At 62.5% G+C, this 114,860-nt stretch carries 101 protein-coding genes, 2 tRNA genes and 2 pseudogenes (2 of these 105 cut by a window edge); 41 read left to right on the top strand and 64 right to left on the bottom strand.

Annotated elements, in window-relative coordinates; genetic code table 11:
• The 6 genes from P0D68_RS17845 to P0D68_RS17820 all read right to left on the bottom strand — a co-directional run.
• Window positions 1-413, bottom strand: the 5' portion of a protein-coding gene (locus tag P0D68_RS17845) for a hypothetical protein (protein WP_408468729.1). Its footprint begins 187 nt before the window's first position; only the first 413 of its 600 coding nucleotides appear in the window; its start codon is at window positions 411-413; its stop codon lies off the left edge, out of view.
• Window positions 410-928 (bottom strand): hypothetical protein, encoded by a 519-nt coding sequence (locus tag P0D68_RS17840; protein WP_408468728.1) that lies wholly within the window; start codon window positions 926-928, stop codon window positions 410-412. Before P0D68_RS17840 ends, P0D68_RS17845 begins: the two co-directional genes overlap by 4 nt.
• 112 nt (window positions 929-1,040) lie before the next feature.
• Window positions 1,041-1,202: a hypothetical protein gene (locus P0D68_RS17835; RefSeq protein ID WP_408468727.1), complete on the bottom strand. Its 162-nt coding sequence runs from the start codon at window positions 1,200-1,202 to the stop codon at window positions 1,041-1,043.
• A 105-nt stretch (window positions 1,203-1,307) separates the two neighbouring features.
• Complete coding sequence (locus tag P0D68_RS17830) at window positions 1,308-1,610, bottom strand: hypothetical protein (protein WP_408468726.1); 303 nt, start codon at window positions 1,608-1,610, stop codon at window positions 1,308-1,310.
• Between the two features lie 216 nt (window positions 1,611-1,826).
• A complete protein-coding gene (locus P0D68_RS17825) occupies window positions 1,827-2,765 on the bottom strand; it encodes a hypothetical protein (RefSeq protein ID WP_408468725.1) in 939 nt (312 codons plus the stop codon).
• A gap of 115 nt (window positions 2,766-2,880) precedes the next feature.
• Window positions 2,881-4,143, bottom strand: coding sequence for a site-specific DNA-methyltransferase (locus tag P0D68_RS17820; RefSeq protein ID WP_408468724.1), 1,263 nt, complete (start codon window positions 4,141-4,143; stop codon window positions 2,881-2,883).
• 58 nt (window positions 4,144-4,201) lie between these two features.
• Here P0D68_RS17820 and P0D68_RS17815 point away from each other — a divergent pair, with 58 nt between their 5' ends.
• Complete coding sequence (locus P0D68_RS17815) at window positions 4,202-4,882, top strand: KpnI family restriction enzyme N-terminal domain-containing protein (protein WP_408468723.1); 681 nt, start codon at window positions 4,202-4,204, stop codon at window positions 4,880-4,882.
• Window positions 4,883-5,272: 390 nt separating this feature from the next.
• On the opposite strand, the gene P0D68_RS17810 is transcribed toward P0D68_RS17815, so the two are convergent.
• From P0D68_RS17810 to P0D68_RS17800, 3 genes are all read right to left on the bottom strand, one after another.
• Window positions 5,273-5,818, bottom strand: coding sequence for a hypothetical protein (locus P0D68_RS17810; RefSeq protein ID WP_408468722.1), 546 nt, complete (start codon window positions 5,816-5,818; stop codon window positions 5,273-5,275).
• 207 nt (window positions 5,819-6,025) lie between these two features.
• Window positions 6,026-7,144 (bottom strand): hypothetical protein, encoded by a 1,119-nt coding sequence (locus tag P0D68_RS17805; RefSeq protein ID WP_408468721.1) that lies wholly within the window; start codon window positions 7,142-7,144, stop codon window positions 6,026-6,028.
• An 828-nt stretch (window positions 7,145-7,972) separates the two neighbouring features.
• Window positions 7,973-8,048, bottom strand: a tRNA-Lys gene (locus tag P0D68_RS17800).
• A gap of 204 nt (window positions 8,049-8,252) precedes the next feature.
• On the opposite strand from P0D68_RS17800, the gene P0D68_RS17795 reads away from it, so the two are divergent.
• Window positions 8,253-8,657 (top strand): PaaI family thioesterase, encoded by a 405-nt coding sequence (locus P0D68_RS17795; RefSeq protein ID WP_309395355.1) that lies wholly within the window; start codon window positions 8,253-8,255, stop codon window positions 8,655-8,657.
• Window positions 8,658-8,692: 35 nt separating this feature from the next.
• Complete coding sequence (locus P0D68_RS17790; protein WP_408184006.1) at window positions 8,693-9,571, top strand: patatin-like phospholipase family protein; 879 nt, start codon at window positions 8,693-8,695, stop codon at window positions 9,569-9,571.
• Window positions 9,572-9,673: 102 nt separating this feature from the next.
• On the opposite strand, the gene P0D68_RS17785 is transcribed toward P0D68_RS17790, so the two are convergent.
• A complete protein-coding gene (locus tag P0D68_RS17785; RefSeq protein WP_408184005.1) occupies window positions 9,674-10,687 on the bottom strand; it encodes a D-2-hydroxyacid dehydrogenase family protein in 1,014 nt (337 codons plus the stop codon).
• A 378-nt stretch (window positions 10,688-11,065) separates the two neighbouring features.
• On the opposite strand from P0D68_RS17785, the gene P0D68_RS17780 reads away from it, so the two are divergent.
• Together P0D68_RS17780 and gvmR are read left to right on the top strand one after the other, a co-directional pair.
• Entirely contained in the window at window positions 11,066-12,922 is a 1,857-nt protein-coding gene (locus P0D68_RS17780) for a phosphoenolpyruvate carboxykinase (GTP) (RefSeq protein ID WP_408298357.1), read from the top strand.
• Between the two features lie 341 nt (window positions 12,923-13,263).
• Window positions 13,264-14,367, top strand: a complete 1,104-nt coding sequence (gene gvmR / locus P0D68_RS17775; RefSeq protein WP_408298359.1) for a transcriptional regulator GvmR — start codon at window positions 13,264-13,266, stop codon at window positions 14,365-14,367.
• Window positions 14,368-14,530: 163 nt separating this feature from the next.
• Here the strand turns inward: gvmR and P0D68_RS17770 are convergent, their stop codons facing one another.
• From P0D68_RS17770 to dprA, 3 genes are all read right to left on the bottom strand, one after another.
• The gene (locus tag P0D68_RS17770; RefSeq protein ID WP_408298361.1) at window positions 14,531-17,209 is read right to left on the bottom strand and encodes a DNA topoisomerase III; all 2,679 of its coding nucleotides are present in this window, start codon (window positions 17,207-17,209) and stop codon (window positions 14,531-14,533) included.
• Window positions 17,210-17,456: 247 nt separating this feature from the next.
• Window positions 17,457-17,834 carry a thioredoxin family protein gene (locus P0D68_RS17765; protein WP_091797318.1) on the bottom strand — a complete coding sequence of 126 codons (378 nt, stop codon included), beginning with the start codon at window positions 17,832-17,834 and terminating at the stop codon, window positions 17,457-17,459.
• Between the two features lie 89 nt (window positions 17,835-17,923).
• Entirely contained in the window at window positions 17,924-19,189 is a 1,266-nt protein-coding gene (gene dprA / locus P0D68_RS17760) for a DNA-processing protein DprA (protein ID WP_408298363.1), read from the bottom strand.
• A 244-nt stretch (window positions 19,190-19,433) separates the two neighbouring features.
• On the opposite strand from dprA, the gene def reads away from it, so the two are divergent.
• From def to P0D68_RS17690, 14 genes are all read left to right on the top strand, one after another.
• Window positions 19,434-19,937 (top strand): peptide deformylase, encoded by a 504-nt coding sequence (gene def / locus P0D68_RS17755; protein WP_091797312.1) that lies wholly within the window; start codon window positions 19,434-19,436, stop codon window positions 19,935-19,937.
• Window positions 19,938-19,968: 31 nt separating this feature from the next.
• Window positions 19,969-20,955, top strand: coding sequence for a methionyl-tRNA formyltransferase (gene fmt / locus P0D68_RS17750; protein WP_408298366.1), 987 nt, complete (start codon window positions 19,969-19,971; stop codon window positions 20,953-20,955).
• Between the two features lie 114 nt (window positions 20,956-21,069).
• A complete protein-coding gene (locus tag P0D68_RS17745) occupies window positions 21,070-21,711 on the top strand; it encodes a LysE family translocator (RefSeq protein WP_408298368.1) in 642 nt (213 codons plus the stop codon).
• Between the two features lie 106 nt (window positions 21,712-21,817).
• The gene (gene htpX, locus P0D68_RS17740; protein ID WP_091797303.1) at window positions 21,818-22,675 is read left to right on the top strand and encodes a zinc metalloprotease HtpX; all 858 of its coding nucleotides are present in this window, start codon (window positions 21,818-21,820) and stop codon (window positions 22,673-22,675) included.
• Window positions 22,676-23,038: 363 nt separating this feature from the next.
• Window positions 23,039-24,478, top strand: coding sequence for a 16S rRNA (cytosine(967)-C(5))-methyltransferase RsmB (gene rsmB / locus P0D68_RS17735; protein ID WP_408298370.1), 1,440 nt, complete (start codon window positions 23,039-23,041; stop codon window positions 24,476-24,478).
• Window positions 24,475-25,074 (top strand): DUF4390 domain-containing protein, encoded by a 600-nt coding sequence (locus tag P0D68_RS17730; RefSeq protein WP_091797298.1) that lies wholly within the window; start codon window positions 24,475-24,477, stop codon window positions 25,072-25,074. The genes rsmB and P0D68_RS17730 overlap by 4 nt, the downstream gene beginning before the upstream one ends.
• The gene (locus P0D68_RS17725; RefSeq protein WP_091797295.1) at window positions 25,064-27,478 is read left to right on the top strand and encodes a sensor histidine kinase; all 2,415 of its coding nucleotides are present in this window, start codon (window positions 25,064-25,066) and stop codon (window positions 27,476-27,478) included. The genes P0D68_RS17730 and P0D68_RS17725 overlap by 11 nt, the downstream gene beginning before the upstream one ends.
• Entirely contained in the window at window positions 27,479-28,168 is a 690-nt protein-coding gene (esaR, locus tag P0D68_RS17720; RefSeq protein ID WP_091797292.1) for a response regulator transcription factor EsaR, read from the top strand. It begins immediately after the preceding gene.
• A 116-nt stretch (window positions 28,169-28,284) separates the two neighbouring features.
• Window positions 28,285-28,360 (top strand) — tRNA-Phe (locus P0D68_RS17715).
• A 401-nt stretch (window positions 28,361-28,761) separates the two neighbouring features.
• A complete protein-coding gene (gene queC / locus P0D68_RS17710; protein WP_408298373.1) occupies window positions 28,762-29,499 on the top strand; it encodes a 7-cyano-7-deazaguanine synthase QueC in 738 nt (245 codons plus the stop codon).
• Window positions 29,500-29,559: 60 nt separating this feature from the next.
• Window positions 29,560-30,192 carry a 7-carboxy-7-deazaguanine synthase gene (gene queE, locus P0D68_RS17705; RefSeq protein ID WP_091797286.1) on the top strand — a complete coding sequence of 211 codons (633 nt, stop codon included), beginning with the start codon at window positions 29,560-29,562 and terminating at the stop codon, window positions 30,190-30,192.
• Between the two features lie 9 nt (window positions 30,193-30,201).
• A complete protein-coding gene (queD, locus tag P0D68_RS17700) occupies window positions 30,202-30,645 on the top strand; it encodes a 6-carboxytetrahydropterin synthase QueD (protein ID WP_408298603.1) in 444 nt (147 codons plus the stop codon).
• 246 nt (window positions 30,646-30,891) lie between these two features.
• Window positions 30,892-31,674 carry an HpcH/HpaI aldolase family protein gene (locus tag P0D68_RS17695; protein WP_091797282.1) on the top strand — a complete coding sequence of 261 codons (783 nt, stop codon included), beginning with the start codon at window positions 30,892-30,894 and terminating at the stop codon, window positions 31,672-31,674.
• The gene (locus tag P0D68_RS17690) at window positions 31,671-32,372 is read left to right on the top strand and encodes a tetratricopeptide repeat protein (RefSeq protein WP_408298375.1); all 702 of its coding nucleotides are present in this window, start codon (window positions 31,671-31,673) and stop codon (window positions 32,370-32,372) included. The genes P0D68_RS17695 and P0D68_RS17690 overlap by 4 nt, the downstream gene beginning before the upstream one ends.
• A 91-nt stretch (window positions 32,373-32,463) precedes the next feature.
• Here the strand turns inward: P0D68_RS17690 and rodA are convergent, their stop codons facing one another.
• From rodA to P0D68_RS17665, 5 genes are all read right to left on the bottom strand, one after another.
• Window positions 32,464-33,612, bottom strand: a complete 1,149-nt coding sequence (gene rodA / locus P0D68_RS17685; RefSeq protein ID WP_091797276.1) for a rod shape-determining protein RodA — start codon at window positions 33,610-33,612, stop codon at window positions 32,464-32,466.
• Between the two features lie 10 nt (window positions 33,613-33,622).
• On the bottom strand, window positions 33,623-35,935 hold the full coding sequence (gene mrdA, locus P0D68_RS17680; protein ID WP_091797273.1) for a penicillin-binding protein 2: 2,313 nt from the start codon (window positions 35,933-35,935) through the stop codon (window positions 33,623-33,625).
• Window positions 35,936-36,076: 141 nt separating this feature from the next.
• Window positions 36,077-36,589 carry a rod shape-determining protein MreD gene (gene mreD / locus P0D68_RS17675; protein ID WP_091797269.1) on the bottom strand — a complete coding sequence of 171 codons (513 nt, stop codon included), beginning with the start codon at window positions 36,587-36,589 and terminating at the stop codon, window positions 36,077-36,079.
• A complete protein-coding gene (gene mreC / locus P0D68_RS17670) occupies window positions 36,586-37,710 on the bottom strand; it encodes a rod shape-determining protein MreC (protein WP_408298378.1) in 1,125 nt (374 codons plus the stop codon). The genes mreD and mreC overlap by 4 nt, the downstream gene beginning before the upstream one ends.
• 153 nt (window positions 37,711-37,863) lie before the next feature.
• Window positions 37,864-38,907 carry a rod shape-determining protein gene (locus P0D68_RS17665; RefSeq protein ID WP_004189550.1) on the bottom strand — a complete coding sequence of 348 codons (1,044 nt, stop codon included), beginning with the start codon at window positions 38,905-38,907 and terminating at the stop codon, window positions 37,864-37,866.
• Window positions 38,908-39,288: 381 nt separating this feature from the next.
• On the opposite strand from P0D68_RS17665, the gene gatC reads away from it, so the two are divergent.
• From gatC to P0D68_RS17640, 5 genes are all read left to right on the top strand, one after another.
• Window positions 39,289-39,588, top strand: a complete 300-nt coding sequence (gatC, locus tag P0D68_RS17660) for an Asp-tRNA(Asn)/Glu-tRNA(Gln) amidotransferase subunit GatC (protein WP_091797263.1) — start codon at window positions 39,289-39,291, stop codon at window positions 39,586-39,588.
• A 193-nt stretch (window positions 39,589-39,781) separates the two neighbouring features.
• Entirely contained in the window at window positions 39,782-41,269 is a 1,488-nt protein-coding gene (gene gatA / locus P0D68_RS17655) for an Asp-tRNA(Asn)/Glu-tRNA(Gln) amidotransferase subunit GatA (RefSeq protein WP_408298380.1), read from the top strand.
• 5 nt (window positions 41,270-41,274) lie between these two features.
• A complete protein-coding gene (gene gatB, locus P0D68_RS17650) occupies window positions 41,275-42,750 on the top strand; it encodes an Asp-tRNA(Asn)/Glu-tRNA(Gln) amidotransferase subunit GatB (protein WP_408298382.1) in 1,476 nt (491 codons plus the stop codon).
• Between the two features lie 134 nt (window positions 42,751-42,884).
• On the top strand, window positions 42,885-43,724 hold the full coding sequence (locus P0D68_RS17645) for a PPK2 family polyphosphate kinase (protein WP_091797252.1): 840 nt from the start codon (window positions 42,885-42,887) through the stop codon (window positions 43,722-43,724).
• Window positions 43,725-43,770: 46 nt separating this feature from the next.
• Entirely contained in the window at window positions 43,771-44,550 is a 780-nt protein-coding gene (locus P0D68_RS17640) for an exodeoxyribonuclease III (RefSeq protein ID WP_091797249.1), read from the top strand.
• A gap of 98 nt (window positions 44,551-44,648) precedes the next feature.
• On the opposite strand, the gene P0D68_RS17635 is transcribed toward P0D68_RS17640, so the two are convergent.
• From P0D68_RS17635 to argB, 7 genes are all read right to left on the bottom strand, one after another.
• Window positions 44,649-45,926 carry a M48 family metallopeptidase gene (locus P0D68_RS17635; RefSeq protein WP_408298385.1) on the bottom strand — a complete coding sequence of 426 codons (1,278 nt, stop codon included), beginning with the start codon at window positions 45,924-45,926 and terminating at the stop codon, window positions 44,649-44,651.
• Window positions 45,923-47,317, bottom strand: a complete 1,395-nt coding sequence (locus P0D68_RS17630) for an AmpG family muropeptide MFS transporter (protein WP_091797246.1) — start codon at window positions 47,315-47,317, stop codon at window positions 45,923-45,925. The genes P0D68_RS17635 and P0D68_RS17630 overlap by 4 nt, the downstream gene beginning before the upstream one ends.
• 14 nt (window positions 47,318-47,331) lie before the next feature.
• Window positions 47,332-47,940 carry a methionine biosynthesis protein MetW gene (metW, locus tag P0D68_RS17625; RefSeq protein WP_007179691.1) on the bottom strand — a complete coding sequence of 203 codons (609 nt, stop codon included), beginning with the start codon at window positions 47,938-47,940 and terminating at the stop codon, window positions 47,332-47,334.
• Complete coding sequence (gene metX / locus P0D68_RS17620) at window positions 47,937-49,082, bottom strand: homoserine O-succinyltransferase MetX (protein ID WP_408183988.1); 1,146 nt, start codon at window positions 49,080-49,082, stop codon at window positions 47,937-47,939. The genes metW and metX overlap by 4 nt, the downstream gene beginning before the upstream one ends.
• A 292-nt stretch (window positions 49,083-49,374) precedes the next feature.
• On the bottom strand, window positions 49,375-50,076 hold the full coding sequence (slmA, locus tag P0D68_RS17615) for a nucleoid occlusion factor SlmA (protein ID WP_408298387.1): 702 nt from the start codon (window positions 50,074-50,076) through the stop codon (window positions 49,375-49,377).
• On the bottom strand, window positions 50,043-50,846 hold the full coding sequence (locus P0D68_RS17610) for a pyrimidine 5'-nucleotidase (RefSeq protein WP_408298389.1): 804 nt from the start codon (window positions 50,844-50,846) through the stop codon (window positions 50,043-50,045). The genes slmA and P0D68_RS17610 overlap by 34 nt, the downstream gene beginning before the upstream one ends.
• Window positions 50,847-51,115: 269 nt before the next feature.
• Window positions 51,116-52,015: an acetylglutamate kinase gene (argB, locus tag P0D68_RS17605; protein ID WP_007179687.1), complete on the bottom strand. Its 900-nt coding sequence runs from the start codon at window positions 52,013-52,015 to the stop codon at window positions 51,116-51,118.
• A gap of 265 nt (window positions 52,016-52,280) precedes the next feature.
• Between argB and P0D68_RS17600 the strand changes: the two genes are divergently transcribed.
• Window positions 52,281-52,499 carry a cysteine-rich CWC family protein gene (locus P0D68_RS17600; protein ID WP_091797233.1) on the top strand — a complete coding sequence of 73 codons (219 nt, stop codon included), beginning with the start codon at window positions 52,281-52,283 and terminating at the stop codon, window positions 52,497-52,499.
• 63 nt (window positions 52,500-52,562) lie between these two features.
• On the opposite strand, the gene P0D68_RS17595 is transcribed toward P0D68_RS17600, so the two are convergent.
• On the bottom strand, window positions 52,563-54,200 hold the full coding sequence (locus tag P0D68_RS17595; protein ID WP_408298392.1) for a tetratricopeptide repeat protein: 1,638 nt from the start codon (window positions 54,198-54,200) through the stop codon (window positions 52,563-52,565).
• Between the two features lie 129 nt (window positions 54,201-54,329).
• Here P0D68_RS17595 and P0D68_RS17590 point away from each other — a divergent pair, with 129 nt between their 5' ends.
• Both P0D68_RS17590 and P0D68_RS17585 read left to right on the top strand, forming a co-directional pair.
• Complete coding sequence (locus P0D68_RS17590; protein WP_091797227.1) at window positions 54,330-55,640, top strand: ATP-binding protein; 1,311 nt, start codon at window positions 54,330-54,332, stop codon at window positions 55,638-55,640.
• Window positions 55,637-56,179, top strand: a complete 543-nt coding sequence (locus P0D68_RS17585) for a response regulator transcription factor (RefSeq protein ID WP_007179684.1) — start codon at window positions 55,637-55,639, stop codon at window positions 56,177-56,179. Before P0D68_RS17590 ends, P0D68_RS17585 begins: the two co-directional genes overlap by 4 nt.
• 147 nt (window positions 56,180-56,326) lie before the next feature.
• On the opposite strand, the gene hslU is transcribed toward P0D68_RS17585, so the two are convergent.
• The 9 genes from hslU to P0D68_RS17540 all read right to left on the bottom strand — a co-directional run bounded on the left by hslU (window position 56,327) and on the right by P0D68_RS17540 (window position 65,949).
• Complete coding sequence (hslU, locus tag P0D68_RS17580; protein ID WP_091797224.1) at window positions 56,327-57,673, bottom strand: ATP-dependent protease ATPase subunit HslU; 1,347 nt, start codon at window positions 57,671-57,673, stop codon at window positions 56,327-56,329.
• Between the two features lie 9 nt (window positions 57,674-57,682).
• Window positions 57,683-58,219, bottom strand: a complete 537-nt coding sequence (gene hslV, locus P0D68_RS17575) for an ATP-dependent protease subunit HslV (protein ID WP_091797221.1) — start codon at window positions 58,217-58,219, stop codon at window positions 57,683-57,685.
• Between the two features lie 475 nt (window positions 58,220-58,694).
• On the bottom strand, window positions 58,695-59,114 hold the full coding sequence (gene dksA / locus P0D68_RS17570) for an RNA polymerase-binding protein DksA (RefSeq protein ID WP_012431412.1): 420 nt from the start codon (window positions 59,112-59,114) through the stop codon (window positions 58,695-58,697).
• Between the two features lie 672 nt (window positions 59,115-59,786).
• Window positions 59,787-60,875, bottom strand: coding sequence for a CobW family GTP-binding protein (locus tag P0D68_RS17565; protein WP_091797218.1), 1,089 nt, complete (start codon window positions 60,873-60,875; stop codon window positions 59,787-59,789).
• A 189-nt stretch (window positions 60,876-61,064) separates the two neighbouring features.
• Window positions 61,065-62,267 carry a class I SAM-dependent rRNA methyltransferase gene (locus P0D68_RS17560; RefSeq protein WP_408298395.1) on the bottom strand — a complete coding sequence of 401 codons (1,203 nt, stop codon included), beginning with the start codon at window positions 62,265-62,267 and terminating at the stop codon, window positions 61,065-61,067.
• Between the two features lie 88 nt (window positions 62,268-62,355).
• Window positions 62,356-63,279 carry a tyrosine recombinase XerC gene (gene xerC, locus P0D68_RS17555; protein WP_408468720.1) on the bottom strand — a complete coding sequence of 308 codons (924 nt, stop codon included), beginning with the start codon at window positions 63,277-63,279 and terminating at the stop codon, window positions 62,356-62,358.
• Between the two features lie 28 nt (window positions 63,280-63,307).
• Entirely contained in the window at window positions 63,308-64,027 is a 720-nt protein-coding gene (locus P0D68_RS17550) for a DUF484 family protein (RefSeq protein ID WP_408183981.1), read from the bottom strand.
• Between the two features lie 57 nt (window positions 64,028-64,084).
• A complete protein-coding gene (dapF, locus tag P0D68_RS17545; protein ID WP_408298399.1) occupies window positions 64,085-64,972 on the bottom strand; it encodes a diaminopimelate epimerase in 888 nt (295 codons plus the stop codon).
• 92 nt (window positions 64,973-65,064) lie between these two features.
• Window positions 65,065-65,949: a lipid A biosynthesis lauroyl acyltransferase gene (locus P0D68_RS17540; RefSeq protein ID WP_091797208.1), complete on the bottom strand. Its 885-nt coding sequence runs from the start codon at window positions 65,947-65,949 to the stop codon at window positions 65,065-65,067.
• A 277-nt stretch (window positions 65,950-66,226) separates the two neighbouring features.
• On the opposite strand from P0D68_RS17540, the gene metK reads away from it, so the two are divergent.
• The gene (metK, locus tag P0D68_RS17535) at window positions 66,227-67,417 is read left to right on the top strand and encodes a methionine adenosyltransferase (RefSeq protein WP_091797206.1); all 1,191 of its coding nucleotides are present in this window, start codon (window positions 66,227-66,229) and stop codon (window positions 67,415-67,417) included.
• Window positions 67,418-67,601: 184 nt separating this feature from the next.
• Here the strand turns inward: metK and P0D68_RS17530 are convergent, their stop codons facing one another.
• Window positions 67,602-67,967: a hypothetical protein gene (locus tag P0D68_RS17530; RefSeq protein ID WP_091800892.1), complete on the bottom strand. Its 366-nt coding sequence runs from the start codon at window positions 67,965-67,967 to the stop codon at window positions 67,602-67,604.
• Between the two features lie 461 nt (window positions 67,968-68,428).
• On the opposite strand from P0D68_RS17530, the gene P0D68_RS17525 reads away from it, so the two are divergent.
• Window positions 68,429-69,190 (top strand): phytanoyl-CoA dioxygenase family protein, encoded by a 762-nt coding sequence (locus P0D68_RS17525; protein WP_408298402.1) that lies wholly within the window; start codon window positions 68,429-68,431, stop codon window positions 69,188-69,190.
• A gap of 72 nt (window positions 69,191-69,262) precedes the next feature.
• Here P0D68_RS17525 and P0D68_RS17520 read toward each other — a convergent pair whose 3' ends face one another.
• The gene (locus P0D68_RS17520; protein ID WP_091797202.1) at window positions 69,263-69,469 is read right to left on the bottom strand and encodes a DUF3185 family protein; all 207 of its coding nucleotides are present in this window, start codon (window positions 69,467-69,469) and stop codon (window positions 69,263-69,265) included.
• 215 nt (window positions 69,470-69,684) lie between these two features.
• On the opposite strand from P0D68_RS17520, the gene mgrA reads away from it, so the two are divergent.
• A complete protein-coding gene (mgrA, locus tag P0D68_RS17515; RefSeq protein WP_091797200.1) occupies window positions 69,685-70,728 on the top strand; it encodes an L-glyceraldehyde 3-phosphate reductase in 1,044 nt (347 codons plus the stop codon).
• A gap of 64 nt (window positions 70,729-70,792) precedes the next feature.
• Here mgrA and P0D68_RS17510 read toward each other — a convergent pair whose 3' ends face one another.
• The 4 genes and pseudogenes from P0D68_RS17510 to P0D68_RS35640 all read right to left on the bottom strand — a co-directional run.
• The gene (locus P0D68_RS17510) at window positions 70,793-70,978 is read right to left on the bottom strand and encodes a hypothetical protein (protein ID WP_091797197.1); all 186 of its coding nucleotides are present in this window, start codon (window positions 70,976-70,978) and stop codon (window positions 70,793-70,795) included.
• Window positions 70,979-71,245: 267 nt separating this feature from the next.
• A complete protein-coding gene (locus tag P0D68_RS17505) occupies window positions 71,246-72,469 on the bottom strand; it encodes an MFS transporter (protein WP_408298606.1) in 1,224 nt (407 codons plus the stop codon).
• Between the two features lie 104 nt (window positions 72,470-72,573).
• A pseudogene (locus P0D68_RS17500) lies at window positions 72,574-73,096 on the bottom strand (efflux RND transporter permease subunit); the annotation flags it as partial.
• 32 nt (window positions 73,097-73,128) lie between these two features.
• Window positions 73,129-73,281 (bottom strand): annotated as a pseudogene (locus tag P0D68_RS35640) (efflux RND transporter permease subunit); the annotation flags it as partial.
• A 422-nt stretch (window positions 73,282-73,703) separates the two neighbouring features.
• Between P0D68_RS35640 and P0D68_RS17495 the strand changes: the two are divergent.
• Together P0D68_RS17495 and P0D68_RS17490 are read left to right on the top strand one after the other, a co-directional pair.
• Entirely contained in the window at window positions 73,704-73,916 is a 213-nt protein-coding gene (locus P0D68_RS17495; RefSeq protein WP_007179664.1) for a hypothetical protein, read from the top strand.
• 104 nt (window positions 73,917-74,020) lie between these two features.
• Window positions 74,021-75,049 carry a serine/threonine protein kinase gene (locus tag P0D68_RS17490; protein WP_408298404.1) on the top strand — a complete coding sequence of 343 codons (1,029 nt, stop codon included), beginning with the start codon at window positions 74,021-74,023 and terminating at the stop codon, window positions 75,047-75,049.
• Between the two features lie 42 nt (window positions 75,050-75,091).
• Here the strand turns inward: P0D68_RS17490 and P0D68_RS17485 are convergent, their stop codons facing one another.
• A complete protein-coding gene (locus tag P0D68_RS17485) occupies window positions 75,092-76,993 on the bottom strand; it encodes a DUF3857 domain-containing transglutaminase family protein (protein ID WP_408298406.1) in 1,902 nt (633 codons plus the stop codon).
• A gap of 326 nt (window positions 76,994-77,319) precedes the next feature.
• On the opposite strand from P0D68_RS17485, the gene P0D68_RS17480 reads away from it, so the two are divergent.
• Window positions 77,320-78,060 carry a PepSY-associated TM helix domain-containing protein gene (locus P0D68_RS17480; RefSeq protein ID WP_408298408.1) on the top strand — a complete coding sequence of 247 codons (741 nt, stop codon included), beginning with the start codon at window positions 77,320-77,322 and terminating at the stop codon, window positions 78,058-78,060.
• 71 nt (window positions 78,061-78,131) lie between these two features.
• On the opposite strand, the gene P0D68_RS17475 is transcribed toward P0D68_RS17480, so the two are convergent.
• From P0D68_RS17475 to P0D68_RS17400, 16 genes are all read right to left on the bottom strand, one after another.
• On the bottom strand, window positions 78,132-79,154 hold the full coding sequence (locus tag P0D68_RS17475; protein ID WP_408298410.1) for an XdhC family protein: 1,023 nt from the start codon (window positions 79,152-79,154) through the stop codon (window positions 78,132-78,134).
• A complete protein-coding gene (locus P0D68_RS17470) occupies window positions 79,127-79,723 on the bottom strand; it encodes an SRPBCC family protein (protein WP_408298412.1) in 597 nt (198 codons plus the stop codon). Before P0D68_RS17470 ends, P0D68_RS17475 begins: the two co-directional genes overlap by 28 nt.
• Window positions 79,714-80,991 (bottom strand): vWA domain-containing protein, encoded by a 1,278-nt coding sequence (locus tag P0D68_RS17465; RefSeq protein WP_408298414.1) that lies wholly within the window; start codon window positions 80,989-80,991, stop codon window positions 79,714-79,716. The genes P0D68_RS17470 and P0D68_RS17465 overlap by 10 nt, the downstream gene beginning before the upstream one ends.
• Window positions 80,992-80,996: 5 nt before the next feature.
• Window positions 80,997-81,884 carry an AAA family ATPase gene (locus P0D68_RS17460; RefSeq protein ID WP_091797183.1) on the bottom strand — a complete coding sequence of 296 codons (888 nt, stop codon included), beginning with the start codon at window positions 81,882-81,884 and terminating at the stop codon, window positions 80,997-80,999.
• Between the two features lie 199 nt (window positions 81,885-82,083).
• The gene (locus tag P0D68_RS17455) at window positions 82,084-82,881 is read right to left on the bottom strand and encodes an FAD binding domain-containing protein (RefSeq protein ID WP_091797181.1); all 798 of its coding nucleotides are present in this window, start codon (window positions 82,879-82,881) and stop codon (window positions 82,084-82,086) included.
• A 22-nt stretch (window positions 82,882-82,903) separates the two neighbouring features.
• A complete protein-coding gene (locus P0D68_RS17450) occupies window positions 82,904-85,285 on the bottom strand; it encodes a xanthine dehydrogenase family protein molybdopterin-binding subunit (RefSeq protein WP_408298416.1) in 2,382 nt (793 codons plus the stop codon).
• A gap of 10 nt (window positions 85,286-85,295) precedes the next feature.
• The gene (locus P0D68_RS17445) at window positions 85,296-85,820 is read right to left on the bottom strand and encodes a (2Fe-2S)-binding protein (RefSeq protein ID WP_408183971.1); all 525 of its coding nucleotides are present in this window, start codon (window positions 85,818-85,820) and stop codon (window positions 85,296-85,298) included.
• A 1,026-nt stretch (window positions 85,821-86,846) separates the two neighbouring features.
• On the bottom strand, window positions 86,847-88,238 hold the full coding sequence (gene bcaP, locus P0D68_RS17440; protein ID WP_091797174.1) for a branched-chain amino acid transporter BcaP: 1,392 nt from the start codon (window positions 88,236-88,238) through the stop codon (window positions 86,847-86,849).
• Between the two features lie 292 nt (window positions 88,239-88,530).
• Window positions 88,531-89,187, bottom strand: coding sequence for a response regulator transcription factor RqpR (rqpR, locus tag P0D68_RS17435; RefSeq protein ID WP_091800886.1), 657 nt, complete (start codon window positions 89,185-89,187; stop codon window positions 88,531-88,533).
• Between the two features lie 10 nt (window positions 89,188-89,197).
• On the bottom strand, window positions 89,198-90,058 hold the full coding sequence (locus P0D68_RS17430) for a sensor histidine kinase (RefSeq protein ID WP_408187051.1): 861 nt from the start codon (window positions 90,056-90,058) through the stop codon (window positions 89,198-89,200).
• A 445-nt stretch (window positions 90,059-90,503) separates the two neighbouring features.
• Window positions 90,504-91,274, bottom strand: a complete 771-nt coding sequence (locus tag P0D68_RS17425; protein WP_091797169.1) for a ferredoxin--NADP reductase — start codon at window positions 91,272-91,274, stop codon at window positions 90,504-90,506.
• Between the two features lie 673 nt (window positions 91,275-91,947).
• Complete coding sequence (locus P0D68_RS17420; RefSeq protein WP_091797167.1) at window positions 91,948-92,907, bottom strand: ABC transporter permease; 960 nt, start codon at window positions 92,905-92,907, stop codon at window positions 91,948-91,950.
• A gap of 30 nt (window positions 92,908-92,937) precedes the next feature.
• Window positions 92,938-93,909: an ABC transporter permease gene (locus tag P0D68_RS17415; RefSeq protein WP_408298608.1), complete on the bottom strand. Its 972-nt coding sequence runs from the start codon at window positions 93,907-93,909 to the stop codon at window positions 92,938-92,940.
• Between the two features lie 55 nt (window positions 93,910-93,964).
• Window positions 93,965-95,539, bottom strand: a complete 1,575-nt coding sequence (locus P0D68_RS17410; RefSeq protein WP_408298610.1) for a sugar ABC transporter ATP-binding protein — start codon at window positions 95,537-95,539, stop codon at window positions 93,965-93,967.
• Window positions 95,540-95,970: 431 nt separating this feature from the next.
• A complete protein-coding gene (locus P0D68_RS17405; protein WP_091797162.1) occupies window positions 95,971-96,990 on the bottom strand; it encodes an ABC transporter substrate-binding protein in 1,020 nt (339 codons plus the stop codon).
• A 114-nt stretch (window positions 96,991-97,104) separates the two neighbouring features.
• On the bottom strand, window positions 97,105-98,157 hold the full coding sequence (locus P0D68_RS17400) for a LacI family DNA-binding transcriptional regulator (protein WP_408298611.1): 1,053 nt from the start codon (window positions 98,155-98,157) through the stop codon (window positions 97,105-97,107).
• 400 nt (window positions 98,158-98,557) lie between these two features.
• On the opposite strand from P0D68_RS17400, the gene P0D68_RS17395 reads away from it, so the two are divergent.
• Window positions 98,558-99,490 carry an aldose 1-epimerase gene (locus P0D68_RS17395; RefSeq protein ID WP_408298613.1) on the top strand — a complete coding sequence of 311 codons (933 nt, stop codon included), beginning with the start codon at window positions 98,558-98,560 and terminating at the stop codon, window positions 99,488-99,490.
• A gap of 16 nt (window positions 99,491-99,506) precedes the next feature.
• Here P0D68_RS17395 and P0D68_RS17390 read toward each other — a convergent pair whose 3' ends face one another.
• Both P0D68_RS17390 and P0D68_RS17385 read right to left on the bottom strand, forming a co-directional pair.
• Complete coding sequence (locus tag P0D68_RS17390) at window positions 99,507-100,304, bottom strand: endonuclease/exonuclease/phosphatase family protein (RefSeq protein WP_091797156.1); 798 nt, start codon at window positions 100,302-100,304, stop codon at window positions 99,507-99,509.
• 88 nt (window positions 100,305-100,392) lie between these two features.
• Entirely contained in the window at window positions 100,393-100,983 is a 591-nt protein-coding gene (locus tag P0D68_RS17385; protein ID WP_408298421.1) for a hypothetical protein, read from the bottom strand.
• A 269-nt stretch (window positions 100,984-101,252) separates the two neighbouring features.
• On the opposite strand from P0D68_RS17385, the gene P0D68_RS17380 reads away from it, so the two are divergent.
• The 4 genes from P0D68_RS17380 to P0D68_RS17365 all read left to right on the top strand — a co-directional run bounded on the left by P0D68_RS17380 (window position 101,253) and on the right by P0D68_RS17365 (window position 105,861).
• Complete coding sequence (locus P0D68_RS17380) at window positions 101,253-102,230, top strand: AAA family ATPase (protein WP_091797152.1); 978 nt, start codon at window positions 101,253-101,255, stop codon at window positions 102,228-102,230.
• A 385-nt stretch (window positions 102,231-102,615) separates the two neighbouring features.
• Complete coding sequence (locus P0D68_RS17375) at window positions 102,616-103,722, top strand: NAD(P)/FAD-dependent oxidoreductase (protein WP_408298423.1); 1,107 nt, start codon at window positions 102,616-102,618, stop codon at window positions 103,720-103,722.
• Between the two features lie 280 nt (window positions 103,723-104,002).
• Complete coding sequence (locus P0D68_RS17370) at window positions 104,003-104,314, top strand: high-potential iron-sulfur protein (protein ID WP_091797150.1); 312 nt, start codon at window positions 104,003-104,005, stop codon at window positions 104,312-104,314.
• Between the two features lie 254 nt (window positions 104,315-104,568).
• Window positions 104,569-105,861: an MFS transporter gene (locus tag P0D68_RS17365; RefSeq protein ID WP_408298425.1), complete on the top strand. Its 1,293-nt coding sequence runs from the start codon at window positions 104,569-104,571 to the stop codon at window positions 105,859-105,861.
• A gap of 93 nt (window positions 105,862-105,954) precedes the next feature.
• Here the strand turns inward: P0D68_RS17365 and P0D68_RS17360 are convergent, their stop codons facing one another.
• Together P0D68_RS17360 and P0D68_RS17355 are read right to left on the bottom strand one after the other, a co-directional pair.
• On the bottom strand, window positions 105,955-107,475 hold the full coding sequence (locus P0D68_RS17360) for an amidase (protein ID WP_408187054.1): 1,521 nt from the start codon (window positions 107,473-107,475) through the stop codon (window positions 105,955-105,957).
• Between the two features lie 268 nt (window positions 107,476-107,743).
• The gene (locus P0D68_RS17355; RefSeq protein ID WP_408298427.1) at window positions 107,744-108,442 is read right to left on the bottom strand and encodes a dienelactone hydrolase family protein; all 699 of its coding nucleotides are present in this window, start codon (window positions 108,440-108,442) and stop codon (window positions 107,744-107,746) included.
• Between the two features lie 252 nt (window positions 108,443-108,694).
• On the opposite strand from P0D68_RS17355, the gene P0D68_RS17350 reads away from it, so the two are divergent.
• The 3 genes from P0D68_RS17350 to P0D68_RS17340 all read left to right on the top strand — a co-directional run bounded on the left by P0D68_RS17350 (window position 108,695) and on the right by P0D68_RS17340 (window position 112,563).
• Window positions 108,695-109,798, top strand: coding sequence for an NAD(P)H-dependent flavin oxidoreductase (locus tag P0D68_RS17350; protein WP_408298429.1), 1,104 nt, complete (start codon window positions 108,695-108,697; stop codon window positions 109,796-109,798).
• Between the two features lie 444 nt (window positions 109,799-110,242).
• Entirely contained in the window at window positions 110,243-111,388 is a 1,146-nt protein-coding gene (locus P0D68_RS17345) for a branched-chain amino acid ABC transporter substrate-binding protein (RefSeq protein WP_091797140.1), read from the top strand.
• Window positions 111,389-111,546: 158 nt separating this feature from the next.
• The gene (locus P0D68_RS17340) at window positions 111,547-112,563 is read left to right on the top strand and encodes a cupin-like domain-containing protein (protein ID WP_408298432.1); all 1,017 of its coding nucleotides are present in this window, start codon (window positions 111,547-111,549) and stop codon (window positions 112,561-112,563) included.
• A 161-nt stretch (window positions 112,564-112,724) separates the two neighbouring features.
• Here P0D68_RS17340 and P0D68_RS17335 read toward each other — a convergent pair whose 3' ends face one another.
• Both P0D68_RS17335 and P0D68_RS17330 read right to left on the bottom strand, forming a co-directional pair.
• Window positions 112,725-114,272, bottom strand: a complete 1,548-nt coding sequence (locus tag P0D68_RS17335) for a collagen-like triple helix repeat-containing protein (protein ID WP_408468719.1) — start codon at window positions 114,270-114,272, stop codon at window positions 112,725-112,727.
• Between the two features lie 260 nt (window positions 114,273-114,532).
• A protein-coding gene (locus P0D68_RS17330; RefSeq protein ID WP_091797135.1) for an MFS transporter crosses the window boundary here: on the bottom strand, window positions 114,533-114,860 show its 3' portion. The gene runs 884 nt beyond the window's last position; the window shows 328 of its 1,212 coding nt (coding positions 885-1,212); its start codon lies off the right edge, out of view; the stop codon is at window positions 114,533-114,535.

The following is a 114,860-nucleotide window of genomic DNA, read 5'->3' as shown; positions in this document are numbered from 1 at the left end:
GGCAGTAGCCTTTCTTCCGATGCGAGGAGCAGGAGCAGGAGAGTCGCCTTGGATTCGGAAATATCTCGCCATCCATCAGGGATCTCGGTATCCGCGCTGGCGATGAAACTGCCTCGTGTCATCGAGTAACCCATCATGAACACGGGGCTACCGATGTGGAGCATGCACCACCCGAGACGGATCATAGAAAGACATGAAATAACGTTCTCGGGCTGAACGTCGTACTCAGTGCAGAATCTGATCAGCGTCTCGGAAACGTCATGCTCGATGCTCTGGTCGTGTTGCTCGGTGGCGTCGAGCGCGTCACGGAACGCTGGCGAATAAACGTCGGCGGCTAAAACGCGTGGAATCAGCAGACGCTTCACGTCGCTTGCCAACCCGTCGATGGACTGAACCGGGTTCGACATGCTCATTCGGTAGTCTCCTCAGTATGGCCTTTCTTGGATTTGCCCCGCTTTACAAGGACTTTATCGGCGTCTTCGGCTGGTACAGCGTCGGATGACTTGGGTTCCTCGATTGGCGCACCTTCAAGCTTGAGTGCGTCAGCTTTCCAATCGGCCCATTTGCCCGCGACAACGTGTTGAAAGTCGCTGCCGGGGGCGGCGTCCAGGAGTTGTTCGCCGCGCAGGACGGCGGCAAGGAAACCCGCGTTGTTACTCGACTTGCCGACGAATGCGGAAGCAAATACTTTGGAGGGAAACGGGCTTCCGTTCTGGTATGGCGTAACGTTGTCGATGGCCTTGTCGAAGTCGATCAGTTCTCGGGAGAAGTAGCCGCCACCGTCATTGCCGGTGATGCGGATGAAAACCTTGGTGCGCTCGCTGTCCGACACGATGTCGTAGCGGATCACGCCGGTTGATCGCTGTCCGACCTTGCGGGTTTCGCCGGAACGCAGAAGAAGATGGGCGTGTTTGGTTTGCGTAGTCATGGGAAATAGCCCGGAAAAAGGCGTAGAAACGCCCTGATGACCGCAAGGGGGCATCAGGGGACGTAATCGGGGATAGGGGCCGAAATGGCCAGAAAAGAGAGGAAAGCGAGGGTCAGCGCTGGTAACTGAAATACAGGCCGAACGTGACTTCCTTGGGGAGTGCGGTCTGCTTGATGTTCTCGATCACCGAGGCAGTGTCGAGCGTCGCAAGATTCGCGCTGGTCGGATGGGAATGGGAGGCGGGGAAGTGTTTCGAGCTGGACGAACGGGTCATAGATACCTCATTGATGTGATGGTTCCCGCGTGGAATAGAGGGAAAGGCCTCGTGAAAGCCTCACAAAAATAATGTATCCGTGAAATTGTATTTAATACGTAATGCTTATCGTTTTTTGAATAGTTGGGTTGATGTTTGTCTTTTGCTGTCGGGTGCAGCGGCATATACCTTTACGGCCATAGATGCGAGGGTTGTCGCAGACGCGGCGATTGCTTTGCCCATAAGCCTTGCATCTGTCGGTGTGAGGGGATCTTGGGTGATGAACTCGAAACAGTCGGTATGGGTCTTAAAGCCGTAGTGGATGAACGGAACGTACCGAAATGCTCGCTTGATTTCTGACTCGTAGTCTCTGAGGTCGATCATCTTTCTGGCGTAGGCATCGACGAGATGATATTGATGTGAATTCATACGGTATCCTATGTATATAAATCATAAAAATGGAGATTCCATGTGTGGCATGGCTTCTGATTAGCTATTTTTATGTTTTATAACGTAGCGAGCGTTGCCGCAGTGTAGGGGAGGGAGGGGAGGCGAAAATCGCGACGTGCAGTTGGTGTGCTCGTCGCTCTCACTGTCTTGCGAGAATCGGGCCGGAGGGTGCAATTCTCGCGTCATTGTTGCTTGCTAGATCTGCCGAGCACGGCGGACTTGCGGAGTTTGGGCATCATGCGGACCGGGCATACCTAAGCCAAGGTTTGCAAAACCCGCTTTGACATGGCGCAGGTGAAACGGTCGGCCGAAGTTACCCCAAAATGCCGGATGAAAAATAGGTAGGTAGGGAAGAGTCTGGCCGCCAAGATCAATGCTCAGTATCTCGCCCGGTGCGGACTGTATGAAATCCGACAGTCCCATCACGTTGCTCCGTTCGCGTACGCGCGTTTGCAGCACGTCCCAGACGTTTGATCCCCAGGAAATCAGCTGAATGTGTTTAAAGCGGCTGGCCATCGCGGCGATCGTCGCGTCTAAACCAACCAAACATTGTGCGTAGCTGTAGCCGTATTTCTTAAGATTGCCGCATTTCGGGTCACCCGGTGGGCGGTAGTCTGGATAGAGATTGAAGAAGAAGCCCACTGTCTCGCAATCAAATACCGCTTGTGGGGCGGCGGGCCAGTATCTTTCAACGTGATGCAGCGCGTCTTGCGATCCCAGTGGGGAGCCAGACGGACGTGGATCATGAACGACGATCGGATACCAATCATGGCCCAAAAGGATCGTGGCGCAATCCTGCTGTTCGGAGTAAGTTTCAGCTAGCAGATGATCAGTCCACGGGCAGAGTCCGATGCTGTATCCCACGCCGTGCATTTGAGAGGCCGCACGCAGAGCTTCACCTTTGCTGGCGATATCGAGCGTCTGGTTGTCGATTTCTTTGACCGCTTGATCGAGTGCGCACAGTTGCTCATACGAAGATGCATGAAAGTTCGAGGTCACGTACGACCATGGCCGCTGGCGGTGTAGACCCCAATAGTCCGCCAAAGAAGGTGTAATGACAGGGAAAATCGCTTGGTACGCCTGTTGTATCCTGGCGACCTGGTCAGCGCTGTAGGTGTCGCTATCATTTGTCATCGAGATTGCACTGCTCTAGGAGGTCAAAACCATCGGTCTTCTACGCGCCGCATCAGCGACATCGCGATCGAAAATCTTCGCGTCTGCCTGAATGTTGTCCTTCCTTTGGATGCGTTTAGATGATATCGACTGTCGCGTACTTGTAGCTCGAAGCATTTTGCTTGATGTTTGCCAGGCGAAACTCAGTGAGATCGGAAATTTCGCTAAAGCCATGGCTCCGCGCGATGTGATCCATCGGTATCTTGGCTTTTTGCTCCATCAATACAACCTTCCGATGTCCTCCATCCTTTTGGTTTAACGAAAACGCCGCATGAGCGGTGGTTCCTGTCCCTGCGAAAAAATCCAAAATCAAAGAATTCGGACCAGCCGCGCAGGACAGCAGGTCCTCAAGCAGGCCGAGCGGCTTCGGGGTCTCAAAGACCTTATCTCCGAAAATGTGCTTGACCTCATTGGTTGCTCGTTCGGTTAAGTATCGGGCATCATCCCAAATGCTGCGAATCTTAATGCGCTTACCATCTGTGAGGTAGTTTTTTACATACACAACGCCTTTCGGACTTGCATATAGCTTCCACGACTCTTGTGTCGCTTTTTCCTTTCCCCATAACCAGCGTCGCTCAATGCCTTTTGAATCAATCGGGTATGTCTCTTTGAGCCGCTCGTGAACGCGTTCCGTATATACGACACCACCTTCATCAAAATAAAGCGGATAAAACATCGAGGGTCGATCTTCTCGTAAGCTTCCCTCGCCCTTTTTTCTGAATAAACCGTCGATTTTGAAGATTCCATGTTCATCCGATTTGCCGTAAGAGCTGGAATCTGCTTCTGGTAGTCCATGCAGAATCGATGATGGCGAGCGTCCATAGAGGACGACGTACTCGTGATTAACGGCTACGTGCGGCTTGCTTCCTTTCCCATTTTTGCTTCTGTTGACAATTAGCGTGGCTATATAGTGGTCTGGACCAAAAATCGCATCCATGAGTATCTTCAGATATGCGTACTCGTAATCATCGATGCTAATTGCAATTACGCCTTGTTCGTTCAGAAGTTCATGCGCCAGTGTTAGACGTGGAAGCATGAAGCTCATCCATTTTGAATGCTTCCCCCAAACGCTGGTGAAATTCCCGAAGCGTCGATCCTCATAAATAAAAGCATTCCCGGTATTGTAGGGTGGATCGATGTAACAGAAATCGAATACGCTATCTCGGCTGCTTAAGAGTCGCGCAAGGGAATGAAGGTTCTCTCCCTTGACAAGTAAGCAGTCGATATCTAGCATTTCCAACGGCTGCGGCCTCTCAATGTGCAGAATGTTCTCGCCACTTAAGGTGAGTTGCTGATAAAGCATTGAAATGCGTTCGTGCAGCTCTTGGATTCTTTGCATTTTCGCTTCGGCGGTTAATGGCTTAACCGGATATTTTACCACAAACGGGGTTTTAAAGGTGAAAACAAAAAACGGATATGAATATGTGCAAAACATCGCGCATTACTCGCAAAAAAGTATTATTAATCGCCTGGAGGCTTTCTTTTTAGATAACGTTGGGAAAATCGTAACAAACGAAGATCTTAAAAATGTTGCTAAAAACCCTGACACCGGGGTAGAGCCAGAGAATTGGCATCAGCGTCTTTCTGAGCTTCGTGTGAACAGCGGATATACGATTCTGTCGAAGCGGGACCGAAGCTTTCTCGATGTCGGTGAATATTTGATGCTGTCGAACGAAAAGCGCGCGGGGGCAGGTGCCCGTGTGAAGCCCTCGACAACAACATGGCAGGCGGTACTGGAGCGGTCGAAAAACGCTTGCGAGTGGACCGAGGGGGGGATTGCTTGCGGGTTGAAGGAGGGGGAGGTCGATTTTGTGGGAGGGGGTACGGTCAAGCTTACGGCTGATCACATGGTCCCGCACTCTGTGAATCCGAATCCCGATCCGAATAATCCTGCTGACTGGCAGGCGCTTTGTGGTCGGCATCAGGTTGTGAAGAAGAATTATTGGGATACGGGCACGGGGAAGTTGAATACGATCGCGATCATGCAGTCCCTCCCAGCGAAAGAGAAGCAGGCGGCTCTAAGCTTTTTGGCCGATTACTTCCATGTCGATGTTACGCAGAAGGAAGGGGGCAAATAGGCGCTTCAAAGTTGAGCAGTGCTGCGGTGCGGTCTTTTGGGGAGGGGGCGGGGAAGCTGGGCTCCTCCCCGGGCCCGTCGATGCTTTGCTGTTCGAGTTGCTGCTGCTCGTCGCGGAACTCTCTCAAGAGTGGCTGCTGTCGGGGTGGGCGGTAGCGGCCGGAAATGCACCGGCCAAAGCAAAAAGCCCGGTCAGCTTTCGCTAACCGGGCTTCGTAATGCTTGGAGGGGGCGTGAGTGATGGTGTGGTCCGGATGTCCCTTTGTGACGAGGAACTTGTCAGGATGGTCATTCAACAGGTGGCTAAGGTCCCGATAGCCAAACACATGCAACTGGAACGAAGGATATCAGCGGTCCGGCTAGCGGCGCTGCCGGCTGGTGGGAACGAGCGTCAGCGTGACTCGCTGATATGCTGGCAAGGCTCCGGGAATAGGTCATTGATCAGCATCGCTCCTAGCTCCAATTGCTCCCGCATCATTCCGACGCTGTAGATGTGCTGAAAGCTCGGATGAGACACGTCATTCCGAAGCATTCTCGCGGCTTGCCATCGTGTTTCAGCGTCCGGCGAGATAACACCCTGTTTCACGAGCCAAGTTAAGGCGTTCACATATGTCTTGGTTGAACTTGGAGGGGCATCTAGTTGAGTGCACTTTGCCCGCACCGCCGTTTCAATTACACGGAGGATCTGGTCGCAGCCTTGGGTCATCAAGGGGTAAAAGAACAGTCCATACACGATCATGCCTTGCGCCACTGAAAACAGCGTCGTGACATGGTCGGGAACCATCCCGTTCAATTTTGTTTGCATCACATACCTGGCCCATGCCGCGCCGGGACCATCGCTTGCCGACGGCATATGAATACCTGTCCACGCGGGGTCAACCTCAAGCCAGTTAGCGGGGGTGACCTCCTTAATTCCTTGCGTGCGCTGATCGTTCATGCTGTTGGATGGTATGGGGTAACGGACGTGGGAAAGCTTCGAGCATGCCCTGAACTTGTAGTGAAAGCCAGCGATCCGAGGGTTATAGTTGCTGGTTGCCGGCGTGCGAGCGAGAGGTTTGCGCTCGCTCGCTTTGCAGCAATTCGGATGTAAGTCAGTGGACTGGCTGTCGACATTCGGAGAGTGCAACTACTGCAGCTGTGTGCGTTATTCCTCGTTGCTTTGTACAACAGCTGTAACTCTGAGCTTGCCCGCCCGCATCACACCGGAGATCTGAATGCGGTTCTCTTCGAAATAGTGTGTACGCATGTCGTCAAGCAGTTCTTCAGGGAAGCTGCCACGTCGCTCGACATTCTCACCCTCTACATCACGCAGAATGAAACTTAACTTGTCGTCGTCAATCTCGCCAATCCGGCCAGACAGCAGAACGATTTCCTCTTCTTTGAGTTGACGCAGTCGATTGGCAACCTTAGATCGCGACTTCCGAGTAAGCGTATAACGACGACCTTTGAGCCAGTAGCCTCCTACTTCTACCGAAGTAATAGCACCGTGACCTGGTGGTGTCAGAGCCAACGTAGCGCGCAAGATCGCCTCTGTCTTGGTATCGTCCCCGGCTTCTAAGGCCTCGTTACTTTGAGTGTCTTCTGCCCATTCCAGTCCGGTCTTAAGGTCGTTCACTGCTTGCAGAACCGCGTCATTCGGGAAGAGGTCTTGCTTAGGCGCGGCAAGACCAACCTCAAAGCTAGCGAATTTCAGCTGCCGCACCGGTAAGTCGTACAGCGCTCGTTGCGCGTCAGTAGGACGTCCTTCTACATTCGCGGCCAAGGTATGATCAAGAATAGCCTTTAGCGAAGACTTGGCGGCATTTGCTACAAATGCGATTACGCTGCATGGGACGCTGCCCAGAGAAATGCCATCACCTACAGCTCGTGCACTGAAGGCGATACGATGCTCTGGCAGAAGAGGCGTGCCCGGCTTAGGAAGGTGTAAGGCAGGAATGGCGGCTTCCGTGACGCTCCAAGCTTCAGAAACGCCTTGCGCGAAGTTAGCTCGAACCATCCACATCCACGTGTCAGTGAGCGCTTCACGGATGCCAATGCTTCCGCTTTCCAATCGGCGTACTGAGGTTGGTGTAGCAGGGGCAACGACAATGAACTGATAACCATCCGTCTCATCAGCAAGGTAGGCCAACATCTCCTGACCTTGCTTCGTTTTGGTCAGATAGACAATGGGCTGTTCGGCCTCGTACAGTACCCGTTCGATGGGCAAAGGGAAGTCAAAGAATCCGTCAGGAATTCGGTTGTCGGGTTGTAGATCGATATTCATTATCCGACTACCTTCAAGTCTGCTGGGTTACGCATCCCCGCGTAGGCCCACCAGTCAATATGGCCGGAACTGCTCGGCTTCCCTACCCTACCGTGCGCAGTCGTCAGGGAGACAGATGCGACGAAGTTGCCGAGATGAGGGGAGACCTCAAGGCGGTGTTGCGCTTGGTCGAGAGTCGAAAACAGCGAAATAGAGCCCCGTTTGCAGGTGTCAGCGGTCGGAAGGAGATCCAATTCGAGGTATGTAAGCAGATCCTCGCGAGTAGGTGGGTCAGTCCGAACTACTCGATACGCGGTGCCTTCAAATTCGTCCACGTCCGCTTTGGGACATCCTGCTGGAAGCGCCAAATCGAAAGCCACAACTGCCCCCTTTCTTTTCAATGATATTTTGGCTGTGAACAATACACCATCCAGCCCGAACACACACGGCTTCTGAAGGGTGACTTGGTGCCTAAGCGACAAAAGAGGGGGGGCGCTGGGCCAAAATGGCCGCAATGACGCAGCGTAAGCGAGTAGGCCGAGGAGCATGCGCCTCAATTCGGGCACTCATCCAGCGATAAATTGGCCTCGGACGTCCGCTTCGAGATCGAGTTGACCCGTTGGCTAGAAACCTTTGTACGACTGTGAGGGGCCGGTCAGCGTTGGTTGCAGCCGCTGTTGGAGTGAGGTAGTGGAGGGAGGGGAGGCCCAAATGACGCGCAGAGTACTCTGAGAAATCTCATCGTAGTGCTCCGGCGTGGAAAGAAGCTGCTTTGCAAAGACTTACCGGAAATGCACCGGCCAAAGCAAGAAGCCCGGTCAGCTTTCGCTAACCGGGCTTCAAAATACTTGGTGGGGCGTGAGTGACTCGAACACTCGACCTACGGATTAAGAGTCCGCTGCTCTACCAACTGAGCTAACGCCCCCAACAGAAGCGAAATTATGCAGAAATTTTTCGGGCTTGCCAAGCCCCTTTAGCAGATTTCTTAAAAAAATTTGCATCGACGGCCCCGAGGCATTCCTCAATGGACTCGCTGTCGTGAAAAAAGCGTTGTCTATATCGTCCCGGTATCATGTCGCGGACACTTTGCCGCACGCAGCATCGCGCGGCTTTCGACCGGGGGCTTGCCATGGATGACAAAGAGATTATCGAATTACTCGACCGCATCCTCGCGCCGTGGGTCCGCGCGCTTACGCTGACGCCAGTCAAGGTCGATGAAGAAAGCGCCACGCTGCGCCTGCCGTTTTCGGGCGGCCTGCGTCACGCGGGTGGCGTGATCTGCGGCCAGGTCTTCATGGCCGCGGCGGACACGGCGATGATCGTCGCCATTTCGGCCGCACTCGGCGGTTTCAAGCCGATGAGTACGGTCTCGCTCAATATCAATTTCATGCGCACGGTGCGCAAGGGCGACGTGCTGATCACCGCGCGAGTGCTACGCATGGGCCGCAACCTCGTGTTTGGTGAGGTCGAATTGTTCGACGAAGCCGGCAATATGGCCGTCCACGCCACCACGACCTACGCACTACTCGACTAAAACGGGCAGAGCGCCGCATAAGAGGAAAAATCAGGATGTTCGATCAGGTCGTATTCGCCGGCGGTGGCAATCGCTGTTGGTGGCAGGCGGGTTTCTGGGACGTGGTGCAGCCGGAATTGCGGATCCGGCCGCGCGTCATCACCGGCATTTCGGCCGGCGCCGCCACCGCGTGCATGCTCTACACGCGCGATTCCGACTGGGTGATGCGCTATTACGAAGACGCGTTGCGTCACAACACCCGCAACGCCTACTGGGGCAACCTGCTGCGTGGCGAGTCGGTGTTTCCGCATTACCGTATCTACCGTCAGGCGCTGCTCGACATCTACGGCGAGAAGTTTTCGACGCTCGCCGATGCGCCGGAAATCCGCATCGGCGTGTCGCATCTGCCGCGCTGGCTCGGTGCGCGCAGCGCGGTGGCCGCCGGTCTGATCGCGTACAACATCGAAAAGTACGTGCGCAAGACGCTGCATCCAACGCTCGGGCAAACGCTCGGCTTTCATCCGGAGTTCGTGCGCGCGCAAGATTGCGCGAGCGTCGAAGATCTGGCGGATCTGATCCTGCAATCGTCGAGTACGCCGCCGTTCACGCCGGTGCTACGGCGCAACGGCCGGCCGGTGCTGGACGGCGGCATGGTCGATAACGTGCCAGTCGGCGCGCTCGACTCCGAGGCACCCGGCAACGTGCTCGTGATGGTCACCCGTCTCTATCCGCGGCCGCAGATGTTCGTCGTGCCGCACGGCGTACAGCGACGGCTCTATGTGCAGCCGTCGCGCAAGGTGCCGATTTCCAGTTGGGATTACACGAGCCCCTCGCAGATGGTGCACGCGTATAACCTTGGCCGCGCCGATGGCGAGACCTTTCTCGAACGCATGCCCGATCTGATGGAAGCCGCCGCGCACGAAACGGCGCGGTGAGAGCACTAGCGGTGGCGAGGGCCGATACTGCGCGAACCCCGCTGGACGAACTCTCCTGCGGCTCAGTGGGCACCGAGCCGCCCATCGCGGAACCTGCCGTTCTTAACGCCGGCGGCCGCCCTGTAACGCTTCCGGATTCGCCACGCTGCTCGTATCGCCAGCGTCGAAAGCCAGAATGTTGTTGAATGCGGCGGTGAAATACTGCTCGTAGCTTTCCCGCTCCACGTAGCCGATGTGCGGCGTGCAGATCACGTTTTCCATGCGCAGCAGGCTGTAGCCCTGCAGAATCGGCTCGCTTTCGTAGACGTCGATAGCGACCATCCCCGGACGATTGTGCGACAACGCGTTCACCAGCGCGTTTTCGTCGAGCAGCTCGGCCCGGCTCGTGTTCACGAGCAGCGCGGTCGGTTTCATCCGCATCAGGTCTTCCTGTTTGACGATGCCGCGCGTGTCGTCGTGCAGGCGCAAATGTAGCGACAGCACGTCGCTCTGCTCGAATAGCGCCTCGCGACTCTCCGCCACGCTGTAACCGTCGGCGCGAGCGGCTTCGCGCGAATGCTCGCGGCCCCAGATCAGCACATTCATGCCGAATGCCTTGCCGTATCCGGCAAGCAGCTGGCCGATCTTGCCGTAACCCCAGATTCCCAGTGTCTGACCGCGCAACACCTGCCCCAAACCAAAGTTCGGCGGCAGCGCCGACGTCTTCAGACCAGACTGCTGCCAGGCTCCTTGCTTAAGGTTTGCTACGTATTGCGGAATCCGCCTCTGGGCCGCCATGATGAGAGCCCACGTCAATTCGGCGGGCGCGTACGGCGAACCGGTGCCTTCGAGCACGGCAATGCCACGTTCGGTACAAGCCGCCAGGTCGATGTGGCTCGAAACCTTGCCCGTCTGGCTGATCATGCGCAAACGCGGCAGTTTATCGAGCAGTTGCGAGTTGATGCGGGTGCGTTCGCGAATCAGGACAAGTGCGTCGACTTCGGAGAGACGGCTTGCCAACTGGCCCAGACCGCGGACGGTGTTGTTAAAAACCTTTACCTCGTGGTCGGCCAGCAATTGAAAGCAGTCGAGCTTGCGAACGGCGTCCTGATAATCGTCGAGGATGGCAATCTTCATGGTATGTGTCTTGCGACGCACCTTGGTGGTGCGGAACGGAGTGTTATGCTGACTGTCCCACCATGTGACCTAGGTCACATGCCGGTCTGGCTGAATGCCTTACCGTAGTAGCTACCGCACAGAATGGCAGCGCCACGGCAAAGGCCGATTGACATCGTTTTTAACAGTTTGTTGCGTGTTGAGGCAAGCCGCTTTACAGACGGTTGCAGAAGCCCCGTCGGCTGGCCTCCCCGTTCAACAGGCTGTGTGGCCCGGAATGACCTGCACAATTGCGCGTCGGGTGGCAGCAACCCCGGCGTGAAGAATTGAACGCCTCTCGCATGCAGCGTCACTGGGCTTGTACCGTTTTTCTATTGCTTTCAAAACGGAGACAAGTCGATGAATCATCCCTCATTCGAAGGTCAGCCCACTATCGAGGCGCCCGCGTGGGTCAAGAACCGAAAACTGGTCAACTGGGTGCAGCGCGTCGCTGCGATGACCAAGCCGGAGCGGATCGTCTGGTGCGACGGCTCGCAGGAAGAATACGACCGGCTTTGCGCGCAGATGGTCGAAGCGGGCACTCTCAAAAAACTCAACCCCGCCAGGCGTCCCAATTCTTATCTCGCATGGTCCGACCCGTCCGACGTGGCGCGCGTCGAAGATCGCACCTTCATCTGCTCGCAGCACCGCGAAGACGCGGGCCCCACCAATAACTGGATCGCCCCGGCCGAGATGCGCTCGACGCTCGACGGCCTGTTCGAGGGCGCCATGCGCGGCCGCACCATGTACGTGGTGCCGTTTTCGATGGGGCCGCTCGGCTCGCCGATCGCGCATATCGGCGTGGAACTGAGCGACAGTCCGTACGTGGTCACCAACATGCGCATCATGACGCGCATGGGCCGCGAGGTGTATGACGTGCTGGGCGAAGACGGCGAATTCGTGCCGTGCGTCCACTCGGTCGGCGCGCCGCTCGCGGCGGGCGAGAAAGACGTGCCGTGGCCGTGCAACGCTACCAAATACATCGTTCACTTTCCTGAATCGCGGGAAATCTGGAGTTACGGCTCGGGTTACGGCGGCAATGCGCTGCTTGGCAAAAAGTGTTTCGCGCTGCGCATCGCCTCGACCATGGGCCGCGCCGAAGGCTGGCTGGCCGAGCATATGCTGATTCTCGGCGTGACCTCGCCGGAAGGGCGCAAGCATCATGTCGCGGCGGCGTTTCCGTCGGCGTGCGGCAAGACCAACTTTGCGATGCTGATCCCGCCGGAAGGCCTGAACGGCTGGAAAATCTCCACGATCGGCGACGATATCGCCTGGATCAAACCGGGCAAGGACGGCCGCCTGTACGCGATCAATCCGGAAGCCGGCTACTTCGGCGTGGCGCCGGGCACGAGCGAGAAGACCAACTTCAACGCAATGGCCACGTTGAAGGAAAACGTGATCTTCACCAACGTTGCGCTGACCGACGACGGCGACGTCTGGTGGGAAGGCATGACGGACGAAGCGCCCGCGCACCTGATCGACTGGCAGGGCAAGGACTGGACGCCGGCGAGCGCGAAGGAAAGCGGCCGCAAGGCGGCGCACCCGAACGCGCGCTTCACGGCGCCGGCCTCGCAATGCCCGTCCATCGACGCCGACTGGGAAAATCCGGCGGGCGTCGCGATCGACGCGTTCATCTTCGGCGGCCGCCGCTCTACCACCGTGCCGCTCGTCACCGAAGCGCGCAACTGGGTGGAAGGCGTCTACATGGCGGCTACTATGGGTTCCGAAACGACCGCCGCGGCGGCCGGCCAGCAGGGCGTGGTGCGCCGCGATCCGTTCGCGATGCTGCCGTTCTGCGGCTACAACATGAGCGATTACTTCGGTCATTGGCTGAAGACCGGCGAGCGTCTGCAGCAACTGGGCGCGACACTGCCGAAAATCTTCTGCGTCAACTGGTTCCGCAAGGGCGCGGACGGCAAGTTCGTCTGGCCGGGCTTTGGCGAGAACATGCGGGTGCTGAGCTGGATGGTCGGCCGGGTCGAAGGCTCGGCTCAGGGTGAGGAACATGCTTTCGGCGTGTCGCCGCACTATGAGGATATCGACTGGAGCGGGCTGAATTTCAGCCGCGAGCAGTTCGAGCAGGTGATTTCCGTGGACGACGCAGCGTGGCGCGACGAACTCGCGCTGCACTCGGAACTGTTTGACACACTGCAGCAGGGCCTGCCGCCCGCGCTGACCCAAGCCAAACGAGCGCTCGAAGGAAAACTTGCCGCCTGATCATGTGAGTATTCACTTCGCATGAAAAACCGCCTTCGGGCGGTTTTTCTTTTGGAGGCGACCGAAGAGCGAGTTCTTTCTGATTCCACACCGCGCGCACAAGCTTTACGTCTGTTAAGTTAAAAAAGGCCGTGCAAGCTGCATTGCAGCAGATTGTTTCTTTTCATGGAACAATCGATGATCGCGCCCCATGTTAGGGCGCACAGTCGCACAAATATTGACAATATTTCCGCTTTCGCGGGCAACTTACACACGATTTCCCGAGTCGTAGGAGAATTCCAAGTTCGCTTCACTGGTTTTCACTAATTGTCAGGAAGCAGTAACACGGCAGGAGTTGTCCTATGGATCATTTGCAGTCGATGCGAGTTTTCGTCAAAGTGGCGGATCTCGGCAGTTTTGCCCGCGCTGCGAGCGCGATGGATATTTCCAACGCAGTTGCCACCCGTCACGTTGCCGACCTCGAAGGCCGTCTCGGTACGCGACTGCTCAATCGCACCACCCGCAGCTTGTCTCTGACCGAATCAGGCCAGGTTTATCTCGAGCGTGCGCGCCAGATTCTCGACGAACTGGAAGACGTCGAGCAGATGGTGGTCGCGCGCAATCACGAACCCGTCGGCACGTTGCGAATCGTCGCGCCGGTGGTGTTCGGGTTGCACAATCTCGCGCCCGTGCTTCAGACGTACGCGGAGCGCTATCCGAAAGTTATCCCCGATGTCACGCTGGTCGACCGCCAGGTCGATCTGGTCGAAGAAGGCTTCGACGTGGGCGTGGTGATCGCGCGGCAAATGCGCAGCGCGAGCATCGTCACGCGGCGTCTCACCACGGGTTGCATGACCGTGTGCGCTACGCCGGCGTATCTGGAGAAGCACGGCATGCCCACGCGTCCGGAGCATCTGCTCGAGCATCCGTGCCTGAGCTTGCCTTCCGAATATTGGGGCGACGAGCGCGTGTTTACCGGCCCGGAAGGCGAGGTCCGCGTGCGTCCGTCGAACGTGATCGTGGCGAACAACACCGAAATGCTGCGTCAGTTTGCGCTGCTCGGCATGGGCATCGCCATCCTGCCGAGCTATCTGATCGGCCGTGACATGACGCGCGGCAGGCTCGTGCGGCTGCTCGGCGACTACCGGCTGCCGCAGGTCGAGATCAACATTGCGTATCCGAGCCGCCGCCACTTGCCGGCCAAGGTGCGAACGTTCATTGACCATCTGGTCGAGCATTTCAGCCAGACGCCGAACAGCCTGCTTGGTGAACAGTGGATCAAGGAGGACGGCCTTGGCCGGACCGCTATGACGACGGCGCCCGATTCCGCGGATCCGATGCCGCCGGAAGCCTTCGACGGCGCTGAGCCGCTCTCGCGCCTGCTGGACAGCGAGTTATCGCCGCTGCCGAAGTCGCTGGCAAAAACAACGACCCGCACTCGACCCACGGCCTTGTCGCCGCTGTAAGTGGTGAATCAGTGGTGAATCGATAAAGCCGGCGGCGCCCGCACAGAGCGCTTTCCTGAGAAGCAACAAAAAAGGCGCGATCACGCAAGTGATCGCGCCTTTTCTTATGGTGGCCTCGAATGATGCCGGCCGGAGATGAATCTCGCTCCGGCCGCCGGTCCACTTACGAGCCGGTTTTGCGTGCCGCCGTTTTCCTCGCGGGCGCTTTTTTGGCTGCTGCGGTCTTGGTTGCGGGTGCCTTCTTAGCCGCCACCTTTTTGGCTGCCGGCGTGGCCTTGACCGCGACCGGTGCGTCACCGTCCTCAGACTCCGAATCCACCGAATCCGCCGCTGCCTTGGCAGCCGACTTGGCCGCCGCGGTCTTCGCTGCAGTTTTCGCCGACGGCTCCTTCTTCTCGAACTCGAAGCCGATCTTGCCGTCGTTCTGCTTGACTAGGAATGCCTTGAAGTTCCGGCCGGTACGTGACGACTTGAAGTTGGTCAGCAGGTCAGTGCGGCCTTCTTCGAGTAGCTTGGACATCTGTTCGCGGGCAATTTCCTGCTGCAGGATCACCTTGCCGGAGCGGAAGTCGCAAGTCTTCGGATTGGCGACCGAGTTTTCGCAGACGTAGCTCATGCCGTGCTCGAACACGCGGCCCTTGCACTTCGGGCACGCGCCGACCGGCTGCTGATCGGAGAAGTCGGGCGGTTCGCCGTCTTCACCGCCGGCATCCTGGCCGAAGTCGAATTCGAGCTTGAAGTTCTTGATCTCATCGTCGAACGAGAGTTTCAGGATCGCCGAGAACGGCCGGCCCATCTTGCTGCGGAAACCCGACAGCGGTCCGATCGTCTTGTTTCGCAGCAACTCTTCGACTTCCGGAATTTCGAACTGACGTCCGCCCGGGATCTTCGAAATTGAAAACTCGCACTTCGAGCAGGCAAAGCGCCGGTAGTTTTCCTTCACCTGGCCGCCGCAATTCGGACACGGCGTTTCCAACGTCGCGTAATCGCCGGGGATCGTGTCGGAATCGTACTCTTTCGCGCGCTTCACGATGGTCTGCGTCATGCGGGCGATTTCCTGCATGAACGCGTCGCGCGGCAGGTTGCCGCGCTCCATTTGCGAGAGCTTGTATTCCCACTCGCCAGTCAGTTCCGGCGCGGTCAGTTCCTTTACGCCGAGGCCGCGCAACAGCGTCATGAGCTGGAAAGCCTTGGCGGTCGGAATCAGATCGCGGCCTTCGCGAATCAGATACTTTTCACCCAGCAAACCTTCAATGATCGCCGCACGCGTGGCCGGTGTGCCGAGACCTTTGGCCGCCATGGCTTCGCGTAGCTCGTCGTCTTCGACGAGCTTGCCCGCGCCTTCCATGGCCGACAGCAAGGTGGCTTCGTTGTAGCGTGCGGGCGGTTTCGTCACCAGTTGCTGGGCGGCGATCTTGTCCGTCTTGACCTTTTCGTCCTTCTGCACCGGCACGAGGTTCGCGTCTTCGCCGCTGATTTCGCGGCCATAGACCTGCAACCAGCCCGGCTCGACCAGCACCTTGCCTTCAGTCTTGAAGTGATGGCCGACCACTTCGGTGATCCGCGTCGTCACCCGGTATTCGGCGGCCGGGAAGAACACCGACAGGAAGCGCTTCACGACGAGGTCGTAGAGCTTCTGTTCCGGCTCGGACAGATTCTTAGGCGCTTGCAGCGTCGGGATGATTGCGAAGTGGTCGCTGATCTTCGAATTGTCGAAGATGCGCTTGTTCGGTTTCACCCAGCCCTTGTCGAGCACCTGCTTGGCGAACGGCAGATAGTTGTTGCTCTCCTTGAGCATGCCGAGCGTCTCTTTGACCGTATCCATATAGTCTTCCGGCAGCGCGCGCGCGTCGGTACGGGGATAGGTCAGCACCTTGTGCTTTTCGTACAGCGCCTGGGCGAGGCCCAAGGTGTTCTTCGCCGAGAAGCCGAAGCGGCCGTTGGCTTCACGCTGCAAGCTGGTCAGGTCGAAGAGCGCCGGCGACAGTTGCGTGGACGGCTTCGATTCCTCGGTCACCGTGCCGATCTGGCCGCGGCAGGCGGCGACGATCGTTTCGGCCGCGGGCAGCGCCCACAGACGCGAATCGCGTTTTTCCGGATCGAACTCGTCGCGCTTGAATTTCGGATCGAACCAGCGGCCTTCGTAGAAGCCGGCCGCGCAGACGAATTCCGCCTTCACTTCCCAATAGTCGCGCGGGACGAAGCGGCGAATTTTCTCTTCGCGCTCGACCACGATCGACAGCGTCGGCGTTTGCACCCGCCCGACCGTGGTCAGGAAGAAGCCGCCGCCCTTGCTGTTGAACGCGGTCATGGCCCGCGTGCCGTTGATGCCGACCAGCCAGTCCGCCTCCGAGCGGCAGCGCGCCGCATCGGCGAGCGGCTGCATCTCTTCGTCGCTACGCAGACGGGCGAAGCCGTCGCGGATCGAGCCCGCCGTCATGGATTGCAGCCACAGGCGCTGTACCGGCTGCTTGGCCTTCGCGTGCTGCGCGATCAGGCGGAAAATCAGCTCGCCTTCGCGCCCCGCGTCACATGCGTTGATCAGACGGTCGATATCCTTGCGCTTGAGCAGCTTGGTCAGCACCTTCAGGCGCGACTCGCTCTTGGCGATCGGATTGAGATCGAAATGCGGCGGAATGACGGGCAGGTTGGCGAAACTCCACTTGCCGCGCTTGACTTCATAGTCTTCGGGCGCGGCAATTTCCAGCAGGTGGCCGACTGCCGAGGAAAGGACGTACTCGTCGCTTTCGTAGTATTCGTCATGCTTGGTAAAGCCGCCCAAAGCGCGCGCGATGTCGTTCGCGACGGAAGGCTTTTCGGCGATGATCAGTGCTTTGGACATGACTCGATGTGAGGTTGGTAGATCAGGGTTGATGGCCGTGAGTGCGCTTTTGCTAGCGCGACCCTCGTTTGCGACCTTTGCGACCCATTAACGACCGCTTTATAGCACACGGCGCGAACGCGGCGTGTCAAGTGCCATAAAGCGCGCCATCATAATTGCGCGCTCAGCCATTGGGCAAGTTGCGGCAAATGCCCTGTGCACCACTCGCAACGCCCGAGCTGGTGCGCCCGCAAGCCGGCCGCCCGAGTCAGGCTGCAGCCAGCGCCGGCCGAAGCTTGGGCGCGCCGCTGACGCCGGGCACCGCCGTCAGATCAGACAACATCCGTTCCACAATCGCCGCCTGCGGCAGAACCGTGCCAAAAAACCGCGTCGTAACCGAATCTTCGATCAGTATGGTCGGAAAATTCTCCACATCCAGATCGTCGAAGCGGTCCGCATGGGTTTCGATGTCGATCCATGCGAAGCAGATTTCCGGGTGCCGGTCCGCCAGTTTGTCGAAAGCGTCCCGATACTCGCGGCAGGTCCCGCACCATTCCGCGCACAGGCAGGCAACGAACAGCGTGTCGGGTTCGTTGACGCGCTCGGCGATCCGGTCTTGGTCGGTGTCGAGGTTCAGCGCGGGCATGGTGGTTCCTTACGTACTTTTGTCAGGTGCTTTGGCGCGAATGTAGCATGGCCGATCCCGAATGGTCGTTGAAGCTGATCAATGCGGGGTCAGCCGTGGCTCGCCCGCATGAAGCGGCCGCCGGGCAGCGCGGTCACCTGGCCAGCGAGTTCGAGCTGCAGCAAGTGGCTTTGCAGAGCCGCGTCTTCCATCTCGGTGCGGGTAGCGAGAATTTCAAGCGTGGTGGGTGAGTGGCCGAGTGCGGCGAGGAGGCGTTCGGCTTCAGGATCGAACGGTGGGCGGGGCGATGCGGCGTGGCTTGCGGTTACCGGGTCGGCCGCGGACACTCCTGCCGTCGGCCGCGGCGCCGAGCTCGGCCGGCTGATTGTCGCGACGCCGAGCGCTCGCGTATTCGTCGAGCTGGCGTCGCTCGAAAGAACGGCATGCGCCGCGCTGGAAGGCGGCCGCGGGGCGGCCCGCCGCGCGAAGCCCAGTTCCTCCAGGACCTCATCCGGCGTTTCCACAAGCTTCGCGCCCTGCTTGATGATCCGATGACACCCGCGCGACAGCGGCGCGTGAATCGAGCCTGGCAGCGCGAAAATATCGCGGCCCATCTCATTGGCGAGTCGCGCGGTGATCAGCGAACCTGAGCGCATTGCCGCTTCGACGATCACCACGCCGCTGACGAGCCCCGCGATCAGCCGATTGCGCTGCGGAAAATTGGCGGCGCGCGCGGGCGTGCCGAGCGGCCATTCGGAGAGGATCGCGCCCTGCACGGCGATCTGCCGCGCCAGTGCGTGGTGCGCCGCCGGGTACACGAGATCCGCCCCCGTGCCGATCACGGCGACGGTGCCGCCGACGCCTGCAAGTCCACCGCGATGCGCGGCGCCGTCGATACCGAGCGCGAGGCCCGAGACGACGGTAACGCCGGCTACCGAAAGCTCCCGTGCGAAACGCTCGGCGTCTTCGACACCTTGCGGTGTGGCGCTGCGGCTGCCCACCAAAGCGACTGCTCGCGTGTGCAGCAGATTCAGCCGACCCTTTATATATAGAAGAGGCGGCGGATCGGGCATGGTCAGCAGCGCCGGCGGGTAAGCGGGGTCGTCGAGAGTCACGATCTGATTGCCGGGTTGCTCACGCCACGCGATCACCGCGTCGAGCCGGGCGTCGAAATCGCAGCCCGTCGGGGCCAGCGCCGCGCGCGCCGCGGCCTCGCCGGCAATCGCGGCGAGCGCCTCGGGCGCTTGATCGAAAATCGCTTCAGGCAGGCCAAAAGCGCTTAGCAGCAGGCGTAGCGCCGCGGGTTTCAGGCCCGGCGCGAGCGAAAGCCGCAGCCACGCGGCGAGTTCAATGTCGGTTGCAGGCAAGGTGTGCATTGCGTGTCGATCCTCTTGCTGGGCCAGCGGGCAGGCGGGCGCCATGCTAAAATTTTCATCATCCGAAATAACCGCAGCGCCGCGCCCACCCGCGCGGGCTCGTCGTTTAGCGCATGTGGCGCGTTGAATCGAACCGGTTCGACACCATCTATCCTCTGCGTAACGCGATAAGCCCACAACCTGGCCGAATGGCCAACGCGAGCCTTCCACCGGTCAGCGGCGCCTGAAAATCACACTCGAAATCATGGCTTTACTGAACATCCTCAATTACCCGGACAAGCGGCTGCACAAGATTGCCAAGCCGGTCGAAGCGGTCAACGACCGCATCCGCCGCCTCGTCAAGGACATGGCCGAGACCATGTACGCGGCGCCCGGCGTCGGCCTCGCTGCAACCCAGGTGGACGTGCATGAACGCGTGATCGTGATCGACGTATCGGACGACCACAACGAACTGCTCGCCTTCATCAATCCGGAAATCATCTGGTCGAGCGACGAAAAGAAGCTCTCGGAAGAGGGTTGTCTCTCGGTGCCGGGCATTTACGACAATGTCGAGCGCGCGGAGAAAGTGCGCGTCCGGGCGCTCAACGAGAAGGGCGAGACTTTCGAAATGGACTGCGAAGGCCTGCTCGCGGTGTGCATCCAGCACGAAATGGATCATCTGATGGGCCGCGTGTTCGTCGAGTATCTGTCGTCGCTGAAGCAGACGCGCATCAAGAGCAAGATGAAGAAGCTCGCCCACGCCATGTAATGCGCGTTCACCTCGCCTACCGCCCCCGTTCATGAGTCATTCGTTGCGCGTCATCTTTGCCGGTACGCCGGAGTTCGCCGCGGCCGCGCTGGCCGCGATCCACAGCGCCGGGTTCGTGGTGCCGCTCGTGCTGACTCAGCCGGACCGGCCCGCCGGCCGCGGCATGAAGTTGCAGGCGAGTCCGGTCAAGCGCTATGCGCAGGAGCATGGGCTCGCCGTTGCCCAGCCGCCGTCGCTGCGTCGCGCCGGCAAATATCCTACTGAAGCCGCCGCCGCGATCGAGCAACTGCGCGCCACGCCGCACGATGTCATGGTGGTGGCCGCGTATGGGCTGATCCTGCCGCAGGAAGTGCTCGATATCCCGCCGCTCGGCTGCATCAACATTCACGCCTCTTTGTTGCCGCGCTGGCGCGGCGCGGCGCCGATTCATCGCTCGATCGAAGCGGGCGACGCCGAAACCGGCATCACGCTGATGCAGATGGACGTTGGCCTCGACACCGGCGCGATGATCTCCGAAGCGCGCACGGCAATTTCCGGCGACGACACCACGGCCACATTGCACGACCGGCTCGCGCAAGACGGCGCGAAGCTGATCGTCGAGGCGCTGGTCGAACTGGAGCGGACCGGCAAGCTGGCCTCGACGCCGCAACCGGCGGACGGCGTCACCTACGCGGAAAAGATCGGCAAGCACGAAGCCGCGCTCGACTGGCGCCGCCCGGCGGCCGTGCTCGCGCGCCAGGTGCGGGCGTTCGACCCGTTCCCCGGCGGCGTCGGCACGCTGGAAGACGGCACGTCGATCAAGATCTGGGCCGCGGTTCCCATTGATGCGAAAACCAACGGCGCACCCGGCACGATCACCGACATCTCTGCCGAAAGCGTGGTTGTAGCGTGTGGCGAAGGCGCGTTGCGCCTCACGCAACTGCAAAAACCCGGCGGCAAACGCCTGCCGGTGCGCGAATTCCTGGCCGGCTCGACGCTGGCTGTGGGACAACGCTTTCAACTTCCCGAAGCAAACTAACACCGTTGCGCATGACCTGAACATCGTCCGTACGGCCGATGTTCAAGACCCCGCTAGACGATCCTGCCGCGCGTTAGAATCCTCCATGCAATAGCCTGGATTTCAAGGATTCCCATGTTTGGCATCACCCATTTCGAGTTTTTCGTTGTCGCGGTCTTTCTCCTGAACGTGACGCCCGGTCCCGACACGGCGTATATCGTTGGGCGCAGCGTCGCCCAAGGCCGCGGCGCGGGGCTCATGTCGGCGCTCGGCATCTCGGCAGGTTGCTGCGTTCACTCGCTGGCCTGCGCGTTCGGCTTGACCGCAGTGCTGGCCGCGTCGGCCACCGCATTTACCGTCATCAAGTTTGTCGGCGCTATTTATCTGATTTATCTTGGCGTGCGCCTCATATTCGCCAAACCGGCCGCCGACCAGGCAGCGGGCGAAGCGCGCGCGGCCGGTGCGCCCAAGTCGCTGCGGCAGCTTTTCCTGCAAGGCTTCTGGACCAACGTGCTGAACCCCAAGGTGGTGCTGTTCTTCGTATCGTTCTTCCCGCAATTCGTGACGGCCGGCAGCGACCACAAAGCGCTCGCCTTCCTCACGCTGGGCGCGGTGTTCGTCGTGATGAGCATGGTCTGGAACAGCTTTGTCGCGTGGGTCGCGGGCAGCGTGACGCGGCGTTTCTCCGGGCAGCCGTTGGTGAGGCAGTGGCTGGATCGGGGCGTCGGCAGCGCTTTTGTTGGTTTGGGTATCAAACTCGCCACCGCATCAAGATGATTGAATTTTCCTTGTGCGCCCATATCTAACAATTCGCTTACAATCAGGCGCCGCGATTCTCGCGGTGCAGATATGAACCCCGCGTCAGGGGCAAGGAGTTGCAGACATGTTCAATTGGGTCAAAACCGCGATGTTGATGGCCGCGATCACGGCCCTTTTCATCGTGATCGGCGGGATGATCGGCGGGTCGCGCGGCATGACGATCGCGCTCGTGATCGCCCTTGGGATGAATTTCTTTTCGTACTGGTTCTCGGACAAGATGGTGCTGCGCATGTACAACGCGCAGGAAGTCGACGAAACCAGTGCGCCGCAGTTCTATCGCATGGTGCGCGAGCTTTCGACGCGTGCAGGCCTGCCCATGCCGCGCGTCTACCTGATCAATGAAGACGCGCCGAACGCGTTTGCCACCGGCCGCAATCCGGAGCACGCGGCGGTTGCTGCCACCACGGGCATTCTGCGCGTGTTGTCCGAGCGCGAAATGCGCGGCGTCATGGCGCACGAGCTCGCGCACGTGAAGCATCGCGACATTCTGATTTCGACCATCTCGGCCACCATGGCCGGCGCCATTTCCGCGCTGGCGAACTTCGCGATGTTCTTCGGCAGCCGCGACGAAAACGGCCGTCCCACGAATCCGATCGCGGGCATTGCCGTCGCGCTGCTCGCGCCGATCGCCGGCGCGCTGATTCAGATGGCGATTTCGCGTGCGCGTGAGTTCGAAGCCGACCGTGGCGGCGCGCAGATTTCCGGCGACCCGCAAGCGCTCGCTTCGGCGCTCGACAAGATCCATCGTTACGCGAGCGGGATTCCGTTTCCCACCGCCGAGCAGCATCCGGCCACCGCGCAAATGATGATCATGAATCCGTTGTCGGGCGGCGGTATCGCGAATCTGTTTTCCACGCACCCGGCTACCGAGGAGCGCGTCGCGCGGTTGATGGAAATGGCGCGCACGGGGCGCTTCGAATAACGCCGCGCGGCGCTTGGGCGCAATGAAGAAAGGCGAGTCTTCGGGCTCGCCTTTTTTGTTCTAATGGCAGGTTTGCGGAGCAGGGGCAGCCTGTGGCCGCTGGTCGATGAAGCGCCCATCAATCGCCTTCGCGGCCGTAGACGGTCCGCACGCCTCTTCACCTCACCGCACCGCACCGCACCTCACCTCACCTCACCTCACCGCAGACCCCGCGCCGCAGGTCCCTCTATTCCAGCACGCCGTGCATGTGCAAACCCCCACTCCATCCACTATCGGCCGGCCGCGGCGGCCCGCGCTTCGCGCCACGCTACAATGTGTGTTGATTGCGTCGCGCGTTCCGCGCGGCCCGCCTTAGCCTTCTTCATGACCACAAAGCCTTCTTCGCGTACTGCTTCCTCACCGGCGCGTCCGCGCGAATCCCGATTGTCGATGCTGCATCTCGCGCCCGAATCGCTCGGTTTCGCGCTCGACTGCGCGGGCCAGGCCGTCGGCGCCGTGCGTCTCGGCTCAGCGTTGCCGGCCGCGCTGCAGTCGGTCTTCGTGTCCGCGCCTGAGGGCAGCACCGCCGCCGCGCGCGGAGCGGTGCAGGACATCGCGTACCGCACCATGCGGCGTCTCGCGACCGTCGAGTGGCTGATCGCGAAGCTGGTGAAAAAGGCGCCGCCGCCGCACGTCGGCCATGTGCTCGAGTGCGCGCTGGCCTTGCTCGTCGACGACGAAGCGAGCGCTGCCTATACGCCGTTCACGGTGGTCGATCAGGCGGTGAGCGCGATCGGCGCGCGTCGTGAGTTCGCCTTTGCCAAGGGGCTTGTCAACGCCGTACTGCGTAATTTTCTGCGCGAGCGCGAAGCGCTGTTGAGCGCCGCGCAAGCCGATGAAGTGGCGCGCTGGAACTACCCGGCCTGGTGGATCGATGCGGTGAAGCGCGCATGGCCCGACGCATGGCAGTCGGTGCTGGCCGCCGGCAACACGCAAGGCCCGCTGACGCTGCGCGTGAACGCGCGTCGTTCAACGGTCGACGCCTACCTGCAAGTGCTGCAAAACCATCACATTGTCGCGAGCAAGGCTGGAGACTATGCGGTCAAACTCGCCACGGCGATGCCGGTCGACCGCATTCCCGGGTTTAACGACGGTGTGGTCTCGGTGCAGGATGCCGGCGCGCAACTCGCCGCGCAACTGCTCGGCGTGCGTGACGGCATGCGCGTGCTCGACGCCTGCGCGGCTCCCGGCGGCAAGACCGGACATCTGCTCGAACTCGCCAATCTTCAGCTCGTCGCGCTCGAAAGCGACGCGTCGCGCGCGCGCCGCATCGGCGAAAACCTGCAGCGTCTGAAGCTCGAAGCGGAAGTGCGGATCGGCGACGCCGGCGCGCCCGCCAAGTGGCACGACGATATCGACCAGCCGTTCGACCGCATTCTCGCGGACGTGCCGTGCTCGGCGTCGGGTATCGTGCGGCGTCATCCGGACATTCGCTGGCTGCGCCGCGCGTCCGACATTCCCGCGCTCGTCGCCGAGCAGCGCCGCATTCTCGACGCGCTCTGGCCGCTCGTGAAACCAGGCGGCGAGTTGCTCTACGTTACGTGTTCGATCTTTCCGGAAGAAGGCGAGATGCAGGCGCAGTGGTTTGGAAACAAGTATCAGGATGCGGTACGATTGGACGCGCCGGGGCAACTGTTGCCTTCAGTCGCTCGCGCGCCCGCCGACCCATCGGCCGGTTCCCATGCCGGACAACCCGCTGAAGACAGCGCCGGCGCGAACTCAGACCACGACGGATTTTTCTACGCGCGCTTCCAGAAACGGTGACCATCAAACGCTTCTTCCCGCTTCGGCTCGCAGCCGTGCTCTGGATCGCGCTGGCCTTATGGCTCGCGGCGCCGGGCGCGGCGCACGCTGACTCGATCGCGGTGCAGCGTGCGTCGCTGCAAGCCGACAACACCGGCTGGAACCTCGACGCCCGTTTCGACTTCGACCTGAACAGCAATCTCGAAGACGCGGTCAATAAAGGCATCCCGCTCTATTTCACGACCGACTTCGAATTGAGCCGGCCGCGCTGGTACTGGTTCGACGAGCAGCCGGTCAGCGTGTCGCAAAGCATTCGCCTGTCGTTCCAGCCGCTCACGCGCGAATATCGCGTGTCGAGCGTCTCCTCCGGCGGTTTGCAGCTCGGCTTTACCACGCTCAAGGATGCGCTCGCGGTCATCAAGCACGTCACCTCGTGGCACGTCATCGAGCGCAATGAAGTGCGCGCCGGCGAGACGTATAACGCATCGGTGCGCATGCAACTCGACATCGCGCTGATGCCCAAGCCGTTCCAGATCGACGCGGTGAACAACCGCGACTGGAACCTCGCGTCCGAATGGAAGCGTTTTACCTTCACGGTGACCGAACGTGCTAAATAAAGTGCGCTCCGCCACCAGTGTCAGCAGCATCGTCGTGCGCGTGCTGGTGTCGACGGTCGCGGTCACGGCCGTGTTGCTGCTCGTGCTGCTGGCCGCCGCCAGCGCGAACACCGAATTCTTCGACCGCTATTACCAGTGGCTCTACGCCGCCAACCTCGCGGTCGCGATGATCTTTTTGCTGGTGGTGGCGACGCTCGTCATCATCATCATTGCGCGGCTGCGAAAGGGTAAGTTCGGCACAAGGCTATTGGCGAAACTGGCGTTCTTCATGGCGCTGGTCGGCGTGGTGCCGGGCGGGATCATCTACGTCGTGTCGTATCAGTTCGTGTCGCGCAGTATCGAGTCGTGGTTCGATGTGAACGTCGAAACCGCGCTCACGTCCGGGCTGAATCTCGGGCGCGGCATGCTCGACGCGTCGCTGTCCGATCTGCAGACCAAGGGCCGGTTGATGTCGGAACAGTTGGCGAGCGCGGACGCCGCCGGCACCACGCTCACGCTGCTGCGTCTGCGCGATCAGTTCGGCGTGCAGGATGCGACGATCGTCGAACCCACGCGCAGCATGTCCGGTGCGACGCCCGATATGCACGTGGTCGCGCAGGCATCCGGCAACTACGCGACGCTCGTGCCGAACGATCTGCCCACGCCGCTGATGATCGATCAGGCGCGCGGCCGCGGCTACGCGGCGATCGAAGGCGAAGTGGACGGCGATCCTCATGCGCATGGCAGCAAAGGCGTGCTACGGCTGCGCGTGGTGCAGCGCATTCCCGACTCGAACGCCTCGTTGCTGCAACCCACCGAACGCTTCCTGCAACTCACGCAGCCGGTGTCGCCCACGCTCGCGCGCAACGCCGACGCGGTGCAGCGCGCCTATCGCGAGTATCAGGAGAAGGCGCTTGGGCGCACGGGTCTGCGCAAGATGTATATCGGCACGCTCACGCTCGCGCTCTTTCTCGCCACCTTCATCGCGATGATGCTCGCGCTCGCGCTCGGCAATCAGCTTGCGCGGCCGCTGTTCCTGCTGGCGCAGGGCACCAAGGAAATCACGGAAGGCGATTACACGCCGAAGCGGGAAATCAAATCGCGCGACGAACTGGGCTTTCTCACGCAGTCGTTCAACGCCATGACGCGCCAGTTGTCCGAAGCGCGCGCGGCGGTCGAGAACAACCGCATTGCGCTCGAACATTCGAAGGCGTATCTGGAAAGCATTCTCGCCAACCTGACCGCGGGCGTGTTCGTGTTCGACCGGCAGTTCAGGCTGACCACGGCGAATCGCGGCGCCGAGCGGATTTTCCGTCAACCGTTCCAGGCATTGATGGGTTCGGCGCTGGATCAGATCGGCGTGCTGAGCGAATTCGGCGGCATGGTTCGCAAGGCGTTTGCCGATCGCGAAGCAGCGAGCGGCGACGGTCACGACGATCGCGGCCACTGGCAGCAGCAGTTTTCGGTGCAGGTGCCCGGCGAAACCGAGCCGCTTACCTTGCTCGTGCGCGGCGCGCGGCTCGTCTCGGCGACGGACCGCGACGCGGAAGACATGCAGACCTCCGGCTATGTCGTGGTATTCGACGATATCTCGGACGTGATCTCCGCGCAGCGTTCGATCGCATGGGGCGAGGTCGCGCGGCGGCTCGCGCACGAGATCAAGAATCCGCTCACGCCGATCCAGCTTTCCGCCGAGCGTTTGCAGATGAAGCTCGCCGACAAGCTGTCGCCATCCGACGCGGATGTGCTGAAGCGCGGCGCGACCACGATCGTCAACCAGGTCGCCGCCATGAAGCAGATGGTCGACAATTTCCGCGACTACGCGCGCACGCCGCCGGCGGTGCTCGCGCATTTGCAACTGAATGATCTGGTCAGCGAAGTGCTCACGCTGTACGGTATCGAAGAGGGCAAAGGCGCGATTCAGGTCGAGCTCGCCACCCTGCCGGCGATTCGTGGCGACGCGACGCAATTGCGTCAGGTGATTCACAACCTGCTGCAAAACGCGCAGGATGCGGTGGCGGACCTCGAGCATCCGCGTGTATTGCTCGAGACGAGGACAGTAGAATACGGAGACCCCGACGCGGAAGGCAAAGTCCACGTCGCGGTGCGTCTGACCGTGACGGACAACGGACCGGGCTTCCCCGCGCGTATCCTCACACGTGCATTCGAACCTTACGTGACGACCAAGGCCAAAGGTACGGGCCTGGGTCTTGCGATGGTCAAGAAGATCGTCGACGAACACGGCGCGCGCATCGACATCCGCAATCGTATGAAAGCGGGCGACGTGATCGAGGGCGCGCAGATTTCGATCCTCTTCCTTCAACTGGCAGACGATGCCGCGACACCTGGAACAGGGCCGCGTCCGGCGCACGGCAGTGCGTCGCATGGAAAGACAAAAGCAACAGTGCAGACAAGGGCAGCGTAAATGGCAACCATCCTGGTGGTAGATGATGAAATGGGCATCCGGGAATTGCTCTCGGAGATCCTGAGCGACGAAGGGCATGTCGTGGAGGCCGCGGAAAACGCGCAGGAAGCGCGCGAATTCCGTTTGCGCCAGGCACCCGACCTGGTGCTGCTCGACATCTGGATGCCCGACACTGACGGCGTGACCTTGCTCAAGGAATGGGCTGCGCAAGGGCAACTGACCATGCCGGTGATCATGATGTCCGGCCACGCCACGATCGATACGGCCGTTGAGGCAACCAAGATCGGTGCACTCAATTTCCTCGAGAAGCCGATTGCTTTGCAAAAGCTGCTGAAGGCTGTCGAGCAGGGCCTCGCGCGTGGTAACGCGGCGAGTGCGCCGGGCGGCGCGGCGGCCAAGCCGGTGTTGCCGGTGAGTGCTTCGGCAGTGGCTTCGGCGGCGTCACTGCCGATGCTTTCCACCGACGGCCTCGGCAGCGGCGCGCTGGCGGCGCAAACGGCCTCGATTTCGTTCGATATTCCGCTGCGCGACGCACGCGACGCATTCGAGCGCGCGTACTTCGAATATCACCTCGCGCGTGAGAACGGCAGCATGACGCGCGTGGCGGAGAAGACCGGCTTGGAGCGCACGCACCTGTATCGCAAGCTCAAGCAACTCGGTGTCGATCTCGGCAAAAACAAAGGCGAGTGAGCTTGGTGACGAGCGCAAGTGAGCCGGTGCTCCGCGCGCAGATCGCACTTTCACAGATTTTTTCGAGAAGGGGCTTGCCCTGCTGCTGACCCTTTGATATTATTTCGTTCTTCGTTGGCCCGGTAGCTCAGTTGGTAGAGCAGCGGATTGAAAATCCGCGTGTCGATGGTTCGATTCCGTCCCAGGCCACCAGGATTCAGCCCCAGGAAATCGCAAGATTCCTGGGGCTTTTCCTTTTTGCGCCCCTAATGTGTGACGGGCTTGAAGGGCATCACGCGTGTCCGTTGCTTCGGCTTGCGCGCGCCGCATGGCAGCACGCACTCGGCGGTGTTCGGCGCTGCATGATAAAATCGCGCCAGTTCAAGGACTTGCACAGTGAGTGCAGCGCCTGCGTGCTGCGCGGCAACGCCGCCACCTGCACCGAACCCTTCGCCCGACGATTAACGGTATAAGCGCCCAGCGACTCTGCATGCGGAAGGCGCGGCCTATACTGCTTTGGGCCGGCAGCAGTGCCGGCACGCGTCGCGCCGCGTTGCTTGCATGGCGCACCTCGCGCAGCGCGACGTGGCACTCTTCATTCACGGAGTTTCACGGTGATCCGCAACGACGCTAAACGTAGCGCTCTGGTGCTGTTTTCCGGCGGCCAGGATTCCGCCACGTGCCTCGCCTGGGCGCTCGAACGTTATGAAACGGTCGAGACACTGGGCTTCGATTACGGTCAGCGGCACCGCGTCGAACTGGAATGCCGCGAGGGGTTTCGCAACGCTGTCGCGCGTGCATTTCCGCAGTGGGCCGAGCGCCTCGGCGACGATCATATGATCGACCTGTCGGTGCTCGGCGCGATCAGTGACACCGCCATGACGCGCGAGATTGAGATCGAAGCCACGGCGAACGGTTTGCCGAACACGTTCGTGCCGGGCCGCAATCTGATGTTCATGACCATCGCTGCGGCGATTGCGTATCGGCGTGGCTTGCAGGTGCTGGTGGGCGGCATGTGCGAGACGGATTTCTCGGGCTATCCCGATTGCCGCGACGACACGATGAAGGCGTTGCAGGTCGCGCTGAACCTCGGCATGGACACGCGCACGCTGCTCGAAACACCGTTGATGTGGCTCGACAAGGCCGACACGTGGCGCCTCGCGCACGAACTCGGCGGCGACGAACTCGTCGAGCTGGTACGCGTCGAGACGCATACGTGCTACGTCGGCGAACGCGCCGAATTGCATGCGTGGGGCTTCGGTTGTGGCGAATGCCCGGCGTGCCGCTTGCGCAAGCGTGGCTACGAAGCCTATCTGTCGGGTGAGAAGGTCACCGAGGCGCCGGTCCGATAACGCTCGGCACGGCAGCGCACCTCAGGCAATCATTTTCAGGAACATAGGGCACACAGCAGCATGACTTACGCGGTCAAGGAAATCTTCTACACGTTGCAGGGCGAGGGCGCGAATGCCGGGCGTCCGGCTGTCTTCTGCCGGTTCGCCGGCTGCAACCTGTGGTCGGGCCGCGAAGAAGATCGTGCCGAAGCGGTGTGCCAATTCTGCGATACCGATTTCGTCGGCACTGACGGCGAGAACGGCGGCAAGTACCGCACGGCGGAAGATCTTGTGCAGATGATCGCGTCGCAATGGCCGCAAGGCGAGGGCGAGCGTTTCGTCGTGTGCACGGGCGGCGAACCGATGCTGCAGATCGATCAGCCGCTGGTCGACGCGCTGCATGCCGCCGGCTTTGAAATCGCGATCGAAACCAACGGCTCGCTGCCGGTGCTCGAGACGATCGACTGGATCTGCGTGAGCCCGAAGGCCGACGCGCCGCTCGTCGTGACGAAAGGCAACGAACTGAAGGTCGTGATCCCGCAGGACAACCAGCGCTTGTCCGAGTATGCGAAGCTCGACTTCGAGTATTTCCTCGTCCAGCCCATGGACGGTCCGTCGCGCGACATCAACACCAAGCTCGCGATCGACTGGTGCAAACGCCATCCACAATGGCGCCTGTCGATGCAGACCCACAAGTATCTGAACATTCCCTGATTTGCCGTGCTGACGATTACACGAAAACTCGAATTCGACGCGGGTCACCGCATTCCTGATCACCGCAGCCAGTGCCGTAATCTGCACGGTCATCGCTACGTGCTCGAAATCACGCTGCAAGGCGATCTGGTCGACACCGAAGGCGCGCCCGATCGCGGCATGGTGATGGACTTCGCCGACGTGAAGTCGCTCGCCGTCGAGCATCTGGTCGACAAGTGGGACCACGCGTTTCTCGTCTATGAAGGCGACGCGCAGGTGCGTGGTTTCCTGGAAACGATGGCTGGCCACAAGACGGTCGTGCTCGATCGCATTCCCACGGTCGAAAACCTTGCCGCGATCGCGTTCGAAATTCTCGCGAACGTCTATGACGCGCACTACGGCGTGAATCTGCGTTTGCACAAGCTGCGTCTGTACGAGACGCCGAATTGCTGGGCCGACGTGGTCCGCGACTAAACCGAACGCCGCCGCGCGGCTCGCGAGACGTCCCCTTGGGGACCGTCCAACCCTCGCGTTATTGTCACGGTATGATCGCTCCGATAACCACACGGAGCGAGACATGCCGGTCACCGCATTGCGTCGCAGCAGGCATCCAGGCCGCCTCGGCCAGAGCCAATCTCTTTGTCTTTTCCCCGCCCATCACGCCGGCATTGCGCACTGCGGTTCAGGCGATGCATTTCATCGCCGCCACGGAGCGCGGCGATGAGCAGCCTGACCAATCCCCTCAAGTCACGCCTGAAGGAAACCGAGCCGCTGTTCGGTCTGTGGCTTTCGCTCGGCAGCGACGCTGCGGCCGAAGCGCTCGCGCATGCCGGCTACGACTGGCTGCTGATCGACATGGAGCACGCGCCGAACGATAGCGGCGACGTCGCCTCGCAATTGCGCGCGATCGCCGCCGCGCATCTGCCGAGCGAGCCGGTGGTGCGCGTGCCCGCCAGCGAGGCGTGGCTCGTCAAGCGCGTGCTGGACGCCGGTGCGCGTACGCTGATGTTCCCGAATATCGAGTCCGCGGAAGAGGCGGCGCGCGCCGTGCGTCTCACGCAATATCCGAGCGCCGGAGCGCTCGACGGTGAGCGTGGTGTCGCCGGCGTGGTGCGGGCTGCGGCCTACGGCATGCGGCGCGACTACGTGCAGACGGCCAACGCGCAGATCGCGACCATCGTGCAGATCGAGTCGGCGCGCGGCTTGCAGGAGGTGGAAAAAATCGCGGCGACGCCGGGTGTCGATTGCCTGTTCGTCGGGCCGGCCGACCTTGCCGCGAGCCTCGGTCATCTGGGCGATTCGAAGCATGCCGACGTGCAGGCCGCGATGGCGCGCATCGTCAGCGCGGCGGACAAGGCGGGCATTGCCGCCGGTATTTTTGCCATGGATGTCGCGAGCGCCAAACAGCATCGCGACGCCGGATTTCGTTTTATCGCTCTGGCCGCGGACGTCATGTGGATGTTGCGCGCGACTCGCCAGGCGTTGCAGGAGGTGAGGTCATGAAAGGGATGGTGCAGTGCGTCGTGGTGCGTCTGGCGGTCACGGCGGCGTTGATGGTGAATGTGGCGGCGTATGCGCAGGACCGCGTGGCGAAGTCGAACGATCCGCAGACGCAAACCGCGGTCGCCGACTACAACGCCGGCAATCTCGGCGCGGCGCTGGCCGAGTTCCGCAAGGCCGCGGAGCGCGGCAGCCGGCTCGCCGAGTTCAACTACGCCATGATGCTGCTCAACGGCGAAGGCGGCCCGGCCAATGTGGATGAAGGCAAGAAATGGCTGCGTAAGGCCGCCGACGCCAACATGTCGCACGCGCAATACGTGTACGGCAAGATGTACGACGATGGCGAGTTCGTCGGGCGCGATCCGGTCGAAGCGCACCGCTGGTTCCTGAAGGCGGCGCAGCAAGGGCACGTGCAAGCGGAGTTGGCGCTCGCCAATCAGTTCCTCGACGGACGCGGCACCGAGCGCGACAACAAGCAGGCGTTCTTCTGGTACAAGAAGGCGGCGGAAGGCGGCGACATGACCGCGCAGTACGTGGCGGGCTCGTTTTACGAGCGCGGCGGCGACGGTGTAGACAGGAATCTCAACGTGGCGCGCGCTTATTACGCTGCCGCAGCGGCGCAGGGCGATCCGGCGGCGCGGCTCAAGTATCAGCAACTCAGCGCGCAGTTGCGGGATCAGAAGGAAGTGAAGCCGCAATAAATAAAGAAGGGGCGCTCCGTGATGATGGTGCGCCCCTTCTTCGATTTGCAGCCTTTGTTCTGCGGCCTTGTTCGCTGACAGCCTCGCCGCGCTAACTCTGCATCAACCGCTTTTGCCGCGCGACGCTCATGATGAGCCCGATGGCCACACCCAGCGTGGTCAGTGCGGTGCCGCCGTAGCTCATGAACGGCAACGGCACGCCGACCACCGGCAAGATGCCGCTCACCATGCCGATATTGACGAATGCGTAGGTGAAGAACGCCATGGTCAGCGAGCCGGCCAGCAAGCGTCCGAACAGCGTCGCACCATTGGCCGCGATATACAGCCCGCGCGCGATCAACAGCATGTATAGCGTGAGCAGCACGACGCCGCCCGCCAGCCCGAACTCTTCGGAGAACACCGCGAAAATGAAGTCAGTGTGCTTCTCGGGGATGAACTCCAGATGCGCCTGCGTGCCCTTCAGCCAGCCTTTGCCAAGCGGACCACCGGAGCCGATCGCGATGACCGCCTGGATCGTGTGGAAGCCCTTGCCGAGCGGATCGGAGGTCGGGTCGAGCAGCGTGCAGATACGGTGTTTCTGATAATCGTGCATCAGCGGCCATTGCACTTCGGGCTGACAGATCTTGTCCTGAAAGGCGGCGATCGAAGCGACCGCTATGACGCCTGCAATCAGCACCGGCACGATCAGCTTGAAACTCAGGCCCGCAAAGTAAATCACGAAGAAGCCGGCCGCAAACACCAGCACGGCCGTACCGAGGTCGGGCTGCTTGGCGATCAGGCCGACCGGCACCGCGAGAATCAGCAGGCCGACCAGATAGTCGTACCAGCGCATCACGCCTTCGCGGCGCTGGTAGTACCACGCGAGCATGAGCGGCGTGGCGATCTTCAGGATTTCCGACGGCTGGATCACCACCCCGACATTGATCCAGCGCTTCGCGCCCTTGCGCGTGAGGCCGAATAGCGCCACCGCGACCAGTAACGCGATCCCGAACGTGTAGAGCGGGACCGCGAAGCGCATCAGCGTGGTGGGTGGAACATTGGCGAGCGCCCACATCAGCACGAACGTGAGCATGATGTTGCGTAACTGGTCTTCCACGCGGCCGGGGACGTCCAGACTCGCGCTGTACAGCGTGACGATGCCGACGCACAGCAGCAGAAACACGATCAGTGCGAGCGGGCGGTCGAAGCCCGCGAACATCCGCTTGATGCGGTCGAGCCAGGCGCGCTTGTCGAATTGCATGCCTTTCTCCTTACTCGTCGATGCCGCCGGAAACCGGCTGGCGTGGCGACGTGCCCTGAGTGCCGTCTTCGCGCGACGGTGCCGCGGCGGTCGGCACCGGCTCGCTAGCCGGGCGGGGTTTATGCGGGACGCCGGATTTACGCGACGCTGAATTCTTTGCGGCAGAAGTCGCGGACGTCGAGGCGGCCAACGGTGCCGATGCAGCCGCCGGCGCGGAAGCCGCGGCCGCAGCAGACGCTGCTTTCGCAGCCGCCGCCGCGGAGGCCGCCGCTGCCGCCGAAGCCGCACCGGGAATCGGCAGGGCAGTGAAGCCCGCCGCGACCTTGACCGGCTGCGCCGCATCCTGTGGCGACGGTGCATCGCCGACTTCGGGCGCGGACGCATCCTGGGTCGCCGACGCCGCCGCTTCGATGGCCGCCGCCTGAGCGCCCGGCTTGTTCTTGCCGACGAGGTAGTAGTCGAGCACCTTCCGCGCGATCGGACCCGCCGATTCCGCACCCCAGCCGCCGTTTTCGACGATCAGCGCGAGCGCGATCTTCGGCTGCTCGACCGGCGCGAACGCGATGAAGAGCGCGTGGTCGCGCAAATGCTCGGCGATTGCGTGGCCCTTATAGTTCGCGCCTTGCAGCGAGTAGACCTGCGCTGTACCGGTTTTGCCGGCCGCCTGATAGGGGGCGCCGATGAACAGTTTCGACGCCGTCCCATTGGTCACGACGCCTTCCATTGCGCGCTTGATGATGTCGATATCCGATTGCTTCACCGCGATCTTGTCGCTCGGATCGCGCACGACCGCGCGAGTGTCTTTCGTGATCGGATTTTCGATGTCGCGCACGAGGTGCGGCTTCATCACGACGCCGTTGTTCGCGAGCGTGGCCGTAGCGTGAGCGAGCTGGAGAATCGTGAACGAGTTGTAGCCCTGGCCGATGCCGAGACTGATCGTTTCGCCCTCATACCAGCGCTGCTGTTCGGGCTTGCGGTATGCCTTGCGCTTCCATTCGGTGGACGGCAGGATGCCGCGCGCCTCGCCCGAGATGTCGATACCGGTGATCTGGCCGAAGCCCCACGGCTTCATGAAGTTGGCGATATTGTTGACGCCGAGATCGTGCGCGAGCATGTAGAAATACGTGTCGTTCGACACCACGATCGCGCGGTTCATGTCGACCCAGCCTTGGCCCGAACGCACGTCGTTGCGGAACGTGTGGCCGCCGAAGGTATACGAGCCCGGATCCTGGAAGCCCCAGCCCGGCGTGCGCTTATGCAGTGTGAGCGCGGCGAGCGCCATGAACGGCTTGTAGGTCGAGCCCGGCGGATAAGTGCCGTGCAGCGGCCGATTGAGCAGCGGGTGGTCGGGCGAATTGTTGAGATCGTCCCACGTCTGCTGATCGATACCGTCGACGAACGAATTCGGATCGAAACTCGGCGCGGACACGAACGCAAGCACGTCGCCCGTGGATGGTTCGATCGCGACCAGCGCACCGCGGCGGCCGGCGAACGCCTGCTCGGCGACCTGCTGCAAGCCGATATCCAAAGACAGCACGAGGTTGTTGCCAGGCGTTGCCTGCGTACGCGACAAGGTGCGCACGGGGCGGCCGCCGGCCGTCACTTCCACTTCCTCGAAACCGGTCTGGCCATGCAGTTCGGTTTCGTAGCTCTGCTCGACGCCGATCTTGCCGATGTAGTCGGTGCCCTTGTAGTTGTTCGCGTCGAGCCGCGGATCGTAGTGGTCCGGATCGCTGTCGTTCTGGTCGCTGGCGTCGTCGATACGGTCCTGATCGCGCTGCGAAATCCGCCCGATGTAGCCGATCACGTGCGCCGCCGTCGGCCCGAGCGGATATTGGCGGAACAGGCGCGCGCGCACTTCCACGCCGGGAAAACGGAAGCGCTGCGCGGTGAAACGCGCGACTTCGTCGTCGGTCAGGCGGGTGCGGATCGGCAGGCTCTCGAAGTTCTTCGAGTCTTCCTGCAGCTTCTTGAAGCGGCGGCGGTCGCGCGCGTCGATCGAAACGACCGTGGCCAGGTTGTCGATCACGTTTTCGAGCGAGTCGTTCAGCTTCGAGGGCGTAATTTCGAGCGTGTAGGCGGAGTAGTTCTTCGCCAGCACGACGCCGTTGCGATCGGTGATGATGCCGCGGTTCGGCACGATCGGCGCGACGGAAATGCGGTTTTCATCGGCCTGCAGCGAATATTTGCTGTAGTGCCAGACCTGCAGAAACAGGAAGCGGAAACCGATCAGCCCGAAGCACACGAACACGAACAGACCCGCCGCCGCGACGCGCAGGCGGAACTTCGAGAGCTGTTGCTGAGTGTCCTTGAATTCGGTCATGCGATTCTGCAAAAGGCCGGTTGACGGCCATCATGAGTGTGCGCCTTTTCCGGCCGGAACCGGAAGGCATGAACAGCGATGCGCGTCGAGCGGGCCGGCAAAGCGGGTTCCATCAGAACGGCCGGCGGGCCCGATGCGTGATCAAATTGGCCGGGTATCGTCCGGGTCGGCCGGGCGGCGCTGCGGCATCAGCAGCAGCACGCTGGTGACCGGCCACAGCGCGGCTTCGACGAAACCGTCGATCAGATAACCCCAACCCGGAAACGCCGCGCCCGTCAGCAGACGGATCACGAACGGCACCAGTTGCGCGACCACCAGCAGCGGCATGACCGCGAAGGTCTGCACGCCGAGCGACATCCACAGCACGCGGCGGTGGATGGTGATCGCGCCGTACGACAACAGCGTGTACGCCAGTGCGTGCTCGCCGAGCAGGCTGGCGTTGTGCACGTCCATCAGCAAACCGAGCGAAAACGCGATACCCATGCCGACTTTGCGCGGCTGGTGCACGTTCCAGAACAGCAGCACGAGCGCGACGAAGTCCGGCACGCCGATAAGGCGCCCCCACGGCATCAGATTCAGCAGGAACGCAGCCGCGAGACTGAACGAGATGAAGTACGGGTTGACCGGCTGCAGAATGTATTGCGGACGGTTCATGGCTGTGCCCCCGGCGTGGCTTGCGGCCTCGCGTTCTTCTCAGCGGCCGGTTTCTTTTCGGTGGCGGACTTCTTGTCCGCGGCTGCCGGTTTGGCGGGCGCCTTTTCGGCGGGCTTGGCCGCTGCGGGCTTCTCGGCCGCGGGTTTTTCACCCGCGGATTTTTCCCCCACCTTTGCCGGCGATTTGTCCGTCGCCGCTTTACCGTCTGCCGGCTTGGCGCCCTTCTTCGCTTTCGCCTCCTTCGCGGCCGTGGCTGCGTCGGGTACTTCGGCGGGACGCGGCGGCACATTGTTCACGTAGTGCAGCACCAGCAACTGACGGGCGCCGCGCACCGGTGCGATCGGCAGGCAGATCACGCGCGCGAACGCCGTATCGGCCTGTTTGTCGACCCGCACCACCTTGGCGACCGGCAACCCCGGCGGATAGACGCCGTCGAGTCCGCTCGTGACGAGTTCGTCGCCGGACTGGATGTCGGCGCTGATCGGCACGAAGCGCAGATCGAGCGTGTCGCCCTTCGGCGTGCCGTAAATCACACTGCGCAAGCCGGTGCGCACGATCTGCACGGGCACCGCCTGGTCCTTGTCCGTGAGCAGCGTCACTTCGGCTTGCAGCGGAAAGACGCGCGTCACCTGACCGATCACGCCGTCTTCGTTGACGACCGGCGAACCATTCTGAATGCCTTGCTGTGCACCGCGGCCGATCACCACCTTCTGCGTGAAAGGATCGCGCGTGTCGTACTGGATCTCGGCGGGCAGCGATTCCGTGGTGGAACGCTGCGACAGTTGCAGCAGCGCGCGCAAATGCGCGTTTTCGGCGGCCAGCCCGGCTGCCGTATTGGCTTGCTGCGAAAGCTGCAGGTCTTTGGTGCGCAGCTTGTCGTTTTCGCTGCGCAGCGTGGCGCTGGTCACGGCCAGGTCGGCGGCGCCCACGAACATGTCGCGAGGCACAAGTGCCGCGCGTTGCAACGGATAAAGACCCGCGCCGAGCACGCCACGCACGATTTCGAGCGTTTTGAAGCGAGCGTCGGAGATCAGCAGGGCGAGCGCCAGCACGACGAAAAACACGAGTCGTGCGAGAGCGGACGGTCCTTGCTTGAACAGGGGCGGCGGACTGTATTCCATGGTCGGCGCCGGGGGCGTGAGCGGTTGGGTGAGACGGCGGCGCGCGAGGAACGCGCGTTCAGCGAGCGGAGGCTGGCAGGTCCAGCCAACGGCAAACCGGCCCGCAAGGGGCCGTTTGCCAGATCCGCGCTACTGACATGGAGACGGGCTCGCTTACTCGTACGAGAAGATGCTGCCCAGCTTGTCCATGCGTTCGAGCGCCATGCCCGAGCCGCGCACAACGCAGGTCAGCGGGTCTTCGGCGACGAGCACCGGCAGGCCGGTTTCTTCGGCGAGCAGGCGGTCCAGATCGCGCAGCAATGCGCCACCGCCCGTGAGCATCATGCCGCGCTCGGCGATGTCGGCGCCCAGTTCCGGCGGCGTTTGTTCGAGCGCGATCTTTACCGACGACACGATCTGGTTCAGCGGATCGGTGAGGGCTTCGAGAATTTCATTGCTGGAGATCGTGAAGCTGCGCGGAATGCCTTCCGACAGATTACGGCCCTTCACTTCCATTTCCTTGACTTCGGAACCCGGGAAGGCCGAGCCGATTTCCTTCTTGATGGCTTCGGCGGTTTGCTCGCCGATCAGCATGCCGTAGTTGCGGCGGATGTAGTTGACGATGGCTTCGTCGAACTTGTCGCCGCCTACGCGCACGGAGCCCTTGTACACGATGCCGCCGAGCGAGATCACGCCGACTTCGGTCGTGCCGCCGCCGATGTCGACGACCATCGAACCGGTGGCTTCCGACACCGGCAGGCCGGCGCCGATTGCAGCAGCCATGGGTTCTTCAATGAGGTAGACCTGCGAAGCGCCCGCACCGTGCGCGGCTTCCTTGATCGCGCGGCGTTCGACCTGGGTCGAACCGCACGGCACGCAGATGATGATGCGCGGCGACGGCGAGAACATGCGCGATTCGTGAGCAGTTTTGATGAACTGCTTGATCATCTGCTCGGTGACGGTGAAGTCGGCGATCACGCCGTCTTTCATGGGGCGGATCGCTTCGATGTTGCCCGGCACCTTGCCGAGCATCTGCTTGGCTTCCTTGCCGACTGCCTGGATGGTTTTCTTACCGTTGGGACCGCCTTCCTGGCGGATCGAGACCACCGACGGTTCATCAAGAACGATACCCTTGCCACGCATGTAGATGAGCGTGTTGGCCGTGCCGAGGTCAATGGCCAGATCGTTGGAGAAGTAGCTGCGCAAAAAACCGAACATTCAAAATCCTGTCTCGCTTGGGGCCGGGCCTCGCAACGTATGCGCAGGGCGGCAGCGGAAAAAATAACAGCTTCAACCGGGCGGAAGCGGCGCCACAGGAACTTGAAGCTGCGAGGGAGTCTACCGGAGGCCGGTGCAAAGCCAGGTCAGAAAAATCCGAACGATCTTGGGGAATAGTTCAGAAAGGCCTTGGTAAGACGGTCCGGGTTTGGGTCGAACGCGTAATGATACCTTATAATTTTGGATGTTTTGAAGGAAACGGACGGCACTTTTTGCCGCCGCTGGCCCCTTTTTCGAGGGCTTCCTCCAGCGTCGTAACCCGCTGTCGCAGCGCTGTTTTTTGGCGTGCTGCGGCGGTCCACCACATTTTCCGGTGACTGCATGGCTCTGACCCTGACCGATGTAAAACGTATCGCGCATCTTGCGCGGCTCGAACTGGCCGACGCCGACGCTGAGCACACGCTCGTTCAGCTCAACGATTTTTTCGGCCTCGTCGAGCAGATGCAGGCGGTCGATACCACCGGCATCGCCCCGCTTGCCCACCCGATCGAGCAGATCGAAGACGTCGCGCTGCGTTTGCGCGACGACGCGGTGACCGAAACGGTCGACCGCGAAGCTTTCCAGCGCCCGGCGCCGGCCGTGCAGGAAGGCCTGTACCTCGTGCCCAAGGTGATCGAGTAACACCCGCTTTGCGAGCTTGGCGCGGCGTGCGCGCCAGGCGGCTGCCGATATGCCGGCTTGCGGCATATCGACTCGTGGCCCCGGTGCTCGCACGACCGTCGTCGCCGGCTTTCTCGGCTCGGCTTGCCGGCGGGCAGCCGAATGCCTCCACGGCAGCGTGACTGCGCTGCCGCGCTCTTCAGGATAAAACGCAATGCATGAAAAAAGTTTGACCGAACTGCGCGCCGCATTGACGGCCAAGGAATGCTCCGCAGTCGAACTGGCGCAGCTCTATCTGAAGCGGATCGACGCGGCCAACAGCCTGAACGCATTCATCCAGGTTGACCCCGATCTGACGCTCGCGCAGGCAAAAGCCGCGGACGCGCTGCTTCATACCGGCCACGCCGGCCCGCTGGTCGGCCTGCCGATCGCGCACAAGGACGTGTTCGTCACCAAGGGCTGGCGCTCCACGGCCGGCTCGAAAATGCTGTCGAACTACGAGAGCCCGTTCGACGCGACCGTGGTCGCGCGTCTGCAGAACGCCGGCATGGTGTGCGTGGGCAAGACCAATATGGACGAGTTCGCGATGGGCTCGTCCAACGAGAATTCGTACTTTGGTCCCGTGCAGAATCCTTGGGACGTCAAGGCTGTGCCGGGTGGTTCGTCGGGCGGCTCGGCCGCGGCCGTGGCTGCGCGCCTCGCGCCCGCCGCGACCGGCACGGACACCGGCGGCTCGATCCGTCAGCCGGCGTCGTTCTCCGGCATCACGGGCATCAAGCCGACGTATGGCCGCGTGTCGCGTTACGGCATGATCGCGTTCGCCTCGTCGCTGGATCAGGGCGGTCCGATGGCGCAAAGCGCCGCCGATTGCGCCACGCTGCTCAACGCCATGGCGGGTTTCGACGAGCGCGATTCGACCAGCCTCGTGCGTGACGACGAAGACTACACGCGCTACCTCGGCAAGCCGTGGAAAGAAGACGGTGCGGGCAAGCCGCTCGCCGGCCTGCGCATCGGCCTGCCGAAAGAGTATTTCGGCGCCGGTCTCGCCGACGACGTGCGCGCCTCGATCGACGCCGCGCTCAAGCAATACGAAGCGCTCGGCGCCACGCTGGTCGAGGTCTCGCTGCCGAAAACCGAGTTGTCGATCCCGGTGTACTACGTGATCGCGCCGGCGGAAGCTTCGTCGAACCTGTCGCGTTTCGACGGCGTGCGTTTCGGCCATCGCGCCGCGGAGTATCGCGATCTCCTCGACATGTACAAGAAGTCGCGCGCCGAAGGTTTCGGTCCGGAAGTGAAGCGCCGCATTCTGGTCGGCGCTTATGTGCTGTCACACGGCTATTACGACGCGTACTACCTGCAAGCGCAGAAGATCCGCCGCATCATCGCGCAGGACTTCCAGGAAGCGTTCAAGCAGTGCGACGTGATCATGGGACCGGTCGCGCCTTCAGTGGCATGGGATCTGGGCGCGAAGGGCGACGATCCGGTGCAGATGTATCTGGCCGACATCTACACGCTGTCGGTGAGCCTCGCCGGTTTGCCGGGCATGAGCGTGCCGTGCGGCTTCGGCGCGGGCGCGAATGCGCAGCGTCCGGTTGGTTTGCAGATCATCGGCAACTATTTCAATGAAGCCCGGATGCTGCAGGTGGCCGACGCGTTCCAGCGCGCGACCGAGTGGCACCGCCAGGCACCGGCAGGAGTGTGAGCACCATGACCAAGCAATGGGAAGTCGTGATCGGTCTGGAGACCCACGCGCAACTGTCGACCCAGTCGAAGATTTTTTCTGGCGCCTCGACGCAATTCGGCGCTGCGCCGAACACGCAAGCGTGCCCCGTCGATCTGGCCTTGCCGGGCACGTTGCCGGTAATGAACCGCGGCGCTGTGGAGCGCGCTATCCAGTTCGGTCTCGCGATCGGCGCGACGGTGGCGCCGCGCAGCATCTTCGCGCGCAAGAATTATTTCTACCCCGATCTGCCGAAGGGCTATCAGATCAGCCAGTACGAAATCCCCGTCGTGCAAGGCGGCCAGGTGACGATTCAGGTGCCGGCCAACGAAAAGGCGGGTAAGGAAGCGTACGAGAAGGTCGTCAACCTCACGCGCGCCCACCTCGAAGAAGACGCGGGCAAATCGCTGCACGAAGACTTCGCGGGCATGACCGGCATCGACTTGAATCGCGCCGGCACGCCGCTGCTCGAAATCGTCACCGAGCCGGAAATGCGTAGCGCGGCGGAAGCGGTCGCCTACGCCAAGACGCTGCATACGCTCGTCACGTGGCTCGGCATCTGCGACGGCAACATGCAGGAAGGCTCATTCCGTTGCGATGCGAACGTGTCGGTGCGTCCGGTCGGTCAGGCCGAATTCGGCACGCGCGCCGAGATCAAGAACCTGAACTCGTTCCGCTTCCTCGAAGAAGCAATCCAGTACGAAGTGCGCCGTCAGATCGAATTGATCGAAGACGGCGGCACGGTGGTGCAGGAAACGCGTCTGTACGATCCGGACAAGCGCGAAACGCGTTCCATGCGCAGTAAGGAAGACGCGCACGATTACCGCTATTTCCCCGATCCCGATCTGATGCCGCTCATGATCGACGCGGCGTGGGTCGAGCGCGTGAAGAGCGAGATGCCGGAACTGCCGGTCGCGATTCAACAACGCTTCGTCACGCAATACGGTTTGACGCCTTACGACGCCAACGTGCTGACCTCGAGCAAGGCGATGGCGGCGTACTACGAAGCGGTGGTAAGCAAAGTCGGCCCGTCCAATGCGAAGGCTGCGGCTAACTGGCTGAGGGGCGAAGTGTCGTCGCAGTTGAATCGCGAAGGCCTCGACTTTGCAGCAAGTCCGGTGTCGTCAGCGCAACTCGCTTTGCTGCTGCAACGTATCGCCGACGGCACGATCTCCAACAAGATCGCCAAGGAAATTTTCCTCGTGATCTGGGAAGAGAAAGCCACCGACGAAGCCGCTGCCGATCGCATCATCGAAGCGAAGGGCCTGAAGCAGATTTCGGATACCGGCGCGCTCGAAGCGATCATCGACGAAGTGCTCGCTGCGAATCAGAAGTCGGTCGAGGAATTCCGCGCCGGCAAGGAGAAGGCGTTCAACGCGCTGATCGGTCAGGCAATGAAAGCGACCAAGGGCAAGGCGAATCCGGCGCAGGTAAACGAACTGCTCAAGAAGAAGCTGTCCTGAGTTGAAGCTGAGTTAAAAAAGCACGGCCGAAGCGTTCGCGCTTTGGCTACCGCGGGCTGTTGCCGGAAACGAAAGTGGGGCAGCGGCCCGTTTCATTTGCGGGACCGTTTAAACGCAGATCACGGAGTGTGTGGATGGCCAGGCAACCTGAACTCGACGACTTCCGCGTGCCGTATTTCGACGACGGCAAGAAGAAAAACAAATTCTCGCTCGACGGTTTCGATCCGGCTGCAAAACCCTTTTCTGCCGGTTCAAAAGACGCCGACAAAGCCCGCCTCCTGGAGATCGGCGAGAAGCTCGACTCCCAGCAGGAACGCCTGCATGCGCAGCAGACGCGCCGCGTCCTGCTGGTGCTGCAGGGCATGGACACGAGCGGCAAGGACGGCACGATCCGCGCGGTGTTTCACGACGTCGATCCGCTGGGTTTGCGCATCGTGCCGTTCAAGGCGCCGACGCCCGTCGAACTCGCGCACGACTTTCTCTGGCGCGTGCATGCGCAAGCGCCTGCGGCGGGCGAACTGACGATCTTCAACCGCAGTCATTACGAAGATCTGCTGGTGCCCACGGTGCTCGGCAACCTGGACGCGCCAGCCTTCGCGCAACGCTGCCGCCACATCCGCCAGTTCGAAGCATTGCTGGCAGATAGCGGCACGACCATCATCAAGTGCATGCTGCACATTTCGAAAGAAGAGCAGCGTGTGCGTTTGCAGGCGCGTATCGACGATTCGACCAAGCATTGGAAATTCGACGTCGCCGATCTCGAAGCGCGCAAGCAGTGGGACAAATATCAGGTGGCCTATGGCGAGGCGCTCGCCGCGACATCGACCGAATACGCGCCGTGGTACGTGATTCCGGCGGACTCGAAGACGCATCGCAATGTGATGGTGGCTGAGTTGCTGTTGCGCGCATTCGAGACGCTGAAGCTCGAATTTCCGCCTGCCAAAGAATCGCTGAAGGGCATCAAGATCGCGTGAGCGTGCCCCTTTGCTTCAGAAACGAATCGACCATATAAGGAACGACATGTTGCGTGTGATTACCGCCAACCTGAACGGCATCCGTTCAGCGGCGAAGAAGGGCTTTTTCGACTGGTTCGGCGAACAGAAAGCCGACGTGCTGTGCGTGCAGGAAATCAAATGCTCGCAAGACGACATGACGCCGGAATTCATGGCGCCACACAACTTCACCGGCTATTTCCAGCATGCCGTGAAGAAGGGTTATAGCGGCGCGGGCGTGTACACGCGTCACGAACCGGACGAAGTGGTAATCGGCTTCGGCAGCGAGGAGTTCGATCCGGAAGGGCGCTATGTCGAACTGCGTTTCGGCAAGCTGTCGGTGATTTCGGTGTACGTGCCGTCGGGCTCGAGCGGCGACGAACGCCAGCAGGCCAAATACCGTTTCATGGACGAGTTCATGCCGCATCTCGCGGAACTGGCTCAGGAGCGCGAAGTGATCGTGTGCGGCGACGTGAACATCGTCCACAAGGAAATCGACATCAAGAACTGGAAGAGCAATCAGAAGAACTCGGGTTGCCTGCCGGAAGAGCGCGCATGGCTCACCAAACTGTTCGACGAAGTGGGTTACGTCGACGTGTTCCGCACGCTCGACCAGCGGCCGGAGCAGTACACATGGTGGAGCAATCGCGGTCAGGCGTATGCGAAGAACGTCGGGTGGCGGATCGATTATCAGATCGCGACGCAGGGTATCGCGAGCAAGGCGAAACGCACTGACGTATTTCGCGATATCAAGTTCAGCGACCATGCGCCGTTGACGGTCGACTACGACCACAAGGTGAAGAAGTAAGCAGGGCCCGCGTTCTGGCAGAAGGCGAGGCCAAAGTAGCCTTCCTGCAGGGGCGCGCTTCGACGGACAAGAGCCGCGCCGCGCTCAGCCCACGCCGCTCAGTTGCGGGCCGGTGTGCGGCGCGGCCGGCCCATGCCGCCGTAGTCCGGCAGCGCATCGACCGTTTTGCCGATCGCTTTCGCGTAGAGCGGCAGCATGTCGGGCAGACGTTTGATGATGTCCTGGCGGCGCGCCGGCGTGTACGGATGCACGTAGATGAAGCCCTGATCGCGATTGCTGCGCGTGGCCTGCGCGAGCTTGTCCCAGAGCGTGACCGCCGCGCGCGGATCGAAGCCGGCGCGTGATGCGATATCGCTGCCGATCACGTCGGCTTCGGTTTCGTCGGTATTCTCGTATTTCATTTCCAGGAGGCGCGAGCCGATGCCGAGCGGCGCCGCGCCGAGGTCGGCGAGTCCGAACAGTTGCGGGATCGTACCCGACGAGTCGAGCTGGCTCGCCTGCAGTTGGCCGAGCCGCTCGCGCGCATGTTCGCGCAGCGCGTGCGCGATCTCGTGGCCGATCAGCATGCCGAGTTCGTTGTCGTTCAAACGCGCGCGGTCGAGCAGCCCGCCATACACGACGATCTTGCCGCCCGGCAGACAGTACATGCGGATATCGGGCGAGCGCACCACCGCCACATCCCACTTCCAGTTCTTGGCCCGCTCGTTCCATTTCAGCGAGTACGGGATCAGCTTGTCGACGATCGAGCGCACGCGCGTGACGTGCGCGTCCGCGTCGCCATACAGCCGGTTCGCGTGCTCGGCGCCGTAGGCGATCTGGTTGAACTCTTCGGCGGCTTGCGCCTCGAGCATCGGCGAAGGAATCAGGTTGCGGAACACCAGATAGCCGCCGTAGCGCAGCTGCGTGTTCGTCAGGCTGTACGGTGCGGACGCCGTGGCAGGCATTGATGTGCCGGCGGCCGCTTTGGCGGCTGCGGACGGCGCCGGCGTCCTCGCCGTGACCGGAGCCGGCGGCGATGGCGTCGACGGCGCCGCCGAGGGCGGTGTGGCAATGGCGGGCGCACTGCCGGCGCCCACGGCGCTGCCGGCGTTGGTCGTGCCTTGCACCGCCGATGCCGCGCTTTCCGTGCTCGCGGCGGCCGCTGCGGCCTTCGCTGTTGGCGCGGCCGACGTGGCGGGTGCGGGCGCCGCTGCGGGTGCGGCCGTGCTGGTAGCAGTGGCCGGCATGGCGGTCGCGTAGGCGCTCAAGGGCGCGGCCAACGTCAGGCTCACACAGCCGAGCGACCACACCGCGTGCAGAGCCGCGCGTCTCGCGTTGCGCGCAGGACGCCGGGATGTAATCGGGCGCAGTACGGCCTTCGGGAGAAGCGCCTTCACGACCGCGTCCTCCACGGCGCGATACGCAGCAGAAGCACCATGCCGGGCAACGCCAGCGCGGTGCAAACGATGAAGTAATCGAACCAGCCGATCTGCGCGACCACATAACCGCTTGCCGCTGAGGCCAGCGTGCGCGGCACGGAAGCGAGGCTCGTGAAGAGCGCGAACTGGGTGGCCGTGTAGCGGGGATCGGTGGTGCTGGCGATATAGGCGGTGAAAGCCGCCATCGTCAGGCCGGTGGCGAAGGTTTCGAAGCCGTAGACGAGCGCTAGCGCAACGGAGCGCGGTTCGAGCTGTACGGCCCAATCGATGCCCACCAGCGCAAGCAGCTTCGTCGTGCCCTGGCTCAGCCAGACGGCGATGTCGTAAATCGCCGCGAGACCGGGCGAAGCCGGCCCGAGATGCGCGAGCCACGCGAACCCGAGCGTGGACACCATCTGCAGGATGCCGAAGATCCACAAGCCCCGGCCTATGCCGATTTTCATCAGCCAGATTCCGCCGACGATCCCGCCCGCCAGACTCGCGCCGAATGCGGTGGTCTTCGCGATCACGCCGATCTGCGTGCGCGAAAAACCGATGTCGAGAAAGAACGATGTGGACAGCGTGGTCGCCATCGTGTCGCCGAGCTTGTACAGAAAGATGAAGCCGAGCACGAACAGCGCGCCACGCCAGCCGTCGCGCTGAATGAATTCCTTGAACGGCTGCACGATCGCGTCGCGCAGGTTCTTGGGCGGCGTGCCGTGCACCTCGGGCTCGCGCACTACCAATGTCATCACCATGCCGGGCAGCATGAACGCGGCGGTGACGATAAAAACGGTGCTCCACGGCAAATGGTCGGACAGGATCAACGCGAGCGAACCGGGCACGAGCGCCGCGATCTTGTAGGCGTTCACATGCACCGCATTGCCGAGCCCCTGCTGCGTGTCGCTCAGCAACTCGCGCCGGTAGGCGTCGATCACGATGTCCTGACTCGCGCCGAAGAACGCGACCAGCGCCGTCAACGCCGCCACCGTCCAGATCGAGTCTTTCGGCGACACGAACCCCAACGTTCCGATCGCGCCGGCCACCAGAATCTGCGTGACCAGCATCCAGCCGCGCCGTCTGCCGGGACGCCAGCCCGGAAAACGCGGGACGTAGCGGTCCATTAGCGGGGCCCAGATGAATTTCCAGGTGTACGGGAACTGGATCAGCGCAAAGAGGCCGATCTCTTTCAGATTGACGCCTTCTGAGCGTAACCACGCCTGCACCAGATAGACGAGCGTGAACAGCGGCAATCCCGACGTAAAGCCGAGAAAGACGCAGATCAGCATGCGCGTATTCAGGAACGCGCGCCAGCCGGGGTGTTCTTCGTGAGCGGTAAGTGCAGGCGCCTCGTGCGGCGGGTTCGACATGTGGATAACTTGCGTTAGCTTTTCTTGACGCGATAGACCGCAAGACTACCACGCCAGTTCACGCCCCAACGCACGACCTGGCCCTCGTGGAGCACGACCCGGTCGAGAATCTCGATGCCCACTTCCGGCGCGAGCGCCTCGAAATCCTTGATGGTCAGCACGCGCACGTTCGGCGTGTTGTGCCATTGATAAGGCAGCGACTTCGACACCGGCATGCGGCCCCGCAGCACCGAGAGCCGATGCGCCCAGTAGCCGAAGTTCGGGAACGACACGATGCATTCCTTGCCGACCCGCACGGTCTCGCGCAGGATCGCGGCCGTCTGGTGAATGGTTTGCAGCGTCTGCGACAGAATCGCGAAATCGAAGCTGCCGTCTTCGAACAGGCGCAGGCCGTCTTCCAGATTCTGCTGGATTACGTTGACGCCGTTTTGCGTCGACGCCAGCACGCCCGCGTCGTTGATTTCGATGCCGTAGCCCAGCACGTCCAGTTCTTCGGTTAGGAGCGAGAGCAGCGAGCCGTCGCCGCAGCCCAGATCCAGCACGGTGGCGCGTGGTTCGACCCAGCGGGCGATCGCGCGGAAGTCCGGGCGCAGCGCCAGATAATCGAGTGCTCGCTGGTTCATGCGTTCACCTCGTTCGCAATACGTTCGTAGTAGGCGCGCATCAGGTTGTGATAGCGCGCGTCGTCGAGCAGGAAGGCGTCGTGGCCGTGCGGCGCGTCGATTTCCGCGTAGGTCACCGTGCGCTTGTGATCGAGCAGCGCTTTCACCAGTTCGCGCGAGCGGGCCGGCGCGAACCGCCAGTCGGTCGTGAAGCTGGCGATCAGATATTTTGCCGTGGTGTGCGCGACTGCCTTCGTCAGGTCGCCGTCAAAGGCCTTGGCCGGATCGAAATAGTCGAGCGCGCGGGTGATCAGCAGGTACGTGTTCGCATCGAAGTAGTCGGCGAACTTGTCGCCCTGATAACGCAGGTACGACTCCACCTCGAACTCCACGTCGAAATTGAAGTTGTATGCATCCAGCGCGCCTTCCGCGCGACGCAGCGAGCGGCCGAATTTCTCGGCCATGTCGTCGTCCGACAGATACGTGATGTGGCCGATCATGCGCGCGACGCGCAAGCCGCGCTTGGGCTTCACGTTGTGCGCGTAGTAGTTGCCGCCGTGGAAGTCCGGGTCCGAGAGGATCGCGGAGCGCGCGACCTCGTTGAAGGCGATGTTCTGCGCCGACAGCTTCGGCGTGGACGCCACCACGATGCAATGCGCGACGCGCTCCGGATACATCATGCTCCACGCGAGCGCCTGCATGCCGCCGAGGCTGCCGCCCATCACCGCCGCGAAGCGCGTAATGCCGAACTGATCGGCGACGCGCGCCTGGGCGTTGACCCAGTCTTCCACCGTCACGACGGGAAACGTCGCGCCGTACGGATTGCCGGTAGACGGATCGATACTCATCGGCCCGGTCGAGCCAAAACACGATCCCAGGTTGTTCACGCCGATCACGAAAAACCTGTCGGTGTCGAGCGGCTTGCCCGGGCCGACCATGTTGTCCCACCAGCCGATGTCCTTGGGATTGTCGGCGTACACGCCCGCCACGTGGTGCGAGGCGTTGAGCGCGTGGCACACCAGCACCGCATTGCTACGCGCGGCGTTGAGCGTGCCGTAGGTCTCGACCATCAGGTCGTAACCGGCCAGCGAGCTGCCGTTCTGCAACTGCAGCGGCTCGGTGAAATGCATTTTTTGGGGAGCGACGATACCGATCGATTCCATTCATTCCGCCATTTAACAAAACAGGGCGGCTAGATGGCGTCGGCGAAGCACGGGACTATGACTGTGTGCGCGGCTGACGACCTCTTTAGCCGCATTTATAGTGAACCGCGGGAATCATTCCCGGCAGTTCGCGCGCCCGCAATCGAGTCAGCAAATCGGCGCGTAACAGGTTGTCAAGCAGGTGTTCGGGGTGTTGCGGACAGCGGTCCTTGATGGTTCGAGGTGCCGCAGTCAGGCGCAAAGTATAGCGGAAATTTTCGCGCGGCAACGTCGCGGGCACATGCTGCGCGGACTACTGAAGAATCAGCAGCAATTGCGCGTCGGCCTGTTCGGCGGGCGGCCGCGCGAAGCCGCTACGCACATAACGGTGCCAGCGGCCGATGATATAGCTCAGCAGCAGACTCGCGCGGATCGCGGGATCGTAGCCGGCGGCCAGCGGGGCGGCGGCGTGCTGCTCGCTGGCGTTGTCGCCCGAACTCGCGCCAGTGTTGGCCTCCATTTGCGCGAGGCGCAGACATTGTTTCAGCGACACCTCGACGCGTTCCAGCATCTGGTTCACGCGCTCGGTCAGCCGTTCATGTTCGCCGACCAGCGCCTCGCAGGTCAGCACGCGCGTCATCCCTGGGTTCTTCGCGGGAAAGTTGAGCAGCATCAACGCGATCGAGCGCGCCTGCAGCACGCCATTGCTTTCCTTGTCGGCAATCTGGTTGATCAGCCCGAAGATGGTTTGCTCGATGAACTCGATGAGCCCTTCGAACATTTGCGCCTTGCTGGCAAAATGCCGGTACAGCGCGGCTTCCGATACGCCGAGCCGTGCTGCCAGCGCCGCGGTGGTGATCTTTTCGCTCTTGGGCGCTTCCAGCATGGCGGCGAGCGTCTGGAGGATGTGCACGCGGCGCTCGCCCGGTTTCAGGCGCGGCGCGCGCGGGGCGGCGAGCGTGGCGGTCGGTTCGTGTTCGGCTAAGACTTCGTCAGGCTTGTCGATCGGCTGCATGGCTGTCGTCCCGTCTGCTGTCTCTTCAATCGAACCGAGCGGGTGCTCAGTCGTAGCGATTTTAACGAACGAATGCTCCGGTCGACATAGTGCGGCCGGCCGGTGCCCGGCAGGCGCGTCGGCACGCCGTCGGCGTGCGGCTTGCGCGGCAGATGGCCGGTGATCCACACCGTGCGGATGCCGAGACGCCGGTAGTTTTTCAGATGCGAGCGCGTGTCTTCGACGAGGATCACGTCCTTGAGCGACACGTGAGCGTCGCGCATGGCTTTGCGCAGCATTGCGTGGTCGGGTTTGGCGCGCCAGTGGCGGCGATCGCGCATGTGTTCGATGGCGATCACCTGCTCGAACAGGCGCTCGATGCGCAGTTCGGCGAGCACCGCGCGCGCATAGGCTTCGGGCGCGTTGGTCAGCACGATCTTGCGGCCCGGCAGCGCGGCCACGAGGCGCGCGACACCGCGTTCATGGCGGATCATCGAGCCGAGATCCGGGAAGGTGTGGACGACCTTCAGGAAGTCGTTCGGATCGAGCGGATGGTGGCGCGTGAGGCCGAGCAACGCCGCGCCGTAACGCTGCGTGTAGCCGGTGCGCAGCCGGTTTGCTTCGTCGATGTCCACTTGCAAGGCGTCGATGATGTACTGCGTCATGCCCTGATTGATCGCCGGAAAGATCGCGTGCGACGCGTGGTGCAGCGTGTTGTCGAGATCGAACAGCCAGACCGGACGGCCACCTGCGATATGCGGACGACGGCGTCGGGAAGTGGGGGTGCGCATGATGGAGAACGCCGTTCAGGCGCGAACAGTCGCCTCGCGTGGCGAACGCGAACGGTTCACGGTGCGGGCGGTGGGTGAAGAGGGGAGCGTGGGCTGGTGCGCCGAGGCGGCGCGTTGGCAGCCGTAGTTGGCGCTGTACGAACTGTGCTCGCTGGAAGAGCGGTATGGGCGGTACGAGCGGTACGAGCGGTACGAAGGGGACAGGCAACTGCACGGCACACGCGGCACGCTATGCTGACGTGCCGTGGGTGCCGGGTTTGAGGCAGGAATCAATGCGAGCGGATCATCGTGCCGAACGGCTGCTCGGTGAGAATTTCCAGCAGGACCGAGTGCTCGATGCGGCCGTCGATGATGTGCACCGAACGCACGCCGCTCTTGGCCGCGTCCAGCGCCGACGAGATTTTCGGCAGCATGCCGCCGGAGATGGTGCCGTCGGCGAACAGGCCGTCGATTTCGCGCGCCGACAGATCGGTCAGCAGATTGCCTTCCTTGTCCATCACGCCGGGGATGTTGGTCATCATCACGAGCTTTTCGGCGTTCAGCACGACCGCCAGCTTGCCCGCGACCAGATCCGCGTTGATGTTGTACGACAGGCCGTCTTCGCCGAAACCGATCGGCGAGATTACCGGAATGAACGCGTCGTCCTGCAACGCTTTCACGACTGCCGGGTTGATCGCCTCGACTTCGCCGACCTGACCGATGTCGACGTACTGGCCGGGATTGTCGCGATCCGGCATCAGCATCTTGCGGGCGTGGATCAGGCCGCCGTCTTTGCCCGTCAGGCCGACCGCGTGGCCGCCGAAGTGGTTGATCAGCGTGACGATGTCCTGCTGCACTTCGCCGCCGAGCACCCATTCGACGACTTCCATCGTCTCTTCGTCGGTGACGCGCATGCCCTGGATGAAGGTGCCCTGTTTGCCGATCTTCTTCAGCGCCTGATCGATTTGCGGACCGCCGCCGTGCACGATGACCGGATTGATGCCGACCAGCTTCAGCAGGATCACGTCGCGCGCGAAGCCCTGCTTCAGGCGCTCTTCGGTCATGGCGTTGCCGCCGTATTTGATGACCACGGTCTTACCGTGATACTGGCGGATGTAGGGCAGCGCCTCGGCCAGGATTTCAGCCTTCAGGGTGGGCGCGATCTGCGAAAGGTCAGGAAGCTCGGACATGGCGGCAGGCTCAGGCACGGAACAGTTGAATCAGGGCGAATTGTACAGGACTGGCGCGCTGCAACAGGGTTTTCGATACCTGTGCGGGCGGCGGGCGCCGCAGGCTTTGCGCACCGCGCAATGACAGCCCGTGCCCACCAGTCAACGGCGAAGCGTAACGCGGTTCGGCGGCCCCCGTAAATTAGCCGGACGGACGACTCACGGCGGCCCGCCAGTCGTGGCATCATTTCCTGATCCAGGCTGAAGCGAGACCATCCGGCCCGTCATGAAACCGTCCGTTTCCCGCTCCCAAAGCAGCGCGCGCTGCCCGCGCTGTGGCAGCGTGTTCGATTGCGGCATGCATTCGCAACCGCTCGACTGCTGGTGCCGAAAAATGCCGGCGTTGCCGGCGGACAGGCTCGATCCGACAGGACGCTGCCTGTGTCCCGAATGTCTTGCTGCGGAGATTGCGCGGGCGGCTCAAGCGTCGCCGGCGCGTGATTGATGCGTGTGGTGACGAAAAGATCGCCGCAAGCATCGCTGTTTGACGGAATTGCCAAGGCGCGCCTTACGCCGCGCGGTGCCCGGCCGCCAACGCCTTCAGATCACGCGCGACGGCCTCCAGCGCCGGCTCCCATTGACCAAACCGCGGCTGCCGGTACAGCGTGGCGCTCGGATACCACGGGCTGTCACGACGGTCGAGCAGCCAGACCCAGTGCGGGTTGACGTCGAGCAGCACCCAGGTGCGCTGGCCGAGCGCGCCGCTCAAATGCGCCGCCGATGTGCAAACGGTGATGACGAGATCGAGCGCGCCCACGAACGCGGCGGTATCGTCGAAGCTCGCGAATTCGGCGGTGTAGTCGGCCATTGGCAGGCCGGCTGCGCGTGCCGCCGCGACATCTGCGTCTGCGCCCGGCTGCAACGAATAGAACGCCACGTCCTGCATGCCGCCGAAATGAGCCGCATAGCGTTCCCAACCCACGCGGCGAAATGGATTGCGCTGATGGCCGTGGCTGCCGGTCCATGTCAGGCCGACTTTAAGCCTGGCTTCGCCCGCAAGCCTTTTTTGCCACGACGCCGTGGCGGCCGGGTCCGCGTGCAAATAGGGTACTGCAGCCGGAATCGTTTCTTCCCGCGTCTCGAATCTCAGCGGCAAGCTGAGCAACGGAATCTCGTAGTCGAATGCGGGAAGCGACTCGACGCCGCCGCCGGCTGAAAACTCGTCCGCGTGAGCGCCCAGGCTGCGTGCGAGCAGCGCGCCCATTTGCGGGAACGAGTTCCAACTGAGCCGGCCGCCTTCGCGATGGACACGCTCGGCCAGCATCGGGATATAGCGGCAGAACTGCAAAACGTCGCCCATGCCTTGCTCGCCCCACACGAGCAAGGTTTTGCCGGCGAGCGATTCGCCGCGCCAAAGCGGTGCGGGCATGACCGGGCGGTTCCCGCCCAACTCCGCGGAGCCGTCCCAGCGCGCTTCGTGCGATGCCCAGCCGTGCGCATAATCGGCCCGAACCAGTTGCAGCATGGACAGATTGGAGCGCAGGGTGGCGTCGTCGGGTCCCAATGCGCAAGCGGTTTGGGCGGCTTGCTCCGCGTCGTCCCAGCGTTGCGCCTCACGCAGCGTCAGCGCATAGTTGTTGTGCGCCAGCGAGCTGTGCGGCGCACATTGCACGGCCCGGGCGCCGGCTTCGAGCGCTCGCGGCAGATCCATATTCGTGCGGTACGCGTTCGTCAAATTGGTCCAGCCGTCGCCCTCACCAGGCTCGTCCCGGACCGCGCTTTCCAGAAGCGCGATCTGCTCGTTCGCGTCGCCACCCGCACGCGCCAGTGCGCCGGCGAGATTGCTGCGCAGGCACGGCAATCCTGGATCGATGGCGAGTGCGCGTCGGTAGGGTGCAATGGCCTCGCCATGCCGGTTTGCTATCTGCAACGCATAGCCATGACGAAAGTGCGCAAGAGCGCGGTGCGGATCGAGTTGGGCAATAATGGCAGCGAGTTCGATCGCCTCGCCGACACGGTGTTGTTTGAGCAGTGCGGTAGTGAGCGATGCGAGTGACGCGTCGTCCAGTGGATGGAGTCGCGCCGCGGCGTCGAGGCAAACGGCCTCGGCTTGCGCCGTGCCATTGTGCCGGGCTGCTGAGGCTTGTCGCAAAAAAGTCAGGAAAGCTGAAGAGGCATCAGCCTCGCAGTCAGAAGTAGGTAGCATGGATAGGCGGCGCGACTGAGGAACCGATGACGAGAGATCGGTTCGCGCGCGCTGTCGCAAAAAATTTCCATGTTACCGGCGCAAAGTCGCGAGGTAAGTCGGACGAGTCCGAACAGGTAAACTAAAGTCATGCATCGTATAACCAACACCGGCCGCGTCAATCTCGGGCATCTGTTCTGGCTGCGCAGTCTCGCGATCATCGGCCAGTTGATGACGATTGCGTTCGTGCAGACCTTCATCGGCGTGCATCTGCCGTTGCCCGCCATGCTGCTCGTGATCGCGCTGGAAGTGATCTTCAACGGAATCACATGGTGGCGTGTTTCGCAGCAGCGGCCCGAATCCAACATGGAATTGTTCGGTCAGATCTGGGTCGATCTAGGCGCGTTGTCCGCGTTGCTGTTTCTCTCCGGCGGCACCACCAATCCATTCGTTTCGCTCTACCTGCCTTCGCTCGCCATCGCCGCGGCCGTGCTGCCGTGGCATCTGATGGCCTGGCTCGCGGCATTCGCGGTAGCCTGCTACGCCGTGCTGGGTTTCGATTCCGTGCCGCTGAATCTCGACAATCCGGCGAACCTGTTCGACTACTATCGCGCGGGTATGTGGGTGAACTTCATGGTCAGCGTCGGGCTCATTGCATGGTTCGTTGCACGCATGTCGAGAGCACTGCGGCTACGTGACGCAGCGCTCGGAGAAGCGCAGCAGCGCTTGCTTCACGATGAACGGGCGGTCGCGCTCGGTGTACAGGCCGCCACCGTCGCTCACGAAATTGGTACGCCTCTGTCTACAATTGCGATGTTGTCCGAAGAATTGCGCGACGCCGCGCGTTCCGACAAGGGGCTCGCGCCCTACGCCGCCGACCTCGAACTGCTCGAACAGCAGATGACGCTATGTACATCGGCGCTTGCCCGTTTGCGCAGCCGGGCGTCGACCAGCGCCAGCCGACAACCGGTCGGCGAATGGCTCGAATCCTTCGCTGAGCAGTGGCGCTTGCGTCATCCGCATGTGAAGTTCGAGCGGATCGGCGTGCCGCCTGCGGATGTCAGTCTTGACGACACCGTGGCTGTGAGTCAGATTCTCACGATTCTGCTCGACAATGCTGCGCGTGCAAGCCGCGATCACGTCACGCTGTCCTGCGCGCTTGCGGCGCGTGGAGATCAGATCGTCTTCGAGGTCTGTGACGCAGGCCCTGGCATTCCGGCCGCGTTGCGCGGCTCGTTGGGCGCGATGCCGGTCGAGAGTACTCAAGGCGGGCACGGCGTGGGTCTCTATCTGGCTTTTTCGGCGGCGGCGCGTCTGAAAGGATCGATCGAGCTGACCGATGTCAGCACGATCAAGCCGCGTGGTACGCGTGCGGTCCTGAAACTGCCGCTCGCCGCGCGCAAATTTTTTGGCTCGGGCCGTCAAGGCGCCGCACCATCCAACACGGAGAAACAAGTATGAGCGAAATGAATTTTCTGGTGATCGACGACGACGAGGTGTTCTCCGGCATCCTCGCGCGTGGTCTCACCCGGCGCGGCTACACGGTGAGCGAAGCACACAACGCGGATGAGGCAATCAAGCTGGCGAATCAGCAGAAGTTCAGCCAGATCACGGTGGATCTGCATCTCGGCAATGACTCCGGCCTCACGCTCGTCGCGCCATTGCGCGATCTGCAGCCCGACGCGCGCATGCTGGTGCTGACCGGTTACGCGAGTATCGCCACGGCGGTGCAGGCGGTGAAAGACGGCGCGGATAACTACCTGGCCAAGCCTGCCAATGTGGAGACGATCTTGTCGGCACTGCAAAGTGAAGCAAGCGCGTTGCAAGCGGAAGAGGCGATCGAGCATCCCACGCCGTTGTCGGTGGCGCGTCTGGAGTGGGAGCATATTCAACGCGTGCTGGCCGAACACGGCGGCAATATCTCGGCTACCGCGCGTGCGTTGAATATGCATCGGCGAACGCTGCAACGCAAACTGGCAAAGCGGCCGGTCAAGCAGTAGAAACGGCAGACTCCGCACCGCTTTTGCCGTAAGCAAATGAAAACGGGCTGCCTTATCAAAGGCAACCCGTTTTTTTATGCGTTCACATGTGATCTGATCTGTCTCAAGCGGCGAACATCACAGCTTGGGGCAATCTCAGCATCGACATCACAGCACGTAACGCGACAGATCTTCGTCTTCCGCCACTTCGTTCAGCGCGCGATCGACATAAGCCGCGTCGATCTGCACCGTGCGGCCCGAGTGGTTGCCGGCCGCGAACGAGACTTCCTCGAGCAGTTTTTCGATCACCGTGTACAGGCGGCGCGCGCCGATGTTCTCGGTTTTCTCGTTCACCGAGTACGCGATTTCGGCCAGGCGGCGAATGCCGTCGTCCGCGAATTCGAGGTGCACATCTTCGGTGGCGAGCAGTGCCTGGTATTGCTTGACGAGGCTCGCGTCCGTGGACACCAGAATCGACTCGAAGTCGTTGACCGACAGCGAATCCAGTTCGACGCGAATCGGGAAGCGGCCTTGCAGTTCCGGAATCAGATCGCTTGGCTTGGCGAGGTGAAATGCACCGCTGGCAATGAACAGAATGTGATCGGTCTTCACCATGCCGTACTTGGTGTTGATCGTGGTGCCTTCGACCAGCGGCAACAGATCGCGCTGCACACCCTGACGCGAGACTTCCCCGCCGCCGGCTTCGTTGCGCGACGCGATCTTGTCGATTTCGTCGAGGAACACAATGCCGTTCTGCTCGACGTTCTGCACCGCTTTGGCTTTCACCTCTTCGTCGTTCAGCATCTTGGCGGCTTCTTCGTCGGTGAGCGCCTTCAGCGCTTCCTTCACCTTCATCTTGCGACGCGTTTTCTTGCCGCCGCCGATGTTCGCGAACATCGAACGGATCTGCTCGGTCATGTCTTCCATGCCCGGCGGCCCCATGATGTCCATGCCGACTTGCGGCTGTTCCACGTCGAGTTCGACTTCCTTGTCGTCGAGCAGGCCCTCGCGCAGACGCTTGCGGAATGTCTGACGCGTGGTGCTGCCTTCGTCGACGGTATCAGCGGCGCTCGAGCTTGCGCCGAAGCCGACCGGGCGCGCGCTCGGCAGCAGAATGTCGAGGATGCGGTCTTCGGCCTGATCTTCGGCCTTGGTCCGCACTTTGCGCATTTCGGTTTCGCGGGTCTGCTTGACCGAGATTTCGATCAGGTCGCGCACGATGCTGTCCACATCGCGGCCTACGTAGCCGACCTCGGTGAACTTGGTCGCTTCGATCTTGATGAACGGCGCGTCGGCAAGTTTCGCCAGACGCCGCGCGATTTCGGTCTTGCCGACGCCGGTCGGTCCGATCATCAGAATGTTCTTCGGCGTGATTTCCTGGCGCAGCGGTTCTTCAACCTGCTGACGGCGCCAGCGATTGCGCAGCGCCACGGCCACCGCTTTTTTCGCGCGGCCTTGGCCAATGATGTGTTTGTCGAGTTCCGAGACTATCTCGGCAGGGGTCATGGTGCTCATCGTGGGTCCTTACTCGATCGTCTCGATGACGCGGTTATGGTTCGTGTAGATGCACATGTCGCCGGCAATCTCCAGCGACTTTTCCACGATTTCGCGGGGCGACATCTCGGTGTTGTCGGCGAGCGCTTTCGCCGCGGCTTGCGCATAGGCGCCGCCCGAACCGATCGCGCAAATGCCGCCTTCCGGATCGAGCACGTCGCCGTTGCCGGTAATGACGAGCGTGGTGGTGGCGTCCGCGGCGATCAGCATGGCTTCGAGACGGCGCAGCATGCGGTCGGTGCGCCAGTCTTTTGCGAGTTCGACGGCGGCGCGCGTGAGATTGCCCTGATGTTTTTCCAGCTTGGCTTCGAAACGGTCGAGTAGCGAGAAAGCGTCGGCCGTGCCGCCGGCGAAGCCGACCAGCACCTTGCCGTTATAGATGCGCCGGACTTTCTTCGCACCGCCTTTCATGACGATATTGCCCAGCGTCACCTGGCCGTCGCCGCCGAGCGCGACCTTGTCGCCGCGCCGCACGGAGACGATCGTCGTGCCGTGAAATTGCTCCATATGCGTTCCTCTTTGCAAAACGGGTAGGACGCGGCAGCGCGATGCGCCACCGCATGAATCCTGAAAGCGGACGACGCGCGACGCTAAAACCGAACCGGCGGGCGCGCGCTCGTGCAGCGCATGTCCGGTTTATTTTAGGGCGTGCGCGGTCATATCAAGAGCCGGCAAATGGCATAGGACAAAAAACACGCGATTCGGTGCGGGGAACGCGCCCGCGCGGCATCGGACGGCGCGGGGCTGGGATGACGAGAATCCTGGTCCCTAGCCGGCAAATGGCATAGGGCAAATACAGATGGTTCGGAAGCGAACGCGGCGGTTATGCCGACAAGAGGGGCGAGGCGAGGTGAGTAGCAGCCTGCACCACGGCAATGCCTCAAATAGGCGTCACGCAAAAGAAAAAAGGCGCACGGACCACCGTGCGCCTCTCGACGAAGCAGCGTTTTCGGGCGCGGAGCCGAAGCCGCGCCGCAAGCGTTCAGTCGCCGAACAGCTTCTGGCGCAGTTCGCGGCGTTCCTGCGCTTCGAGCGACAGGGTGGCCGTGGGCCGTGCGAGCAGACGCGGAATGCCGATCGGCTCACCGGTTTCTTCGCACCAGCCGTAGTCGCCCGAGTCGATACGCGCGATCGACTGCTGAACCTTCTTCAGCAGCTTGCGCTCGCGGTCGCGCGTGCGCAGTTCGAGCGCATGCTCTTCCTCGATCGTTGCGCGGTCGGCCGGATCCGGCACGATTACGGTCTCGCGCAGGTTCTCGGTCGTCTGGCCGGCATTGCGGAGAATATCCGCCTGCAGCTGTTCGAGCTTGTTCTTGAAGAAGGCGAGCTGATCCTCATTCATGTAATCCTTGTCGCTCATCTTCAGGATTTCGGCTTCGGTCAAGAGTCGTTTCGTCGTCATCTGGCTAACTTCTTCAATGTGAGGCAAAACTCTTACGTCGTGCCCGCACTTTCGTATTGCCCGCAAAGGCACCTCGAGGACGCGGAGCGCCAGGGCGGGCACGGACGGTGGACTGTCGTGACGCCGAAGCGCCTGGCGCCCACACGCCGGGCGTCGCAACGCCAATGCGGGGCCGAACTCCTCTGGAAACCGATTCTCAAATGCTCCTGAGGCATTGCTTGCCGGCAGCGCGTCTTTTCAGACCGTGCCGGCCGGCATTGTCGGCGTATTGTCCGGATTAGATTTTCCGGCGCCGTTTCAGGCCCGGCGCGGATACGCGCTGACCGGGCAATTCGTTCTCATTCTCCAGTGGGCACGTATTGTAACTGAATCACAATCTAGCACCGCAACTGGTGAAAATCCCCCTGCGGTACGCCGATATCCCGAAAATATAACGCGCGCACGGCTAAAAAGCGATGGTCGTGCACGCTTTAATACAGCAGGGTTTTCACGCGCTTTTCATACGCGTGTCTTTTCAACCCGCTTACGGCGGCCGCCGGTAATATTCAGCAGATGTTTATCTCGGGGCGCGTCGCCGAATCGCGCATTGACGCGCAACAGCACGACGCTACCAGCAAAACCGGTGCCTGCCGGAAAGACAGGCAGCCCCGGCGAGGCCGGGGCGCGCCGCGTTTAGACGAGGCAGGCGTCCAGACCGTCGGTGATCAGGTCTTGCGGCAGTTCGATGCCGATAAACACCATCTTGTTGGTCTTTTTCTCGATCGGCTGCCATTTCGCGGCCAGATCGCTGCCCATCATCTGATGCACGCCCTGGAACACGACTTTGCGGTCGACGCCCTTCATATACAGCACGCCCTTGTAGCGCAGCAGGCGTTCGCCGTAAATCTGCAGAATGCCGCCGAGGAAGTCTTCGAGCTTGTTCGGATCGAACGGACGGTCGTTGCGGTAGACGAACGACTTGATCTTGTCGTCGTGGTGCGCGTGGTGGTGATGACCATGATCGTGGCCTTCGTGATCGCACTGGCCGTGGTCGTGATCGCAGTTGGCGTGATCGTCATGCGTATGGCCGTGCTCGTCATGCGCGTGAGCGTGGCTGTGCGCATGCTCGTCTTCCACGAGAAAATCCGGGTCGATTTCGAGCTTCGAATTCAGGTTGAAGCCGCGCAGGTCGAAGATTTCCTTGATGTCCGCTTCGCCGAAATTGACGACCTTGATCGCCGCCCGCGGGTTCATGTGCAGCAGGCGGTGGCGCAGATCGGCGAGGTGCTTCTCATCGACCAGGTCGGACTTGGTGATGAACAGGCGGTCGGCGAACCCGACTTGGCGCTGCACGACTTCGTGCTCGTCCAGTTGGTGGTTCGCGTGCTTCGCGTCGACCAGGGTGATGATGGCGTCCAGCAGGAATTCGCTGGCGATCTGGTCGTCCATGAAGAACGTCTGCGCGACGGGGCCCGGATTGGCCAGGCCCGTGGTTTCGATCACGACGCGGTCGAAGTCCAGCTTGCCGGACTGTTTCTGCGCCGCCAGATCGCCCAGCACGCGCGAGAGGTCGCCGCGGATCGTGCAGCAGATGCAGCCGTTGCTCATCTGGATGATCTGCTCGCCCGTGTCCTGCACGAGAATTTCGTTGTCGATGTTTTCTTCGCCGAACTCGTTCTCGATCACGGCGATCTTCATGCCGTGCTTTTCATTCAGGATGCGCTTGAGCAGGGTGGTTTTGCCGCTGCCGAGAAAGCCGGTCAGGATGGTGACTGGAATCATAGGGGTCGCCTGTATTGTCGTGAAACGGTGCGTAATCGAAGCCTGAAATGGGCGCGGCAGCCTCCTGGCGCGCTGCCCGGTCCAGCCGGTTATTGAAACATATTCGCCAGGCCGGCGCTGGCGCACGGGTTCGAGCCCGCTTTCGCCCGTGCCGGCGGCGCCGGGAAATAATCCCCAAATTATGGGCGATCAGGCGATTTGCAACAGCAGGCCCTTCAGATACTCGCCTTCCGGGAACGCCGTCAGCAACGGATGATCCACCCCGGCGCCAAGCCGCTTGAGAATCCGGGCGTCCACGCGCGCGTCGGCGGCCGCGCCGGAGACGATCTTCTGGAACAGTTCAGAGTCGATCGCGCCGGAGCACGAGTAGGTGAAGAGCAGGCCGCCTGGGCGCAGCAATTTCAGCCCGGTCAGGTTGATGTCCTTGTAAGCACGCGACGCGCGGTCCACATGTTCACGCGACGGCGCGAATTTCGGCGGGTCGAGCACGACCAGGTCGAAGCGCTCGCCCTCGTCGTAGAGACGGCGCAGCGTTTTGAAGGCGTCGGCGTCGAGCCAGGTCGCGCGTTCGGCGTCGAACCCGTTGGCCGCCACGTTCTGCTGGGCGATCGCGAGCGCGTCGCCCGACGAATCGATCGACACGACACGCTTGGCGCCGCCTTTCAAGGCTGCGAGCGAGAAACCGCCGGTGTAGCAGAAGCAGTTCAGCACGTCGCGATCCTGCGCGAGTTGCTGCACCAGCAGGCGGTTGTCGCGCTGGTCGACGTAGAAGCCGGTCTTGTGGCCGTTGCGCACGTCGACGTGATAGCGCACGCCGTTTTCGCTCGCAATCAGTGCCTCCGACGGCGCTTCGCCCGCCAGCACGCCGGTGATCTGTTCGAGTCCTTCCTTCTGACGAATCGACACGTCCGAGCGTTCGTAGACATTCGGGCAGCCGGTCGCGCCGGTCAACGCCGCGACGATCGCTTCCTTCCACGCCTCGACGCCCGCCGCCATGAACTGGCAAACCAGCTGACTGCGCTGGCCTTCGTCCTCGGCGACGTAGTGATCGACGATCAAGCCCGGCAGGCCGTCCGCCTCGCCGAAGATGAGCCGCACTGCGCCGGTGTCGTGAACCATCGTTTGACGATGCGCGATCGCGCGCTGCACGCGGCGCTTGAAGAACGCGTGATCGATCGGCTCAGTTTCGTCGAAGCTCCACACGCGGGCGCGGATCTGCGAATGCGGGCTGTACGCCGCGCGCGCGAGGAAACGGCCGTCGTGCGCGCGCACCAGCACGGTGGCGCCGGGTGCGGGATTGCCGTCGATCCGGTCGATCGCGTTGGCATAGACCCACGGATGGCGGCGCAGCAGCGATTTTTCTTTCGACGGTTTGAGCGTAACGGTATTCATCAGGTGTCAGAGAGAGCAATGGGCCGCGCGGCACAGCGCACGCGGCGGGTAAAGCGAAGGCGGAGACTGTCTGCCGCGGGTCGCGGCGTCAGTCGCGTTTTTTAGCGCGCGGATGCGCCTGATCGTAGACGTGCGCGAGATGCTGGAAATCGAGCGCGGTGTAGACCTGCGTGGCGGTAATGCTGGCGTGGCCGAGCAGTTCCTGCACCGCGCGCAGATCGCCGCTCGACTGCAGCACGTGCGTGGCGAACGAATGCCGCAGCACGTGCGGGTGCACGTTGGCGGGAATGCCGGCGGCCAGCGCCGAGCGCTTCACGCGCTCACGCACCACGTTCGGCGACAGGCGATTGCCGCGCGCCGACAGAAAGAGCGGATGCGGATCGTGCTTCACCATCTGGTCGCGCACGGCGAGCCAGGCGTTCAAGGCCTCCAGCGCCTTGCTGCCGACCGGTACGACGCGGCGCCGGTTGCCTTTGCCGAGCACTTCGACTTCGGCCGAGTCGAGCTTGAGCCAGCCGGCCGAGCGGTAGCCGTCGGCATCGGCGAAACGGGCGTCGAGGCCGACCAGTTCCGCAAGGCGCAGGCCCGACGAGTAGAACAGTTCGAGCATGGCGTGATCGCGCAAACCTTCGGGCGATGCGGCGGGCGGACTTTCCATCAGCCGCGTGGCGTCGTCGACGGAAAGCGCTTTGGGCAGCGTCTTGGCCTGTTTCGGCGCGCGCACGGTCGCGACCGGATTGGCCGGCAGATCGACACGGCCGGCGAGCCAGCGGTAAAACGCACGCCATGCCGAGAGCCGGTGGCTGATCGAGCGCGCCGTCAGGCCGCCCGCGTGCGCGCGCGAAACGGCGCCGCGAATGTCCACGGCGGTGAGGCTTTCGAGCGGCCGGCCTTTGGCCAGCTGCTTGAGTTCTTCCAGTTCGTGGGTGTAGCCGCGCAGCGTATGTGCCGACAGCCGCCGCTCGTGTTCGAGATTCGACAGATAGGCGGCGATCGGGTCGGTGGCGGTCACGGTGATTTTCTGGCGGCTTTGGCAGCGCTCAGCGCGGCAGCAGACGGCTCAGCGCGGCGCTTGCGAGTGCGCCGATCTGCGTGAGGAAGTCGGTTGCCATGCCGTCGTGGAAGCGGCGCGCGTCGGGCGAACCCATCACGAGGAGGCCGAAGGTCGGCGCTTCTTCGTTGCCTTCCGGGTCGCGCAGCGCGAGCAAGGCGATCGATTCGGTGGCGTGCGCCGACTCGGACGCCGCGTGCCCCGCGCTGTCATCGCTGACAGCCGCGACGGACGGCGCCAGCCACTGCGCGGCTTCGAAGCCGGTGTTCGCGCCGCAATACGGCGTGGTCAGGCTATTGGCGAAGATGCGCACTTCCTCGCCGACATGGCGCGCGAAGTCGGCCTGCGCATAAGGCTCGGCAATATCCCACACGCGCAGCGCCGCCTGCGGCACGTCGAAAATATCGCGCAGACCAGTGGCGATCGTGCGCGGCAGCGCATAGGGATCGCGTTCGGCCATCACGCGGATGGTCCAGCGGTTGAATTTCGACGCGATGCTGTCGTTCTCATGGCCGTAGCGCAGAAGTTCGGCGAGGCGGCGTTCGAGGTGTTTGTTCTTGTCGCGCAGCATTTCCATCTGCCGTTCCTGCAGCGACACCGCGGCTTTGCCGTGCGGATTCGCGAGCCGGATCGTCGCGAGCATTTCCGCGTGTTCGGCGAAGAATTCAGGGTTGGCGAGCAGGTATTCGGCGACTTCGCGATCGTTCATGGTTTCGGCTAATGGACTACGGGGCGACGCCTCGAGGCGGCGCATCGGTCAATGAGTTTATGCGGCCTGTGAATCCGCCAGGGCGTCGGCCAGTTCGATTTCGCCCTCGAAGACGGTCGCGGCAGGTCCGGCCATCAGCAGCGGCTCGTCGGCTTGCGTGCTGTCCCAAGTGATGGTCAGTTTGCCGCCATGCGTGTGCACCAGCACCGGCGCATCGAGCAACCCGCGCCGGATCCCGGCCGCGACCGCCGCGCATGCGCCCGTGCCGCACGCGAGCGTTTCGCCCGCGCCGCGCTCGTACACGCGCAGCTTGATCTCGCTGCGACCGACGATCTGCATGAAGCCTGCGTTCACCCGCTGCGGAAAACGCGCATGGCGCTCGATCACCGGGCCTTCGACCAGCACCGGGAACGCTTCGACGTCGTCGACCACCTGCACGGCGTGCGGATTGCCCATCGACACCACGGAAATCCAGCGCGTCGTGCCGTTCACGTCGAGCGGCCAAAGCGTATCCGCGCCTTCGCGGCGGCCTTCGAGGCCTTTGGTGGCGAACGGCACGCGCTCCGGGTCGAACACGGGCGTGCCCATGTCGACCAGCACTTCGCCGTTTTCCTGCATGGTCAGCGTGATGGTGCCCTTTTGCACCTGCACGCGCACGCTGCGTTGATCGGTGAGGCCGCTATCGCGCACGAACTTGACGAAGCAGCGCGCGCCGTTGCCGCAATGCTCGACTTCGCCACCGTCGCAATTGAAGATGCGATATCTGAAATCGACGCCGTCGACGGTGGGCTTTTCGACCAGCAGCAGCTGATCCGCGCCGACGCCGAAATGCCGGTCCGCGAGCGCGCGCACCTGCGCCGGCGTCAGGTTGACCGGTTGGGTGTAGCCGTCGAGCACGACGAAGTCGTTGCCCGCGCCGTGCATTTTGGTGAATTTCAGTTTCATCACGCTATTGTAAGTGACGCGCCCGCAGGTGAGCCGAACCCCGCGTCATTTCCACATTCGGGCGCTTTTTTGCGGGCCACGTGGGCGGCGGTTCAATACACGCTCGGATCGCCCGGCGGCCGGGTCTTGAAACGCTTGTGCACCCAGTAGTACTGCTCCGGCATCAACGGAATCTGTTCTTCGAGGAACGCGTTCATGCGGCGGGCGTCTGCGTCGTCGTCGCCGGTCGGGTAGTTCTCCCACGGTTTGAATACCTTGAGCCGGTAGCCCTTATAGTTCGGCAGCACCTCGCCGATGAACGGCACCACTTGCGCGTGGCCGACCTTGGCGAGACGCCCCACCGCGGTCAGCGTACAGGTCGGCACGCCGAAAAACGGTACGAAGGTCGAATTGCGCGCGCCGTAGTCCATGTCGGCGCCGAGCATGACCGGTTTGCGCTCGCGCAGCCAGCGCAGCACGATGCGCGCACTGTCGGCGCGGCTCGCCATGTCCGCGCCGAAACGCGCGCGTGCCGCTTTGGCGACTTCTTCCAGCTCCGGGTTCGACATTGGCTGATAGAGCGAGCCGCAGCGGCGCTTGAGCGAATAGTTCAGGAAGATCGAGCCCGCCTCGATGCCGACGAAGTGAAAGCCGAGAAACAGCGTGGGCGGGAGGTTCGGGTCCGTCAGATCGATCGCGCTGTCGAGCTGGATCAATTTCTCGAGTTTCTTCGCCGAGCCGAACCATTGCACGCTGCGCTCCAGGTAGCTGCGGATCGCGTGGCGGAAATGCTTCTGCGCGACGTCTTCGCGGCGTTCGTCGCTCCATTCGGGGAAGCACAGCTTCAGATTGATATGGACGATGCGCTTGCGACGGCTCGGGATCTGATACAGCAACCAGCCCAGCCCGTCGCCGAGACGCGCGATCAGGCCATACGGCAACAGTGCAAACAGTTTCAGCAGCCCGATCGCGAGTTTGGCGCCATAGCGGCTCAGCATGCCGCCTCCTGAAAAGAGGCGCTGCACGGGACGGGCTTCAGGAAAGCGGAAGAATTGACGTAATACCGCACTCGTAGACACTCTGTGACAATCAAAGGAAGTCGCTATAATAAGGGCTTCGCCGAGTTAATAGACAACTTGCGGGGCGAAGCCGGTGGCTGCAAACCATGTGATTTGCGCCTGTCGGTAAGGTAATCCGCTAAAGCGTCGCCGCTTCAAGGCTCCCGAAGCTGGCTACGTGAAACTCAACCGTAACCACAAAACAGGAGTCTGCAACGTGGCAAACGACTATCTCTTCACTTCCGAATCCGTCTCCGAAGGCCATCCCGACAAGGTCGCGGATCAGATTTCGGACGCCATTCTCGACGCCATTCTGGCTCAGGACAAATACTCGCGTGTCGCCGCGGAAACGCTGTGTAACACGGGTCTCGTCGTGCTCGCCGGTGAAATCACCACCACGGCGAACGTCGATTACATTCAGGTTGCGCGCAACACGATCAAGCGTATCGGCTACGACAATACCGACTACGGTATCGACTATCGCGGCTGCGCGGTGCTCGTCGCTTACGACAAGCAATCGCCGGACATCGCGCAAGGTGTGGACCGCGCGCACGACAATAACCTCGATCAAGGCGCCGGCGACCAGGGCCTGATGTTCGGTTACGCGTGCGAAGAAACGCCGGAACTGATGCCGCTGCCGATTCACCTGTCGCACCGTCTGGTGGAGCGTCAGGCAAATCTGCGCCGTGACGGCCGTCTGCCGTGGCTGCGTCCGGACGCGAAGTCGCAAGTCACCGTGCGTTATGTCGATGGCAAGCCGCATTCCATCGACACCGTGGTGCTATCCACGCAGCATTCGCCGGACATCGATCTGGACACGCTGCGCGAAGCGGTGATCGAAGAAGTCATCAAGCCGACGCTGCCGGCCGAGCTGATCAAGGGCGACATCAAGTTCCTCGTGAACCCGACCGGCCGTTTCGTGATCGGCGGTCCGCAAGGCGATTGCGGTTTGACCGGCCGCAAGATCATCGTCGATACGTACGGCGGTGCTGCACCGCACGGCGGTGGCGCGTTCTCGGGCAAGGACCCGTCGAAGGTTGACCGTTCGGCGGCCTACGCCGGCCGTTATGTCGCGAAGAATATCGTGGCCGCGGGTCTCGCTTCGCGCTGCCTGATTCAGGTTTCGTACGCGATTGGCGTTGCCCAGCCGACTTCGGTGATGGTCAACACGTTCGGCACCGGTCGCGTGTCGGATGCGACCATCACGCGTCTCGTGCAGGAGCATTTCGACCTGCGTCCGAAGGGCATCATTCAGATGCTCGATCTGCTGCGCCCGATCTACGAGAAGAGCGCGGCCTACGGTCACTTCGGCCGCGAAGAGCCGGAATTCACGTGGGAATCCACGGACAAGGCTCTGGCGCTTGCCGAAGCCGCCGGCACGGAGCCGGTTGCCGCGCTGGCCGAATAAGCGCGAGCCGTCCGTATCAGCAAAAAACCCCGCCGGCGCGAGCCTGCGGGGTTTTTTATCGTCTCTGCCAATCGATAAACCGCGTTGCCACGCGATCGGCCGAAGGCTTCACCGGCGACGAAGCCTTCGTGTCGTCAATGCGGCGCATGAGTCCCGCCGGTTCAGCAAAGCGTTCTGAATCGCCTCAACGGCTCGCAAACGCGAACGCGAACCAGGCGGTGCTGCCGTTCGTCGACATGCGCCGCGGACGGCGGCTCGTGTTCTGCGGCACGGCGACCGCTGCGCGCGGCGCGGCGAGGCGCAGCGGCGTCGGTTTGCGCAGCAGCGTACGCAGCGAGAAGCGGCGCGAGCTGCCTTGCAGGCGCAGCGCGGAGAAGAACGTATTGAACCAGGTGCGAATGCCGTCGACGGCTTTGGCATCGCGCCATTGTTCGCCTAGCGCGCGAGTGCGCGTGGCATGGTGACGCAGCGCGCGCACGACATGGCGACGCGCCGGACGTGCCGCTGTGAGTGCGGCGCGGGTAAGACGGGTGCTCAGGAGAGTATGCATGGCTTCACTGGTAGGCAACGTGTCGCGCGACGGGATGTGCGCCATGAGGAGCACCAAATGTGCCAATGGCGGCGTCGCAATGAACGGCGCGAAAGCCTGAAATTCGACGGAAAAGTGCACGGAATACAGCGGAGTCGGCCTTGGCGGCCTCGACGCGGCGCAATAGTGCGGGAATGACGATCAACATGCAGCGCAGGTTACACGCGATTCATGACGTCAGAAAGTCGGTTTTTACCCTGCGAATAGGGGTTTTTACGGAGCAAATCCCGATTTGCCGCGGTGCCGGTCGCGCCCTTTGAGGGCGATTATCGTGCGTGCTTGCCCATTCAATGTGCCGCGCCGTTGCGCACCCGCATGAAAGTAGTGCGTAAGACTGCCGCTTCCGGATCGTGAAACAGCACACTGCGCGATCGCGCCCGTTTTACAATCGAGCATCAGCTAGTCGACAGTAACGGAACACCATGTCATTCCATTCCAAGAAAGAGCAGATTCAAACGTTGCGGGAGCAGGGTTTTGTCGTGGTGCCCGGATTGGTGTCGCCCGAGCGCTGCGAAGAACTGAAACAGATCGCGCAGCGCCAGTTGGAGGAAGCGGCTGCACCGATCGAGTTCGAAGCGGATCTGCAGTATCCCGGCGCGCCCACGTCCAAGCAGGCACCTGGCGGCCATACGGTGCGGCGGCTGCTGGATGCGTACGGACGCGATCCAAGCTTTGCGCAGTGGGCGACCGCGCCGGAAATTCGCGGCTGGATGGAATTGTATTTCGGCGAAGAGCCGCGCCTGTCGCGCGCGCACCATAACTGCATGATGACCAAGCATCCTGCATACGGCAGTTTGACCGGCTGGCATCGCGACGTGCGGTATTGGTCGTTCGAGCGAGACGATCTGGTTTCGGTGTGGCTCGCGGTCGGTTCGGAGACGGTGGATAACGGCGCGCTGTGGATGGTGCCGAAGTCGCACAGCGCCGCATTCACATCCGACCGGTTCGATCAGGCCAAATTCTTCCGCTCCGATCTGGAAGAGAATCAGGAATGGATTCGCACTGCGGTCTCACCTGAACTCAAAGCCGGCGACGTGGTGTTCTTCCACTGCAATACGCTTCATTCGGCCGGCAAGAACATCACCGATCAGGTGAAGTTCTCGCTGGTGTACACCTATCACGGTGCGAGCAATGTACCGTTGCCGGGAACCCGTTCGGCAGCGAAGCCCGAGGTAGCGTTCTAGTTTTTTGGGTTCCTGACGGCGCCTTGGGTTTTCGTTCGCGAAACCCGAAGCGCCGCGTGGCCGCGCAGGCGGTTATCGCTTGCGGCCCGACAAAGCCATGCCGGTCAATCCGGCGATCGTGGCGATAACGCCGCCCACGATCAGCATGATCGCCTTGTTGCTCGGCGAACCGGTAAAGACGCGCGAGACGTCGCTGCTCACCGAATTGAACGCCTGCCCGCCGAAATACAGCAGCACGATACCGCCGACAATCAACGCGATGGAAATCGCCTTTGTCATCTACCTCTCCCATGAGCCTGAATCGGGCAAAGTGTAGGGGAGCCGCAAGCAATCGTCCATCCCGCATACTGGGCGTCTGCATGCTTCACTTCGATTCGCTACCATAGCGGTCTGGCCGCATCCCCACTTACAAAAACAGAGCGGCACGCCTCCCGCAGCATGCAATTGCCCATGCCCGCACTGGTCGGGCGCCTTCAACATCAAGGACACTAGCAATGGCTTACGAAGCAGCTTCAGAACGCTATTCGGACATGCAGTACCGCGTCTGCGGCAAGTCGGGTCTCAAACTGCCGGCGCTGTCGCTCGGTTTGTGGCACAACTTCGGCGACACTACGCCGATCTCCACGCAGCGCGACATCCTGCGCACGGCTTTCGACCTGGGTATCACGCACTTTGACCTCGCCAACAACTACGGGCCGCCGTACGGTAGCGCCGAGACCAATTTCGGCCGCCTCTTCAAGGACGACTTCAAGCCGTATCGCGATGAACTGCTGATCTCGTCGAAGGCCGGTTGGGACATGTGGCCGGGTCCGTATGGGCAAGGCGGCGGTTCGCGCAAATACGTGCTCGCGAGTCTGGATCAGAGCCTGCAACGCATGGGCCTCGATTACGTCGATATTTTCTACTCGCATCGTTTCGATGCCGATACGCCGCTCGAAGAAACCGCGGGTGCGTTGGCGAGCGCCGTGCAGCAGGGCAAGGCGCTGTACATCGGTATCTCGTCGTACTCGGCAAGCAAGACGCTTGAAATGACGAAGCTGCTCGCCGAATACAAGGTGCCGCTGCTGATTCATCAGCCCGCGTACAACATGCTCAACCGCTGGATCGAACACGAGCTGCTGGATACGCTGGAGAAGGTCGGCGCGGGCTCGATCGCGTTCACGCCGTTGGCTCAGGGTCTGCTCACCGGTAAATACCTGAACGGCGTGCCGGAAGACGCGCGCGTCAACAAGCCGGGCGGCGGCTCATTGAAGCAGGAGCATTTGAGCGCGCAGAACATCGAGCACGTGCGCAAGCTCAACGACATCGCGCAACGTCGCGGTCAGAGCCTCGCTCAGATGGCGCTCGCGTGGGCATTGCGCGATCCGCGCGTGACTTCCGTGCTGATCGGCGCGAGCCGCGCGGAGCAGGTGCGTGAGAACGTAGGCGCATTGAAGAACCTCGCGTTCTCAAAGGACGAGCTCGCTGAGATCGACCGCTACGCGACCGAGGGTGGCATCAACTTGTGGGAAAAGCCGTCCACGGATCAGGCGATCTGATCCCCGCGCCTTTGTCGTTCACGCCATAGAAACAGTCAAGCCGCCCACGGGCGGCTTTCTTCATCTAGACGAGCGCCGGCAAACCTTCGACCAGCACGACCGCGAACACCACGCCGAGCAGCGCGCCAAGCACGCGCAGCGCGTTGTGCCGGAATTCCGTCTTGCAGGGAAGCGCACCGACAAACAAAGCCCCGGCCAACGCCATCGGAATGACCAGGATGAAATCGCCGATCGTGAAGTAGGTCGTCATTCTCGTCTCCTTATAATTACCGGCGAAGACGGCGGCTCGATTTATGGAGTCATGCACCGCCCACGCTCGATTTGAGTATAGGAGACAGTTAGGTCGCCGTAGCGACGCTTTGCGGCGCTGCAGCGGCTATTCGCAAGCCGCTGAACCCTGTGCCGCTTAGGCTGCGACGATTGCCGCGTCGCAGCAAATACGCTGAAAAAATGAAGTGTTTGCTTACGACGGCCTTACTTTTCGGCGTCTTTCAATGCGAGTCGGGTCACCAAGCGGTCATGCGCGAGCTTGTTCGTGTGCGCGCAAACGTGCCGCTGCAACGAGGCCGATGACGAGCAGAGCGCCGACCAATCCGACGACGCCGTTCCATCCGTAATTTGCCCACACGTGGCCGCCATACGAGCCGACCACGCTCGAACCGATGTAGTACGCGAGCAGATACAGCGCGGCGGCCTGGCCTTTGGCCTCTTTGGCAAGACGTCCGACCCACCCGCTCGCCACCGAGTGTCCGGCGAAAAAGCCGAACGTCACACACGCGATGCCGGCCGCAATCGCCGTCAGCGGATGCAGCATGGTGAGCGCGACACCGAGCGCCATCAACAGCAAGCTGCCGGTGAGCACGCGCGCGCGGCCGAAGGCGTCGGCCATGCGACCCGACCACGGCGAGGCGACCACGCCCGTCAGATACACGATGAAGATCGCGCCGATCTCCGTCTGATCCAGCCGGTAGGGCGGCGCCAGCAAGCGGTAACCAAGGTAGTTGTAGAGCGTGACGAAGCTGCCCATCAGCACGAAGCCGAGCAGGAACAGCAAAGGCAAGCCGGGTCGCCCGAATTGCTTGAAGAGAGCGGTTCGGTGATGCGTGAAGCCGAGTCCGCGCCGCGGCACGAAATGACGCGACGGCGGCAACAGCGCGCGAAACGCGAGCATCGACAGAAGGCCGAGTACGCCGATCGTGCCGATCGCGACGCGCCACGAAAACAGATCCGCGACGACGCCGGTAATCACACGCCCGGCCATCCCGCCAATCGCCGTGCCGCCGACGTAGAGGCCCATCGCGAGGCCGAGACCGTCGGGGTGCACTTCTTCCGCGAGATAGGCCATCGCGACGGCGGGCACACCGCCGAGCGCGAGACCTTCGAGCGTGCGCAGCACGAGCAATTGATGCCAATGCGGCGCGATCGACACGCCGATAGTCGCGAGCGCGGAAAGGGTGAGCGACAGCGTCATCAGCTTGTGACGACTCCAGCCTTCCGAAATGAAGCCGGCCGCGAACACGGCGACCGCCAGCGCTGCAGTGGTCAGCGAAAGCGACAGGCTGCTCTGTGCCGGCGTCACGTTGAACGCCGTCGAAAACGACGGCAGCAGGGGCTGCACGCAGTAAAGGAGCGAGAAGGTCGCGTAGCCGGCGAACAGCAGCGCGATGCTGGCGCGCCAGTACGCGCGCGTGCCGCGTTCGAGGTAGGGGATGTCGGACAAAGCGGAAGCGGTTGAGGAAATGGACGAAGCGGAAGCCGCCGAAGCAGAGGTGTGGGGAGAGTCCGGAAGCGGAGTCACGAAACAATCTCCTCAGGCATGCAGCTGACACAAAAGAGTTAAGGATACGCTGAAAAATCCGTGCGCGTCGCGTCGCCGTGTTCGAGCAACTGCTCGCGCGCGAAGCTGATGACGAGAATCGAGTTGGCGGTCGTGATGCCGATACACGGTCTGCACCTGACCACGCACTTCGATGGTCGAGCTCTTCTGCAGATTGGCCTTGACGTCGTCGATGATCTTGCTGATGTCGTTGGACACGCCGCCGAGATCGCGGCCGTCGGCGGTGCCGAAAATATCGATGGTGGTCTGCGCGTTGTAGCGCGTGAGCGTCGCGTTGCCCGCTTCGCGCTTCATGGTGGCAAGCGAACCGAGACCATTGCTGCGTCCGTTCGCGGTCAGTGGAATGTTCGCGAGCGATTGCAGTGAATCGATCGTGTATTGCGGCGCTTCGATGATCACGTTATAGCTCCCGCCGTTGCGCGGATTGAGCCAGAACGTCGGGGTGCTTTGCTGGCTGCCGGACAACGTGATCAGCAGATTGCTCGCGACTTCCCGTTGCGAGAAGCCGGCTTGCTGCGCACGCGTGCGGTCTTGATGCCTGAAACCGGCAAGCCGATGCTGTCGATGATCGACGTGATCATCGACAGCGGAATCGACACGGCGATGATCAACGTGGCGCGCCAACTGCCGAGAGACAGCAGAATCATCAGACCTGTCAGGCATGCCGCAATGAGCGCCTCGCGCAGCACGCCTTGCACCGAAGCGCGCACGAATACCTATCGACCATGATCGGCCGCTACTTGCCGCCATATGGCAGCGGCGCGTGGCGGCCGTGACGTGTGCCGCAATGACCCGAGCCGGCTGGCTCGGCGGGCCGATCGAACAAATGGTCCAGTTGGTGCACGATTTTGATATCTCACCCCAGCAGGGTTTATGATGGTCTCGTTGCGACGCGTTACGCTCCGAATCATCGGTCGGTCGCGCCGTAATGGGAATAGGGCGAAATGACGGGTAAAGACCTTCAAGTTCGCGCTCTCCCCGGCCCCGCAAAACGGGAACAATGACTCGAACCTCTCACGCGTATCTCGCGCAGCAGATTGGGTGCGTACGCAACGTTATCGGCGGAGCGACGCTTTTATCATCACCTTGACCGGCATGGAAACCATAAAGCCGGCTATGGGAGAAACGGGGAAACATCATGCAAATCGGTTCCATTGTCCGATCGGTGCATATCGCCGTGCCGCAAGGCGCGCGCGGGATCGTCATGCGCATTCTCGGCGACATGGCCATGGTGGCGTGGTATGCCGGCGAGCCCGGCGCTTCGCTGCAACTGAACACTGAACCCTTTTTCCTTGAAGACCTGATCGATACGGGCGAGCTGGTGCGACCGTCGAGCGCGCAGATGCATTGAAGGCAGTTTGAGTGCAGGCCGTGTGCAAGTTGTAAGCCGCGAGCTGTTCCGCGTTGTGTGCTGTCGCCCTCGTCTTTGACGGCGGCGCGGCGCACAATGCGGGCATGAACGACGACATCCTCGATCCACAGGACAGCGCTAGCAGCGCTGTACCTTTCGCCCGGCTCAAGCCGGAAATCGTGCTCGACGCGCTCGACAGCGTGCTCAGCACGGTCGGCGTGCGAACCGACGGTCGCATGCTGCCGCTCAACAGCTACGAGAACCGCGTGTACCAGGTGGGCGTGGAAGACGGCCCGCCCGTGGTCGCGAAGTTCTACCGCCCCGAGCGCTGGAGCGACGCCGCCATTCTCGAAGAACATGCCTTCGTTGCCGATCTTGCCGCGCGCGAGATTCCGGCCGTGCCCGCGCGCGCTTTTGAGGGCCGCACACTGCATACCTTCGACGGTTTCCGCTTCTCCATCTTCGAGCGTCGCGGCGGCCGCGCACCGGATCTCGACCGGCCCGACACGCTCGAATGGCTCGGGCGGTTCATCGGCCGCATTCATGCGGTCGGCCAGACGCAGAACTATGTCGAGCGACCTACGCTCGATATCAACACGTTCGGCTACGAGCCGCGCGACTTCCTGCTCGCCCACCGTTTCGTGCCGGACGACGTGCGCACTGCGTGGGAAACCGTGGTGAATCTCGCGCTCGAAGCTGTCGAGCGTGCGTTCGAACGAGCGGGCGACATCCGCATGTTGCGAATGCATGGCGACTGCCATCCGAGCAATGTGCTGTGGACCGACGCGGGGCCGCATTTCGTCGACTTCGACGACAGTCGCATGGGACCGGCGGTGCAGGATTTGTGGCTGTTGCTGCCGGGTGAGCGCGCCGAAGCGTCGCGCGCGCTGGCGGATCTGCTCGCCGGCTATGAAGACTTCTGTGACTTCGAGCCGCGCGAACTCTATCTGGTCGAAGCGTTGCGCACGCTGCGGCTGATTCACTATCAGGCCTGGCTCGCGCGACGCTGGGACGACCCGGCATTCCCCGCGGCGTTTCCGTGGTTCAACACGCAGCGTTACTGGGAAGAGCGCATCCTCGAGTTGCGCGAGCAACTCGGCGCGATGCAGGAAGGGCCGCTCTGGCCCGTTTGAACGCAGCGCCGCTTCATGGCATGCGCTAGCTGTCGCGGGCGCTCAGGGCGCCTGCGACGCAACGCTCGACGACTCCACCAGCGTCGATCTGACAATCACTTCCGCCCGCACGTCGCGCCCGATTGCTTCGATCGCGGGGCGCATCTGCGCGAAGTCGTCGGGCGTGCAGACGTCGCTATCGAAATGCGTGGCGCCGTCGCGCGTCATCGTGATGACGTTGCTGGACTGATCGAACGTGTACTGCGACTGGAAATCGACAAAGCGGCCCTCGGTGCGTTTCGCTTCCGGCATGTCGAGCACGCGAAAATTGGCGGGTAACTCGATGCGCGCGCGTTCATGCAACGCCAGGTTATGGCAAACGAACGGCTGCGTGCGCTGGCGCTCGCCGAGCCAGTAACGCGTATCCGCCGCGAAGCCGCCTGCGAGACTCGTCAGCGCCGGAATCGATGCCGCCGCGCCAGGCACCACGAGATTTTCCAGCGTGCCTTTCATCGTGATGATGAGCGGGCCGTCGGCGACGGTGAGGTCGTTCGTGGTGAGCGTGGCGGCGCCGCGCAGATTGGCGCCGCGCAATTCGGCCTGGATCGACTCCTCGCGTTGCGCGGGCGTCTGCGTGCGCAACATGGCGCGCGTCTGTTCGGTGGAAGCGCCGGCCGCTTCCAGCCGATAGGTGAAGCTCGCCGAGCCATCCGGTTCGACCTTGATCGATAGATCGGTGCTGCGCGTCATGGTCGCGGTGGCGGGCGTGCGCGAGAGCACGCCCTCGCCGACGAGCACGGTCGGCCGGTTCATATCGGACGACGGCAGGAAACCGAACTCGACATTCGACGCGGTCGAGTCCGCGTATTGCTGCAAATCCGGCAGCCACGTGATGACGTGATTGATGACGCCATAGCCCGGCACGCTTGGCAGCGTGTAGATCGTGCCGCTGCTGATCAAGGCCGGTTCGTTGCGCACGCCGGCCGCGTCGAGCAGCGCGCCGTAGAGCGCCACGTGATCCTTGCAATCGCCGTAGCGGTTCGCGAGCACCGCGCTCGCGCTGTGCGGCACCACCGCGCCGCGCCCGACGTTGATCGCCACGTAGCGCACATTGCGGCGTACCCAGTCATACAGCGTCTTGGCCTTGTCGCGCGGCGCGCGGTCGTGCGCGGTGAGCTGCTGCGCGAGACGCACGACGGCGGCGTCTCGCGCGCCCGCGTCCGTCGCCGATTCGCGGTAGGTTGCGGCGAACGCGGCATAGTCCGGGAAGGTCGAGACCATCAGCCGGTCGCCATACGACACGTAGGCAACCGAACCGCGTTCCAGCCGGCTGAAATGGGCCTTGTCGTAGCGGTATTCGTAACGCGTGCGGCCGTCGCGCGTCACGGGTTGTACAACGGTGAAGCCGCGCGCGTCCGCGTAAAGCGGCTTGCCGGCCGGGAGATCGTAGATCAGGCGGAAGTTGAGAGTTGGCGCGAGATCGGGCGGCGTGAAGTCGCTGAATTCGCCGGGCACGATCGGCTGCTTCTGCGTCTTGCGATAGGTGAGATGCACGCGCGCGCCTGGCTCCACCGCGGGAAACACGATCACTTTTTCCTGGATGTCCTGAAACATCGGCGCGTCGAACGAGCGGGCTTCTTGCACGTCGCGGATCTGCTCAGGCTGCACGTCGTGACGTACGCCGTCGGCGGTGGTCGTGTAGGCCTCGAGTATCTGTACGTCCGCCATGTTGCGGTTGAACCAGACATATTGCTGCGCCACCCGCGCGACGCCCGCTTCGGTATTCACGTGCAGCGTCATCGAATCGAGCTTCGAGTAGGAGCCGTCGGCGTTCACGGTGAAGGTCTGCGTCTCGCCTTCGTTGGTATAGGGATCGTCCAGCCTCGCCTGGACGCTCGCGCTCGCGCCGGGGATGCCGACGAGCCAGCCGACAAAGACAAGAAAGACAAGAGAAGAGAGGCGCATGGCAGGCAGGTATCCGAACGTGGCGTTGACGGGATCGCCAGCTAGAGTCGGTTTGCGCCGCGCCAATGTCAAGCGGATGTCGCGCGTCGGGATTGAGCAAATACCCTGTTTGTGTAATGATATCCATTCTCAATTAAAAGGCGTCGCCAGCTTCCTGTCACATTTCTCCTCTGTGACTGCCAGCCAGCCTCTCGGCCGGAGCCTTGGCCCGCAAGCCGGGTTGTCCGGTCCTTCCTTTTCGACACCTCTTTGACCGCTGCCGGTGAGCGGGCGCTTTGTCGCCGCGTGCCCGCGACGGATCATCTTGCTGCGCCTGGAGCCTGGATTTGAACGCGCCTGAATCAATCGATATGCAACCCGCCGCTGGTCACGGCACGCAATACACCGCTCACACGCCGCAACGCGGCCATCATCTGATGGACGACGCCGAGCAGGCCGCGCGGCGCCAGCGTTCGCGCCGCGCGAATTTCATCAAGTGGCTGCGCAAGGTGCATGGCTGGGTCGGTCTGTGGGGCGCGGTGCTGGGTCTGCTGTTCGGTGCGACCGGGTTCCTCCTGAACCACCGCGGTGGCCCGTTGAAGGTGTCGTCGGGTGAGCCGCAGGTGGAAGAAATGCAGATTCCCGTGCCGCACGAACCGCTGCGTTCGCCGATGGAGATGGCGAAGTGGCTCAAAGCCGAACTGAAGATCGACGGCAAGCCGGGCAGAACCAGGCGCGAGCCGGCGCATCCGGTGGCGTGGGGCGATCGCAGCACGATGCAGCCGGAGTTCTGGCAAGTCGGCATCATGGGACCTGCACAGAGCGTGCAGGCCGAATACTGGGTGGGCAACGGCTTCGTCGCGGTGAAACGCACGCACAACTCGTTTCTCTCGACGATGAACAACCTGCACAAAGGCGTGGGGCTGAGCGTCGGCTGGGTGCTGCTGATCGACACGATTGCCGGCAGCATGATTCTGCTTTCGCTGACCGGTGTCCTGCTGTGGACCGAGTTGAACAAGCGCCGCGTGGTGGGCGTCGTGCTGGTGGGCGGGTCGGTGATCGCCGCAGTGGTCTGCGGCTTGATGTAAGCGGGTTGTTGCGCCGCGCGGCGGCGCGCAGCGGCGGCTGGAAGCAGCGCCGCGCGCAGACAGGATTCCCGTTAAACGCTACACGCCGTTCCGCCGGAAGCCGCAATCTCCCGCGCAGCCTTGGCGCCTTCGACCTGGAGCAAGGTGGGCAGAGAAACACCGTTCTTGGCCGCCGTCACCTCGGCAAGAATCGAAACCGCGATCTCAGGCGGCGTTCTGCTGCCGATATAAATCCCCACCGGTCCATGCAAGCGGGCCAACTCGGTATCGTTCAGATCGAACTCCTTGAGGCGTTCGCGCCGCGCCTGGTTGTTCCTGCGCGAACCCAGTGCGCCGACGTAAAACGCCGGCGTCTTCAACGCTTCCATCAGCGCAAGATCGTCGAGCTTCGGGTCGTGCGTCAGCGCGATCACCGCGCAGCGCTCGTCGAGCTTCATCTCGATCACCGTATCGTCGGGCATGGTCCGCACGATCTTCGTGCCGGGGATGTTCCACTCCTCGGTGTATTCCTCACGCGGGTCGCACACGGTGACCTGATAATCGAGCCCGACTGCGATATGGCACAGATAGCGCGACAACTGCCCCGCCCCGATCACCAGCATGCGGTAACGCGGGCCGTGAATCGTCAGCAGACGTTCGCCGTCGAAATGCACGCCGTCCGTTGCCTGCGCGTTTTCCAGCCGCACCGCGCCGCTCGCCATGGTCACTTCGCGGGCGACGAGGCGGCCGTTCTCCACGGCGCTGCACAGTTCGGCAATGCCGCTTTGCGCCGTTAACGGTTCGAGCACCAACTGGATCGTGCCGCCGCACGGCAGGCCGAAGCGGTGCGCCTCCTCCGCGGTGATGCCGTACTTGACCGCTTCGGGTAGCACCTGCTCGATACCGCGTTGCCGCACGCGGTCGATCAGATCGTCTTCGATGCAACCGCCCGACACCGAGCCCACCACGAGCCCATCGTCGCGCACTGCAAGCATCGCGCCCTCGGGACGCGGCGACGAGCCCCATGTCTTCACCACCGTGACCAGTAGCGCGCGATGTCCTTCTTCCAGCCAACGTGCGCTGGACTTCAGGACTTCGAGATCCACGCTGTCCATGATTTCTTCCTTTTCGTTGCGTCGCCGCCGGACTCGCCGTCCGCGGCTTCATTCGATGCTGTATTGTGCGGCGCCGTTTGATCGGCTGCATTTTCATCGCCGTCCGGGGCCGCCGTGCCTTCGCCGTCGGCGCCTAGCCGCGCGCCGAAGCGCTTGAAGAATTCACCCGCGATTTTACGCGCGGCGCCGTCGACGAGCCGCGAGCCGATCTGCGCGAGCTTGCCGCCGACCTGTGCGCTCGCCGTATAGGTGAGCTTCGTGACGGCCTCGCCGTCGGCTTGGAGCGAAACGTGCGCGTTGCCCTTGGCAAACCCCGCTGCGCCGCCCTGGCCTTCGAACACGATGCTGTACGAATTGGGCGCCTCGATGTCGGTGAGTTGCATGCGTCCCTTGAAACGCGCCTTGACCGGGCCGACCGCGGCGCTCAGCGCCACCAGGTAGGCGTTCTCACCGTCCGGATCGATGCTCTCGCAGCCGGGAATGCAGCCGCGCAGAATCTCCGTGTCGTTCAGCGCTTCCCATGCGCGTTGCTGCGAAACGGGAAGCGTATGGGTTTCGGTCAATTCCATGGTGTCGCTCCTGCGGCAGCCCCGACGCCGGCGCTGCGACGAGGCGCGCGCGTGAGTTGCGCGAGGTCGCGGCCGAACGCCGTCAGACTGTCTAGATTATGAACCGGACGATGCGCGTCGACATACGGCAGGATGGCCTGCACGCCGCGCGCCTTCGGAGAAAAGCCGCTGAAACGCAGCAGCGGATTGAGCCACACGATACGGTGTGCGAAGCGGTGCAGGCGGGCCATCTCGGTGTCGAGCACATCGATTGCTTCGTGATCGAGGCCGTCGGTGACGAGCAGCACCGTTGCACGACCGGTCAGCACGCGCCGTGCCCAGCGGCGGTTGAATTCGGCGAGCGCCGCGCCGATCCGCGTGCCGCCGGACCAGTCGACCACCTGCTCGGTGAGCGTCGCAATCGCCACGTCGGGATCGCGCTCGCGCAGCGCGCGCGTGGCGTTGGTGAGGCGCGTGCCGAACAGAAACACCTGCAGCCGTTCGCGCGACTGCAGGAGCGCATGGCAGAAATACAGCACCGCGCGCGAATAGCTGCTCATGGAGCCGGAGATGTCGAGCAGCAACACGAGCGGCGGTTTGCGCTCGACCACCGCGCGATACTTCCACACCGTCCAGTCGCCGCCCGCGCGCACGGCGTGCCGGGCGCTCGCGCGCAAGTCCGCATGCGTGCCGTGCGAAGCGGCTTTCAGGCGGCGCGTCGGCTCGGTCGCGAGCGGCAGACGCTGGCCGCGAATCAGATGACGCAAGGTGCGCCATTCGTCGGCGGAAAGCGTGTCGAAATCGCGATGACGCAGGCGCTCTTCCGCGCTGAAGGTGACGTGCGCACGCAGTTCGTGTTGTTCGGTTTCCTGTGGCGCCTCGCTGTGCGGTGACGGCGGCGCGCGCACGGCCAGCGCGTCGGCGAGACGGTTGTTGCGTTTGGGCGGCGGCAGACCGTCGCGCACTTTCGGCAGTAGCAGCGCGCGCAGCTTGCCTTCCCAATCGGGATCGCGCCAGAACAGGTCGAACGCGGCGTTGAACAGATCGCGTTCGTCAGGCGCCGAGACCAGTGACGCGGCCAGCGCGGCGCGCACATCGTCGCGGCGGCCCAGATCGATCCAGTGCAGCGCGGCGAGCGCGTCGACGGCTTGGGCGGGCGACATCGGCAAGCCGGCACCGCGTAGCAGCCGTACAAAATGCACCACGTTGCGGGCGAGCGTGGGTGTGTCGTCGAGCGGTGAGCCATGGCCCGAGGCGCCGCTGTTACCTGCGTCGAATGAGTTCGTCATGCTGGCTATCCAGGCGCGGCGAGACACTGCGCGATTTGCGCGGCATCGACGCGCGCCAGATCGTCCTGATACTTGAGCAGCACGCCAAGCGTGTTGTGAACGGATTGCGGATCGAGCTCGGTGACCGATAGCGCCTCCAGCGCGCGGCACCAGTCGATCGTTTCGGCAATGCCGGGCGCCTTGAACAGATCCATGCCGCGCAGCTGATGAACGAAATCGACCGCCCGCCGCTGCAATTCCGCCGAGGTCTGCGGCGCGCGAGCGGCGACGATCTCCAGTTCACGATCGCGCTCCGGATAGCCGATCCATTGATACAGGCAACGGCGCTTCAACGCGTCGTGCACTTCGCGCGTGCGGTTCGAGGTCATCACGACGAGCGGCGGCTGCTCCGCGCGGACCGTGCCGTATTCGGGAATCGATACCTGGAAGTCCGAAAGCAATTCCAGCAGAAAGGCTTCGAACGGTTCGTCGGCGCGGTCGATCTCGTCGATCAGCAATACACGCCGTGCGCCTGGATGATTTTCATCGGGCATCAGCGCTTGCAGCAGAGGGCGTTTCAGCAGGAATTCGCCCCGATACAGCGTGTCGTTGTCGGGACGCTCGCCGGCGGCTTCGGCAAGACGCAGCGCCATGATCTGCCGCGGATAGTCCCATTCGTAGAGCGCGCTCGCCGTGTCGAGACCTTCATAACATTGCAGCCGCAACATCGAGGTGCCGAGCATGCCCGCCGCTGCCTTGGCGAGTTCGGTCTTGCCGACGCCCGGCTCGCCTTCGACGAACAACGGCCGTTCCATGCGCAGCGCGAGATATAGCGCGGTCGCCAGCTCGCGGCTGGCGAAATAGCTCTGGGCGGCGAGTTGGGCGAGGGTGTCGTCGATTGAAGCGGGCTGCATGGAGTTCCTGAATCTGCGCAAGGAAGGGTGGCTGGAGAAACGTGGCCGATGAAGCGAAGCCAACGAAGCGAAGCCGCCGAAGCGAAGCCGATCAAGCGAAGTAACGAAGCGACGCGACGCGCCGTCGGCGCACCTGAGCGAATGCGGCTGACGTGCCCGTGCGAGCGCAGGCACGTCAGCCGCGAGCAGCGAAGAACAGCTAAGCGTTCGCTTTCGTCACCGCGCGCGCGGCCAGCACCGGAATCAGATGCGCGCGGTATTCGGCGCTCGCGTGCATGTCGGTGTTCAGGTCGGCGGCCGACACAGTCACCGCGCGGGCAGCCTCGGGCGTGAAGTTCGCCGACAGCGCGCTTTCCAGTTCAGGCACACGAAACACCGAAGACGCCGCGCCCGTCACCGCGACGCGCACACCGCTCGCAAACTTCGCGACGAATACGCCGACCAACGCGAAGTGCGAAGCGGGATTGCGGAATTTCTCGTACGCCGCGCGCTCCGGCACTGGAAACTCCACGGCGACGATCAGCTCGTCGGGCGCCAACGCCGTCTCATACATGCCGACGAAGAAATCGCTCGACGCAATGCGCCGCCGGTCCGTCACAATCGTCGCGTCCAACGCCATGGCAGCGGCCGGATAACAGGCGGCCGGGTCGTTGTTGGCGAGCGAGCCGCCTATCGTGCCGAGCGCGCGCACCTGGCGATCGCCGATATGCGCCGCGAGATCCGCGAGCGCCGGCGATACGCGCCGCAGTTCCGCGTGATCCGCGACGTCCGCATGGCATACGGCGGCGCCGATCGTCACCGTCTTTCCGTCGACGGTGATCGACTTGAGCGCGGGAATGCGTGTCACGTCGATCAATTGTGACGGCTGCGCGAGACGCAGACGCATGGTGGGCAGCAGGCTTTGGCCGCCGGCGAGAAACTTCGCGTCGCTGTCGGCGGTGAGGAGGGCGGCGGCCGCTTTGGGATCCGTCGCGCGTTGATACTCGAATGAATACATGTCGAATGCTCCGCTCAGGATCTCAATGGGGTTGCTTGGCCGCGTGAATCGCGGACCACACGCGATGCGGCGTCGCCGGCATTTGCAGGTCGGTCACGCCAAGCGGCGCGAGCGCGTCGAGGATCGCGTTGATCACCGCCGGCGGTGAGCCGATCGCGCCCGCTTCGCCGCAGCCTTTCACGCCGAGCGGATTGTGCGTGCACGGTGTGCCCTTGGCGGTTTCGACGGTAAAGTTCGGCAGATCGGACGCATGCGGCATTGCGTAATCCATGTACGAGCCGGACAGCAACTGGCCGCTCTCGTTGTCGTACACGCAGCGCTCCAGCATCGCCTGGCCAATGCCCTGAGCGAGCCCGCCATGCACCTGACCTTCGACGATCATCGGATTGATCACGTTGCCGAAGTCGTCCACTGCGGTGAACTGCTGGATGCGGCACACGCCTGTCTCCGGATCGACTTCGATCTCGCAGATGTACGCGCCCGACGGATAGGTGAAGTTGGTCGGATCGTAGAACGCGCTTTCTTCAAGGCCTGGTTCGAGCACGTCGAGCGGATAGTTGTGCGGCACGTACGCGGCGAGCGAAATCTCGGCAAACGCCTTGGTGCGATCCGTGCCCGCGACGCGGAATACGCCGTCCTTGAACTCGATGTCTTCCGCCGCGGCTTCGAGCAGGTGTGCGGCGATCTTCTTCGCTTTGGTCTCGATCTTGTCGAGCGCCTTCATGATCGCCGAGCCGCCGACCGCGATCGAGCGCGAGCCGTATGTGCCCATGCCGAACGGAATGCGGCCGGTGTCGCCGTGGACGATCTCGACACTTTCCAGCGCAATGCCGAGCCGGTCGGCCACCACTTGCGCGAAGGTCGTCTCGTGTCCCTGCCCGTGACTATGCGAACCTGTGAACACGGTGACCGAACCGGTGGGATGGACGCGAATCTGACCGACTTCGAACAGGCCGGCCCGCGCGCCCAATGCGCCCGCGATATTCGACGGTGCGAGACCGCAGGCTTCGATGTAGCACGAATAGCCGAGGCCGCGCCGCTTGCCGTTCTTTTCGGATTCCTGTTTGCGCGCGGCGAAGCCTTTGACGTCCGCGAGTTCGAGCGAACGCGCGAGAATCGTCTCGTAGTCGCCGGTGTCGTAAGTGAGGCCGACCGGCGTCGCGTACGGAAACTCGCGGATGAAATTGCGGCGGCGAATCTCCGCCGGATCGAGCTTCATTTCGCGCGCGGCGGTTTCGACGAGGCGCTCCACGACATATGTCGCTTCGGGGCGGCCCGCGCCGCGATAGGCATCCACGGGAACGGTGTTGGTGAACACCGCTTTCACTTCCGCGTAGATCGCGGGCGTGGTGTACTGACCCGCGAGCAGCGTCGCATACAGAATGGTCGGCACGCTCGACGCGAACGTGGACAGATACGCGCCCATGTTGGCGGTCGTATGGATGCGCATGCCGAGGAACCTGCCGTCCGCGTCCAGCGCCAGTTCGGCTTTGGTCACGTGATCGCGGCCGTGCGCGTCGGAGACGAACGCTTCCGAGCGCTCGGCCGTCCACTTGACCGGACGGCGGATTTTCTTTGACGCCCAGGTGAGCGCGACGTCTTCGGCATACAGGAAGATCTTCGATCCGAAGCCGCCGCCCACGTCCGGCGCGATCACACGCAGTTTCGATTCCGGTAGCGAGAGCACGAATGCGGCCATCAGCAGGCGCTCCACGTGCGGATTCTGATTCGCGACGTAGAGCGTGTAGCTGTCGTCCTGCACCGAATAGCTCGCGTTGACCGCGCGCGGTTCGATTGCGTTCGGAATGAGCCGGTTGTTGACGATGTCGAGCGTGGTGACGTGCGCGGCTTTGGCGAAGGCTGCCTCGGTAGCGGCTTTGTCGCCGTGGCCCCAGTTGTAGCAGACGTTGTCCGGGACTTCGTCGTGAACCGCGGGCTGGCCGGCGTCTGCTGCATGCGCGGTGTCCACCACGGCGGGCAGCACGTCGTAGTCGACTTCGATCAATTCGGCGGCGTCTTTCGCGGCCTTGATCGAATCGGCGATCACGAGTGCGACCTGGTCGCCGACGTGACGCACTTTCGTATGCGCGATGATCGGATGCGGCGGCTCGTTCATCGGTTTGCCGTCGGTGCTGTGAATCAGCCAGCCGCACGGCAGCCCGCCGACGTTGTCGGCCGCCATGTCCGCGCCGGTGAAGATCGCGACCACGCCGGGCGACTGTTTGGCCGCGGCGGTATCGATGCTGTTGATCTTCGCGTGCGCGTAGGGCGAGCGCAGGAACACGGCGTAGGTTTGCTGGGGCAGGACGATGTCGTCGGTGTACTGGCCGTTGCCGGTCAGGAACCGATAGTCTTCCTTACGTTCGACGGAAGCGCCGATCAGATGGGTTTCGGGTGCGTTCATCGTCGGCTCCTCAGGCAGTGGCCGGTGCATTGGCTTGCGCGTTCGCGGCGGCGTTGGCCGTGCCGGCGGACTTCATGCCCTCGGCGCCTTCGAGCACTGCCTTGACGATGTTGTGATACCCCGTACAGCGGCACAGATTGCCGTCGAGTTGGGCGCGCACGTCGTCGCCGGTGAGATTCGGCTGGCGCTGCACGAGCGAAACCGCGCTCATCACCATGCCGGGGGTGCAGAAGCCGCATTGCAGTCCGTGGCAGTGTTTGAAGGCTGCCTGCATGGGATGCAGCGCGCCGTCTTTGGCGAGTCCTTCGATGGTGGTGATCTCCGCGCCTTCGGCTTGCACTGCGAGGATGTTGCAGGCTTTGATCGCGCGTCCGTTCAGATGGACAGTGCATGCGCCGCACTGGGCCGTATCGCAGCCGACGTGCGTGCCGGTGAGCCGGAGTTGATCGCGAAGGAACTGGACTAGCAGGGTGCCAGGGTCGATTGAGGCGCTGATGGGCGCGCCATTCACCGTCAGACTGATGCTGATCGCCATGAAGTTGTCTCCTTATGGGGTGAGACCGGACCTTCCGTTTTGTTGTTCGCCTTCAGCTGCCTGTTCGTGGGTCCGATGAGGGTGCTGCGGTTTTTTTATGGGGCTGCCGAAAAGTAAAGCACAAATTGGGCTGGGGCGCTATGAGGGGTTTTTTGTTTGCTCGGCGGGTTGTGGCTTTGTTCTTTGGGGTTTTGGCCTTTCCTTGAATTCCTGGTGGTCTATTGGCGTTGCCCCTGTGCGGGGCGGCACTCACTTTCTTTGCCTGCCGCAAAGAAAGTAAGCAAAGAAAGCGGCTTCACACCGCCAGCCCATAAGCGGGTCCCCCGGTTTTGAGCAGGTAGTGGTGCATCTGGAATCCGTGCTCTCGCACATTCGGCGTCAGTGACAAGGCCGTCATACTTCCCGCCTCGCGCGCCGCGCTCAACGGAACGGTTCGCTTCAGGAGGCTGCGTTTGTGCATTGCGGGAGCCGTCGGCTTCGCCTCGGCGAGACGCCTTAATGGGCCGTGGTCTTAGAGACGCTACTGACCCAAATAATGGCCAGCAGTTTGAGGAGTGCCACCGGCGCAAAAGACGCTGAACGTTTCGAGACGTGCCGCCGATGCAACGGACGTTCAACGTTTCGAGAAGTGCCGCCGACGCAAAAAGGCGCTCAGCGGCTTGGCAAGTACCGCTGACGCAACAGACGGCAACCGCTGAGAAATGCCGCGGGCGCGCGCCCCATCTGGCGGTTGTTGAAGTACCGCGACGGCGCGCGGAGCGCCGCCGGAAGAATGACTGCCTTGTCACTGGGGCGGAATGTGCGAGGGCACGGATTCCAGATGCACCACCACCTCCTCCAAGCCAGGGGACCCGCTTATGGGCTGGCGGTGTGAAGCCGCTTTCTTTGCTTACTTTCTTTGCGGCAAGCAAAGAAAGTGAGTGCCGCCCCGCACAGGGGCAACGCTAATAAACCACAAGCAAAACAAGGAAAGGCCAAAACCCGAAAGAACCCACCCACAACCCACCAAACAGGCAAGAACCCCAATCACTTGCTCAACTTCGAATGCCTCCGCGAATACCCAAAATAAATAACCAACCCGATAAGCAACCAAACAACAAAAGCCACCCAAGTAACAGCCTGAAGATTAACCATCAAAAACAGACAGGACGCAACAGCCAGCACCGGCACAACCGGCACCCCAGGACACCGAAACGCCCTCGGCAATTCAGGATGCGTTTTCCGCAAAACGAGAACCGCAATCGACACCATCGAAAACGCGGCCAACGTGCCGATATTGATCAGCTCAGCCAACACGTTCAGCGGCACCAGCGCCCCGATCAGCCCAAAGAAGATCCCGACGAGCCACGTAGTAAAAAACGGCGTAGCAAACCGCGGATGCACGCGCGAAAGCCGCGCAGGCAACAAACCATCGCGCGACATGGCGAAAATGACCCGAGTCTGGCCATAAGCCATCACGAGAATCACGGTCAACATACCCAGCACGGCGCCGAGATCGATAAACCCCGCGACCCACTTTTGCCCCGCCACCTGCAACGCATACGACACCGGGTGCGAAATATTCGCAAACTGCGCCGACGGCACAATGCCGGTGACGACAGCCGCCACCGCCACGTACAACACCGCGCAAACGCCCAGCGACGCAATGATCCCGATCGGCAGATCGCGCTTCGGATCCTTCACCTCTTCCGCCGCGGACGACACCGAGTCGAATCCGATGAACGCGAAGAACATCACCGCCGCCGCGCCGAACACGCCGTTCCAGCCGTTCGGCATGAACGGATGCCAGTTGGCCGGCGTCACGTGAAATACGCCCACGCCGATCACCAGCAACACCACGACCACCTTGATCGCGACCATGACGTTGTTGATCCGCGCCGACTCGCGCACACCTACCGACAACAGCGCGGTGATCGCCATCATCACGAGGAACGCGGGCAGGTTGAAGAGCGTATCGTGGCCGGGCAATGCACCCGGCGCCGCCGTCAGCGCAACCGGCAACGAGACGCCGAAGCCCGACAGCAAAGATTGCAGATAACCCGACCAGCCCACCGATACCGCGGAGGTGGCGAGCCCGTATTCGAGCATCAAGTCCCAGCCGATGATCCACGCGGCCAGTTCGCCGAGCGTCGCATATGAGTAGGTGTAGATGGACCCCGCCACCGGAATCGTCGAGGCGAATTCGGCGTAGGCGAGCGCGGCGAAACCGCAGGCGATCGCCGCGATCAGGAACGAGATCATCAGTGCCGGGCCGGCCTGCACGGCGCCCGTGCCGGTCAGCACGAAAATGCCGGTGCCGATAATGGCGCCGACCCCGAGGAAGGTCAGATCGAGCGCGCCGAGCGCTTTCTTCAGGCCGGCGTTCTGAGCACTTGCGGCGATCATGTGCTCGACGCTCTTCTTGCGAAACAGGGACATTGGCGGGGGTCTCCAGTAGTGCACGCGTGTTGCGCGCCGAATGTCGGGAAACCCACGATTTTAACGGATACGTTCCGCGCCCCATTGCGGCACGGGCATTTTGCGTCATAGGCGCGGGGCTGAAAATTCCCGGCAGGCTGGGCTCGGGCGGCATGTTCGTCGGCTGCGCGGCCATTGGCCGCAAAGCTTTCGCTCGATGCTCTGCCAATCGGGAGGAATCGCTCTCTCGCAATCTCATCAGGGCGTGCGAGCTATTCAGCGCGCACTGAGCAATGCAGGCGGCAATAGGCCGTCAGCCGGCCATAGCGGGATTCAGATCGATCAGCCGGTTGCTCATCACGTAGAAGGTCAATTCGGCGTTATTGCGCAGCTTCATCTTCTCGAGCAGGCGGGTGCGGTACACGCTGACCGTTTTCACCGACAGTGAGAGCGCCACGGCGATATCCGTCAGGCGCTTGCCCGAGGCGAGCATGCACAGCGTCTGATATTCGCGGTCGGAGAGCTTTTCGTGCGGCAACTGTTCGCCGTCGAAGGAAACGTAGTCGGCGAGCGCCTCGGCCATCGCCGGGCTCACGTATTTGCGGCCTGCCGCGACCTGCTGGATCGCGCCGATCATCTGCGCGGCGTCGACGGTTTTCGACAGGTAGCCGGCGGCGCCTGCTTTCAGGGCGCGCACGGCGTATTGGTCCTCGCGATACATCGAGAACATCAGCACGGCCACGCGCGGCGCTTTGCGCTTCATACGCTTGAGCACTTCGACGCCGTTCATGTCGGGCAGCGAAATGTCGAGCAGCACCACGTCGTAGCTGAATCGGGCGACGGCGTCGAGCGCTTCGGCGCCGCTTTGCGCTTCGGTCACGTCGCGCGCCACGCCGCGGTCGAGCAGCAGCTGACGGACGCCCTGGCGCACCACGGCGTGGTCGTCGACGAGCAGAATGCGCAAACTCATGACGGCGTGCTCACGATTGCAGCGCCTGCCGCCGGGCGCGCGGCGCATCCGCCAGCATGGCGTCCCAGGCAAAACGCGCCCGAACGAGGGTGCCGCGCGACGGCATGCCGTTGCCGCTGTCGCCGCGCCCCGTAGCGGCACGGCGTGCGCTTACGCGCAGCGTGCCGTCGAAGGCCGCGCAACGCGCCTGCATGCTGCTCAGGCCGAAATGGCCGCGGCGGCTGCGGGCGTTACGCGTGATGCCGCTGCCGTCGTCGACGACGATCAGCGTGAGGTGACGGCGGCTGGTTTCGATCCGCACGTCCGCGGATTCGGCGCGCGCGTGCTTGGCAATGTTGTTCAGTGCTTCCTGCGCGACGCGGAATACGGCCAGCGCGGCGTCGGTGGGCAGGCGGGTGAGGCGCACGTCGGCGGCGCAGACGAAGCTCGTGCGCAGTTGCGTGCGCGCGGCGAAATCGCCGGTCCAGTGCGCTAACGCGCCGACAATGCCCGCTTCGAGCGATGGTGCGTGCAGTTCCGCGACAGCCTGGCGGCTGGCTTCATACACGGCGTCGAGCGAGCGGTTGGCCACGGCGAGCGCGGCGGAACATTGCGGCGGTGCATCGGCGGGCAGCCAGGTTTCGACGCCGGCAAGCGCAAAACGCGTCGCCGTCAGTTCGGCGCCTACGCCGTCGTGCAGCTCGCGCGCCACGTGGCGGCAAGCGGCTTCCTGTGCCTGCACGAGTTCGGCCGAGAGTTCTCTGACCCGGGCGCGCAACCGTGCGATTTCCTGTTCGACCGAGGTAGACGGCGTAGCGGACGCGTCGAACCCTTCACGTTCCGGTGACGCAGGAAGATGGGCGGCGAACGGGACGACAGTCGACGTATCCATGACCTTCGTTCTCAGAAAGCCGTACGGACGGCGGAGCGGGTGCGCGTCGGCGGCGCGAAGACGAAAGAACGCATACGGGTCTCAGGCCTCCAGGTGCAAGACGTCGCGCTCAGGACGCAACGGGCGAATCGCTAACAGTATGACGTAACGAAATTTACATTCAGTAACATGGCGCTTAGGCCATGGCAGGCGCGTCAATTCGACTGATGATGCGCCGCGATGATATCTCATAAAAAGAAAAAAAGCAGTTGCAGCAAGGCTTAGCGGTCCGATTTCAAGTATGGGTTGATCATTCGCAACACTGCTTTTGTAGGAAGAATACTGACAACGAATGTTAGATCGTCGGCGCCGATTTGTAACGTGAAAATAAAAAAGGAGCCCGAAGGCTCCTTTTCGCTGATTTTGCGGGGCGAGCCGCAAAAATCGTAACGCAGTGGAAGGTAACTTAGCCGACGAAGGCCTTTTCAACCACGTAATGACCCGGCGCGTTGTTGCTGCCTTCCTGGAAGCCCAGGTCGTCCAGCAGCTTGCGCGTGTCGCGCAGCATGTGCGGGCTGCCGCACAGCATGATCCGGTCGTTTTCGAGCGAGAAACCCGGCACGCCGAGGTCGGCGAACAGCTTTTCGGTTTCGATCAGCTCGGTGATCCGGCCGCGGTTCTGGAACGCTTCACGCGTGACGGTCGGGTAGTACAGCAGCTTTTCCTGAACCAACTCGCCCAGGTGCTCGTGCGCTGGCAGGTGGTCCGTGATGTATTCCTTGTACGCCAGTTCGTCGACGAAACGGCAGGTGTGGGTGAGCACCACGCGCTCGTAGCGGTCGTAAATGTCCGGATCCTTGATGATCGACATGAACGGCGCGAGGCCCGTGCCGGTGGACAGCAGCCACAGCGTCTTGCCCGGCAGCAGGTTGTCGGCCACCAGCGTGCCAACCGGCTTCTTGCCGATCAGAACCTCGTCACCGACCTTCAGATGCTGCAAACGTGACGTAAGCGGGCCGTCCTGCACCTTGATGCTCAGGAATTCGAGGTGCTCTTCGTAGTTCGCACTCGCAAGGCTGTAGGCGCGGATCAGCGGCTTGCCGTCGACCTCGAGGCCCACCATCGTGAACTGACCGTTTTCGAAACGGAACGACGGATCGCGCGTGCAGGTGAAGCTGAAAAGCGTATCGGTCCAGTGATGGACGCTCAGGACGGTTTGTGGATTCAGGTTGCTCATGGCTTCTTGGATAGTGCGAAAACAAAGGCGGCCAGTCGTTTTGAGCCGGCCGGCACGGCAAGGGCGATGCTGCGCTAACCCATATGGGAATCACGCGCAATCCGCTATTTTACCGCGCCCGCTGCCGGAAGGCTGCGGCGCGGCGGTTGAGCGTGGTCAAGCGGATGACCGGACCCGGAAGCGTCGGCGCCGGTTGTCGGTAAAACCGGGCGCCGCGAAGTACGTTGGCAGGGCTGCGGCCGCGCTTCGGCAAGGTACGGCGATGGGCGAAAAAACCGCGCATGGCGGCGCCATCGGCTGTCCGGCATGCGCCGGATAGGCGCGCCGCGCGGGCAACATTTTCAGGATGATACCGAAACCCGCCATGCGCTGCAGCATTGACCCTGCTGATAAAACTGGCAAGAGCGGCGCGAACGGTGGGCGGATGGCTGGCGGCGAGACGTACGGTGTGCGCGTGGCGGTGTTTTCATCCGATCCGCGCCGACCTTGTCAGGGTTGGTACACAAAGAGGGGTAAATCGTCGCTAGATACGTCTGAATCCAAATTGGAATAAGGCTTTCCGCATGTGCCGATTTGATTACTCCGAAACGCTCAAAGTAGGCGCGAGCGGCAGCAAACCTGAACCGCCGCCCTTCGCTCCGTATCGATCGGCGCGACCCCGTGAATGCGCCGCTCACGCCGGCGCCGCGACCCGTTTTTTCCCGCGTTGCTTCAGCACACGAGCCTGCAACACGATCACGAGCAGCAGGAACACGCCCCGAATCACGGACTGCCAGTACGCCGACAAGCTGATGAAACCCAGCCCGTTTTCGAAGTTCAGCAGGTTGAACACCAGGCCGAGCAGCAATACGCCGGCAATCGTCATCGCAATCGAGCCTTCGCCGCCCGTGAGCAACGTGCCGCCGAGCACGACCGCCGAGATCGCGAACAGCTCCCAGCCGACGCCTTCGTTGGGTTGTCCCGCGCCGAATTGGGCGGCGAGGATCACGCCCGCCATGCCGGCGAGCAGGCCGCTCACCGCATAGGCCATCACCAGCGTGCGGTCGACGTTCAGGCCCATGAGCCGCGCGGCTTCCTCGCTGCCGCCGATCGCCAGCGAATGCCGCCCGAAGCGCGTGCTGCGCAGCGCGAGCCAGCCGGCCAGCGCCGCCGCCACGGCGACGATGCCCGGAATCGGCAGCCCGAACAGATCGCCCTGACCGAAGTTGCCGAAGTTCGAGTCGGCGGAAATCGACACCGCATCGTTCTTGCCGAGCAGCAGAGCGACGCCGTGCGCACCGAGGCTCGTCGCGAGCGTGACGATGAACGGCAGGATTTTCAGGCGCGTGATGATCAGTCCGTTCAGCACGCCGACCGTGAGTCCCGCGGCGCAGCCCGCCAGCACGGCGACCCAGCCGCCGTACACGCTGGTCAGCGCGGCAACGACGCTTGCCAGCGCGGCCACCGTCCCCACCGACAGATCAATGCCGCCGGTGATGATCACGAACGCCATGCCCACCGAGATCAGCGCGAACATCGAGTTGTAGCGCCAGAACGACGTGATGTTGTACGCCGAGCCGAAATGCTCGTAGCGCACGAGGCCGAAGATCACGAGGGCGGCCAGCGCGAGCAGGATAGGAAGATTCTTTTTCATCGTATCGAGTCCGGGAATGTCTCTGCCGCGTTAGCGCGAGCGCCGCTGCACATAAACGGCGGCGACGATAATGCCGGCCTTGACCACCAGCGCCGCCGCGTCGGGAATGCCGTGCGCGAGCAGCGTATAGCGCAGCAACTGGATGATCAGCGCGCCGATCAGCGTGCCGCCGATATAGGCCTTGCCGCCAGTCAACGCCGTGCCGCCGACGGCCACCGCCGCGATCGCGTCGAGCTCGACGCCGAGTCCGACCACGTTGGCATCGGAGGACGAATTCACGGAGATCGAGATCAGCCCCGCCAGCCCCGCGAGCGCCGCGCACAGCGTGTAGGCGATCAGCTTCACGGTGGCGGTCGGCACGCCGCACAGATAAGCGGCCTTTTCGTTGCCGCCGGTAATCAGCAGATACTGGCCGAACAGCGTCTTGCGCACGACCCACACGAACACGGCGACCAGCGCCAGCATCAGCAGCACCTGGAACGGCACGCCCGCGACCTTGCCGAGCGCAATCCATTGGAAGGCGGGCGTACTGAACGCCTGCAGGCTGCCGTCGGTGACGACCTGCGCGATGCCGCGTCCGGCGATGAACAGCACCAGCGTCGCGACAATCGGCTGGACGGATAACCGCGTCACGAGGAAGCCATTGAAGACGCCGCACAACGCGGCGGCCAGCACCGGCAGCACGAACGCGAGCGCAATGCCGGCGGGACCGGCAATGTTCAGGAACAGCATTGGCGCCAGCGCGCCGGAGATCGCCATCGACGCGCCGACCGACAGATCGATGCCGCCAGTCGCCACCACCAGCGTCATGCCGATGCCGACGATCACGATCGTCACCACCTGCGTCATGTTGACGTTGAAGGTTTGCAGCGACCAGAAGTGCGGCGTGAAGAACAGGTTGAACAGCACCATCGCGAGCAGGACGATGACTTCGCGCTGCATGGCGAGGTGGCGCCATTTACGCACGGTGGTGGCCGGTGTGGCGCGCGGCGCGGCCGTCATCTGCTGGGCGGTTTCGCCGAGCCGCAGCTCGGTATGCAACGTTTCGGTGTGCAACTTAAGCGCCATGACGGTCGCCCTCCAACGCGTCTTCGATATGTGCGGCGTTTGCCGTTTGCGCGGCTTCGGCCAGTTGCGAATGGCCGTCGCTGCCGTAGGCAATGGCGTCCATGATCGCGGTCTCGCTCATGTCGGCGCCGTTCAGTTCGGCGACCGTGCGGCCGTCGCGAATCACCACCGCGCGATCGGCCACGGCGGTCAGCTCTTCGAGCTCGGAGGCGGACAGCAGCACGGCGAGACCCGCGTCGCGCAATTCGCGCACGATCTTCGCCACGTCCGCTTTGGCGCCCACGTCGATACCGCGCGTCGGTTCGTCGAGCAGCAACAGCGACGGCTCGGCGGCCAGCCAGCGCGCCAGCAGCACCTTCTGCTGATTGCCGCCGGACAGTTCGCGTATCGGCTGATCCGGCGAACGCAGCTTGATACCGAGCGACGCGATGAAGCGATCGACGATCGCCTGCTGTTTCTTCACGTCGACCACGCCGTTTTTCGCCAGCGTGCGCAGACAGACGAGCGTGAGGTTGTCGCGCACGGAGAGTTCGGGGACGATGCCTTCGGCCTTGCGGTCTTCGGTGAGATAGGCGAGGCCACGCGAGATCGCGTCCTGCGGAGATTTCAGCGCCACGCTTTCACCGCCGATCGCGAGCGACCCTTGCTCCAGCGGATCGGCGCCGAACATCAGCCGCATGGTTTCCGTGCGGCCCGAGCCGAGCAGTCCCGCGAGACCCACTGCCTCGCCGGCGTGAACTTCGAGCGAGACGTCGCTCACCTTCGGATGCGCGCTCAACTGCGTTGCCGCGATCATCTGCTTGCCGCGCCGCGCGAGGTTCGCTTCGCGTGCCGCGGTGTCGTCCTGCACGACGGCGGCGAGCGTGCGGCCGAGCATCGTCGTGACGAGTTGCAGTTTGTCCATCTCGGCCATCGTGCTTTGCGCGACCGTCTGGCCGTCGCGCATGACGGTGACGCGGTCGCACAGCGCGTACAGTTCGTCAAGCCGGTGCGACACGAAAATCACCGCGCGGCCGTCGTCGCGCAGCTTGCGCACCACGGTGAACAGCAACTCCACTTCGCGTTCGTCGAGCGACGAGGTGGACTCATCCATGATGACCATCTTCGCGTCCGACGACACCGCGCGTGCGAGCGCCACCATTTGCTGGATCGCGGTCGAATAGCGGCCGACGGGTTTCTTCACATCGATCTGCAGGCCGAACGATTCGAGCAGCGCGGCGGCGCGTTGCTGCACCGCGCGCCAGTCGATCAGGCCGAAACGGCGCGGCTCGCGGCCGAGGAAAATGTTCTCCGCCACCGAGCGGAACGGCACCAGATTGATCTCCTGATAGATCGTGCTGATGCCGGCTTCGCGCGCCTCTTTGGGCGTGCGGAAATCGACCTCGCGGCCTTCGAAGCGCACGCTGCCCGAGCCGCGCCGATAGGCGCCGGTCAGGATCTTGATCATGGTCGATTTGCCCGCGCCGTTCTGGCCGATCAGCGCATGCACTTCGCCGGCGGCGACGCTCAGGTTGGCGCCGCGCAATGCGGGCACGCCGCCGAAGCTGATGCCGATGTCCTGCATCTCGAGTAGCGGCGAACGGGTAAGGGGGGAGTGTGGCGTCTCTTTGCCGGATTCCGTCACGGGTGTCCTCCTGATGCGGGTGCTGCCTTGATTTGCCGCGTGCGCGCCATGCCGTGCACGTGCGGGCCGGTGCGGCCCTTCGTTCGGGCTCTTATGCGGGTCGTGGCGTCGAACCATGGTACGCCGCATAAAAGCGAAGCGACGGCTCGTGCTGCCACGAACGCGTCGCTCCGAACCCTTCCCGTCGCCCGCCCCCCGAGGAGACAGATTCGGGGCGGTGACGTCCTACGAGGTAGTCCCTCGATCCCGATGCCTTGAACAGCATCTGCTTCGGGGCGGGGGACTTCCATCGGGGCGCTGTCGGAGCGTGCGGACGCCCTGCTACGGCAGCGCTCAAACTTCAAAACTGCGCGTACAGCAAGGCTTCGATCTCAGTAGCCGTACTGCATGTTCTGCTGCACGTTGCTCTTGTCGTAGAACTTGTCGGACACCTTGACCCACGTCGGGATCTTTTCGCCCTTCGCGTAACGCTGTGCGACGTCGCAGGCGAGCGGGCCGAAGAACGGGCTCGACTGCACGCTGGCGCCGAGTTCGCCGGCCGCGATCGCGTCCATGCCGCCCTTGGTGCCGTCGATCGTGACGATCTGGATGTCCTTGCCCGGCTGCTTGCCGGCGGCCTTGATCGCGGCGATCGCGCCGAGCGCCATTTCGTCGTTGTGGGCGTAGACGGCGGTCACGTCCGGATGCGCCTGCAACAGCGTTTCCATGACCTGGCGGCCCTTGTCGCGTGCGAAATCGCCGCTTTGCGACGCGATGATCGTCATGCCCGGATTCTTCGCGATGATTTCGTCGAAGCCCTTCTTGCGATCGTTCGCGGCGGATGCGCCGGTGGTGCCCTCGAGTTCGATGATCTTCGCCTTGCCTCCCGTCGCCTTGACGAGCCAGTCAGCGGCGCGATGCCCCTGATCGATGAAGTCCGACCCGATGAACGTGATGTAGTCGCGGCCCGCCTTGGCGACGGATTGATCGACGTCGCGGTCGACCAGAATCACCGGAATGCCGGCCTTTTTGGCTTGCAGCACGACCGGTGCAAGCGGCTTTTCTTCGCGCGGCGGGAACACCAGCAGATCGACGTGCTGCGCGATCATGTTCTGGATGTCGGACACCTGCTTGGAGTTCGAACTATTGGCGTCGGTCATGACCAACTGCCAGCCGCACTTCGCGGCGACTTCCTTGAAGCTCTTGGTTTCCGCGAGACGCCACGGATTGTTGCTTTCGGTCTGCGCGAAGCCGACCTTCAGGGGAGTCTTGTTGGACAGCTTGGGCAACGCGTCGTCGGCGTGCGCGGTGGCGACGCCGAAACCGATTGCCAGAGCCAGTAGCGAACCCGCCAGCGGACGAATCTGCTGCTTGCGCGCGTGAGCGCGCGACTGCGTGTTGAGCGACGCCATGTCTTCCTCCAGTACCTGGTGAGGTAGGTGTATTTGCTTTTAGTGTGTCTCATGCCGGCCGGCGATGTTCGCCTGACTCGACGTGCCGATTATTTCACCCGGAATTATTATCGGTCAATCACTAATAATATTAATTATTGGCTTTTTTGCCTCGGTAATTACCCTGACCGAGCCGCGTTCGACGAGTGGACCGTCGAGCTTGACCATGCGATGCCGAACGGGGGCGCCGGCCGCGCGATTGTGTTCTTCCTGCAGCAAAGTCTCGACCGCCCAGCGCCCCAGTTCGTAGTTCGGCAGCACGACGGTCGAGAGCGGCGGATGCGTGTGGCGGGCGATTTCCTGGTCGTCGTAGCCGAGCACCGAGACGTCTTCGGGCACGCGCAGGCCGAGTTGTTTCAAGGCTTCGATGGCGCCGATCGCGGTGAGGTCGTTGGCGCAGAAAATCGCGGTTGGCGGATTGGATTCGCGCATCAGCGAGAGCGTCAGTTCGAAGCCAAGGCCCGAACTCCAGTCGCCGTCGCGCACCAGTTCCGGCGCGAAGGGCAGGTCGGCGGTGGCGAGCGCGGTGCGGTAGCCTTTCAGGCGATCTTTCGACGCATCCTGCCAGGGTTCGCCGTTGATATAGCCGATCCGTCGATGTCCGGCCTGCAACAGGTAATCGGTCGCCAGATGGCCGCCGGCGACTTCGGCGGGCACCACCGACGAAAACCCGCCTTCTCCCGTATAGCAATTCAGCAGCACGGTCGGCACCTGCGAGAGCGCCGCCGGCGGCGTCACCTTGCGCGTATAGACGGTCGCGTAGATCACGCCGAACACGTGCGGATTCGACAGCGTGGCGTCGAGCACCTGCTTCTCGATGTCGGCGTTGCCGTGCGTCGAATAGACCGCCAGCATCTTGCCGCTCGCGTAGGCCGCGTCGCGCGCGCCATCGACGTTGACGACCGGATGCGGACTGGTGGAAATCTCGTCGGCCAGATAGACGATCAGATTGCGTTCGTCGCTCGAAGCCGAGACCGGTTCGCGCAGCGACAGCCGGTAGCCGAGGTCGTGCGCGGCTTTGAGCACCTTGTTGCGGGTGGCCTCGGAGAACTTCGCGCCGGTCGCGTTGTTCAGCACGAGCGAGACAGTCGATTGCGACACGCCAGTGAGCTTGGCGATGTCGGTCATGGTCGGACGGCGTTGGGTCGATTTTTTCATTGTGCGGGCCGCGCTACCGCGGCGCTAAATCTGGGGCATGCCATGGGCATCGTGGTGCTGACGGTACCACTAATAATATGCACGCGGCAACGCGCGCTAACCCGTCATTTGGGAGACCACGATCGCCGCTTGCACAAGATGGATTGGTCCAATTTATTACTAATAATATTGACGGGTTTGCTTTGGCGTGCGATTCTCGGTCGCGCGGACCTGGACGGGTCCGCCGGCCGCGCGCTGTGCGCGGCTCGCAATTGGAGACACCGAGGGAGACACCGATGCGCGTTCATGCCGCCATCCGCCCGAGCTCCCGTCTTTTCTGACCATGCACGATGTTTCCTTGAATTCGATCCCGCCACGCGTGACTGGACTCATGTGGCTCGACGATCCCGCAGTCGTCGCCACGGTCGTCACGCTATCGGCTGGCGCATTGCGCGCCGTGATCGCCCCCGACGTGGGCGGCGCGCTGGCGGCGTTCTACGAAACGACGCCCGGCGGCCCGCTGCACTGGTTGCGGCCCGCCGCGTCCGCAGCCTTCGCTGAACGCGATCCGCTGCGCATGGCGAGCTTTCCGCTCTTTCCCTACTGCAACCGGATTCGCAACGCGCGTTTCGAATTCGACGGCGGCACGATCGACCTCGCCGGCAACGACACGCGTTTCGCCCACGCGCTGCACGGCAATGCGTGGCGGCGCGCATGGCAAGTGGGCGCGCGCACGGAAAGCTCGGTGGAACTGCACTTTGAACACGAACCGGATTCGCGCATACCCGGTGACTGGCCGTTCCGTTACCGCGCGCAGCAGCGTATCGAGTTGAGCGATGGCGCGCTGCGCATCACGTTGTCCGCGCAAAACCTCGCCGACCGGCCGATGCCGTTCGGCATGGGCCATCATCCGTACTATCCGCGCACCGCGCAAACCCGCGTGTACGCCAAAGTAGAGGCCATGTGGCACGCCGACGCCGACGTGCTGCCGACGCATCTTGGTCCGCATCCGGCGGTGGACGCGTTGCGCGAAGGCATGTCCGCCGACGCCTACGACCTCGACAACAACTTTGCGAACTGGTCACGCGAGGCGACCATTGCATGGCCCGACGAACGCCGTCGACTGACGATGATCGCCGACGCGCCGTTCGATCACATGGTGGTGTTCGCGCCGGCCAACGACGCGCAGCTGTGCGTGGAGCCGGTGACGAACACCACCGATTGCTTCAACACGGTCGGCATGCGTGAGCAGGTGGGCGGCTGCGTGTTGCAGCCGGGCGAGGAGCTCGCCGCGACGCTGCAATGGACGCCGCACAAAGACTAGCGTGCGGCGCCGGCGCTCAATCGATTCGCAAGCGCGCCATATACGGCAGGTGATCGGAGAGCCACGCGGTTTCCTGCGTCGGCTGGATCCATTCGACCGGCTTCATGCCGCGCACGAACATCTTGTCGAGCGCAAGCGCGGGCGAGAAAGCGGGAAAGGTGCGGCCGGACTCGCCGAGCAGCGTGGCCACTTCCTGCAAACCATGTTCGCCGAACAGCGGCACCGAATCGTTGCGCCAGTCGTTGAAGTCGCCGGCCAGCACGAGCGGACCTTCCGGTGCTTCCTTCGCGATCCAGTGAGCGATCCAGTTCATCTGACGCAAGCGGGCCGAGCGCGTCAGCGCAAGATGCGCGCACAACAGCGTGACCGAGTGACCGCCGAAGGTGGCGCGCGCAACCAATAGTCCGCGCTTTTCGAAGCGATGCGCGGAGATGTCCCAGCGTCCGCCGAGATCGAGCGGGTGCGGCGACAGGATCGCATTGCCATGCCGCCACGACGGTTTGAAGACGTTCGGTCCGAGTGCGATTTCGAGTTCCAGCGCGCGCGCAATTTCAGTGGCCTGGCAATGCCAGACATCGCTCAAAGGATCGGCGAGCGGTTCGCCGAAACTGCTCGCCAGCACCGGCGACGGCATGCGCCGCGCCATCGCTTCCTGTAAAAAATACGCGTCCGCGTGGGTGGATTGCACCCAGCGCTGCATGGCCTGCCAGGCCTGGAAGCCGAGCGGCGTGCGGCCTTTGTGCAGGTTCCAGCTCACCGCAATGAAATCCTTGGGCGCTACGCTCTCGCGGATCAATTCTTCGGGGTTTCGCATGCCGCGTTGTCCACGTGTTCTGTTTGGGGGCGTCGGTTAGTCGCGCGCTGCTTGCGTGTTGTCTTACGTGTGCTTTGCATCGGTTTGATCAGTTTGCCGTGCTGGTGCTGTCCGCGAGACTCGCGCGCACGCGGTAGACCAGGTTCGGATCCTTGTCGACGATCGTCCAGCTGGCCCATTGCCCCGGCGTCACCTTCAGACCGGGATGGCTCGCGCTCACCTGGCGCGGTTGCGGCGGCAGCTTGCAGCCGGTGTCCGTTTTCCGCGCGGCGTCTTCCTCGAACGTTTCCTGTGCTTCGATCGACAACGTGACGCCGTTCGCATCCGCCTGCAGCGGCGAGACGGTCAACGTACGCGCCAGATCGATACTACCGCCGGGCTGATCTTTACAGCCGACGTTGTGTTGCACCATCTTGTGATGCGTGTCCGTACGCGCCTGGCCGACGGTGGTGGTGCCGTCGAACGTGTCGATCTGCTGGCCGTCGCGCATGACCTGCAGTTGCCATTGCACGACCTGCTGCGCCGGCCGTTGCTGTGCGCTCTGTGGTGCGCTCTGTTGCGTGGCTGGTTGCGGGCTTTGTTGTGTGCTTTTTTGTTGTGCGGGTTGTTGTGCGGGTTGTTGTGCATTAGCAAGCAACGAAGTGCCGAGCAACACAGCCACGATACTGGTTTTCCACATAGAAAAAGTCTCCGGTCACCGGATCCGGCGGCATGGTCAGAGGGCCATCTTACGCCTGATGGGCGCAACGCCTTTCTGACACTTCAAACGGGGCCGGGTTCAGCAACAATCCATTTCAGATAGGGTTGGGAATCGCCAAAAACAACCCGCTGTTAGCAGCAGAGCGGCACGACTGCTGGCTTGCACGTGAATATGTCCTCGCTACACTGGACTTGAAACGGCGCCATACAAGGGGCCGCAGCAGCAGGACCAGCCAGACGGGGTGAGCGATGACAACAGCAATGGTCAAACAGGAAATCGCCGTGGCGTCTTTCAGTCGGGTGTACGACCTCGATCAGGTCGAGACCGCGCTGAACGATCTCGGTGACGGCGCGAACGAGGCATTGCGCGCGACATACGAAAAGATGCTGAAAACCGGCAATCTGCGTTTTTGCGTGAAGCCGAACCGCATGCCGTCGATCGACGATCTGATCGACGCGCTGCCCAACTTTTCAGCACCGCTCGACGACATCCGCAAACAGGTCGCCTTGTGTCTGGAGACCGAAGACCGCCTCGAACTGATGCCGATTCTGCTGCTCGGCGATCCCGGCATCGGCAAGACTCACTTCGCGAAGCAGTTGGCGCGCCTGCTCGGTACCGCCTATCAATATGTGGCGATGAGTTCGCTGACGGCGGGCTGGATTCTGTCGGGCGCGTCTTCGCAATGGAAGAACGCGAAGCCGGGCAAGGTGTTCGATGCGCTCGTGAACGGCAGCTACGCGAACCCCGTGATCGCCGTCGACGAAATCGACAAGGCGACCGGCGATTCGCAATACGATCCACTCGGCGCGTTGTATGCGCTGCTCGAGCACGATACGGCGCAGACCTTTATCGACGAATTCGCCGAGATTCCGATCAATGCCGGGCATGTGATCTGGATTGCGACCGCGAACGACGAGCGCTCGATTCCCGAGCCGATCCTGAACCGGATGAACGTGTATGAAATCCCTCCGCCGGATCATGACGGTGCGCGCCGCATCGCCCAGGCGATCTACGACGAGATCCGCTCGGCGCACAACTGGGGCCTGCGCTTTCCCGACGTGCTCGGCGACGCCGCGCTCGATGCGCTGATGCGCGCGTCGCCGCGTGAAATGCGCCGGGCGATTCTCAACGGCTTCGGCGCGGCGCGCATTGACGGGCGCGACCGGATCGAGGCGGGCGACATTCGCCTGGACTACGGAAATCGACGAAAACCGATTGGTTTTTGAGGTTTTTGCCGCTTTCTGGGGGAAAAACGCGCCTCTTCGAGTTTTTTTCACAGCCAGAACGGAAGTCCGTACCGAAAATGGAGTGAATGCCGTGGCAATTATTGCTGCGAATGACCTGGCAAGAGGCGAGCGTTGTCACCTTCGACGGCGTACACTGATTTAGTCCGGCCGTTACGTGTAGGATCTGCGCAAGACCGAGTGCCCGCAGTGGTTGCCGACTGCGGGCATTTCTGTCTGTACGGCGTTGCACACTCTGGCGTAGCGGTTGCGAATGGACAGGAGCGTTCGACAGCGCGCGGTGTTGCGCACGCGTCAGCCGCATCCTGTCTTCATCTTGATCGGGCGAGCGAGGCAGCGCGCGGCGAAGTTGGCCGCGTCAAGGGACATGGACCAAATCGAATGTGTAGTGATCGGCGCAGGCGTGGTCGGTCTTGCGGTGGCGCGCGCACTGGCGGCGCGCGGGCGCGAGGTGATTGTGCTGGAAGCGGCGGAGGCGATCGGCGTGGGCACCAGCTCGCGCAATAGCGAGGTGATTCACGCGGGCATCTACTACCCGCGCGGCTCGCTCAAAGCCGCGCTTTGCGTGCGCGGCCGCGAGATGCTTTACGACTACTGCGCCGAGCGCAAGGTGCCGCATTCGCGCTGCGGCAAATTACTGGTCGCCACTTCGCGCAACCAGATTCCTCAGCTCGAAAGCATCATGGCCAAAGGCCGTGATAACGGCGTGCTCGACCTGATGCGAATCACCGGCGACCAGGCGCAAGCGCTCGAACCCGCGCTCGAATGTGTCGAAGCGGTGTTCTCGCCGCAAACGGGTATTGTCGACAGTCATCAGTTCATGTTGGCCCTGCAAGGCGACGCCGAACGCGATGGCGCAGTGTGCGCGTTTCACGCGCCAGTGCAGGCAATCGAAGCGAACAACGGCCGCTTCATCATCAAAGTAGGCGGCGACGCGCCGGCCACGATCAGCGCCGCCTGCGTGATCAACAGTGCCGGTTTGCAGGCGAATGCGCTGGCTCGCAAGATCCGTGGACTCGATGCGCGGCATGTGCCGCCGCTCTATCTCGCGCGCGGTAACTACTTCAGCATCTCCGGGCGCGCGCCATTCAGCCGCCTGATTTACCCGATGCCGAACGAGGCCGGTCTTGGCGTGCATCTGACCATCGATCTGGGCGGCCAGGCGCGTTTCGGTCCCGACGTCGAATGGGTGGATACGATCAATTACGACGTCGATCCGCGTCGCGCGGAATCGTTTTACGCGGCGATTCGCGCCTATTGGCCCGCGCTTCCGGACAACGCATTGCAGCCCGCGTATGCGGGGATTCGTCCGAAGCTTTCGGGCCCCGGCGAACCCGCTGCCGACTTCGTGATCCAGGGGCCGGCCGCGCACGGCGTGCGTGGGCTGGTCAATCTGTTCGGCATCGAGTCGCCGGGATTGACGGCCTCGCTCGCCATCGCGCAGCGGGTGTGCGAGTTGAGCGGACGCGGGTAATTCGCACGGGGTTCGCGCATGTCGCGCATCCCTGCGAGTTCGCTGCGGACTGACCGCGAACTCACGGTGCGGGTTCGGCGCCGCGAACTAACCGCAAGCTGACGGCGCGCGCTCGACCCGCGCGCGACCCGCTCCCTTGCGCGCGACATTCGGGCGCGCAGTCGTACCAATTCGGTTATCTCTATCATTTGAGTAGTCACGCGCGGCGGCTTCATTGATATCCTTGGGGACCGCTGTCATCAGAACGGCGATCAGTTCAATATAAATGGAGTGAGTCCCCATGAAATCTTCCCGTCGTACGTTTTTGATCACCAGCATTGGTGTGGCATCCACCTTGGCGCTGTCGCGGCAGGCATTCGCCGATGCACCGAAAGTCTCCGAAAGCGATCCGACTGCGCAAGCACTCGGCTACAAGGCAGACGCGAGTAAAGTCGACAAAGCGAAATTCGCCAAGTACGCACCCGGCCAGGACTGCGGCAACTGCAGCTTCTACCAGGCCAAGGCGACCGACGAGTACGGCCCGTGCCCGATGTTCGCAGGCAAGCAGGTCGCGAGCAAAGGTTGGTGCAGCGCATATAACAAGAAGGCCTGATTACCCGTCAGCCGCGCACACAAAAGGTGTCGCGCAAAACGCGCCGCAACATGGCGGCGCGCCACCACGGTCGAATCACACAGGCGTCTGCCGTCCCGCGCGGCAGACGCCTTTTTGCTGCTTGAAAACGGCTTGTACGCTCTTTACACTCCAATGCGACCTCAGCGGCTCGCGGCCCCTTTCTTGCTCGCACTTTCATGCCATTGCACTAAAACGACGCACTACGGGATACTTTTCGCAGGCTGGAGATTCGAATGACACCAGCGTCAAGGAGTCTTCATACGCGGGCCGTCGTCGCGGCTGTGATCGGCAATGCGCTCGAGTGGTACGACTTCACCGTGTTCGGTTTTCTGACGGTGGTGATCGCCCCATTGTTCTTCCCGGACGGCAACGATTACGCGTCGTTGCTGCTCACCACCGCGACGTTCGGCGTCGCGTTCGTCATGCGGCCAATCGGCGGCATCGTGCTTGGACTCTACGCGGATCGCGCGGGACGCAGAGCGGCGTTATCGCTCGTCATCGCGCTGATGACGCTCGGCATTCTGCTGCTCGCGATCGCGCCACCGTATTCGGCAATCGGCATCGGCGCACCATTGATGATCGTAGCCGGACGCATGTTGCAAGGCTTCTCCGCCGGCGGTGAATTCGGCAGTTCGACGGCGTTGCTGATCGAAGCGGCACCGTTCTCGAAGCGCGGCTTTTACGGCAGTTGGCAAATGGCAAGTCAGGCGGCGGCGCTGCTGCTTGGCGCGCTGGTGGGCGCCCTGATCACGCGCGGCCTGTCTCCCGAGGCGTTGAAATCCTGGGGCTGGCGCGTGCCGTTCATCCTGGGTTTGATCATCGGGCCGATCGGTTTTTATATCCGCCGAAACCTCGCCGATTCGGAAGCGTTTCTGCTCGCGCAAAAAACCGCGCGGCGCGCGACGCTCGGCGAAGTCTTCAGAAGCCACAGCCGCGACGTGCTCTGCGGACTCGGCTCCGTGATCGCACTCACGGTGACGATCTACGTGTTGATCAGCTATCTGCCCACCTTCGCGGTCAATCAACTGAAACTGCCCTACGCACAGTCTTTTTCCGCGGTGATCGTCGGCAATCTGCTGTTGACGGTGCTCTCGCCGCTGACCGGCGCGTGGTCGGACCGCATTGGGCGCAAGGGCCTGTCGCTGTGGTCGCTGGTGATCACGCTTGTGATCATTTATCCGCTGTTCGCATGGCTCGCGGCGGAGCCGAGCGTATCGAAACTGATTCTCGTGCAGGCGCTGCTGTCGATTACGCTGTCCGGCTATTACGGGCCGTTCGGCGCGCTGATCGCGGAGCTGTTTCCGGCGAACGTGCGCTCGACCGGCTTATCGCTCGCCTACAACATCGCGGTGATGGTGTTCGGCGGCTTTGGGCCGTTCATCGTGACGTGGCTTATCAACACCACCGGCTCGCCGCTCGCACCGATTTACTACGTGATGGGCGGACTGGCGCTCTCGATCGTCGCGCTCGCCTGCATTCCGGGCAAGCGTCACGCGGATCTCGACGCGCAGCGCAAACCGGCCTGACCTGCGGCCCGGATTCGGTCTGCATCGGCCCCTGCTCCTGAACTTCACCGATACTTCGCGCCGACAGCTTCTCCGCCGGCGGCGCGTCTTTGTTCAACTGCGTGCGGGCATCAAAGGCGGTCGCCTGTCGAACCAAGGCCGCGCGATTTCCAGTTGTGCGGCCAGGCGCAGCAGCGTAGCCTCGCCGCCCTCGCGCGCGGCGAATTGCACACCGACGGGCAGCCCGCGTGCATTCCAGTAAAGCGGTACGGACATCGCCGGCTGGCCACTCAGATTGAACAGTTCCGTGCAACCCGCCCAGGTGAATGCCTTGTTCGATGCTTCCGTTAGCACCTTCTTCATTAGCGCTTCGAGCGGCATGGCGGTGACGGCGCGCATTTGCATGCGTTCGGCAGCGGTGGGCTGCATCTCGCCGATTTTGATCGGCGACGAGGCCAGCGTGGCGCACAGAATCACGTCATAGCGATTCATCAGGTCGGCGAGCCGCTCGGTGATGCGCCGCTGTTCTTCGAGCGCGGCGGGCAGGCCGCGTTCGCCGAGTTTGCGGCCCACGTGCGCCATCGCCCACGTCGAAATTTCGAATTCCGTGCGCAGAGGCTTGCGGCCGCTGATCCGCTCGGCATTCAGCACGAGATCTTCCGCGGTCACGGACCAGAGCGTGAGGAATGCATGCCGAACCGCCGCGAAGTCGATGCCGAGCGACACCGGTTCGATGTTATGGCCGAGCGAACTGGCGAGTTGCGCGGCGTCTTCGAGTGAGGCGCGCGCGTCGGCGGAAAGGGTGGGCGCCAGCATCGGGTCCGTGACGTAGGCAATGTTCAGCGGCTTGCACGGCTCGCGGCTCGCGCTCAGGAACGTGCCCGGCGCACCGAGCGGTCTGTCGGCATTGCCCGCAATCAGATCGAGCAGCAACGCACTGTCGCGCACGCTGCGCGACACCGCATGATCGACGCCGAGGTCGCCGGCCGCCGCCGCCGCAGTTGCGCGCGGTACGCGTCCGCGTGAAGGTTTGAGGCCGAAGAGTCCGCAGCATGACGCCGGAATGCGGATCGAGCCACCGCCGTCCGAAGCATGCGCGAGCGGCACGATGCCGGCGGCGACCGCAGCCGCCGCGCCACCGCTGGAGCCGCCCGGCGTATGGTCGAGATTCCATGGGTTGCGGCACGCGCCGAACAGTTCGGGCTCCGTATAAGGCATCTGGCCGAGTTCGGACGTGCTGGTCTTGGCGAAGATATTGAGACCGGCGGCTTTCGCGAGCGCGACCACGGGCGCGTCTTGCGCAGGAATGAAATGGCGATAGTGGCGGCTGCCCATCGCCATGCGCAGACCGGCGACCGGCGCGCCCAGATCCTTGATCAGATAGGGCACGCCGGCCAGCGCTAATTGCGCGCTGACGCTGTCCGCACTGTTTGCGTCGTTCGCCCGGTTTGCATCGTCGCGGGACGCACGCTGACGCGCTGCATCGTAGTCCTTCAGGACAATCGCATTGATTGCGGGATTGACGGCTTCGGTGCGCGAGATCGCAACGTCGAGCAACTCGCGCGCGCTCGCCTCGCGCTTGCGTATCAGTTCGGCGAGGCCGGTGGCGTCATGGGCGAGATAGTCTGAATGCACGACGGATGAGCCCTCGCTATCGAATGTCGGGTCGGCGGGTGGTCCATGCTCGCGATACGCCATCCGCTGGAGATCACGTCGCCCGGATTGATCGCTGGACATGGAAGAAGACGGCATGCCGATGACAAGCCGTCTTTGAGAGAGTAACTGAGTTACGCGCGTGAGTTACTGACGCAGATAAAAAGCACCGGCAAAAAGGCGCAATTGCCGCGCGCGGATGGGCCGCGCGACGAGCGGCACAAACGGGCGCGGCAACGGGAAGTGCGAGTTACAGACGCTCGCCGAGGAAGGTCAGCGTGCGGCCATGCGCCAGCGCGGCGGCGCGCTGGTTGTACGAGGCGCGGTCCGAGCAGTTGAAGCCGTGATCGGCATTCGGATAGATGTTGAATTCGGCGTCCGTGCGGCCGGCGAAGCGTTCCTGGATCTGACCGACAGCCGAGAGCGGGATATGCGCGTCGAGTTCGCCGTAGTGGAATTGCATCGGCACCTTGATCTTCGCGGCTTCTTCCAGCTGATTCTGGATGCCGCCGCCGTAATAGGCGACCGCTGCGTCGAGCGTGCCTTGCGCCGCGGCCAGATACGCGAGCCGACCGCCGAAGCAATAGCCGATTGCCGCGACCTTGCCGGTCACCTCCGGCATGGCGCGCAACGCGGCGGCCGCGGCGCCGATATCGGCCACGGCCTGATCGACATTAGTCTTTTGCATCAACTCGATGCCCTTGTCGCGATCAGCGCCTTCATACGTCAATTCCACGCGCGGCTGCACGCGCCAGAACACGTCCGGCGCGAGCGCGACGTAGCCGTCTTGCGCATACTGATCCGCCACCGAACGGATATGGCTGTTCACGCCGAAGATTTCCTGAATGATGATGACGGCCGGTCCCTTGCCGCCTTTGGGCAGCGCCAGGTAGCCGCCAAAACTGTCGTTACCGGCGGGAATATCGATCCATCGGGAAGTGGTGCTCATGTTGCTCTCCATTGACTCGCGCGGCTGTGCGAGGTCGGTCTGAATAAATGCCAGAGGCCTGAATACCTGAAGCGGGGGCGGTCAGTTTGCCATCAAAAGAAACGCGCTGCAGAGCGGGCCTGTGCGGCGGAAATCTCGTAAGGCGATTGAAACGTTCTCGATAATTCATTTCTCCGGCGCGGATCGCCTCGGTACAGTCGAGCGTATCGGCTCGTCCCTGTGGCGAGCGCATCGCCCGAAAAGGAATCCATCATGAGTGAAGTCAATTTTGTGACGCCGTTTGCAGAACGTTTCGGGTTGCGCGTGCCCGTCGTGCAGGCGCCGATGGCGGGCGGCGCGACGACGCCGGCCATGGTCGCCGCGGTGTCGAACGCGGGCGGTCTCGGTTTTCTGGCGGGCGCGGCGCTCTCGCCCGAAAAGATCGCGAGCGAAGTCGCGGCGATCCGCGCGCTGACGGATCGTCCGTTCGGCGTGAATCTGTTCGTGCTCGATCCGGCTACGCCGGACGATGCAACTGTGCGTACCGCGCTCGAAGCGATCGACCCGCTGCGTCACGATCTCGGTTTGCCGCCGGGTGCGCCGCTCGCACGCTACGCGCCGGACTTCCGCGCACAACTGGAGATGCTGATCGAATTGCGCGTGCCGCTGGCGAGCTTCACGTTCGGACTGCTCTCTGCCGCCGACGTCGCCCGGCTGCATGCCAACGGTCTATATGTAATAGGCACCGCGACGCATGTCGCCGAAGCGCTGGCGTGGCGCGACGTGGGCGCCGATGCGATTGCCGCGCAAGGCGCGGAAGCGGGCGCGCATCGCGGCACGTTTATCGGCGCATTCGAAGACGCGTTGGTCGGCACGATGGCGCTCGTGCCGCAACTTGTCGACGCAACCGACCTGCCGGTGCTCGCCGCCGGCGGCATTATGGATGGACGCGGCATCGTCGCCGCCCTCGCGCTCGGCGCACAAGCCGCGGTAATGGGCACCGCGTTTCTCACCTGTCATGAAAGTGCGATACCGCAGGCATGGAAAACCCGCGTGCGGTCCATGTCCGACACATCGACCTCGGTCACGCGCGCGATCACCGGCCGCCATGCGCGCGGCATACGCAATCCGTTGATGCAGCGGTTGAGCGAGACACCGCAGAAGATCGCGCCGTATCCCGTGCAAAATGCGTTGACGCAGGAACTGCGGCAAACCGCGAGCCGCGCGGAAAACGGCGACTATCTTTCTCTGTGGTCGGGCCAGGGTGCGCCCTTGGGGCGTGCGCGCCGCGAAGGTCTCGGCGCGGCCGAACTGATGAGTCAGCTAGAACGCGAATGGCGCGAAGCAACGGCGCGTATCGCCGCCCTCGAACGCTGATTCAGCATGATTCAGACGTAATCCAGGCGCGCCAGGCATCACCTTCGGCGCGCCTTCTTTTTAGGCAAAAAGCCTATTCGCATGATTAACGGTTTAACGCGCAAAAGCCTTTAGGCCGAGCTGTTAGACGAAAGCCTCACATAGCGGAAACCCGCATGGGCTGGTGCTTTCGAGTCAGTCTTTCCAGCCGGAATCGGCCCCTGTTGGATAAACGCTATTAGTGTTCATCCCACTTCCTCAAAAAAGTCCCACAATTTAATTTGATGGCCTACACTTGCGCGCAAGTACGGTTTGCCGCCTGCCACAAACAGTCCGGTGAGCGTGCTGGCCAAGTGCATGAACGATGCAACCGGCGTGGTCGTCCACGGGACTGAGCGACACGTGTTGGGGAAGCGGGGGCACAGGGCGATTACGTTGTTTTTGGGACCGAAACTGGAGACTTACATGAACATCAAGATTCAAAAGCTGTTGCCGATCAGCGCTGCCGCGATGCTGTTCGCTACGTTGGCAACTTCGGCTGCAGCCGACACGGTCGTCAAGATCGGTCACGTTGCACCGCTGACTGGCGGTATCGCTCACCTGGGTAAAGACAACGAAAACGGCGCGCGCCTGGCAGTTGAAGAAATCAACGCCAAGGGCCTGACGATCGGTGGCCAGAAGGTCACGCTGCAACTGGACGCACAGGACGACGCAGCCGACCCGCGCACGGCAACTCAAGTCGCGCAGAAGCTGGTCGACGACAAGGTCGTCGCAGTGGTTGGCCACTTGAACTCGGGCACGTCGATTCCGGCTTCGAAGATCTATAGCGATGCTGGCATCGTGCAGATCTCGCCGTCGGCAACGAACCCGGCCTACACGCAACAAGGTTTCAAGACGACGTACCGCGTCGTCGCGACCGATGCGCAACAAGGTCCGGCACTGGCTAACTATGCAGCGAAGGGTCTGAAAGTGAAGAGCGTCGCGATCGTCGACGACTCGACCGCTTACGGCCAGGGTCTGGCAAACGAATTCGAAAAGACCGCCAAGTCGCTGGGCCTGAACGTGATGTCGCATGACGCGACGAACGACAAGGCTGTCGACTTCCGCGCGATTCTGACGAAGATCAAGGGCGAAAACCCGGACGCGATCATGTACGGCGGTATGGACGCAACCGGCGGCCCGTTCGCCAAGCAAGCCAAGCAGCTCGGCCTGCGCGCGAAGGTGCTGGCAGGCGACGGCGTGTGTACCGACAAGCTGTCGGACCTGGCTGGCGACGCGACCGACAACATCGTCTGCTCGGAAGCCGGTATGGCGCTCGAGAAGATGGCTGGCGGCTCGGCGTTCCTCGCCAAGTATCAGAAGCGTTTCGGTCAGCCGATCCAGATCTACGCACCGTTCACGTATGACGCTGTGTACATCATCGTCGACGCTATGAAGCGTGCTAACTCGACCGATCCGGCGAAGATCCTGGCAGCAATGCCGAGCACCGACTACAAGGGTGTGATCGGTGAAACCACGTTCGACTCGAAGGGCGACCTTCAGCACGGCGTGATCTCGCTGTACAACTACAAGGCGGGCAAGAAGACGCTGCTCGACGTAGTGAAGATGTAAAAATCGCGTGAGCGAAGGCGGCGTTGGTCTGTCTTCGGTCGCATGATTAAAAAGGCACGCGCGCCGCGAGGTACGCGTGCCTTTTCTTTTGCCGATTTCTTTTGCCGATTCTTTTTGCCGATATTTTTTGTGTAGCCGCACTGTTCGGAGACCATGCCGTGACTACCGTGACCCGCTCTTTCGACGACGCATGGCGCCGCTGGATTGCCGAGAATCTGCTGCTCGACGCACCGCCGTCCGCGCTGCATGGCGTGCTTGTCGGCCACGGTTTCGACGCGGCCGATGCCACTCGAGAAATCGAAGCGGCACTTGCGAGTCCTTATTTTCATGGCGCGACGCGCTTGCGCAATCGTTTGCGCAAGCGCGAATGGATATTGTCGGTGTACAGCGAGCTGAATCGCATGCGCACGGCAAGCGGATTGATCGAGCGGCGCGAACGTTTATCGCGCGACGCGTTCTTTGAGCAGTACTACTCTCAGAACCGGCCGGTCATCATCACCGGTGCATTCGATTTCTGGCCCGCACGTTCGCGGTGGAATTGGGACTACTTCCGTGAGCGCTGCGGCGATTGCGAAGTGGAAGTGCAGTTCGGCCGCGAATCGGATGCGAATTACGAAATCAATCAGCCCATGCTCAAGCGCATGATGCGCTTTGCCGATTATGTGGATCTCGTCGAGCAGAGCGGGCCGACCAACGATTTCTATATGACCGCCAATAACACCTCGCACAATCGCGCGGCGCTTGCGGCGTTATGGTCCGATGTGCCGCCAATCGACGAGTATCTCGACGCCGCTTCGCCCGATACCGGCTTCTTCTGGATGGGACCGGCAGGAACCAGGACACCGTTTCACCATGATCTGACCAACAACTTCATGGCGCAGGTGATTGGCCGTAAGCGGATCAAACTCGTGCCGCTATCCGACACGCCGCATATGGCGAACCATCTGCATTGCTATTCGCAAGTGGACGGCGGCGCGGTCGACTACGACAATTTCCCGTCGATGCGGCAAGCGCAATTGCTCGAATGCACGCTCGCGCCAGGCGAATTGCTGTTTCTGCCGATTGGCTGGTGGCATTACGTGGAAGGACTCGACGCGTCGGTGACGATGACGTTCACCAACTTTCTCCGGAGTAACGACTTCTCGCGTCACTACGATACGTATCACGAACTGTGACTTGCGGGTGATAGCGCGCCGCTGTCTGAAACGGTGCGGTCGGCGGGTGATGCGGGTGGCAAGAAGCGCGGATAAAAAAACAGCGAGCCGGTTACCCGGCTCGCCGCCCCCCTTCGACGCTTGTTTCTTGCGCCGTTATTTGCTGTCGTTATCTTTGTTCGTCACTTCTTCGTCGTCGTCAGCGCGCCGAGGCCGCCGAGCAGACCGCCGCCGGTCGTGCCGCCGGCGGACGTCGTCGCGCCGCTCAAGGCACCGGTGACCGTGGTCAACAAACCGGTGATCGGTGCAAGCGGGTTGGCCGTGCCGCTGCTACCCGACCCCGTGGCCGAGCCCAGCGCACCGGTCAGCGACGACACGGCCGAGGTCACCGGCGCGAGCGGATTGCTGCCGCTGTTCGTCGCGCCACTCAATGCCCCGGTGACCGAACTCACGACGCCGGTGAGCGGCGCAAGCGGACTGCTCGAGCCCGTGCCGCTGAGGCTGCCGGTCAAGGTGCTGACCACATTGGTCAACGGCGCGAGCGGGCCGCCGGTGCCGCTGCCGCCCGTCAGGCCGCCGCTCAACGTGCCGGGCAGCGCGGTGAGGATGCTGGTCAGCGGTGCGAGCGGCGAGCCCGTGCCGCCGCCGCTGCCCGGATTCAGAATACCGGTGATGCCGCCGAGCGGATTGCCGCTGCCGGTGGCACCCGCTGTGAGCAGCCCGCCGGCGGACGTAACCGCATCGCCGAGCTTGGTCACGACGTTGCCGAGGTTCTGGCCGATCGGATTGCCGGTCGCGCTGCTGAGCTTGCCGCCGGCGCTGTCGAGTCCATGACCGATCGTCGAGAGCAGGCCGTTCAGCGGTGAACCGAGGCCGGTCGTGTCGCCGACGGTTTGGGTCGTCTGCGCGAGCGTGCTCGTGATCGGCGTGATCGCGGTGGAGACCGTTTGAGTGACTTGCTGGATCGGGCCGTTCGTCAGTTGCGAGCCGAGTTGGGTGCCAAGGCCGGTGACCGCGTTGCCGAGCGTCGAGACCGTACTGCCGAGCGGCGTGGTCAATGGGCTCAGCGGTGCAGTGGAGCCGCTGCCGAGGCTGGTCACGAGCTGGCCGGCGCTGTTGACGGCCTGGCCTGCGCTTTGGACCAGATTGCTACTGCTGGCGAGCGTCGTGCCGAGTGGATCGGTGGAGTTGCCAAGCTGGCCGAGGCCGCTCGCTACGCCTGTGCCGACGGCCGTCACGCCGTTGCCGAGATTCGACACGACGTTGCCGAGCGCCGTGGTGGTCGCCGGATTCGCGCCTGGAATCGGCGTGAGTCCGATCTGGCTGCCGACAGCGGAGACGGTCTGGCCGGCGGCGGTGACCACGTTGCCGGTGTTTTGCACGACTACGCCGATGGGGTTGGCGCTGGTCGGCGTCGGCGTTGGTGTGGGCGTTGGCGTTGGCGTTGGCGTTGGCGTGGGTGTAGGTGTAGGTGTCGGCGTTGGTGTGGGCGTCGGCGTCGGCGTCGGCGTCGGCGTCGGCGTCGGCGTCGGCGTCGGCGTAGGCGTAGGCGTAGGCGTAGGCGTAGGCGTAGGCGTAGGCGTCCCGCCACCCGAGCCAGAACCGCCACCCGATCCGCTTCCCGCGCCACCCGCCACGCTCGGCCTGTTCAACGTGCTTCCGCATCCCGTCAGGATGATCATCGACGTGACGCACATGGCGATCGCCGTCAGCTTGAATTTGCGATTCATGGTCTGCTCCCCCGTAGTTTTGGACACTGCCTGGGGAGCTAACTGCAAGGCCTATGCCATTTTTGTTCGCACGATGGATAGGGCGAGTAAACGTATATGAATCAATATGTTGGCGGCGAGCGCGCCACGACGGGAGTGCCTTCGTTCAATCGACGTGTTCCGGAACACAGCCATGCTCGTGCGGCGCGTAACGTAACGTGAGGGCGCACGCGCTTCGTATGGCGTCGTACGCGCAGACGCGGCAACGGCGTGCCTTCGCGTCAGATCTTCAAACGCCGCAGCACCTTCGGGCCCGCGACTGCGATCGCGGCGGAACAGATGGCGACCACCGAGAGGCCGATCGGCAAACTGCTCACCTGGGTCACCGCGCCGATGATCACCGGACCGAGCAGCAGCCCGAAGTACGCGAGTCCGGCAACATGCGCCAGTCCCTCCGCCGCATGAATGCCTTTTACGCTGGCAGCCGCAGCGAACAGCACAGGCATCATGTTCGCCAGACCGAGACCCATCAGCGTGAAACCGATCAGTGCCGCCACCGCATTCGGCAGCAACAGCGCGCCGACCATCCCGACGCATGCGAGCGTCGCG

The organism is Paraburkholderia sp. RL17-380-BIE-A, assembly GCF_046028085.1.
Taxonomy (GTDB): domain Bacteria; phylum Pseudomonadota; class Gammaproteobacteria; order Burkholderiales; family Burkholderiaceae; genus Paraburkholderia.
The sequence above is the reverse complement of the archived record's forward strand: the minus strand, read 5'-3'. Positions and strand labels throughout refer to the sequence as shown.

Excerpts from the sequence above, each read along its gene's own strand:
- P0D68_RS17485 (WP_408298406.1), bottom strand. The coding sequence starts at position 76,993 with ATGCGCCTCTCTTCTCTTGTCTTTCTTGTCTTTGTCGGCTGGCTCGTC.
- P0D68_RS17405 (WP_091797162.1), bottom strand. The coding sequence starts at position 96,990 with ATGGCGTCGCTCAACACGCAGTCGCGCGCTCACGCGCGCAAGCAGCAG.
- P0D68_RS17590 (WP_091797227.1), top strand. The coding sequence starts at position 54,330 with ATGCATCGTATAACCAACACCGGCCGCGTCAATCTCGGGCATCTGTTC.
- P0D68_RS17425 (WP_091797169.1), bottom strand. The coding sequence starts at position 91,274 with ATGAGCAACCTGAATCCACAAACCGTCCTGAGCGTCCATCACTGGACC.
- P0D68_RS17385 (WP_408298421.1), bottom strand. The coding sequence starts at position 100,983 with ATGTGGAAAACCAGTATCGTGGCTGTGTTGCTCGGCACTTCGTTGCTT.
- P0D68_RS17610 (WP_408298389.1), bottom strand. The coding sequence starts at position 50,846 with ATGCGCACCCCCACTTCCCGACGCCGTCGTCCGCATATCGCAGGTGGC.
- P0D68_RS17400 (WP_408298611.1), bottom strand. The coding sequence starts at position 98,157 with ATGACCGACATCGCCAAGCTCACTGGCGTGTCGCAATCGACTGTCTCG.
- mgrA (WP_091797200.1), top strand. The coding sequence starts at position 69,685 with ATGGCTTACGAAGCAGCTTCAGAACGCTATTCGGACATGCAGTACCGC.
- P0D68_RS17355 (WP_408298427.1), bottom strand. The coding sequence starts at position 108,442 with ATGAGCACCACTTCCCGATGGATCGATATTCCCGCCGGTAACGACAGT.
- gvmR (WP_408298359.1), top strand. The coding sequence starts at position 13,264 with ATGGATCATTTGCAGTCGATGCGAGTTTTCGTCAAAGTGGCGGATCTC.
- P0D68_RS17375 (WP_408298423.1), top strand. The coding sequence starts at position 102,616 with ATGGACCAAATCGAATGTGTAGTGATCGGCGCAGGCGTGGTCGGTCTT.
- P0D68_RS17550 (WP_408183981.1), bottom strand. The coding sequence starts at position 64,027 with ATGAACGATCGCGAAGTCGCCGAATACCTGCTCGCCAACCCTGAATTC.
- bcaP (WP_091797174.1), bottom strand. The coding sequence starts at position 88,238 with ATGTCCCTGTTTCGCAAGAAGAGCGTCGAGCACATGATCGCCGCAAGT.
- P0D68_RS17350 (WP_408298429.1), top strand. The coding sequence starts at position 108,695 with ATGAGTGAAGTCAATTTTGTGACGCCGTTTGCAGAACGTTTCGGGTTG.
- P0D68_RS17595 (WP_408298392.1), bottom strand. The coding sequence starts at position 54,200 with ATGCTACCTACTTCTGACTGCGAGGCTGATGCCTCTTCAGCTTTCCTG.
- fmt (WP_408298366.1), top strand. The coding sequence starts at position 19,969 with ATGAGTCATTCGTTGCGCGTCATCTTTGCCGGTACGCCGGAGTTCGCC.
- P0D68_RS17825 (WP_408468725.1), bottom strand. The coding sequence starts at position 2,765 with ATGACAAATGATAGCGACACCTACAGCGCTGACCAGGTCGCCAGGATA.
- P0D68_RS17560 (WP_408298395.1), bottom strand. The coding sequence starts at position 62,267 with ATGAATACCGTTACGCTCAAACCGTCGAAAGAAAAATCGCTGCTGCGC.
- P0D68_RS17420 (WP_091797167.1), bottom strand. The coding sequence starts at position 92,907 with ATGAAAAAGAATCTTCCTATCCTGCTCGCGCTGGCCGCCCTCGTGATC.
- P0D68_RS17510 (WP_091797197.1), bottom strand. The coding sequence starts at position 70,978 with ATGACGACCTACTTCACGATCGGCGATTTCATCCTGGTCATTCCGATG.
- gatC (WP_091797263.1), top strand. The coding sequence starts at position 39,289 with ATGGCTCTGACCCTGACCGATGTAAAACGTATCGCGCATCTTGCGCGG.
- P0D68_RS17630 (WP_091797246.1), bottom strand. The coding sequence starts at position 47,317 with ATGTCGAACCCGCCGCACGAGGCGCCTGCACTTACCGCTCACGAAGAA.
- P0D68_RS17370 (WP_091797150.1), top strand. The coding sequence starts at position 104,003 with ATGAAATCTTCCCGTCGTACGTTTTTGATCACCAGCATTGGTGTGGCA.
- P0D68_RS17430 (WP_408187051.1), bottom strand. The coding sequence starts at position 90,058 with ATGGATACGTCGACTGTCGTCCCGTTCGCCGCCCATCTTCCTGCGTCA.
- def (WP_091797312.1), top strand. The coding sequence starts at position 19,434 with ATGGCTTTACTGAACATCCTCAATTACCCGGACAAGCGGCTGCACAAG.
- P0D68_RS17600 (WP_091797233.1), top strand. The coding sequence starts at position 52,281 with ATGAAACCGTCCGTTTCCCGCTCCCAAAGCAGCGCGCGCTGCCCGCGC.
- P0D68_RS17455 (WP_091797181.1), bottom strand. The coding sequence starts at position 82,881 with ATGTATTCATTCGAGTATCAACGCGCGACGGATCCCAAAGCGGCCGCC.
- P0D68_RS17530 (WP_091800892.1), bottom strand. The coding sequence starts at position 67,967 with ATGCATACTCTCCTGAGCACCCGTCTTACCCGCGCCGCACTCACAGCG.
- P0D68_RS17465 (WP_408298414.1), bottom strand. The coding sequence starts at position 80,991 with ATGACGAACTCATTCGACGCAGGTAACAGCGGCGCCTCGGGCCATGGC.
- P0D68_RS17450 (WP_408298416.1), bottom strand. The coding sequence starts at position 85,285 with ATGAACGCACCCGAAACCCATCTGATCGGCGCTTCCGTCGAACGTAAG.
- P0D68_RS17495 (WP_007179664.1), top strand. The coding sequence starts at position 73,704 with ATGCAAATCGGTTCCATTGTCCGATCGGTGCATATCGCCGTGCCGCAA.
- P0D68_RS17585 (WP_007179684.1), top strand. The coding sequence starts at position 55,637 with ATGAGCGAAATGAATTTTCTGGTGATCGACGACGACGAGGTGTTCTCC.
- P0D68_RS17745 (WP_408298368.1), top strand. The coding sequence starts at position 21,070 with ATGTTTGGCATCACCCATTTCGAGTTTTTCGTTGTCGCGGTCTTTCTC.
- P0D68_RS17415 (WP_408298608.1), bottom strand. The coding sequence starts at position 93,909 with ATGACGGCCGCGCCGCGCGCCACACCGGCCACCACCGTGCGTAAATGG.
- P0D68_RS17805 (WP_408468721.1), bottom strand. The coding sequence starts at position 7,144 with ATGAATATCGATCTACAACCCGACAACCGAATTCCTGACGGATTCTTT.
- rodA (WP_091797276.1), bottom strand. The coding sequence starts at position 33,612 with ATGCAATTCGACAAGCGCGCCTGGCTCGACCGCATCAAGCGGATGTTC.
- P0D68_RS17365 (WP_408298425.1), top strand. The coding sequence starts at position 104,569 with ATGACACCAGCGTCAAGGAGTCTTCATACGCGGGCCGTCGTCGCGGCT.
- P0D68_RS17565 (WP_091797218.1), bottom strand. The coding sequence starts at position 60,875 with ATGATTCCAGTCACCATCCTGACCGGCTTTCTCGGCAGCGGCAAAACC.
- P0D68_RS17645 (WP_091797252.1), top strand. The coding sequence starts at position 42,885 with ATGGCCAGGCAACCTGAACTCGACGACTTCCGCGTGCCGTATTTCGAC.
- queE (WP_091797286.1), top strand. The coding sequence starts at position 29,560 with ATGACTTACGCGGTCAAGGAAATCTTCTACACGTTGCAGGGCGAGGGC.
- gatA (WP_408298380.1), top strand. The coding sequence starts at position 39,782 with ATGCATGAAAAAAGTTTGACCGAACTGCGCGCCGCATTGACGGCCAAG.
- htpX (WP_091797303.1), top strand. The coding sequence starts at position 21,818 with ATGTTCAATTGGGTCAAAACCGCGATGTTGATGGCCGCGATCACGGCC.
- dprA (WP_408298363.1), bottom strand. The coding sequence starts at position 19,189 with ATGCACACCTTGCCTGCAACCGACATTGAACTCGCCGCGTGGCTGCGG.
- slmA (WP_408298387.1), bottom strand. The coding sequence starts at position 50,076 with ATGCAGCCGATCGACAAGCCTGACGAAGTCTTAGCCGAACACGAACCG.
- P0D68_RS17765 (WP_091797318.1), bottom strand. The coding sequence starts at position 17,834 with ATGCCCGCGCTGAACCTCGACACCGACCAAGACCGGATCGCCGAGCGC.
- mreD (WP_091797269.1), bottom strand. The coding sequence starts at position 36,589 with ATGAACCGTCCGCAATACATTCTGCAGCCGGTCAACCCGTACTTCATC.
- P0D68_RS17790 (WP_408184006.1), top strand. The coding sequence starts at position 8,693 with ATGTTCGATCAGGTCGTATTCGCCGGCGGTGGCAATCGCTGTTGGTGG.
- P0D68_RS17460 (WP_091797183.1), bottom strand. The coding sequence starts at position 81,884 with ATGCAGCCCGCTTCAATCGACGACACCCTCGCCCAACTCGCCGCCCAG.
- P0D68_RS17820 (WP_408468724.1), bottom strand. The coding sequence starts at position 4,143 with ATGCAAAGAATCCAAGAGCTGCACGAACGCATTTCAATGCTTTATCAG.
- P0D68_RS17785 (WP_408184005.1), bottom strand. The coding sequence starts at position 10,687 with ATGAAGATTGCCATCCTCGACGATTATCAGGACGCCGTTCGCAAGCTC.
- rsmB (WP_408298370.1), top strand. The coding sequence starts at position 23,039 with ATGACCACAAAGCCTTCTTCGCGTACTGCTTCCTCACCGGCGCGTCCG.
- P0D68_RS17830 (WP_408468726.1), bottom strand. The coding sequence starts at position 1,610 with ATGAATTCACATCAATATCATCTCGTCGATGCCTACGCCAGAAAGATG.
- P0D68_RS17335 (WP_408468719.1), bottom strand. The coding sequence starts at position 114,272 with ATGAATCGCAAATTCAAGCTGACGGCGATCGCCATGTGCGTCACGTCG.
- hslV (WP_091797221.1), bottom strand. The coding sequence starts at position 58,219 with ATGGAGCAATTTCACGGCACGACGATCGTCTCCGTGCGGCGCGGCGAC.
- argB (WP_007179687.1), bottom strand. The coding sequence starts at position 52,015 with ATGTCCGAGCTTCCTGACCTTTCGCAGATCGCGCCCACCCTGAAGGCT.
- mreC (WP_408298378.1), bottom strand. The coding sequence starts at position 37,710 with ATGGAATACAGTCCGCCGCCCCTGTTCAAGCAAGGACCGTCCGCTCTC.
- P0D68_RS17640 (WP_091797249.1), top strand. The coding sequence starts at position 43,771 with ATGTTGCGTGTGATTACCGCCAACCTGAACGGCATCCGTTCAGCGGCG.
- metX (WP_408183988.1), bottom strand. The coding sequence starts at position 49,082 with ATGGAATCGATCGGTATCGTCGCTCCCCAAAAAATGCATTTCACCGAG.
- P0D68_RS17690 (WP_408298375.1), top strand. The coding sequence starts at position 31,671 with ATGAAAGGGATGGTGCAGTGCGTCGTGGTGCGTCTGGCGGTCACGGCG.
- P0D68_RS17810 (WP_408468722.1), bottom strand. The coding sequence starts at position 5,818 with ATGAACGATCAGCGCACGCAAGGAATTAAGGAGGTCACCCCCGCTAAC.
- metW (WP_007179691.1), bottom strand. The coding sequence starts at position 47,940 with ATGAACCAGCGAGCACTCGATTATCTGGCGCTGCGCCCGGACTTCCGC.
- P0D68_RS17835 (WP_408468727.1), bottom strand. The coding sequence starts at position 1,202 with ATGACCCGTTCGTCCAGCTCGAAACACTTCCCCGCCTCCCATTCCCAT.
- P0D68_RS17475 (WP_408298410.1), bottom strand. The coding sequence starts at position 79,154 with ATGGACAGCGTGGATCTCGAAGTCCTGAAGTCCAGCGCACGTTGGCTG.
- P0D68_RS17525 (WP_408298402.1), top strand. The coding sequence starts at position 68,429 with ATGTCATTCCATTCCAAGAAAGAGCAGATTCAAACGTTGCGGGAGCAG.
- P0D68_RS17520 (WP_091797202.1), bottom strand. The coding sequence starts at position 69,469 with ATGACAAAGGCGATTTCCATCGCGTTGATTGTCGGCGGTATCGTGCTG.
- P0D68_RS17345 (WP_091797140.1), top strand. The coding sequence starts at position 110,243 with ATGAACATCAAGATTCAAAAGCTGTTGCCGATCAGCGCTGCCGCGATG.
- gatB (WP_408298382.1), top strand. The coding sequence starts at position 41,275 with ATGACCAAGCAATGGGAAGTCGTGATCGGTCTGGAGACCCACGCGCAA.
- P0D68_RS17380 (WP_091797152.1), top strand. The coding sequence starts at position 101,253 with ATGACAACAGCAATGGTCAAACAGGAAATCGCCGTGGCGTCTTTCAGT.
- P0D68_RS17795 (WP_309395355.1), top strand. The coding sequence starts at position 8,253 with ATGGATGACAAAGAGATTATCGAATTACTCGACCGCATCCTCGCGCCG.
- P0D68_RS17695 (WP_091797282.1), top strand. The coding sequence starts at position 30,892 with ATGAGCAGCCTGACCAATCCCCTCAAGTCACGCCTGAAGGAAACCGAG.
- P0D68_RS17540 (WP_091797208.1), bottom strand. The coding sequence starts at position 65,949 with ATGCTGAGCCGCTATGGCGCCAAACTCGCGATCGGGCTGCTGAAACTG.
- rqpR (WP_091800886.1), bottom strand. The coding sequence starts at position 89,187 with ATGAGTTTGCGCATTCTGCTCGTCGACGACCACGCCGTGGTGCGCCAG.
- P0D68_RS17840 (WP_408468728.1), bottom strand. The coding sequence starts at position 928 with ATGACTACGCAAACCAAACACGCCCATCTTCTTCTGCGTTCCGGCGAA.
- esaR (WP_091797292.1), top strand. The coding sequence starts at position 27,479 with ATGGCAACCATCCTGGTGGTAGATGATGAAATGGGCATCCGGGAATTG.
- P0D68_RS17390 (WP_091797156.1), bottom strand. The coding sequence starts at position 100,304 with ATGCGAAACCCCGAAGAATTGATCCGCGAGAGCGTAGCGCCCAAGGAT.
- hslU (WP_091797224.1), bottom strand. The coding sequence starts at position 57,673 with ATGAGCACCATGACCCCTGCCGAGATAGTCTCGGAACTCGACAAACAC.
- P0D68_RS17665 (WP_004189550.1), bottom strand. The coding sequence starts at position 38,907 with ATGTTCGGTTTTTTGCGCAGCTACTTCTCCAACGATCTGGCCATTGAC.
- P0D68_RS17780 (WP_408298357.1), top strand. The coding sequence starts at position 11,066 with ATGAATCATCCCTCATTCGAAGGTCAGCCCACTATCGAGGCGCCCGCG.
- P0D68_RS17395 (WP_408298613.1), top strand. The coding sequence starts at position 98,558 with ATGTGGCTCGACGATCCCGCAGTCGTCGCCACGGTCGTCACGCTATCG.
- P0D68_RS17445 (WP_408183971.1), bottom strand. The coding sequence starts at position 85,820 with ATGGCGATCAGCATCAGTCTGACGGTGAATGGCGCGCCCATCAGCGCC.
- dksA (WP_012431412.1), bottom strand. The coding sequence starts at position 59,114 with ATGACGACGAAACGACTCTTGACCGAAGCCGAAATCCTGAAGATGAGC.
- P0D68_RS17770 (WP_408298361.1), bottom strand. The coding sequence starts at position 17,209 with ATGTCCAAAGCACTGATCATCGCCGAAAAGCCTTCCGTCGCGAACGAC.
- P0D68_RS17470 (WP_408298412.1), bottom strand. The coding sequence starts at position 79,723 with ATGGAATTGACCGAAACCCATACGCTTCCCGTTTCGCAGCAACGCGCA.
- mrdA (WP_091797273.1), bottom strand. The coding sequence starts at position 35,935 with ATGACCGAATTCAAGGACACTCAGCAACAGCTCTCGAAGTTCCGCCTG.
- P0D68_RS17410 (WP_408298610.1), bottom strand. The coding sequence starts at position 95,539 with ATGCAGGACATCGGCATCAGCTTCGGCGGCGTGCCCGCATTGCGCGGC.
- P0D68_RS17490 (WP_408298404.1), top strand. The coding sequence starts at position 74,021 with ATGAACGACGACATCCTCGATCCACAGGACAGCGCTAGCAGCGCTGTA.
- dapF (WP_408298399.1), bottom strand. The coding sequence starts at position 64,972 with ATGAAACTGAAATTCACCAAAATGCACGGCGCGGGCAACGACTTCGTC.